Raw genomic sequence first — 115,343 nt, forward strand, 5'->3', positions numbered from 1 at the left:
CTGTCGACGGCGGTCGCCGAGTCGTCCCTGACGGTGCCGGGCGTACGGGTCGTCGTGGACGCGGGCCTGGCGCGCGAACCCCGCGTCGACCACGCGCGCGGGCTGAGCGCGCTGACGACCGTACGGGCCTCGCGGGCGGCGTCCACGCAGCGGGCGGGCCGGGCCGGGCGGGAGGCGCCGGGGTGCGCGTACCGGTGCTGGGACGCGGCGGAGGAGGGGCGGCTCGCGCGGTTCCCGACGCCGGAGATCGCGCTGGCGGACCTGACGGCGTTCGCGTTGCAGGCCGCCTGCTGGGGCGACCCGGACGCCTCGTCGCTCGCCCTGCTCGACGCGCCGCCCGGCGGGGCGATGGCGGCGGCGCGGGCGGTGCTGACGGCGATCGGGGCGGTGGAGCCGGACACGGGACGCGTGACGCGGCGCGGGACGCGGATCGCGCGGCTCGGCGTGCACCCGCGCCTCGGGCGGGCGCTGCTCGACGCGGCGCCGGTGGTCTCGGCGCGGGCGGCGGCGGAGGTCGTGGCGCTGCTGAGCGAGGAACCCCCGCGCGCGTACGGCGACGATCTCGCCGGCGCCCTGCGCACGGCCCGGCGCGGCGGTGACGCGTACGCGGCCCGGTGGCGTACGGAGACGCGCAGGCTCGCGGCGCTGGTCGCGGACGAGGGCGAGGGGCGAGCGGGCTCCCCCGGGGCGGGCGGGGACGACGCGGTCGCGGGCCTGGTCGCGGCGCTCGCCTTCCCGGAGCGGGTGGCGCGCAAGGACCGGGGTTCATGGCTGATGGTGTCGGGCACGCGCGCGGAGACCGGCGAGGCGTCGGCGCTGCGGGATGCCGAGTGGATCGCGGTGGCGGTGGCGGACCGGCAGGCCGGCGCCGGGCACGCGCGCGTGCGGCTCGGCGCGGTGGTGGACGAACAGAGCGCGCGGCGGGCGGCGGGGGCGCTGCACCGCGAGGCCGACGAAGTGGCGTGGGCGGACGGCGCGTTGGTGGCCCGGCACGTGGAACGCCTGGGGGCGGTGGAGCTGGCGGTGCGCCCGCTGGCGGACCCGGACCCCGGCCTCGTACGGGACGCGCTCGTGGAGGGGCTTGGGCGGGAGGGGCTCGGGCTGTTGCGGTGGAGTGCGGAGGCGCGGGCGCTGCGGGTGCGGCTGGCGTTCCTGCGGGCGCACCTCGGGGAGCCGTGGCCCGATGTGTCGGACGCGGCGCTCCTCGCGCGCGTGGACGACTGGCTCCAGCCGGAGCTGGGGCGGGCGCGCGGCCGGGCGGATCTGGGGCGGATCGACGCGGGGCAGGCGCTGCGGCGGCTGCTGCCGTGGGCGTCCGGGGAGGCGGCGCGCCTGGACGAGCTGGCGCCGGAGCGGATCGAGGTGCCGAGCGGTTCGCGGGTCCGGGTGGACTACGCCGATCCGGCGCGGCCGGTGCTCGCGGTGAAGGTGCAGGAGATGTTCGGGCTCCAGGAGACGCCCCGGGTGGCGGGGGTGCCGGTGCTGGTGCATCTGCTCTCCCCCGCCGGGCGGCCCGCGGCGGTGACCGCGGACCTGGCGTCGTTCTGGCGGGAGGGCTACCGGGCGGTGCGGGCGGATCTGCGGGGCCGGTACCCGAAGCATCCGTGGCCCGAGGACCCGGCGGGAGCCGAGCCGACGCGGCACACCAACAACCGGCTGCGCGGGCGCTCCTGAGCCGGGGCCCGCGCCCTCAGGCGGTGGTCGTCTTGGCCGGGGGCAGGTCGGGCACCGGTTCGGGCACGGGCGGCCCGGGGCGGCGGGAGCGGGCCTCCAGCCACAGCGACAGGGCGAGCAGGGCGATGCCGAGGGCGAGGAACCCCCAGGGCAGGTAGGAGGTGAGGAGGAGGACGAGGACGCGGTTGGACTCGACGAGGTCGACGGTCGCCTTGATGGAGTCCTCGCGCATCTTGACGTGCCCGGCGAAGACGGTGACTTTGTCGCGGCCGCCGAGAAGGGTGCCGCCGCGCAGTTCGTTCTTCTGGATCTCCTCGCCGTACACGGGCGCCCCTGTGGTGGGTTCGACCCAGAAGCGGCGGACGGTGGAGTACCAGCGGGTGGTGCCGGTCTTGGCGACGGACTGGGGCGTGATGCCCTTGACCGGCATCGTCTTCGGCATCGGGACCTTGGTCCAGGGGATGGTCTGCTCGAAGTAGTAGACCTTGACCCCGCGGAACGTACGGGTGCCCTTGTAGTGGATGGGGCGGGTGATGCGGGCCTGCGCGTCGAAGTACTCGTAGTCGCGCTTCTCGGTGAGGAAGGGCCATTTGAACTCGATGCCCTGGCGGGAGACCTGGTCGCCGTCGACCATCTCGCCGGTGGCGTGCACGGGTTCCTGGCTGTGGGCGTCGAAGATGTAGCGCTCGGGGACCTTGGAGACCATCTTGCCGTCGGGTCCGGCGACGTACGACAGGGCGTCCCAGACGACGACGTCGCGGCCGGCGTCGGCGCTGATCCGCTTGGCCTCCTCCACATTGCCCTTGAGGGTCTGCACGATGGTGACCTTGGAGACCTTCTTGGAGCGCATGGTGCCGTAGTCGAGCAGGGTCGGGTTCTTCGCCTCCAGGACGGCGGTCTGGTACTGGCTCGGCGGGATCTTCGCCAGCCTCGGGAACGCGTACCAGCGCATGAGCGGGGACAGCGCCGTGAAGAACACGGCGAAGGCGAGCAGGATCAGGCTTGCCTTGCGGCGCATCTCGGCGGCCCTCCTCGACTACCGGCGGCTACGGGCGTGTTCAGGGCGTTCAGGGGCGCGCGGGGACGGTCGTCATCAGCGGTTTCGGGGACGTCTTGCCGGCCGGCGCACCGACCGCCGTCATGGTGAGGACGAGGGCGAACGCGGCGGCGAGCCCGATCGCCGCCGCTATGAGGGCACGCATGCCGGACCTCCCTGCGACCGTGCTGCACACGGGATCTGATGGGGCGTCAGGCCCCTGGGTCGGTGCACCGTAGCAACGCGCGGGAAGAATGAGAACAGGTCGCGCAGCAACGGCCGAGCCCCCGGCCGCGGGTGCGGCCGGGGGCTCGGGTGCGACGGTCCCGTCTCCTACGCGGACGGGCTCGCGGTCGTGCTCGGGCTCGCGCCGGCCGACGGGCCGGCGGAGGGGGCCGCGGTCACCTTGAGTTCGACGGTGAGCGTGGCGCCGCCCGCCGTGGTGACGCGCAGCAGGAACGTGCCGGTGGCGTCGTCCGCGTACAGCTCGGGCAGCTTCAGGGCGCCCTTGGCGTCGGTGGTCAGACCCTTGAGCGTACGGATCTTCTTGCCGTCGGCGTCCTTGAAGTACGGGCCCTTGGCGGCCTCGGTCGCGTCGTCCGCGGACGTGACGAGGGTGGCGGTCGCGGCGACCTTCCCGGCGGCAGCGCCCTTGTACGTGGCCTTCAGCTCGACGGGGTCGGCGAACTTCTGGCCGGCGACGCAGGTCAGTTCCTTGTCGTCCGTGCGGGTCAGCTTGTCGGCGGCGCGTTCGGTGACGGTCGCCTTGTGGTCCACGCCGGGCAGGGTGCGGCCGACGACGGTGGCGCGGACCGTGAACGTGCCGGTCTTCTCGCCCGCCGTGAGCTTCGGCGCGGTGGCGAGGCCGCCGGCGTCCGTGGTGGCGACGGCCTCGGTGCCGCCGCCCGCGAAGGTGGCGTCGGTGTCGCCGACGAGCGTGAAGCGGACCTTCACGTCGGCGACGCCCTTGCCCATGGCGTCGCGGGCGCGGACGGCGACCTGGTCGGCGAAGGTGTGGCCGGCCATCGCGGTGGACGTGCCCGGGTGCGCGTCGGCGACCTTGCTGACCTTCGAGGCGGGCGGGTGGGTGGCCGGGGGCGTCGTGGGCGGTGTCGTGGGCGGCTTGGTGGGCGGGGTCGTGGGCGGCTTCGTCGGCGGGGTGGTGGGCGGAGTGGTGGGGTCGGTGGCGCCGCCGCCGTTCCCGCCGCCCGTGCCGGAGCCACCCGTGCCGGAGCCGCCGGTGCCGGTGCCTGTGCCGCCGGTGCCGAGGCCCGTGCCCGCGCCGCCGCCGAGACCCAGGCCCGGCGTCGGGTTCGTACCGCCGCCGCTGCCGCCGCCGCGGGGGTGGCGGGGCAGTACGCCACTGCCGTCGGGGACCTCGTGGGTGCCCTTGCGGTAGTACTCCAGCCAGGCCAGGACGGTCGCCAGGTACTCCGAGGAGTGGTTGTAGCTGAGGATCGCCTTGTTCAACTGCGCGGCGTCCGACAGGTCCCGGTCCTTGGCGCACAGGTAGTGGCCGGCGGCGAGGGCCGCGTCGTAGACGTTGTTGGGGTCTTTCCTGCCGTCGCCGTTGCCGTCGCGGCCGGCCCACTCCCAGGTGGAGGGGATGAACTGCATCGGGCCGACTGCCCGGTCGTGGACGGTGTCGCCGTCGTACGCGCCGCCGTCCGTGTCGGTGATCTTGGCGAAGCCCTGGCCGTTCAGCGGCGGGCCGAGGATCGGCTTGAGGGTCGTACCGTTCGCGTCGACCGCACCGCCGCGGGCCTGCCCGGACTCCACCTTGCCGATGGCGGCGAGGAGTTGCCAGGGGAGGTTGCAGCCCGGCTTGGACCGGGCCAGCTCGGCCTCGGCCTTCTTGTACGCGTCCAGCACGGTCGCCGGTATGCCGGCCTCGGCGGCACCGGCCGCGCCGCCCGGGCGGGGGCCGGCCGTCGGGTCGTCGGAGGGGCTGACGAGGTCGGGCAGGTCCGTGTAGTAGTCGGGGCCCGTCGCCGCGTCGGGCGGGGTGTCGTCCGCCAGGCCCGCGGAGGCGCTGTCGCGTCCTTGCGGGTTCGTCACGCCTGGGGCCTGTGAGGCGGACAGTGCCGCCACCGCCGCGGCTGCGACCGCCGCGGTCATCGCGCCCCTGCGCAGCCTCCTGCCGAATACCGCCGCCATGCCCAGAACCCTCCCGTAGAGACCGTCGTTCCACCTGGCACGCGCCGCCGCTCCCCCGCGCGCGGACGCAGCCGACCCTACGTCAACTTCCGGCGGGCATACACCTGTCCGCGCCCGTTTTCCGGGGGTTGCCCCCTGTTGGCGGGGCGTTCACGCGGGGCGCGGGGCGGGTGTCGGGATGCGCGGTGCGTTCCGGTACGGGGCCGTTTTCCCTGGCGGGCGGGGGTCGTCTCTTCGGGTGCGGGTCACGGGGTGGCTGGCCGCGCAGTTCCCCGCGCCCCTGACGGGGCTGAGCCGGTTCTACGGGTGCAGGTGCGTTGTGGTTGATCGCGCAGTTCCCCGCGCCCCTGACGGGGCTGGGTCGGTTCTACGGGTGCCGGTGGCGCCGTGGCCGAGCGCGCAGTTCCTCGCGCCCCTGACGGGGCTGGGTCGGTTCTACGTGTGCCGGTATCACCGTGGCTGAGCGCGCAGTTCCTCGCGCCCCTGACGGGGCTTGGCCGTGCCCCGGTAGGGGCGCGGGGAACTGCGCGGCCAGCCACAACCCACCCGCAGGTGACCACGCACATGAATCGCCCCGGTAGGGGCGCGGGGAACTGCGCGGCCGGCCACGACGCACCCGCACACGACCACGCACACGTAGCACCCCGCCAGGGGCACGGGCCGCCCCCGCGAGAGGGGGACGAGAACCAAGCGCCTCAGGGGGCGGGGAGTTGAACTCCCCGCACCTTGATACCCGCTCGCCGGAGGCTAGTGCGCCGCGGACTCCCAGTTGGGACCGAGGCCCACCGAGACATCCAGCGGCGCCCGCAGGGCCACCGCTCCGGCCATCTCCTGACGGACCAGCGCCTCCGCCGCCTCCGCCTCGCCCGGCGCGATCTCCAGCACGATTTCATCGTGCACCTGAAGCAGCATCCGGGACTTGAGGTCCGCCGCGGTGAGCGCCTTGTCCACGTTCAGCATGGCGATCTTGACGATGTCCGCCGCGGTGCCCTGGATCGGCGCGTTGAGCGCCATCCGCTCGGCCATCTCACGGCGCTGCCGGTTGTCGGAGTTCAGGTCGGGCAGGTACCGGCGGCGCCCGAGCATGGTCTCCGTGTAACCGGTGGCCCGCGCCTCGTCGACCGCCCGCCGCAGATAGTCCCGTACGCCGCCGAACCGCTCGAAGTACGTGTCCATCAGGGCACGCGCCTCACCCGCGTCGATGTTGAGCTGCTGGGACAGGCCGAACGCCGACAGCCCGTACGCGAGGCCGTACGACATGGCCTTGATCTTGCGGCGCATCTCCGCGTCGACCGCGTCGCGGGGCACGCCGAAGACCTGGGAGGCGACGGTCGTGTGGAGGTCCTCGCCGGAGGTGAACGCCTCGATGAGCCCCTCGTCCTCGGACAGATGGGCCATGACGCGCAGCTCGATCTGGCTGTAGTCGGCCGTCATCAGGGACTCGAAGCCCTCGCCGACGACGAAGCCGCGGCGGATGGCGCGGCCCTCGTCGGTGCGGACCGGGATGTTCTGCAGGTTCGGGTCGGTGGAGGACAGGCGGCCGGTCGCGGCGACCGTCTGGTTGAACGTGGTGTGGATGCGGCCGTCCGCGGCGATCGTCTTGATCAGGCCCTCGACGGTGACGCGCAGCTTCGCCTGCTCGCGGTGGCGCAGCATGATCACGGGCAGTTCGTGGTCGGTCTGCGTGGCGAGCCAGGCCAGCGCGTCCGCGTCCGTCGTGTACCCGGTCTTCGTCTTCTTCGTCTTGGGCAGGTCCAGCTCGCCGAAGAAGACCTCCTGGAGCTGCTTGGGCGAGCCGAGGTTGAACTCGTGGCCGACGGAGGCGTGGGCCTCCTTGACCGCCTGCTGCACGGCGCCCGCGAACATCTGCTCCATGGACTCCAGGTGGGCGCGGTCGGCCGCGATGCCGTGCCGCTCCATCCGGGCCAGGAGCACGGACGTGGGCAGCTCGATGTCGGTCAGCAGCTCGGCCGCGCCGACCTCCTTCAGCCGCTCCCCGAACGCCTCACCGAGGTCGAGGACGGCGCGGGCCTGCACCATGAGGGCGTCGGCCTCGGCGCGGTCGTCCTCGTCGGTGCCGAAGGCGAGCTGCCCGTCGGCGGGGCCCGCCGGGGCCAGCTCGCGGCCCAGGTACTCCAGGGACAGCGCGTCCAGCGCGAAGGAGCGGCGGCCGGGCTTGACGAGGTACGCGGCGAGCGCCGTGTCCATGGTGATGCCCTCGACGTGCCAGCCGTGCTCGGCGAAGACCCGCATCACGCCCTTGGCGTTGTGCAGCACCTTCGGCTTGGCCGCGTCGGCGAGCCAGGCGGCGAACGCCTGCTCGTCGGCCTCGTCCAGCGCGGCCGGGTCGAACCAGGCGGCCTGCCCGCCGGCCGCCGCGAGGGCGACCTCGGTGACGGAGCCCGCGCCCAGCGTCCAGGTGTCCACGCTCGCCAGTCCGAGGACCGCGCTGCCGTGCTCGGCGAGCCAGGGCACCAGCTCGCCGGCGCCGAGGACCGTGCCGTCCAGCTCCACGCCGGGCTCGGGGGCGGCCTCCTCGGCGACCTCGGCGCCCGGGTCCACGGCGAACAGGCGCTCGCGCAGCGACGGGTTCCTGATCTCCAGGGTGTCGAGGATCATGGCGATGGCCTTGCGGTCGTACGGCTCGCGCGCGAGGTCGGCGACCGTGCGCGGCAGCTCGACGTCGCGGACCATCTCCGTGAGGCGCCGGTTGAGCTTGACGGCCTCCAGATGCTCCCGCAGGTTCGCCCCGGCCTTGCCCTTGACCTCGTCGACGCGCTCGACCAGTTCGGCGAAGGAGCCGAACTGGTTGATCCACTTCGCGGCGGTCTTCTCGCCGACGCCCGGGATGCCCGGCAGGTTGTCCGACGGGTCGCCGCGCAGGGCCGCGAAGTCGGGGTACTGGGCGGGGGTCAGCCCGTACTTCTCCTGGACCTTCTCCGGGGTGTAGCGGGTCAGCTCGCTGACGCCCTTGGTGGGGTACAGGACCGTCACGTGGTCCGACACGAGCTGGAAGGAGTCGCGGTCACCGGTGACGATCAGGACCTCGAAGCCCTCCGCCTCGGCCTGCGTGGCGAGCGTGGCGATGACGTCGTCGGCCTCGAAACCGTCGACGGCGAAGCGGGGGGTGTGCATCGCGTCGAGCAGTTCGCCGATCAGCTCGACCTGGCCCTTGAACTCGTCCGGGGTCTTGGAGCGGTTCGCCTTGTACTCGGTGAACTCCTGGGAGCGCCAGGTCTTGCGGGAGACGTCGAACGCCACGGCGAAGTGCGTGGGGGCCTCGTCACGCAGGGTGTTCGCCAGCATGGACGTGAAGCCGTAGATCGCGTTCGTCGGCTGGCCCGTCGCCGTCGTGAAGTTCTCCGCGGGCAGCGCGAAGAACGCCCTGTAGGCGAGGGAGTGCCCGTCCATGAGCATCAGGCGGGGCCGGGTCCCTGCCGGGGGCTTGGCCGTGTCCTTCGCCGGGGTCGTCTTCTTCGCCGTCTTCGCTGCGTTCTCTGCCACGTCCCCGATCCTGCCAGACCCCACTGACAACCAGCCCCCACCCACCCCGCCCCGGGTGTCCCCGACGCGGGCCGCCTGTGGGTTGCGCGGGCCTGCCCGTGACCGCCCGCGCAGTTCCCCGCGCCCCTGGGTAGTGGGTGGCTCCGGCCAGTGGGCGACCTCGACTCTCGTCGTGGCTGGTCGCGCAGTTCCCCGCGCCCCTAGGTGGGTGGGTGGCTCTGCCGGTGGGTTTCCTCGACTCTCGTCGTGGCTGGTCGCGCAGTTCCCCGCGCCCCTGGAGGGGCGACTGCGTCGCACCCTCCCCCTGGGGGAAGCGGGAGGGGCGACTTCGTCGCCCGCCCCCGCCGCCGGGAAGCTGGGGCGAAGCCCCGCTTCCCAAAGGGGAAGCTGCACGAAGTGCATGCTTCAGGGGCGCGGGGAACTGCGCGAGAAGCCCCACCCAGCCGCAGACAACCGACAACCCAGGGGCGCGGGGAACTGCGCGGCCAGCCCCCACCCACCCGCAGGTGACCACGCGCGCGTAGTGCCCCGAAAGGGGCGCGGGGAACTGTGCGATCAGCCACCCACCCACCCGCAGGTGAACGACAACCCCAGGGCGCCGCAGAACCCCACCGCCAGCCACCCCGTAGGGAACCGTCCCCGTGGGAAGATCGGAGGCGTACCTCAGACGTACGTTCAAAGGGGAACGCCATGGCCGGCAAGCCACCCGCAACCGACCCGGTCCAAGACGCACCGCAGGTCACCGCCCCGCAACACCACGCCGCGGGCCTCCCCGCAGTAGCCCACACCCTGAAGACGGCACGGGAGCAGATGGGCGTACGCCGCACCGCGCTGACCTTGCTGCGGGTCAACCAGAAGGACGGCTTCGACTGCCCGGGCTGCGCCTGGCCGGAGCCGGAGCACCGGCACGCCGCGGAGTTCTGCGAGAACGGCGCGAAGGCGGTCGCCGAGGAGGCCACCCTGCGCCGGGTCACCCCGGAGTTCTTCGCGGCGCACCCCGTGCCGGACCTGGCGACGCGCTCGGGGTACTGGCTGGGCCAGCAGGGCCGCCTCACGCACCCCATGTACCTCGCGGAGGGTGCCGACCGCTACGAGCCGGTGACCTGGGAGCGGGCGTTCGACATCATCGCCGACGAGCTGACGGCGCTGTCCTCGCCGGACGAGGCGGTGTTCTACACGTCGGGGCGTACGAGCAACGAGGCGGCGTTCCTGTACCAACTGTTCGCCCGCGAGTTCGGGACGAACAACCTGCCGGACTGTTCCAACATGTGCCACGAGTCGTCCGGCTCGGCGCTCACGGAGACGATCGGCGTCGGCAAGGGCAGCGTTCTCCTTGAGGACCTGTACAAGGCGGACCTGATCATCGTCGCCGGCCAGAACCCGGGGACGAACCACCCCCGGATGCTGTCCGCGCTGGAGAAGGCGAAGGCGGGCGGCGCGAAGATCATCTCGGTGAACCCGCTGCCGGAGGCGGGCCTTGAGCGGTTCAAGAACCCGCAGACCCCGAAGGGGCTCACCAAGGGCGCGAGCCTGACCGATCTGTTCCTGCAGATCCGGCTGGGCGGCGACCAGGCCCTGTTCCGGCTGCTCAACAAGATGATCCTGGAGACCGAGGGCGCCACCGACGAGGCGTTCGTCGCGGAGCACACGCACGGCTTCGAGGAGTTCGCGCAGGCGGCCCGCGCCGCCGACTGGGCCGAGACGCTGGAGGCGACGGGCCTGTCGCGGGCGGACATCGCGCGCGCTCTGGAGATGGTGCTGGCGTCGCGGCGCACGGTGGTGTGCTGGGCGATGGGTCTGACGCAGCACAAGCACTCCGTGCCGACGATCCGCGAGGTGGTCAACTTCCTGCTGCTGCGCGGCAACATCGGCCGCCCCGGCGCGGGCGTCTGCCCGGTGCGCGGCCACAGCAACGTGCAGGGCGACCGCACCATGGGCATCTTCGAGCGCCCCGCGCCCGCGTTCCTGGACGCGCTGGAGAAGGAGTTCGGGTTCGCCCCGCCGCGCGAGCACGGTCTCGACGTCGTACGGGCGATCCGCGCGCTGCGGGACGGTGACGCCAAGGTCTTCTTCGCCATGGGCGGCAACTTCGTGTCGGCCTCCCCCGACACGGAGGTCACCGAGGCCGCGATGCGCCGCGCGCGCCTGACCGTGCACGTCTCCACGAAGCTGAACCGCTCGCACACGGTCACCGGGGCCCGCGCCCTGATCCTGCCCACCCTCGGCCGCACCGAGCGCGATGTGCGGAAGAGCGGGGAGCAGTTCGTGACGGTCGAGGACTCGATGGGCATGGTGCACGCCTCGCGCGGACGCCTGGCCCCGGCGAGCCGTCATCTGCTGTCGGAGCCCGCGATCGTGGCCCGCCTCGCGCGCCGGGTCCTGGGTGCCGCCTCGCGCACACCGTGGGAGGAGTTCGAGAACGACTACGCGACCGTACGGGACCGCATCGCGCGCGTAGTGCCAGGTTTCGAGGACTTCAACGCGCGCGTGGCGGAACCCGGCGGGTTCGCGCTGCCGCACGCGCCGCGTGACGAGCGGCGCTTCCCGACGGCGACCGGCAAGGCCAACTTCACGGCCGCCCCCGTCGAGTACCCGCGCGTGCCCGAGGGCCGGCTGCTGCTCCAGACGCTGCGCTCGCACGACCAGTACAACACCACGATCTACGGCCTGGACGACCGCTACCGGGGCATCAAGAACGGCCGCCGGGTCGTCCTCGTCAACGCGGAGGACGCGAAGGAGCTGGCGCTGGCGGACGGCACGTACGTCGATCTGGTCAGCGAGTGGAGCGACGGCGTGGAGCGGCGGGCGCCGGGGTTCCGCGTGGTGCACTACCCGACCGCGCGGGGCTGCGCGGCGGCGTACTACCCGGAGACGAACGTGCTGGTGCCGCTGGACGCGACGGCGGACACCAGCAACACCCCCGCGAGCAAGTCCGTGGTGGTCCGCCTGGAACAATCGGGGACCGACTGAGCGTTCGCTCAGGCGACGCGCGGCCGGTGTGCGGCCGGTGTGCGCGTCTCGCGCGCGTCCGGGACGACCGGCGCGCGTGACCTTTCGGACCAGTTACGACGGACGGAGCCGAGCCCCATGGGCGAGCACAACCACGTGAAGTTCCCGCAAGAGGTCCTCGACGAGTACGCGTCGCTCGGCGTGGACCTGCCCGCCCTGTTCTCCGCCGGGGACCTCGGCACCCGGATGGGCGTCGAGATCAAGGAGGCGTCGGCGGAGCGCGTCGTCGGCACGATGCCGGTCGAGGGCAACACGCAGCCGTACGGCCTGCTGCACGGCGGCGCCTCCGCGGTCCTCGCCGAGACCCTGGGCTCGGTCGGCTCGATGCTGCACGGCGGCCCGGCCAAGAGCGCGGTCGGCGTCGACCTGAACTGCACGCACCACAGGGGCGCCCGTTCGGGCCTGGTCACCGGCGTCGCCACGCCCGTCCACCGGGGCCGCTCCACGGCGACGTACGAGATCGTCATCACGGACGAGCGGGACAAGCGGGTCTGCACGGCCCGCCTGACCTGCATGCTGAAGGACGCCCCCGCCCCGGACACCACCGCCTCCTAACGTCCCGGCCCGCCCCGAAGCGGCTCCCTCGGGCCCGTGCCCGCCCCCTCGCCCTCCCCGCATCCGGCGCGGCCGCGACGGACCGGCGGGCGGGCACGAGGGAGCCGCCCGCCGGTACCCCCGCCGCAGCACCCCCACCGCGGCGCCCCGAGGGCCCCGGCGCTCCCCCGCCCGACACGCTCAGTCGTGAATCCCCGCGTCCGCGCGAGCGGTTCGGCGCGCCGCCGCCCCCACGCCATCGCCTCCTGCCCGCCCTGGGCCCCCCGCCCGCTGCAGGCACCACCACCGCCCTCGCGCTCGCCCTGCGCCCCTCCCCCGCCCCGCACGAGCCGCCGCCCCGGCCGAAGCCTTCTCCCCGCGCTAGCCGAAACCGGAACGAAGAACGACCCCTTCCGGTTCACCGTCCGCGTCCGCGAAGCCACGCCCGTGACCCTGCGTCAGATCGTGACACCGACACCAGAGTTGGGCGCGACAACGACACCCGCGCCGCCACTGACGGTGAGCGCGCAGACCCCCGCGCGAGGTCACCGTACAGCTCGCCGTGTGCGCCCGTCCGGGCCCGCCGCACGGCATCGACGTACCGCATCCGGACGGCTCGTCGCACGACGGGCGGACCCGTCGACGGGACGCCTTCCTGCTCGGCGCCGCGTTCGCCGCCGCCCGACAGGAGTTCCCCCGGGCCGACTACGGACCCGCTCCGCCGCCGGAGTCAACCACGCGTGCACGTAACACTCAGTTACCTCTGGAGCGGTGAAGCAATCCACGCCCCGCGCGACCGCCTCCACGCCCTCGTCACACCTCACACACCCTCGGCGCGCGGGCCCGCGACGGGGGCCCTGTAAGGAGCATGATCCACTCAAGTTCCTTAGCGGAACTGCGAGTTCTCGCTATGTGAACAACTGGATGGTGACCGCATACGTCCCAATCGTCCGCACTGCGCCCACCCGAACCAGCCCCGGCATAACAAGAGCGTCACAGCCTGCCCTCCGCAGGTCCCCCACTCCCCCACCTGCGCTTATAGTCACGGCCAGTCACCGCGCCGCCGGGCGCGTCCATTGCACGGCCCCTGTACCACCAGTACGGCCCGGCGAGACTCACGGCCCCCATCCCGGGAGCCGCGCCAGGGAGAGGAATGATCGTGCGACACCGTTCTCTGCTCGTTCTCACCACCGTGCTCACCACCGGAGCACTCACGCTCACCGCCTGCGGATCGCGCGACAAAGGCGACGGCGGCGACAAGGGCGGTGGCAGCAACACCACCGTCGTGATCGGCGTCGACGCCCCTCTGACCGGCCAGAACTCGGCCACCGGCCTCGGCATCAAGTCCGGCGTGGAGATCGCCGTCAAGGACGCCAACGCCAAGAAGCTCGTCCCGGGCGTCACCTTCAAGACCGTGGCCCTGGACGACAAGGCGCTGCCGCCGACCGGCCAGCAGAACGCCTCGCAGCTCGTCGCCAACAAGGACGTCCTCGGCGTCGTCGGCCCGCTCAACTCCGGTGTCGCGCAGACCATGCAGAAGGTCTTCGCCTCCGCGAACCTCGCCGAGATCTCGCCCTCGAACACGGCCCCCGAGCTGACGCAGGGCAAGAACTGGGTGTCGGGCACGAAGACGCGCCCGTTCAAGACGTACTTCCGCACCGCGATCACGGACGAGGTGCAGGGCGGCTTCGCGGCCGACTACGTCTACAAGACGCTCAAGAAGAAGAAGGTCTTCGTCGTCGACGACAAGCAGACCTACGGCGCGGGCCTCGCCGGTATCTTCGGCAAGAAGTACAAGGAGGCCGGCGGCAAGGTCGTCGGCACCGACCACGTCAACGTGGGCGACAAGGACTTCGCCACCCTCGTCACCAAGATCAAGAACTCGGGTGCCGAACTGCTCTACTACGGCGGCCAGTACGACGAGTCGCAGGTCCTCACCAAGCAGCTCAAGGACGCCGGCGCGAAGATCCCGCTCATGGGCGGCGACGGCATGTTCACCCCGACCTACATCAAGACCGCCGGCAAGGCCGCCGAGGGCGACCTCGTCACCTCCGTCGGCGTCCCGGTGGACACCCTGCCGGCCGCCAAGGAGTTCATCCAGAAGTACAAGTCCGGTGGCTACAAGGGTGACTACGGCACCTACGGCGGCTACTCCTACGACGCCGCCACGGCCATCATCAAGGCCATCGGCAACGTGGTGAAGGACGGCAAGGTCCCCGCCGACGCCCGCCAGAAGGTCGTCGACGAGCTCCAGAAGATCGACTTCGAGGGCATCGCCGGCCCGGTCGGCTTCGACGAGTACGGCGACACGAAGAACAAGCAGCTCACCCTGTACCAAGCCACCAAGGGTGAGTGGAAGTCCGTCAAGACCGGTACGTACAACGCGAGCTGACGCAGCAGCACACCGCACCACCCAGGGCCGCGCGGCCACGACGACCCGTCACCGCGCGGCCCGATCTCTCTCCCCAGTCACTCTCCGCACCCACATGGAGGCCATGCGGTGCACACTCTGCCGCAACAGCTGGCCAACGGGCTGATTCTCGGCTCGATGTACGGGCTGATCGCCATCGGCTACACGATGGTGTACGGCATCGTCCAGCTCATCAACTTCGCCCACGGCGAGATCTTCATGACGGGCGGCTTCGGCGCCCTCACCGTCTATCTCGTCCTGCCCGCCGGCACATCCATGTGGATTGCCCTCCCCCTCATGCTGATCGGCGGTGGCCTGGTGGCCGTCCTGATCGCCGTGGGAGCGGAACGATTCGCCTACCGGCCGCTCAGAGGCGCGCCACGCCTCGCGCCGCTCATCACCGCCATCGGCCTCTCCCTCGCGCTCCAGCAGGCCGTCTTCAACTGGTACCCCGAGGCGGACAACGCGCGTAAGTTCCCGCAGTTGCCGGGCGGTCCGTTCAACATCACCGACAGTCTGAAGATCCAGTCCGGTGAGCTGTTCGTGCTCATAGCCGCGCCCCTGTGCATGGGAGCGCTCGCGTTCTTCGTCCGCACCTCGCGCACCGGCCGCGCCATGCAGGCCACCGCGCAGGACCCGGACACCGCCCAGCTCATGGGCATCGACACCAACCGGATCATCGTCATCGCCTTCGCCATCGGTGGCTTCTTCGCCGCCGTCGCCGGCATCGCGTGGGGCTTCCGCGTCGGCAGCGTCAACTACGACATGGGATTCGTCGCCGGCCTCAAGGCGTTCACCGCGGCCGTCCTCGGCGGCATCGGCAATATCTACGGCGCGATGCTCGGCGGGCTCGTCCTCGGTCTCGCCGAGGGGCTCGCCACCGCCTACATCGCGGACATCCCCGGGATGGACCAGTTCGGCGGCCAGGGCTGGGCGGCCGTGTGGGCGTTCATCCTCCTCATCCTCGTCCTCCTCTTCAGACCACAAGGTCTGCTCGGCGAACGCGTCGCGGACAGGGCGTGAGCACCATGACCGACACCACCAAGGACCGCGGGGCCGGCACCGGGACCACACAAGGCACACCTGTCATCCCGCTGCCCGCAGGCGCCGCCCGCGTCGCCGTCACCGCGGGCGCCGTCGCCACCATCGCCTCCACGATGCTGGCCTGGACCTGGACCTCGGCCTTCCCCGGCGACCTCACGGTCGCCGCGTACCCGGCCGGGCTCCAGCTCCTCACCCTGACCGGCGGCGTCCTGACCCTGCTGTACTCCCTCACCCTGTGGGACGTACGGGGGCTGCGCTGGCTGAACCCGGCGCGCGCGGTCGGTCCCGTCTTCCTCACGGCCCTCGCCGCGTTCGCCGTCACCTGGTACACGGTCCTCGCCATCACCATCGAGCTGGGCGGCCTCGCCAACCTCGAACCCGGCGGTTTCGTCGCGGCCGTCGCCTCCCTCGTCCCGCTCCTCGGCGCCCTCGCGCTGCCGCGTCCTGGCGAGACCTGGAAGTCGTACTTCGCCAAGGCGAGCGCCATCCCGCGCCCGGCCGCCGTGGCGCCCTGGGCCGAGCGCGTCATCATCACCCTCGCGCTCGCCCTCGGCCTGATCGTGTTCACGTACGGCATCGGCACGCCCGACGACGAGTACGGCGAGACGTTCTCCGGGTTCGGGCTGCTCGTGCTGTTCGGCGCGTGGGCCCTCTTCTCGGCCGGTCTGACCGACCGGTTCTCCGCACTCAACGCCCGTCACAAGGGGTTCGCCACCTCGATGGCCTTCCTCGCGGCGGCCGTCTTCCCCTTCACGCAGTCCGAGGACCACAACGCCAACATCGGCGTCAACATCCTCATCTTCGCCACCGTCGCCCTCGGCCTGAACATCGTCGTCGGCCTCACCGGCCTCCTCGACCTCGGGTACGTGGCCTTCCTCGGCGTCGGCGCCTACGCGGCGGCGCTGGTGTCCGGCTCGGAGTACTCGCGCTTCTCCGGCACCCAACTGCCGTTCTGGGGCGCTGTCCTGGTCGGCATGGGCGCCTCGCTCGTCTTCGGCGTCCTGATCGGCGCGCCGACGCTGCGGCTGCGCGGCGACTATCTGGCGATCGTCACCCTCGGCTTCGGTGAGATCTTCCGTATCGCCGTCAACAACCTCGACGGCTCCTCAGGACCCGACATCACCAACGGGCCCAACGGCATCGCCAACATCCCGGACCTGGAAATCTTCGGGTTCAACTTCGGCGAGGCGCACGTCATCGGCTCGTTCACGCTCGGCCGGTTCGCCAACTACTTCCTGCTGATGCTGCTGTTCACGGCCGTCGTCGTGCTCGTCTTCACGCGGGCCGCCGACTCCCGTATCGGCCGGTCCTGGGTCGCCATCCGCGAGGACGAGACCGCCGCGACCGCCATGGGCATCAACGGCTTCCGCGTGAAGCTCATCGCGTTCGCGCTCGGCGCGGCGCTCGCGGGCCTCGCGGGCACGGTCAGCGCGCACGTCAGCTACTCCGTGGTGCCGACCCCGTACCAGTTCGCCGGGGCCGCGCCGCCCAACTCGGCGTTCCTGCTGGCCGCCGTCGTCCTCGGGGGCATGGGCACGGTCAGCGGGCCGCTGCTCGGCGCGAGCCTGCTCTATCTGATCCCGGAGAAGCTGAGCTTCCTCAAGAACTACGAGCTGCTCGCGTTCGGCATCGCCCTCGTGCTCCTGATGCGGTTCCGTCCGGAGGGCATCATCGCCAACCGGCGCCGCCAGTTGGAGTTCCACGAGACCGGCCAGCTCGACATCCCCGAACAACAGAGCCTGCCCGAAGGCACCATCGGCGCCACCAAGGCGACCAAGGCAGGGGCGTGACCATCATGACGAACACCGTGCTGGAAGCCAGCAACGTCACCATGCGCTTCGGCGGCCTCACCGCCGTGCGCTCCGTCGACCTCACCGTCGGCGAGGGCGAGATCGTGGGGCTCATCGGCCCCAACGGCGCGGGCAAGACCACCTTCTTCAACTGCCTCACCGGCCTCTACACCCCCACCGAGGGCAAGGTCAGCTACAAGGGCGCGGTCCTGCCGCCCCGCCCGCACCTCGTCACGCAGGCCGGCATGGCCCGTACGTTCCAGAACATCCGCCTGTTCGCCAATATGACGGTTCTGGAGAACGTGCTGGTGGGGCGGCACACGCGGACCAAGGAAGGGCTCTGGTCGGCGCTGCTGCGCGGCCCCGGCTTCAAGAAGGCGGAGGCCGCGTCCGAGGCCCGCGCGATGGAACTGCTCGACTTCATCGGGCTGTCCCACAAGCGCGACCACCTCGCCCGCAGCCTGCCCTACGGCGAGCAGCGCAAGCTGGAGATCGCCCGCGCCCTCGCCAGCGAGCCGGGACTCCTGCTCCTCGACGAGCCCACCGCCGGCATGAACCCGCAGGAGACCCGCGCCACCGAGGAACTGGTCTTCGCCATCCGTGACATGGGCATCGCCGTCCTCGTCATCGAGCACGACATGCGGTTCATCTTCAACCTGTGCGACCGGGTCGCCGTGCTCGTCCAGGGCGAGAAGCTCGTCGAGGGCACGAGCGAGGTCGTCCAGGGCGACGAGCGCGTCGTCGCCGCCTACCTCGGCACCCCCTTCGAGGGCGCTCCCGAGGACGCCGCGCTCAGCGACGTCGAGGCCGCCGAAGCCCACGCCGCGGAAGGGGAGAGCAAGTGAGCCCGCTGCTCGAAGTCGAGGACCTCAAGGTCGCCTACGGCAAGATCGAAGCCGTCAAGGGCATCTCCTTCACCGTCGAGGAGGGCCAGGTCGTCACGCTCATCGGCACCAACGGCGCCGGCAAGACGACGACCCTGCGCACCCTGTCGGGCCTGCTCAAGCCGCTCAGCGGCAAGATCAGTTTCAACGGGCAGCCGCTCAACGGCGTCCCCGCGCACAGAATCGTCGCCATGGGCCTGGCCCACTCCCCCGAGGGCCGGCGGATCTTCCCGCGCCTGTCCATCGCGGAGAACCTCCAGCTCGGAGCGTTTCTGCGCAAGGACGGCGCGGGCATCGAGCAGGACATCCAGCGTGCCTACGAGCTGTTCCCCATCCTCGGGGAGCGCCGAAAGCAGGCGGCGGGCACGCTGTCCGGCGGTGAGCAGCAGATGCTCGCCATGGGCCGCGCCCTGATGTCCCGGCCCAAGCTGCTCATGCTCGACGAGCCCTCGATGGGCCTCTCCCCGATCATGATGCAGAAGATCATGGCGACGATCGCGGAGCTGAAGTCGCAGGGCACGACCATCCTCCTGGTCGAGCAGAACGCGCAGGCCGCGCTCTCCCTCGCCGATCAGGGACACGTCATGGAGGTCGGCTCCATCGCCCTCTCCGGCACCGGCCAGGAACTCCTGCACGACGAGTCCGTCCGCAAGGCGTACCTGGGCGAGGACTGACCACCGGCTCGCGCCACGTCAAGGGCGGTCGTACGTAAAGGCCCGCACCCGGAAATCCCCGGGCGCGGGCCTTCACGTACGAAGGAAGCATTTACGTACGGAGGGAGAATTCACGTACGACGAGAGAAGAGGAAAGGCGTATCAGCCCTTGGACGCCTTCTTCTCCTCGGCGTCCTGGATGACGGCCTCGGCGACCTGCTGCATGGACAGGCGGCGGTCCATGGACGTCTTCTGGATCCAGCGGAACGCGGCCGGCTCGGTCAGGCCGTACTCGGTCTGGAGCACGGACTTCGCGCGGTCCACGAGCTTGCGGGTCTCCAGGCGCTGGGTGAGGTCGGCGACCTCCTGCTCCAGGGTCTTCAGCTCGGTGAACCGTGAGACGGCCATCTCGATCGCCGGGACGACATCGCTCTTGCTGAACGGCTTCACCAGGTACGCCATCGCGCCCGCGTCCCTGGCCCGCTCGACGAGGTCGCGCTGCGAGAACGCGGTGAGCATGAGCACCGGCGCGATCGACTCCTCGGCGATCTTCTCCGCCGCGCTGATGCCGTCGAGCTTCGGCATCTTCACGTCCAGGATCACGAGGTCCGGCTTGTGCTCGCGAGCCAGCTCGATCGCCTGCTCACCGTCGCCGGCCTCGCCCACGACGGTGTAGCCCTCTTCCTCCAGCATCTCTTTGAGGTCGAGACGGATCAGGGCCTCGTCCTCGGCGATGACGACACGGGTCGTCAGCGGCGGGACGTGCGACTTGTCGTCGTCGGCGGCGTCTACGGGCTGGGGCGACTCGGGGCCGGTCACGGGGGCGCTCCTTGGATATGCAGGGCGGGGGTACTGCTGACAAGAGCCTACCTAGCTGCGATATGGTGGTGCGCCAAGGGGTGCTCGCGCCCCTTGGACATGAAGGCCCCAGTACTCCAACTGGTCAGAGAGGCCGCTCTCAAACAGCGGACAGTGTGGGTTCGAATCCCACCTGGGGCACTTTTCCTTGGTTTCCAAGGCGCCATGTCGACGCGTGAGGTGTACCGCGTCTCCCCCCTATTCCCCTTACGAAGAAGCGGATGCTCCCGCCAGGTGAGCATCCGCTTTCGCGCTGAATGGGCCTCAGTCCTGCTTCGGGCTGTCGTCCTCGCCGATGTGGTGCACGCGGACGAGGTTCGTCGAGCCGGAGACACCGGGCGGGGAGCCCGCCGTGATCACCACGACGTCACCCTTCTCGCACCGGCCGATCCGCAGGAGCTGCTCGTCCACCTGGGCGACCATGGCGTCCGTGGAGTCGACGTGCGGGCCGAGGAACGTCTCCACGCCCCACGTCAGATTGAGCTGCGAGCGCGTCGCCGGGTCGGGCGTGAAGGCCAGCAGCGGGATCGGCGAGCGGTAGCGGCTCAGGCGCTTCACCGTGTCGCCGGACTGCGTGAACGCGACGAGGAACTTCGCGCCCAGGAAGTCGCCCATCTCCGCGGCGGCCCGCGCGACAGCCCCGCCCTGCGTGCGCGGCTTGTTCCGCTCGGTCAGCGGCGGCAGCCCCTTGGCGAGGATGTCCTCCTCGGCGGCCTCCACGATGCGGCCCATCGTGCGGACCGTCTCGACGGGGTAGCTGCCGACGCTCGTCTCGCCGGAGAGCATGACCGCGTCGGTGCCGTCGATGACCGCGTTGGCCACGTCGCTGGCCTCGGCGCGGGTGGGGCGCGAGTTGTCGATCATGGAGTCCAGCATCTGCGTGGCCACGATGACCGGCTTCGCGTTGCGCTTGGCGAGCTTGATGGCGCGCTTCTGCACGATCGGCACCTGTTCGAGCGGCATCTCGACGCCCAGGTCGCCGCGCGCCACCATGATCCCGTCGAACGCGGCGACGATGTCCTCGATGTTCTCCACGGCCTGCGGCTTCTCGACCTTGGCGATGACGGGCAGGCGGCGCCCCTCCTCGTCCATGATCCGGTGGACGTCCTCGATGTCGCGGCCGGTGCGCACGAAGGACAGCGCGATGATGTCGGCGCCGATGCGCAGAGCCCAGCGCAGGTCCGCCTCGTCCTTCTCGGAGAGCGCGGGCACGGAGACGGCGACGCCCGGCAGGTTGAGGCCCTTGTGGTCGGAGACCATGCCGCCTTCGAGGACGGTGGTGCGCACCTGCGGGCCGTCCACGGAGGTGACCCGCAGGCCGACCTTGCCGTCGTCGACGAGGATGCGCTCACCGGCCGTCACATCGCCGGCGAGGCCCTCATAGGTGGTGCCGCAGCGGTGCCGGTCGCCCTCGACGCCCGGTTCGACGGTGATGGTGAACTCGTCGCCCCGCTCCAGCAGGACGGGGCCTTCGCTGAAGCGGCCGAGGCGGATCTTGGGGCCCTGGAGGTCGGCCAGCACACCGACGCTGCGGCCCGTCTCCTCCGCGGCCTTGCGGACCCGGTGATAGCGCTCCTCGTGCTCGGCGTAGGTGCCGTGACTGAGGTTGAAGCGGGCGACGTCCATCCCGGCCTCGACGAGGGCTTTGATCTGCTCGTACGAGTCGGTGGCGGGGCCCAGGGTACAGACGATCTTTGCTCGGCGCATGCTTCGACCCTAGGCCCTACCCACCGGTAGTGGACGGGATGTCGATGACGACTCAACAACCTTTGCGTGAAGGGGTATTGACATTCCGCATGACGTTATGAATCTGCGCGCAGGGCCGCTCTGATGAGCGTCCCGGAAGGGCCCGCGCCGGCTGCCGGTCACCGGATCGCAACGTGCGGGGGGTGTTGCGCCGCCGCCCCGCTGGGCCAGAATCTACGCGCGTTGCCGTGGCCGTTCCCCCAGCCGGCCGACCCGCGCGTTCATTCCCGTATCACCGCAGTCATCCGTACAGGAGCGTCTCCATGCCGTTGAACCGCAGATCCTTTCTGGGCAAGTCCGCCGCGACGGGGGCCGGTGTCGCGTTGACCGGCGCCGCCGTCGCGCCGTCGGCGCAGGCCGCGCCGGGCGCTTCGCAGCAGGGCGGCGGGGCGCACAAGCGGTACGCGTTCACGGTCCTCGGCACGACGGACCTGCACGGCCACGTCTTCAACTGGGACTACTACAAGGACGCGGAGTACAAGGACGCGGCGGGCAACGCGCAGGGCCTCGCCCGGATCTCGACGCTGGTCAAGCGCGTGCGGGAGGAGAAGGGGCGGCACAACACGCTGCTCATCGACGCGGGCGACACGATCCAGGGCACGCCGCTGACGTACTACTTCGCGCGCGTGGACCCCATCACGGCGGCGAACGGCCCGGTGCACCCGATGGCCCAGGCGATGAACGCGATCGGCTACGACGCCGCCGCGCTCGGCAACCACGAGTTCAACTACGGCATCGACACGCTCCGCAAGTTCGAGTCGCAGCTCGACTTCCCGCTGCTCGGCGCGAACGCCGTGGACGCGAAGACGGAGAAGCCCGCGTTCCGCCCGTACGTGATGAAGTCGCTGCGCACGCCGCACGGCCGGGACGTGAAGGTCGCCGTCCTCGGCCTGACCAACCCCGGCATCGCCATCTGGGACAAGGCGTACGTGCAGGGCGTGTTGAAGTTCCCCGGCCTGGAGGAGCAGGCCGCGCTGTGGGTGCCGAAGCTGCGCTCGATGGGCGCGGACGTGGTCATCGTGTCGGCGCACTCGGGTGCCTCGGGCACCTCGTCGTGGGGCGACCAGCTCCCGTACGTGGAGAACGCGGCGGCGGAGGTCGCGCGCAAGGTGCCCGGCATCGACGCGATCCTCGTCGGTCACGCGCATGTGGAGATCGCGCAGCAGAAGGTCGTCAACGAGAAGACCGGCCGCGAGGTCGTCCTCGCCGAACCGCTCTGCTACGCCGAGCGGCTGGCGCAGTTCGACTTCGAGCTGGAGTGGAACAAGGGCCGCTGGTCGGTCGTCTCGGTGGCGTCGAAGCTGCTCGACTCGGCGACCGTGGCGGACGACCCGAAGATCACGCGGCTGCTGGCCGCCGACCACGCGCTCGTCGTGAAGTACGTGAACCAGGTGGTGGGGCGCGCGACGACGACGCTGACGACGGTGGACGCCCGGTACAAGGACGCGCCGATCATCGACCTGATCAACAAGGTGCAGTCGGATGTGGTGGCGAACGCCCTGAAGTCGACGCAGTACGCGTCGCTCCCGGTGCTCTCGCAGGCGTCGCCGTTCTCCCGGACCTCGCAGATCCCCGCGGGCGACGTGACGATCCGGGACCTGTCGGGCCTGTACGTGTACGACAACACGCTGGTCGCCAAGTTGATGACGGGCGCGCAGATGCGGGCCTACCTGGAGTACTCGGCGCAGTACTTCGTGCAGACCGCGGCGGGCGCGCCGGTGGACGTCGACAAACTGACGAACGCGAACAACCGGCCGGACTACAACTACGACTACGTGTCGGGCCTTTCGTACGACATCGACATCGCGCAGCCGGCCGGGTCGCGGATCAAGAACCTGCGGTTCCAGGGCGCGGCGCTGGACGACAAGGCGCAGTTCGTGTTCGCGGTGAACAACTACCGGGCGAACGGCGGCGGCGCGTTCCCGTTCGTCGCGTCGGCGCAGGAGCTGTGGTCGGAGTCGATCGAGATCCGGACGCGGATCGCGGAGTGGGTGACGGCGAAGGGCGTCCTCGACCCGGCCGACTTCGCGTCCGTGGACTGGAAGCTGACGCGGGACGGGACGCCGGTCTTCTCCTGACCCGCCCGTGACCGGCCGCCGCGCGCGGTGGCCGGTCAGTCCTGGAGCTGTACGAGAGTGCCGCGCCTCGCGTGCCCTTCGGGGGCGCCCGGGGCGCGGTGGCCGTCGGGGGCGCCGAGCCCGAAGGTGGTGAACGCGGTCCGCTCGGGCTGCGGGTAGGGGTTCTTGCCGGTGAGGGAGTTGAGGATGGTGGCGCTGCGCCAGGCGGCGAGCCCGAGGTCGGGCGCGCCGACGCCGTGCGTGTGCCGCTCCGCGTTCTGTACGTAGATGTGGCGCTCGGGGTGGTTCGCGGCGCCGTCGAGGACGAGCCGGTGATGCGCGTCGACGCGGGGGCGGCCGGAGCTGTCGCGCAGCAGGTAGGGGTCGAGCCCGGCGAGGAGTTCGCCGAGGGGGCGTTCGCGGTAGCCGGTGGCGAGGACGACGGCGTCGGTCGTGAGCCGGGAGCGGGTGCCCTGACCGCGGTGTTCGAGGTGGAGTTCGACGCGGGTGGAGGCGACGCGGCCGGCGGTACGGACGTGGACGCCGGGGGTGAGAGTGGCGTCGGGCCAGCCGCCGTGGAGGGAGCGCCGGTACAGCTCGTCGTGGATGGCGGCGATGGTGTCGGCGTCGATGCCCTTGTGCAACTGCCACTGGGCGGGCACGAGCCGGTCGCGCTCGGCTTCGGGCAGGGCGTGGAAGTAGCGGGTGTAGTCGGGCGTGAAGTGTTCGAGGCCGAGCTTGCTGTACTCCATGGGCGCGAACGCCTCGGTGCGGGCGAGCCAGTGGATCCGCTCGCGTCCGGCGGGGCGGGCGCGCAGCAGGTCGAGGAAGATCTCGGCGCCGGACTGACCGCCGCCGATGACGGTGATGTGCCCGGCCTCCAGGAGCTGTGCGCGGTGCGCGAGGTAGTCGGCGGAGTGCAGTACGGGGACGCCTGCCGCGTCGGCGAGGGGCCTGAGCGGCTCGGGGACGTGGGGTTCGGTGCCGACGCCGAGGGCGATGTTCTTGGTGTAGGTGCGGCCGAGCGCCTCGGCTTCGCCGTCGGTGTCGAGCTGGGTGTGGTCGACTTCGAACAGGGCGCGGTCCGCGTTCCACCGGACGGCGTCGACCTGGTGGCGGAAGTGGAGGCCGGGCAGGTGCTCGCTGACCCAGCGGCAGTACGCGTCGTACTCGGCGCGCTGGATGTGGAAGCGCTCGGCGAAGTAGAACGGGAAGAGGCGCCCGAGGGACTTGAGGTAGTTGAGGAACGTCCAGTCGCTCGCCGGGTCCGCGAGGGTCACGAGGTCGGCGAGGAACGGCACTTGGAGCGTCGCGCCCTCGATGAGCAGCCCGGGGTGCCAGTGGAAGGCGGGGCGCTGGTCGTAGAAGACCGCGTCGAGTTCGGCCAGGGGCTGGGCGAGCGCGGCGAGGGAGAGGTTGAAGGGGCCGATGCCGATGCCGACGAGGTCGCGGGGCGCGTCGTCGGGCCGGGAGGTGGGACGGGGCGCGGGTACGGCGGTCATCGGGGGGTGTGTCCTTCCACCAGGTCCAGCAGGGCGGCGAGGTCGTCGGGGGTGGCGTGCGGGTTGAGCAGGGTGGCCTTGAGCCAGAGCCGGCCGTCGGGCATGCGCGCGCGGCCGAGGACGGCGCGGCCCTCGGTGAGCAGGTCGCGGCGGATCGCGGCGACGGCGGTGTCGTCGGCGCCGGCGGGCCGGAAGAGGACGGTGGTGAGGGTGGGGGTGTCGTGGAGGTCGAGCCCGGGGCGGGCGACGATCAGGCGCGCGAGGTGGCGGGCGAGCGCCATGACCTGGTCCACGAGCGCGCCGACCCCGCTGCGGCCGAGCGCCTGGAGCGTGACGGCGATCTTGAGGATGTCGGGGCGGCGGGTGGTGCGCAGGGAGCGGCCGAGGAGGTCGGGCAGTCCGGCCTCGGTGTCGTCGTCGGCGTTCAGATAGTCGGCGGTGTGGCCGAGGGGCGCGGTGTCGGCTCCGTCCCGCACCGCGAGGAGTCCGGCGGCGACGGGCTGCCAGCCGAGCTTGTGCAGGTCGAGGGCGACGGTGTGGGCGCGGTCGAGTCCGGCTACGAGGGGGCGGTGGCGGTCGCTGAAGAGCAGGCCCGCGCCGTAGGCGGCGTCGACGTGGAGGCGGGCGCCGTGGTGCTCGGCGATGTCGGCCAGCTCGGGCAGCGGGTCGATGAGGCCCGCGTCGGTGGTGCCGGCGGTGGCGGCGACGAGCTTGGGGCCCGGCAGGTCGGTGAGGGCCTCGTCGAGCGCGGCCGGGTCGAGGGTGCCGGTGGGCGCGGGCAGCGTCAGCGGCTCGGGCAGGCCGAGGAGCCAGGCGGCGCGGGCGAGGCTGTGGTGGGCGTTCTCCCCGACGAGCAGGCGTAACGGCTCGGGGTGGCGGGCGCTTTCGCGGGCGAGGAGGACGGCGAGCTGATTGGCCTCGGTGCCGCCGGTGGTGACGAGGGCGTCCGGCGCGGGTGCCTCCGGGTAGGCGAGGCGGGCCAGGCGGGCGGTGAGGGCGGCTTCCAGGGCGGAGGCGGCGGGGGCCTGGTCCCAGGAGTCCATCGACGGGTTCAGCGCGGCGGCGGCGAGGTCGGCGGCGGTGGCGACGGCCAGCGGGGGGCAGTGCAGATGGGCGGCGCACAGGGGGTCGGCGGGGTCGGCGGCGCCGCTCGTGACGGCGGCGACCAGGGTGCGCAGGGCCTCTTCGGCGCCGGTGCCGTGGGCAGGGAGCGGATCGCCGGTCGCTTCGCGCAGACGGGCGGCGACCTCGTCCGGGCCGCCCGGGGGCAGCGGGCCCCCTCGGTCCTTGGCGCCGGTGCGGAGGGCTTCCAGGACGGTGTCGAGCAGCGGCCGCAGGGCGTCCGGCCCGTCCGGTCCTCCGGCCAGCGGCGGAAAGGTGCTCATGGGGGGGCGCCTTCTTCTTCACGGGGTTCTGCTACGGGGGTTCTGGAAACGGGAGTTCTGGAAACGGCCCCAGTCTTCGCCCGGCGCACCCCAAACGCCGCCCCTTCCCCCGAAGAGGACCCGAAAGGGGGACGGGCGGGGGGAGTTCGGGGGGCGGGTGCGGTATAGCGGGGGCGCGTCCGGCTGGGGGGGGCGGGTTGTTTGGGCGCGGGTCCGCCGTGGTTGCTCGCGCAGTTCCCCGCGCCCCTGAGCGGGGCGGTAGCGAACGGGAGTTCACACGGGCGCGTGCGACGAGGGCGGCGCTGAGACGGGCCCGATCAAGCCCCTCCGGCGATTGAGGAGCCGGGGGCCGGGGCGGGAGCCCCCGGGGGTGCGCTGCCCAGCGCGGGTACGTCGTGGTTGCTCGCGCAGTTCCCCGCGCCCCTGAGCGGGGCGGTGGCGGGAGGGACTTATCAAGCCCCTCCGGCGATTGAGGAGCGGGGGCCGGGGCGGAGCCCCTGGGGGTTCGCTCGGCCCCGGGCGGCAATAGGGTCACCCGGGGCCGGGCACGGGGCCGTTCGTCAGAGGTCCCCGCGGACCTTCAACGCCCGAGCCAGATCATCCAGCTGATCCACAAGCTTGCGCCGCAACGCCGGAGTCACATCCCCCTCGGAGAGACACCGCTCACCCTGCCGAAGCGTCCCGACCCCAACGGCGGTCACCGGAAACGCATAACGCCCGGCGGCAGCCGCAAGCGCCGGCCCCCGCCGCTCGGCAAGCCCGGTGACCTCGGAGAAGTACCGTTCGACATACCCCCGCAACAACTCCCCCTGCTCAGGCTGCCAGAACCCCTGCGCGGTAGCGGTGAACAGGTAGTTGGACAGCTCCCTGTCCGCGTCGTCCGTGAACATCGCCTCCCACGCCTCCGCCTTGGCCTGCGGATCCGGCAACGACGCCCGGCACCGCGCCGCACCCTCCTGCCCGGTGGCGCTCGGGTCGTGCAACAGCTCCGCCTCGATGACCGCGTCGTCCACCGCCCCGAGCACGCTCATCCGGCCGAGGACCCGCCACCGCAGCTCGGGGTCGAGGTCGGGTCCGCCGGGCACGCTGCCGTTGTCGTACCAGCCGCGGATGACGTCGGCGTGCTGCGCGGCGTCGATGAGGTGCCGTACGGCGACGAGCCGCAGCCCGGGCTGCTCGCCGTCCTCGGTGCGGCGCACGATCTCCTCGCACACGCCGGTGATCAGGGCGAGCGCGGCGGGCCGGTCCTCGGGCCTGCTGTGGAGGTCCGCGACCTGGGTGCGCGCGAAGGCCAGGACGCCCTGCACGAGGGCGAGATCACGCTCGTACGGCAGATGCGTCTCGACGGCGCGCAAGTATGTGCCGGGGTCGAGCTGTCCGTCGCGGACCATGTCGCGCAGCGCGTTCCACACGACGGTGCGGGTGAGGGCGTCGGGCAGGCCCGAGATGCCGCGCAGGACGGCTTCCTCGCTGAGCGCGTCGAGGCGGACCTTGGCGTACGTGAGGTCCTGGTCGTTGGGGACGACGAGGGCGGGCCGGGGGCCGTGGAACGTGAGCGGTTCGCCGGGCACGTCGACATCGAGGCGCTCGCGGAGCACGAAGGCCCGGCTGTCGGAGGGGTCGCGGTCGTAGAGGCCGACGGCGATCCGGTGCGGGCGGCCGCCCTGCTGCTCGACGGTAAGGGTCCAGTCCGTGTCGCTCTCGCGGACGCGCGCGGTGAGCGTGTCGACGCCGGTGGTGCCGAGCCAGGCGCCGGCCCAGGCGTGGACGTCGCGGTCGGTGCTTGAGGCGAGGGAGTCGATGAAGTCGGCGAGGGTCGCGTTGCCGAAGCGGTGGCGCTTGAAGTGGGTGTTGATGCCGGCGAGGAAGTCCTTCTCGCCGAGCCAGGTGACGAGCTGGCGCAGCGCGGAGGCGCCCTTGGCGTAGGAGATGCCGTCGAAGTTGAGCAGGGCGGAGGCGGTGTCGGGGACGGCCTCGGGCGCGACGGGGTGGGTGGAGGGACGCTGGTCGGCGTCGTAGCCCCAGGTCTTGCGGGCGACACCGAAGTCGACCCAGGTCTCGGTGAAGCGGGTCGCCTCGGTGAGCGTCTGGTAGCCCATGTACTCGGCGAAGGACTCGTTCAGCCAGATGTCGTCCCACCACTTGAGGGTGACGAGGTCGCCGAACCACATGTGCGCCATCTCGTGGGCGATGACCATGGCGCGGGTCTGCCGCTCGGTGTCGGTGACGGCGGAGCGGTAGACGAACTCGTCGCGGAAGGTGACGAGTCCGGGGTTCTCCATGGCGCCCGCGTTGAACTCGGGCACGAAGGCCTGGTCGTAGGAGTCGAACGGGTAGGGCTCGGTGAACTTCTCGTGGTAGCGGTCGAAGCACGCGCGCGTGGCGTCGAGGATCTCGTCGGCGTCGGCGTCGAGGTACGCGGCGAGGGAGCGGCGGCAGTGCAGCGCGAAGGGCAGGCCGCGGTGCTCGGTGCGGATCGAGTGCCAGGGCCCGGCGGCGACGGCGACGAGGTACGTGGACAGCGGCGGGGTGGTGGCGGCGCGCCAGGTGCCGTCGCCGAGGTGCTCGGTGACGCCGTTGGCGAGGACGGTCCAGCCTGCGGGGGCGTGGACGGTCAGGTCGAAGACGGCCTTGAGGTCGGGCTGGTCGAAGGCGGCGAAGACGCGCTGTACGTCCTCCATGAACAACTGCGTGTACGTGTACGTCTCGCCGTCGGTCGGGTCGGTGAAGCGGTGCATGCCCTCGCCGGTGTGCGAGTAGCGCATGGCGGCTTCCACGATCAGCTCGTGGGGGCCTTCGGTGAGGGTCAGCGCCAGCCGGTTCTCATCGAGGCCGGCCGGGTCGAGGGGCTGCCCGTCGAGCGTGACGGAGCGCAGGTGGGCGGGCTTCAGCTCGACGAAGGTCGCTCCGGCGGCGCGGGCGGTGAAGCTGATCGCGGTGCGGGAGTCGAACGTGTCGTCTCCGCGGTCCAGGTCGAGGTCGACGGTGTACCGCTGGACGTCGAGGAACTGGGCTCGGGTCTGCGCTTCGTCGCGCGTCAGTACGGGCATGGCCCCATGCTGCCCGATGCCACTGACAACGGGACAGTGCGGGCCGGTCGATGGGGGCGTGCGGGGCCCCGGGAGGTGTCCCGCGGCCCGCGTCTCACGTGTCGGCGGGGGTGGAGGCGGCTTCCGCGATCTGCTCGTGGTGGCGGATCACCTCGCTGATGATGAAGTTGAGGAACTTCTCCGCGAACGCCGGGTCGAGCTTGGCGTTCTCGGCGAGCTGGCGCAGCCGCTCGATCTGGCGGGCCTCGCGCGCGGGGTCGGCGGGCGGCAGCGCGTGCCGCGCCTTGAGGTGTCCGACCTGCTGGGTGCATTTGAAGCGCTCGGCGAGCATGTGGACGACGGCCGCGTCGATGTTGTCGATGCTGTCGCGCAGCCGGCCGAGTTCGGCGCGCACGGCCGGGTCGACTTCCTGGGGCTTGCTGGTGGTCATGGCCGTTCACCCTACGTGGAGCATGGGCGGGTCGTCGGGGTCGGGGATCTTGTCGGACCAGCCGCCGGGCACGGCGCGGCCCTGCTGCTCGCGGAAGCGGACGGGCGCGGTGCCGACGCGGCGGGTGAACAGGCGGGAGAAGTAGGCGGGGTCGTCGTAGCCGACGCGGCGGGCGACGGCGGCGACGGGCAGTTCGGTGGCGGCGAGGAGTTCCTTGGCGCGGCCGAGGCGGATGCCGAGGAGATAGTCCTTGGGGCTGCATCCGGCGCCGCGGCGGACGGCGGTGCGCAGTTCGGCCGGGGTCATGCCGTGGCGGGCGGCGTGCTCGGCGACGGACAGCGGCTGGAAGGCGTCGCGGGCGAGGGCCTGGAGGACGGGGTCGCCGTCGGGGGCCATGTCGGCGCGGGCGCGGCGCAGGGCGACGAGCAGTTCGTGGACGGCGGCGCCGGTCTCGACGTCGAGGAGGGGGTTGCCCCGGCGTGCGGCGCGGGCGATGCGTCCGACGGCGGCGCGGGCGGGCGCGGCGTCGGACAGCGGGACGACGGGCCGGTCGGGCTCTATGTAGCCGAGTTCGGTGTACGTGGTGGTGGCGGGCCCGGTGAAGTCGACGAAGCACTCGTCCCAGCCGGTGCCGGGGTCGGGCCCGTAGTGGTGCGGGACGCCGGGGGTGAGCCAGAGCAGGGCGGGGGCGGTGATGGTGGTGCGGCGCCCGTCGGGGCCCTGGAACCAGCCGCCGCCCGCGCTGACGACGACGGCGACGTGGTGGTCGAGGGTGCGCGGGCCGACCGTGGGCAGCAGCCCGTGCTGGAGTCCGACGCCGAGGCAGACGAGCCCGAGGCGGTGGTGGACCGGGCTGGGTGTGAAGTACCGCATCCAGGTGTGGTACGTGGACATATGTCCCCTCCCGTGGTGTTTCTTCGTGCCGTCCCCGTCCAACACCAGCCGATCTTTGTCCATGGACCCCGCCGCCCGCCAGAGGTGAGGGTGGCGACCGGTGGGCACCGCCCCGACCAGGCGAAAGAGGAGCACGTGATGGGCGAGTTCAGGGTGGGCGCGGAGGAGTTCGAGGTGGACGGGCGGCCGGTGCGGCTGCTGTCGGGCGCTTTGCACTACTTCCGTGTGCACGAGGCGCAGTGGGGGCACCGGCTGCGGACGATGCGGGCGATGGGCCTGAACTGCGTGGAGACGTACGTCCCGTGGAACCTGCACGAGGTGCGCCCGGGCGAGGTCCGTGACGTCGAGGCGGTGGGCCGGTTCCTGGACGCGGTGCGCGAGGCGGGCATGTGGGCGATCGTGCGGCCGGGGCCCTACATCTGCGCGGAGTGGGAGAACGGCGGGCTGCCGCACTGGGTGACGGGTCCGCTCGGCACGCGCGTGCGCACGCGCGATGCGGAGTTCCTGGCGCATGTGGAGCGTTGGTTCGGGGTGCTGCTGCCGCAGGTGACCGCGCGCCAGTGCGACCGGGGCGGCCCGGTGATCATGGTGCAGGTGGAGAACGAGTACGGCAGTTACGGCTCGGACGCGCTCTACCTGCGCGCCATGGCGGACCTTCTGCTCGACCTGGACGTCACGGTGCCGCTGTTCACGTCGGACGGGCCCGAGGACCACATGCTGACGGGCGGCTCGGTGCCCGGGGTGCTCGCCACGGCGAATTTCGGCTCCCACGCGCGCGAGGGCTTCGAGACGCTGCGCCGGCACCGCCCGAAGGGTCCCCTGATGTGCATGGAGTTCTGGTGCGGCTGGTTCGATCACTGGGGCGCGGAGCATGTCGTACGCGATCCACGGGAGGCGGCCGACGCGCTGCGGGAGATCCTGGAGTGCGGCGCTTCGGTGAACCTGTACATGGCGCACGGCGGTACGAGTTTCGGCGGCTGGGCCGGGGCGAACCGGGGCGGCGCGCTGCATGACGGCCCGCTGGAGCCGGACGTGACGTCGTACGACTATGACGCGCCGATCGACGAGTACGGGCGCCCCACGGAGAAGTTCTGGCTGTTCCGCGAGGTGCTGGCCGCGTACGCGGCCGGTCCGCTGCCGGAGCCGCCGCCGGGCCCGCCCGCGCTGGCCGCCCCGGTGTCGGCCGCCCTGACGGCGTTCACGGGCCTGGAAGGGGTGCTGGAGGCGCTGGGCGGCCCGGAGGCGGAGTATCCGGTGCCGCCGTCGTTCGAGGACCTGGACGTGGACCGTGGCCTGGTGCGCTACGCGGTGTCCGTGCCGGGCCCCCGGCGCTCGTACCCGCTGCGGGCGGCCGGGCTGCGGGATCTGGCGGTCGTGCACGTCGACGGCGAGCGGGCGGGCGTGCTGACGGAGACGGCACCGGAGTTGCCCGAGCCGGTCGCGGGGCACGCGCGCGTGGAGCTGTGGGTGGAGTCCCTCGGCCGGGTCAACTACGGGCCGTGCACCGGCGAACGCAAGGGCGTCACGGGCGGCCTGCTGCATGAGCGGCAGTATCTGCACGGCGTACGCGCGCGGGGGCTGCGCCTTGACGCGTTCACACCGGAGGCGGTCGCGGGGCTGCCTGACGCGGCCCCGGAGAGCGCCACGCGGGGTCTGTACCGGGGGTCGTTCGAGGTGGCGGGCGCGGGGGACGCGACGCTCGAACTGCCGGGCTGGACGCGCGGGTTCGTGTGGGTGAACGGTTTCTGCCTGGGCCGTTACTGGTCGGCGGGCCCCCAGCTCTCCCTGTACGTGCCCGGCCCGGTGCTGCGGGAGGGCGTCAACCAAGTGTGGGTCCTGGAGACGGACCGGGCGGGTGAGCCGGAGGTCAGGCTGCGCTGACGTTCGCTGCTGTCGCGCAGAGAGGGCCGCCCCGGATCCGGAGCGGCCCTCTGTGTCGTACGTGCGTCTTCTTGTGGGTGAGCGCGTGCGGTCAGTCGAGCGGGGTCACGGTGAACTGGTCGATGACGACCGCGCCGCCGTCGGAGGCGTTCGACGTGAGCCCCACCCAGGCGTCGCCGTCGTCGGGAGCGGTGAACTCGTAGCCGAACTCGGTGGTCGTGCCGGGGGCCGTCTTGGGGAGCGGGTCGGTGCGTACGGCCTTGGTGGCGGGGGTGTCGACGGCGGTGGTCCAGGTGGCGGCCGTCTCGCTCTGGTACAGGAAGGAGACCCGGTAGCGCTTGCCGGGCGTGAAGGGCACGGTGGCCGGGATCGTGCGGTACACGAGGCCCGTTCCGGTGAGGCGCGCCTTCAGCGACCAGGTGCCGGTGAGGACGTCGTCGACGACGGTGCCGTTCCAGCCGGCCTGTGTGTAGGGCGCGTTCTTCTCCGCGAGGTGCGCGCGGCTGGTGGCGGCGATGAAGGGGAAGATGCCGTCCGGTACGTGCTCGAAGTCCTGGAAGACGAGGGTGCCGGGCTTGGTCGCGGGCGGGGTCGCGCGGGCGACGCGGACGCTGTCGAACGCCACGCGCGCGGTGCCGGCCGCGACCTTGAGCGCGAGGGTGACGTCACCGCCGCCCTCGGGGACGGTGAAGTGGACGAACATGCGCTGGAAGCGGGTGTTCAGCTTCAGGTCGCAGGACTGCTTGTTGACGGCGGTCGAGGACTCCATGGTGACGTGCCGGGCGGTGTCGGCGGTGGTGATCTCCAGGGTGGCGGTGCGCCGCTCCCCCGGCGCGTCGCCGATGAGGGCCTGTACGGAGGCGACGTACGAGGTACCGGGGCGCAGCCCGCGCAACTTCTGACGGACGGCGGCGGGAGCACCGTCGGTACCGGCCCATGCCTCGTACTGGCCGATCTCGCTGCGCCGCACCTCGCAGGCGCCGGTGACGTCCCAGGCGGCCAGGGAGCCGGAGTGGAAGCCAGGGTCGCGGACCGGGGTGCCCTCGCCCCAGCGGGGGTCGCGGGCGAGGTCGGCGCGGGCGCGGTAGAGGACGTAGGGCTGGTCGGCGTCGGCGTCCAGGGTGACGGTCCCGGCGCTGACGGGGACGTGGGCGACGAAGACGCGGCCCTGGTCGGTGAGGCGGTACAGGGCGGTCTTCTTCAGGCCCGCCCACGCGCGCGGGAGCTGCCAACGGGTGCGTCCGCCGCCGGGGTTGTAGTGGTACAGCTTCTGCGGGCCGCCGGCCTTGCGGGGGTCCCAGGGCAGCAGATACGTGTCGCCGGTGAGGACGGTGCGGCCGTCCGTGGTGATGGTGCGGGTGCCGTCGGCGGCGGCCTTGACCGAGGTGCTGCCGGGCCCGGAGAAGGTGATCTCGTCGTCGCTCCAGGTCTTGATCGGGAACGCCTGGAGGTACTTGACCGGCAGGGTGTGCGACCAGATCAGACGGTAGAACGCGGTCCAGTCGGTCTTGTTCTGCCATGCCTCGAAGTCACCGAGGCGGGCGGTGCCGAGCAGCGGGAACTTGTCGGCGAAGACGTCCTTCTGGTGGTGGCGCATGAAACGGATGAGGCGGGAGTTGATGCCGCGTGAGGAGTCGGCGCCGTAGGTGACGTCATTGGCCCAGTGCGACCACAGGGAGGACCGCTCCAGGCCGTGGCCCCACTCGGAGGTGACCTGCCAGCCCTGCTCGCGCAGGATGCGCTGGAAGCGGTCGCCGATCCAGCCCGAGTCGCGGAACACGTCCACGTACAGCGTGTTCAGGCCCTTGTCGACCTCGTCGCGCAGTTGCCTGATCCGCTCCTCGGTGCCGCCGGTGACGAGGTCGCGGCGGTTGTCGACGCGGTAGCTCTGGTCCATCCACGCCCACTGCTTGTTCGTCTTGTCGACGAGCTGCTCGGAGAAGGCGTGGGCCTCGGGGTAGGACTCGGTGAAGTTGATGTGGACGGCGAAGTCACTGTCCCAGGTCCTGCCGGTGCGGACCAGGGTGTTGAGGTCACCGAGGCCGCCGGCGCGCTCGTTGTAGTGACCGCCGTAGTCCGGGTGCGCGGAGTCGTGGCCCTCGGACTGGTAGCCCTTGAGCAGGGTGAACTGGCGCAGCCCGTCGGTGGCGAGGTGGACACGCTTGACGTGGTCGAGCGTGGTCAGGAACGGGTTGCCGGCGACGGAGCCGATGTTGTACGCGATGTGCGCGACGACCCGCTGGTACTGGGTGTCGGCGCCGAGCGGGGTGACGGCGATGTCGCGGAAGGCGATGGCGGCGTCCTGCCAGTCGACGACGCCGTCGCCGTTGCGGTCGCCGGTGATGATCACCTTCGCCCAGGGCAGGGGCTCGGTGTCGTCCACGGCGGCGGTGTCTGCGCGGTAGGTCCACTGGCCGTTGCTGATACCGCCCTTGACGTATCCGTCGCGCTGCGTGGTCTGCCGCCAGAACCGGCCGTTCTCCCAGCTCGTACCGGGTGTCGCGGCGGGCCGGTCCCAGCTCGTGTTGTTCTCGACGGCGGCCCCGAGTTCACTCGTGTGGGCGACGGCGTAGGCGGCTCCGACGGCCGCTGGATCGGGTCGGCTGTCAGTGGTGATGCCTACGGTGGAATCGCCGCTCCGGGTCTTGTCGATGTCGACGCGGGCCGTCATGAGGGTGGCGCCGGCCTGCGTCGAGCGCACGCTGACCAACTGCAGTCCAGGGATCTGCAGGGTGTGCACGCGCAGGGCGTCCGTGTCACGGATACGTGTGACGCGGAAGGTGACGGTCCAGCCGTCGACGGCGATCTCGGCGTCGATGACGGGACCTTCGTCGAGAGTGAGCCGGTAGCTGATCCGGTCGGAGTCGGTCCGGCTGGTGACACGGGGGGTGTAGGGGATGTCGTCGATCAGGATCTGGGTGACCGCGTCTTCCTGGGCGTACAGGGTGTGCCCGGTGGCGCGGTGGGTGTACGCGGCGACGCGCGGGAAGGCGGTGCCGACGCGGACGGTGAGGGCGCCGGAGCGGATGACGGCCTCGGGGTCGGTGGCGCCCGGCGCGCCCGGGCCGGCGTCGAGGGAGGCGGCGCGGGCGACGGCGGGCAGGCCGCCGGCGAGGGCCGCCGTGGCGAGGGCGGCGGCGGTGACGACCGAGCGGCGGCTCGGGGCGGGCGGGGTTCTCATGGGGGCGGGGCTCCTCGGAGGGCGGTGGGGCGTTCTCGGCGGGGGCGGGGCGCCTGGGGCGGCCGTGGGGGTGACGCGACGCTCACGATGCGTCGCGGGGCGGTGGCGGGCCCATGGACAAAGAAGCGGCAGGACTTGGACTAATGCGGGGCGCGCGAGCGCGGCCGGAGGGCGCCTCGGCGGCGGTTCGCGCGCTGTTCCGGGCGGGCGGCCCGGCCGTACCCTGAGTACGCCGGGTCCGGGGGCCGACCCCGTGACGTGGTCCGGCGGCCCAAGGGGGTGCGCGCGTGGCGAACGGCGGACCGGTGGTGCACGGCTTCGTGCATCTGGAGACGGTGTGGTCGGCGATCACCGCGCTGTACAAGCGCCTCTCGTACGACACCGTCCACGCGTTCACGCCGAGCGTGGCACCGGCGGACGTGGCGTTCAGCGACCAGGACGATCTGCATCTGGGGGCGCAGCGGGTGGCGCGGGAGCTGGTCCGCCACTACCGGCTGCCGGACGCGCGGATGATCGTCGGATTCCGCGAGATGGAGCACGCGGCGAGCGTCGAACTGGCGGCGGGCCCGGAGTACTTCATCGAGGTGAACGACCGGTTCCGCCGGCATCGGCGGGACATCGGCGCGGCCCTGGCGCACGAGATCATGCATGTGTATCTGCACCGCCTGGACCTGTCGTTCCCCGGCACCGGGGACAACGAGATCCTGACGGACACGGCGGCGACCTACCTCGGGGCGGGCTGGCTGCTGCTGGACGCCTATCGGGAGGACGCGGCGTCGTCGCAGAAGCTCGGCTATCTGACGCCGGAGGAGTTCGGGTACGTGCTGGCGAAGCGGTCGCTGGCGTTCGGCGAGGCACCCGAGACGTGGTTCACGAGCGCGCAGGCGTACACGGCGTACACGAAGGGCCTTGCGCGGGCGCGGAGCGAGGAGCGGCAGCCGCCGCTGACGGCGGCGGGCTGGGCGGGCCGCCGCCGGTACGCGAAGGACCGGCGGTACGCGCGCGACCACGGCCCCCAGCCGCCCGCGCGGGACGTGGCGTACGCGTTCACGACCGCCGGCGCGGGGCGGGACGGGCTGGCGGTTCAGTTCCCGTGCCCGACGTGCCGGCAGCGCGTCCGGGTACCGGTACGGGGCCGGGTGCGGGCCCGGTGCGGGTTGTGCCGGACGGTGCTGGAGTGCGATACGTAACGGCCGCGCGGCCCGCTCTTGGTCAGGTTTTGCCCCGAATTGCTTTGCGTCGGGGCGGGTCGCGGGGTGAGGGTCGAGGCATGGACGACGAGGTGAAGGCCGGCGTCCCCGAGCTGTTCGAGGCGGTGCACGGCGGCGACACGGACGCGGTGGTACGGCTGTTGCGGGCCGGGGTGCGCGGAGATGTGTGCGACGCGGACGGGGAGAGCGCCCTGTACCGGGCGGCGATGTGCGACGAGCCGGAGATCGTACGGCTGCTGCTGGCGGCGGGCGCCGATCCGGCGGGGTTGAGCAGCGGGACGGATCTGCCGTTGTGCGGTGCGGCGTGCGCGGGGCATGTCGCGGTGGTGCGGGCGCTGTTGGCGGCGGGGGCGCCGGTGGACGCGGAGGAGGAGTTCGGGTTCCGGGCGTTGACGTGGGCGGTGCGGCTCGGGCGGGAGGCGGTGGTGCGGGCGCTGCTCGACGGCGGGGCCGATCCGGCGCTGCCGGGGCCGAGCGGGGAGCTGCCGCTGGTGGCGGCGGCCCGGCGCGGGTCCACAGGGTGCGTGCGGGCGTTGCTGGAGCAGCGGGCGCCGGGCCGGGAACAGGCGCTCGCTGAGGCGCGCCGGTGGCGGCGCGTGGACGTGGAGCGCGTGGTGCGGGCCGCGCTGCTGGAGTCGAGCGGGGGCGGCGCGGAGCGGGAGACGGTGACGCAGCGGTTCGCGGAGGCGGGCGGCGTGACCGTCGTCGTGCAGTTGCTGGACGCGGCGGGCCGCCCGACGAGCGGCAACGAGCAGCAGACCGGGCATGCGGCGATCGCCACGCTCCTTGAGGCGTCGCTCGGGGCGGTGACTCCGGCGGCCGAGCTGGCCGAGCGGGCGGTGCGGTCAGGCGATCCCGCCGGGGACGACTGGGTGGAGGCGCGACGGGTTCTGCGGGCGCGGGGCGACGAGGTGACGTTCCGCGCGGCGGCGGCGTGGTGCGCGGACCGGGACCCGTTGCGGCGGGCGTTCGCGGCGGACGTCCTCGGCAGGCTCGGCGGCCCGGCGGCCTCCGGCACCCGCCCTTACGCTCGACGCGCGGTACCGGTACTGCGCGGCCTGCTCCGCTCCCGCCTCACCGAGCGCACCGGAGCCACCGGAAGCGCCGCCCGCCCACGGCGCCCCGCACCGGGGCGCGGGGCACGGGCCCGGTCCGGCGACGGGGATGGCGCCCCGGCGCGGGCCGAGCGGTCCGGCGCGGAGGCAGCGGCGGAAGCAAGCGCATCGGCGGAAGCAGGAGCGCCGGGCCCGGGCGGCTCCTCCCTGCGCAGAGAGCCGGCCGGGGATGTGGAACTGCGGTGTGTGATCGGCGCGTTGGGCGGGCTCGGCGATCCGGCGGCCGTCCCGGAGATCGCCGCGCTGGCCGATCACCCCTCCCCCGGCGTCCGTCGTGCCGTCGCCGCCGCCCTGCACGGCATCGGCAGCGCACCGCTCGACACGGTGATCGCCCTGAGCCGGGACGCGGCGCCCGAGGTGCGAGCACGGGCGGTGCTCGCGCTCGCCGCCGCAGGGGACTCGGCGGGGGTGCGGGAAGCGCTGGCCGCGCTGTTGGACGACGTACGGGACGATGTGGCGGCGGGGGCGGCGCGGGCGCTGGCGGTACGTCAGGACCGGCGGGCGGTGGGGACGTTGACGCGGCTGCTCGCCCAGGCGCCGCCCGGCGGTCACGCGCACGCCGTGGCGCGGGAAGGGGCCCGCGCCTTCACGGACCCGCGCGTCAGAAACGTCCTGGAGCACACCTGGCCCCGGGCGGGCTGAGCGTGCCGCCGGCCGAGGGCGCGGGCCGGACTGGGAGCACCGGCCTCAGTCCTCGTACGGCGTGATGGCTGTGCGGGGCAGGATCACGCAGAGGAGGGCGCAGAGGACGAACCCGCCGGTGACCCAGGGCATCGCCGCGTCCAGGCCGTGTCCGAGCCCTTCGGAGACGTTGTCGAAGAAGACGGTCCCGATGACGGCCGCGCCGAGCGCCCCGCCGAACTGCTGGGCGGTGGAGAAGATCCCGGACGCGCCACCGGCGATCTCGGCGGGGACGGCGGACAGGACGACGTTGGCGAGGGGCACGACGAGGAAGCCGAGGCCCGCGCCGGCCAGGACGAGGCCCGGCACCATGGGCCACGCCCCGGTGTGGACGGCGGCGGCGTGCTGGGCGGCGTGCCAGACCCAGCCGAAGCCGCCCGCCATCAGCAGCGCGCCGGCGCCGAGGACGAGCCGGCCGAAGCGGACAGCGAGGGCGTCGGCGGCCGGGGCGGTGAGGAAGCTGCCGGCGGAGAAGGCGACGGTGATGACGCCGGCCTGGAGGGGGCTGTAGTGCTGGCCGCCCTGGAGCCAGAGCGCGTAGACGAGGAAGAAGCCCTGCATGCCGACGGAGAAGAGGAGTTGGACGAGGACGCCGACCGAGAAGGCGGGCAGGCGGAAGGCGCGGGCGGGCAGCAGCGGCACGATCCGCTCGGAGTGCCGCCGCGCTTCGAGGACGCCGAGCCCGACGACCGCGACGACGCCCGCGCCGAGGCAGAGCCAGCCCCACAGCGGCCAGCCGTTGCTCCGCCCCTGCACGAGCGGCAGCACGATGGCGACGAGACCGACGGCGAGGACGAGGCTGCCGAGCAGATCGGGGCGGCGGGCGGAGCGTTCGCGCGTGGCGGGGACGAGGAGGAGACCGGCGAGGAAGGTGGCGAGGGCGACGGGGACGTTGACGAGGAAGACGGAGCGCCAGCCGAGGCCGAAGAGGTCGGCGTCGGTCAGGACGCCGCCGAGCAGCAGCCCGATCGCGGAGGCGAACCCGGCGACGCCGCCGTACACACCGAAGGCGGCGCCCCGTTCCTTGCCCTGGAACAGCGAGCGGAACGAACCGAGGACCTGCGGCACGAGCACCGCCGCCATCACGCCCTGCACGGCGCGCGCGGCGATCAACTGCCCAGGCGACTGGGCGATTCCGCAGGCGAGGCTGGCCAGACCGAAGCCTGCGGTGCCGGCGAGGAAGAGGCCCTTGCGGCCGAAGCGGTCGCCGAGATGACCGGAGACGACGAGGGTCGCGGCGAAGCCGAGGAGGTACGCGGAGACCAGCCATTGCAGGGCGCTCTCGGAGGCGTGCAGATCACGGCCGATGGAGGGGATCGCCACGTTCACGATCGTCACGTCGAGGAGGTCCATCAGCGCGGCGACCGTCATCACGGCGGCCGCCGCCCAGCGGCGCGGATGGGTGCCGGGGGGCGGGCCGGCGGCGGCCTGGGAGGCGGGCGAGGACGGGTCGAGGCTGACGGACATGACGGCTCCCCATGACGACGAAGTATTTCGTTCGGGCTAACGAAATACTTGCACCGCCCCCTCGAAGATCGCAACCCTTTCTTTCGGGCGAACTAAATAATCGGTACCCTGGCCTCATGACCAGGGACGAGAAGCACCAAGCCCCCGCCCCCACGGAGCCGCCCACCGCAGCGGCGCCGGCCACCGAGCCCCCCACCGCAGAGCGCGACGCGGTGTTTCGGGAGCTGATGGAGACCGGGCGCGGGCACAGCGCGGCGACGATCATGTTCCATACGGCGGTGGCCGCCTCGCAGGGGCTGAACCCCACGGAGTCGAAGACCCTCGACCTGCTGGCCAAGCACGGCCCGCTCACGGCCAAGGACATCGTGGGGTTCACGGGACTCGCGCCGGCGTCGGTGACGGGGCTGGTCGACCGGCTGGCGGCGAAGGGGTTCGTGCACCGTGCCCCGCACCCCAGCGACAAGCGGCGCGTCGTGATCGAGCTGGACCGGGACAGGATCGCGGAGCTGACCCGGTTCTTCGACGCGTGGGCGCGGGACGTCGTGGTGGCGTGCGAGGAGTTCAGCGACGAGGAGCTGCGGGTGGCGACGCGGTTCATGGCGGCGATGACGAAGGCGCAGACCGAGGCCGTCGCCCGGATCCCGAAATGAGACCGCCCGCCTGACCGCCGCTCCCCCTACGAGGGACGGCGCCCAGACGGGCGGACAACAGAACGAACAGACGCGGAGCTGAGAACTCCGAAGGAGAGAACACCCAGGTCAGGCCCGCGAACCCCGAAACGGAGAACACGCAGGCTCAGGCCCGCGACCCCCGAAGCGGAGACCAGGCTCAGGCCCGCCCGCCCCGGGGCTACCGGCTACGCGGCGGCCTGGCGGGGACCGCGCCGGCGGCCCTGACCGCCCGACTTGGCCGCGCCGTCAGCGCCCTTGCCCCCGGCGGCACCGGCACCGGCGCCGCCACGGCCCCGGCCGCCGGCGGCCCGCGTACCCGCGCCGGAGCCCGCGCTCGCGCGGCCGGAGCCGCCCGACCGGGCACCGCCGGCCGTACCGGTACGGGCACCGCCGCCCGCGCGCGACGCGCCCCCGGACCGGGAGGCGCCGCCCGCGCGCGACCCCGTACCGGAGCCGGCGGCCGAGGCGGCGGCCGCGCCCGAGCCGGAGCCCGAGCGGCGGGAGCGGCGCGGCTTGCGCGTGCCGGACTTGGCCTGGCCGGTGCTCGGCTCCGGCTCGGGCACGGCGATGACGGCCGGCACCCCGGACGGCTCGCGTGCGCCGGTGATGCGGCTCAGTTCCTCGTCGGTGGAGCGGACCTGGGCGGTGCGGGCGTCGACCTTGGCGTCCCGCATGAGCCGCTGCACATCGCGCTTCTGGTCGGGCAGGACCAGCGTGACGACGCTGCCGGACTCCCCCGCGCGGGCGGTGCGGCCGCCGCGGTGCAGGTAGTCCTTGTGCTCGGTGGGCGGGTCGACGTTGACGACGAGGTCGAGGTCGTCGACGTGGATGCCGCGCGCGGCGACGTTCGTGGCGACGAGCGCGGTGACGCGGCCGTCCTTGAACTGCTCCAGGGTGCGGTTGCGCTGCGGCTGGCTGCGGCCGCCGTGCAGCGGGGCCGCGAGGACGCCGTTGGCGAGGAGCCGCTTGGCGAGCCGGTCGGCGGAGCGCTTGGTGTCGACGAAGAGGATGACGCGGCCGTCGCGGGCGGCGATGCGCGCGGTGACGGCCTTCTTGTCGGTCTCGTCCTGGACGTGCAGGACGTGGTGCTCCATCGTCGTGACGGCGCCGGCCGACGGGTCGACGGAGTGCACGACCGGGTCGGTGAGGAACTGCTTGACGAGCCGGTCGACGTTGCGGTCGAGGGTCGCCGAGAACAGCATGGTCTGGCCGCCGGCCTCGACCTGCTTGAGCAGCGCCGTGACCTGCGGCATGAAGCCCATGTCGGCCATCTGGTCGGCTTCGTCGAGGACCGTGACGCGCACCTGCGCCAGGTCGCAGTCGCCGCGCTCGATGAGGTCCTTGAGCCGCCCGGGGGTGGCGATCACGACCTCGGCGCCGCGGCGCAGCGCGCCCGCCTGCCGGGAGATCGACATGCCGCCGACGACGGTGGCGAGACGCAGCTTGAGGGCGTTCGCGTACGGGGTGAGCGCGTCGGTGACCTGCTGCGCGAGTTCCCGGGTGGGGACGAGGACCAGGGCGAGCGGCGCGTGCGGCGCGGCTTTGGCACCGGCCGTGCGGGCGAGCATCGGCAGGCCGAAGGCGAGCGTCTTGCCGGAACCGGTGCGGCCCCGGCCGAGCAGGTCGCGGCCGGCGAGCGAGTTGGGCAGGGTGGCGGCCTGGATGGGGAACGGCTCGGTCACGCCCTGCTCGCCGAGCGTGGTCAGGAGCGCCGCGGGCATGTCGAGGTCTTCGAAGGCGGCGACGGGCGGCAGCGCGGGGGTGACGTTCTCGGGGACCGTGAACTCACGCGGGGGTGTGGGTGCCTGCCTGCGCTTCTGCTGGGGGGCTCGGCGCGCTCCGTCCACAGGACGGCCGGAGGCACGGCGGCGGGACGGACGGGCAGAAGAGCTGGTCATACGGCAGGCCCTCCGGGGACTTCCAGGGACGGGAACAGCAGGAACCGGGGTCCGCGGCCGACATTGCGGCGCGGACCCCGGCCCGGAATGCTCGATATACGAGATCAGGCGGGGAGGATGTTCTCCGCCTGCGGGCCCTTCTGGCCCTGCGTGACGTCGAAGGTCACCTTCTGGCCTTCCTGGAGCTCACGGAAGCCCGAGGTGGCGATGTTCGAGTAGTGGGCGAAGACGTCGGCGCCGCCGCCGTCCTGCTCGATGAAGCCGAAGCCCTTTTCCGAGTTGAACCACTTCACAGTGCCGGTGGCCATGTCGTTTCTCCTTGAAACAGGTAGCAAAGGTGCAGCCCCCATCCCGAGAAATCCAGGCGAAAACAGTAAATGCGCCTGAGGAACATTCCCGTCAGGCGCACATAAGGTCTATGGGTACCAAAACTGCAACGCCACCGAGCCTAGCACGCCGTATCACCGCCGCGCGATGTGCGCCGTATCACCGCAGCGCGATGCCGTCCAGCACCATCGACAGGTACTGGCGGGCGATCTCCTCGGGGCTGTGCTGTCCTCCCGGCCGGTACCAGGTGGCCGCGACCCACACCGTGTCGCGCACGAAACGGTAGGTCAGACGGATGTCGAGGTCGTCGCGGAAGACGCCGTCGGCGACGCCGCGCTCCAGGGTGCCGAGCCAGGCCTTCTCGAAGTTGCGCTGCGAGTCGGCGAGGAAGCCGAAGCGTTCGTGCGTGACGAGGTGGCGGGCCTCCTTCTGGTAGATCGCCACGGCGGGGCGGTGCCGGTCGATCTCCCGGAACGACTCGGTGACCAGGGCCTCCATCGTCTCGCGCGGGCCGAGACCGGCGGCGAGGACGGTGTCGTAGCCCTCCCACAGCTCGTCCAGGAAGGTCCGCAGGATCTCCTCCAGCATCGACTCCTTGGAGTCGAAGTGGTAGTAGAGGCTGCCGGCCAGCATGCCCGCCTCGTCGGCGATCTTGCGTACCGTGGTCGCGTTGTACCCCTGGGCGGCGAACACCTCGGCGGCGGTGGCGAGGAGTTCGCGGCGCCGCTCGGGCTGCGGGCCCGCCTGGGGCTTCTTCTTCGTAGGCACGGCACCATTGTGGTCCTCCGCCGCGGCCCTCCGCGCCGGTGCCCCTCCCCCGCGCCCCACCCGCTTCGCTATTTTTGAGCGCCATCCTCACTTCGAGCGCCATCCCCGTCTTGACGCGCATTGACGCGAACCACACCTCAGGAGCCGGCCCGTGGAGCCCTCGCCCCAGTCAGCGACGACGCCGACGCCGACGTGCTACCGGCACGCGGCGACGGAGACCCATGTCTCCTGCACGCGCTGCGAGCGGCCCATATGCCCGTCCTGCATGCGCGAGGCGGCGGTCGGCTTCCACTGCCCCGAGTGCGTGCGCGAGGGCGGCCGTTCGGTGCGCGAGGCGCGGACGGTGGCCGGTGGCCGGATCGCGGCCGTGCCGCTGGTGACGTACGCGCTGATCGCGGTGAACGTCGTGATGTACGCGGTGGAACTGCTCGTCCCGGGCGTCGTGGACCGGCTGGAGATGCTGGGGCGAGGCCTGACGGGTCCGGACGGCGGCGCGTACGTGTACCAGGCCGGATATCCGGCGGGGTTCCATCCGGTGGGGGTCGCGGCGGGCGAGTGGTACCGGCTGCTGACCGGCGCGTTCCTGCATCTGCCGCCGGACCAGGGCGTGTTCGGGATCATGCACATCGTCTTGAACATGTGGTCACTGTGGACGCTGGGCCGCGTCGTGGAGGCGCAGCTCGGCCGGGTCCGCTATCTGGCGCTGTATCTGGTGTCGGCGCTGGGCAGTTCGGTGCTGGTGCTGCTGCTGGCGCCGGACGGCGCGGCGCTGGGCGCGTCGGGGGCCGTGTTCGGGCTCGCGGCGGCCTACTGGGTGATCGCGCGGAGGCTCGGCGCGGACATGGGCCCGGTCAACCGTTTCATGGCGTTCTTCCTCGTCTGGATGCTGATCTCGGCCCGTTTCACGTCGTGGCAGGGGCACTTGGGCGGCCTGCTCACGGGCGCGCTCGTGACGCTGGCGCTCGTGTACGCGCCCCGGGACCGGCGGGCCGTCGTGCAGGGGGTCGCGTGCGCGGGGATCGTCGGCGTACTGGCGCTGCTCGCGGCTCTGGCGTCGCCGGCGGTGGGCCCCTGAGGGCCGGGCAGACGGTGGCCCCCTGAAGCCGCCGCCGGCGCCCGCTCTACTCTGTGCGGCATGAAACGCGGCGGCTTGCTGGCCCTCTCCTTCCTCGCGATAGCCCCCCTCGCCACGGTGGCGGTGTTCGCGCTGTCCCCCGACGGCAAGAGCGGCGACTCCCCCGCCTCGCACAAGAGCGCGGGACACTCCGCCGCGCGCCCCTACGACGACGGCCGCACCCGCGCCCAGCGCGCGGCGGACGACAAGCGGGTGGCGGCGCTGCCCGCGGGCCTCGCGGCGCCCGCGAAGAAGGAACTGGCGCAGCGGATCGTGGCCAGCGCGGAGAACGGCACGCTCGACTGGCGCGGCGCCTACGGGTACGTCGAGGACACCGGCGACGGGCAGGGCTACACGGCCGGGATCATCGGCTTCTGCACCGGTACGCACGATCTGCTGACGCTGGTCGAGCGGTACACGAAGGACCACCCGGGCAACGGCCTGGCCCGCTATCTGCCCGCCCTGCGCGCGGTCGACGGCACGGACTCGCACAAGGGCCTCGACCCCGGTTTCCCCGCCGCGTGGAAGAAGGAAGCGGCCGTCCCCGCGTTCCGCGCGGCGCAGGACGAGCAGCGCGACCGGGTGTACTTCGATCCGGCGGTGCGCCTGGCGAAGCTCGACGGGCTCGGCACGCTCGGCCAGTTCATCTACTACGACGCGATGGTCCTGCACGGCCCCGGCACCGGCCCGCACGGCTTCTACGGGGTGCGCGAGGCGGCGCTGAAGGAGGCCGACACCCCGGCCGAGGGCGGCTCCGAGCGCAACTATCTGGACATCTTCCTGGACACGCGGCGCAAGGCGATGAAGGAGAAGCGCCCCGACCGCGACACGTCCCGCATCGACACCGCCCAGCGCGAGTTCCTCTACGACGGCAACCTCTCCCTGAAGACCCCCCTGACCTGGAAGATGTACGGCGACACCTACCACGTACGGTGACGCACCGCGACGCCCGCCCAGGCGTCCGGTCGGGGACTGGTAGGGCGAGCGTCGCGCTCAGTTCCGTACGCCGTTGTACGGGACGTCTGTCAGGGCCGGACCGTCACACCGCGAGGGCGCGGTCGGTCGGCCGGATCGGGGCCGGCAGTTCGGACGCGCCGGTCAGGAAGCGGTCCACGCCGCGTGCTGCGGAGCGGCCCTCGGCGATGGCCCACACGATGAGGGACTGCCCGCGGCCCGCGTCGCCCGCGACGAAGACGCCCGGCACGTTGGTCTGGAAGTCGGCGTCGCGGGCGATGTTACCCCGTGCGTCGAGCTCCAGGCCGAACTGGTCGACCAGGCCGTTGGACTGGTCGGTGCCGGTGAAGCCCATGGCGAGGGTGACGAGCTGCGCGGGGATCTTGCGCTCGGTGCCCGGCTTGGGCGTGAGCTTGCCGTCGATGAACTCGACCTCGGTCAGGTGCAGCCACTGCACGTTGCCGTCCTCGTCGCCCTCGAAGTGGGTCGTGGAGACGGAGTAGACGCGCTCGCCGCCCTCCTCGTGCGCGGAGGTCACCTTGTAGAGCATGGGGAACGTCGGCCAGGGCTGCGCGAGCGGGTCCCGGTCGTCGTTCGGGCGCGGCATGATCTCCAGCTGCGTGACGGAGGCGGCGCCCTGACGGTGGGCGGTGCCCACGCAGTCGGCGCCGGTGTCGCCGCCGCCGATGACGACGACGTGCTTGCCCTCGGCGGTGATGGGGGGCTGCACGAAGTCGCCCTCCTGCACCTTGTTGGAGAGCGGCAGGTACTCCATGGCGAAGTGGATGCCGTTCAGCTCGCGGCCGGGGACGGGCAGGTCGCGGGAGACCGTGGCGCCGGCGGCGATGACGACCGCGTCGTAGCGCTTGCGCAGCTTCGCCGCGTCGATGTCCTGCCCGATCTCCACGCCCGTACGGAACTTGGTGCCCTCCGCGCGCATCTGCTCGATACGGCGGTTGATGTGCCGCTTCTCCATCTTGAACTCGGGGATGCCGTACCGCAGCAGGCCGCCGATGCGGTCGGCGCGCTCGTACACGGCGACCGTGTGGCCGGCCCGGGTGAGCTGCTGGGCGGCGGCGAGCCCGGCGGGGCCCGAGCCGATGACGGCGACGGTCTTGCCCGACAGGCGCTCGGGGATCTGCGGGGCGACGTCGCCCCGGTCCCACGCCTGGTCGATGATCGAGACCTCGACGTTCTTGATGGTGACGGGCGGCTGGTTGATGCCGAGGACGCACGCCGACTCACAGGGCGCGGGGCAGAGCCGGCCGGTGAACTCCGGGAAGTTGTTGGTGGCGTGCAGGCGCTCCTGCGCGGCCGACCAGTCCTCGCGGTAGGCGTAGTCGTTCCACTCGGGGATCAGGTTCCCGAGGGGGCAGCCGTTGTGGCAGAACGGGATGCCGCAGTCCATGCAGCGGGACGCCTGCTTGCTGATGATCGGCAGCAGGGAGCCGGGGACGTAGACCTCGTTCCAGTCCTTGACACGCTCGTCGACGGGACGGGTCCGCGCGACCTCACGGCCGTGGTTCAGGAAGCCCTTGGGGTCAGCCATTGGTCGCCGCCTCCATCATCTTCTCGGTGATCTCGGTCTCGGAGAGACCGGCTCGCTCGGCGGCGTCCTTGGCGGCGAGCACTGCCTTGTACGTGCTGGGGATGATCCTGCTGAAGCGGTTCACGGCGGTGTCCCACTCGGCGAGGAGCTTCTCGGCGACGGTGGAGCCCGTCTCCTCCTGGTGGCGGCGCACCACGTCGTGCAGCCACTGCTTGTCGGTGTCGTCGAGGGGTTCGACGGCGGCCTGGTTGCCCGCGTTGACGTTGGCGGGGTCGAGGTCGATGACGTACGCGATACCGCCGGACATGCCGGCCGCGAAGTTGCGGCCGGTCTCGCCGAGGATCACGGCGTGACCGCCGGTCATGTACTCGCAGCCGTGGTCGCCGACGCCCTCGGAGACCACCGTGGCCCCGGAGTTGCGGACGCAGAACCGCTCGCCGGTGCGGCCCCGCAGGAACAGCTCGCCGCCGGTCGCGCCGTACGCGATGGTGTTGCCGGCGATGGTGGAGTACTCGGCGAGGTGGTCGGCGGCGCGGTCGGGGCGGACGATGATCCGGCCGCCGGACAGGCCCTTGCCGACGTAGTCGTTGGCGTCGCCCTCCAGGCGGAGCGTGACACCGCGCGGGACGAAGGCGCCGAAGGACTGGCCGGCCGAGCCGGTGAAGGTGATGTCGATGGTGTCGTCGGGCAGGCCCGCGCCGCCGAACTTCTTCGTCACCTCGTGGCCGAGCATGGTGCCGACCGTGCGGTTGATGTTGCGGATGGCGACCTGGGCGCGGACCGGCTGGGCGTCGGTCTGGCCGTCCGCGGCGAGGGCGTCGGCGGCGAGCTTGATCAGCTCGTTGTCGAGGGCCTTCTCCAGACCGTGGTCCTGGGCGACGACCCGGTGCCGGACGGCGCCGGCGGGCAGGTCGGGGACGTGGAACAGCGGCTCCAGGTCGAGGCCCTGCGCCTTGAAGTGGTCGACGGCCCGCGTGGTGTCGAGGAGTTCGGCGTGGCCGACGGCCTCCTCGATGGAGCGGAAGCCCAGCTCGGCGAGGAGTTCGCGGACCTCTTCGGCGATGAACTGGAAGAAGTTGACGATGTACTCGGCCTTGCCGGAGAACCGCTCGCGCAGCGTCGGGTTCTGCGTGGCGATGCCGACCGGGCAGGTGTCCAGGTGGCAGACGCGCATCATGACGCAGCCGGAGACGACGAGCGGCGCGGTGGCGAAGCCGAACTCCTCGGCGCCGAGCAGCGCGGCGATGAGCACGTCACGGCCGGTCTTGAGCTGGCCGTCGGTCTGGACGACGATCCGGTCGCGCAGCCCGTTGAGCAGCAGGGTCTGCTGGGTCTCGGCGAGGCCCAGCTCCCAGGGGCCGCCCGCGTGCTTGAGCGAGGTGAGCGGGGAGGCGCCGGTGCCGCCGTCGTGGCCGGAGATGAGGACGACGTCCGCGTGGGCCTTGGAGACGCCCGCGGCGACCGTGCCGACGCCGACCTCGGAGACCAGCTTCACGTGGATGCGGGCCGCCGGGTTGGCGTTCTTGAGGTCGTGGATGAGCTGGGCGAGGTCCTCGATGGAGTAGATGTCGTGGTGCGGCGGCGGCGAGATCAGGCCGACGCCGGGCGTCGAGTGCCGCGTCTTCGCCACCCACGGGTACACCTTGTGGCCGGGGAGCTGGCCGCCCTCGCCGGGCTTGGCGCCCTGCGCCATCTTGATCTGGATGTCGTCGGAGTTGACGAGGTACTCGCTGGTCACGCCGAAGCGGCCGGAGGCGACCTGCTTGATGGACGAGCGGCGCGCCGGGTCGTACAGGCGCTCCGGGTCCTCGCCGCCCTCACCGGTGTTGGACTTGCCGCCCAACTGGTTCATGGCGATGGCGAGCGTCTCGTGGGCCTCGCGGGAGATGGAGCCGTAGGACATGGCGCCGGTCGAGAACCGCTTGACGATCTCGGAGACCGGCTCGACCTCCTCGATGGGGATCGAGGGGCGGTCGGACTTGAAGTGGAACAGGCCGCGCAGCGTCATCAGCCGCTCGGACTGCTCGTTCACGCGCTCCGTGTACTTCTTGAAGATGTCGTAGCGGCGCGAGCGGGTGGCGTGCTGGAGGCGGAAGACGGTGTCCGGGTCGAACAGGTGCGGCTCGCCCTCGCGGCGCCACTGGTACTCGCCGCCGATCTCCAGGGCCCGGTGCGCGGGCGCGATGCCGCTGGCCGGGTACGCCTTGGCGTGCCGGGCGGCGACCTCCTGGGCGATGACGTCGATGCCGACGCCGCCGATCTTGGTGGTGGTGCCGTTGAAGTACTTCTCGACGAACGCCTCGTCCAGGCCGACGGCCTCGAAGACCTGCGCGCCGCGGTAGGAGGCGACGGTCGAGATGCCCATCTTGGACATGACCTTCAGGACGCCCTTGCCGAGCGCGTGGATCAGGTTGCGGATCGCGGCCTCGGCCTCGATGTCCGACAGGAACGTCCCGGCGCGCACCAGGTCCTCGACGGACTCCATGGCGAGGTACGGGTTGACGGCCGCGGCGCCGAAGCCGATGAGCAGGGCGACGTGATGGACCTCGCGCACGTCGCCGGCCTCGACGAGCAGGCCGACCTTGGTGCGCTGCTTGGTGCGGATGAGGTGGTGGTGGACGGCCGCGGTGAGCAGCAGCGAGGGGATCGGCGCGTGCTCGGCGTCGGAGTGCCGGTCGGAGAGCACGATGAGGCGGGCGCCCGCTTCGAGGGCGGCGTCGGTCTCGGCGCAGATCTCGTCGATACGGGCGGCGAGCGCGTCGCCGCCGCCGGAGACGCGGTAGAGGCCGGAGAGGGTGACGGCCTTCATGCCGGGCATGTCGCCGTCGGCGTTGATGTGGATGAGCTTGGCCAGCTCGTCGTTGTCGATCACCGGGAAGGGCAGGGTGACGCTGCGGCAGGACGCGGCGGTCGGCTCCAGGATGTTGCTGCCGGGGCCGAGCGAGGAGCGCAGCGAGGTGACCAGTTCCTCGCGGATGGCGTCCAGCGGCGGGTTGGTGACCTGCGCGAAAAGCTGCGTGAAGTAGTCGAACAGCAGGCGCGGGCGCTGGGAGAGCGCGGCGATGGGCGTGTCGGTGCCCATGGAGCCGATGGGCTCGGCGCCGGCGCGGGCCATCGGGGCGAGGATGATGCGCAGCTCTTCCTCGGTGTAGCCGAAGGTCTGCTGGCGGCGCGTGACGGAGGCGTGCGTGTGCACGATGTGCTCGCGCTCGGGCAGGTCGGACAGCTCGATCTCGCCGGCGTCGAGCCACTCCTCGTAGGGCTGCTCGGCGGCGAGGGACGCCTTGATCTCGTCGTCCTCGACGATGCGGTGCTCGGCGGTGTCGACGAGGAACATGCGGCCGGGCTGGAGGCGGCCCTTGCGGACGACCTTCGCGGGGTCGATGTCGAGGACGCCGACCTCGGAGCCGAGGACGACGAGTCCGTCGTCGGTGACCCAGTACCGGCCGGGGCGCAGACCGTTGCGGTCGAGAACGGCGCCGACCTGGACGCCGTCGGTGAAGGTGACACAGGCCGGGCCGTCCCAGGGCTCCATCAGCGTGGAGTGGTACTGGTAGAAGGCGCGCCGGGCCGGGTCCATGGAGGCGTGGTTCTCCCAGGCCTCCGGGATCATCATCAGGACGCTGTGCGGGAGCGAACGTCCGCCGAGGTGCAGGAGTTCGAGGACCTCGTCGAAGGACGCCGAGTCGGAGGCGTCCGGCGTACAGATCGGGAAGATCCGCTCCAGCTTCTGGTCGCCGAAGAGTTCGCTGGCGAGCTGGGACTCGCGGGCGCGCATCCAGTTGCGGTTGCCCTTGACGGTGTTGATCTCACCGTTGTGGGCGACGAAGCGGTAGGGGTGCGCGAGCGGCCACGACGGGAAGGTGTTCGTGGAGAAGCGCGAGTGGACCAGGGCGATGGCCGACGCGAAGCGGCGGTCGGACAGGTCGGGGAAGAAGGGTTCGAGCTGGCCGGTGGTCAGCATGCCCTTGTAGACGATCGTGCGGGCGGAGAGCGAGGGGAAGTACACCCCGGCCTCCCGCTCGGCGCGCTTGCGCAGCACGAACGCCTTGCGGTCGAGGGCGATGCCCTCGCTGCCCTCGGCGGACACGAACACCTGGCGGAAGGCCGGCATCGTGGCGCGGGCGGTGGCGCCGAGCAGCCCGGGGGCGACCGGGACGTCGCGCCAGCCGAGGACGGTCAGCTCCTCCTCGGCGGCGATCGTCTCGATCTGTGAGACGGCGTCCTCGGTGCCCTGCTCGGGCAGGAAGGCGATGCCGACGGCGTACGCACCCGCCTCGGGGAGGGTGAAGTCGACCGTTTCGCGCAGGAAGGCGTCCGGAACCTGGGACAGGATGCCGGCGCCGTCGCCCGAGTCGGGCTCGGAGCCGGTGGCGCCGCGGTGCTCCAGGTTGCGCAGAACGGTCAGCGCCTGCTCGACCAGCGTGTGGCTCGCCTCGCCGGTGAGGGTGGCCACGAATCCGACGCCACAGGCGTCGTGCTCGTTGCGCGGGTCGTACATGCCCTGGGCGGCAGGGCGAGCATCCATGTGCGACCAGTTCTGGCCGGTGGAGTGCTGGGACGGCTGGCGCGGCGTACGCATCGGCTCTCCCGTCGTCGTCGTGGCATTTTTCAGGTGCCGAGGGACGACGTTGGCCCTCTGCGGAGGTGCTGCTGCTGCAAAATTTCGTGCAGGTTACATGATGGAACGCTTCTCGAAAAGCGGATACGTCGTTCCATCATGCGGACACCGCGGGTGGCGGCGGGAGGGGGCCTCAGCGGGCAGATCGATGACCGTGGGCCGGGGGGTGGCGCTCAGCGTGCGCCGCGAGCCTCATTGCCCACAGCGCTTACGGCTCATGCCCCGTGGTCGCGTTGTCGAAACCGAGCGGTAACGACTACTTATGCAAGGCCCTGTATAGCCATCATCCGGCCATTCCCCGGGGCCCGTCAACCTATCGCCGTACCGAAGATGCTGCCCAGGAGGAACGTCACACCCGCCGCGGCCCCGCCGAGGGCCAGCTGCCGCACCCCGCTGAACCACCAGGACCGCGCGGTCACCTTGGCGACGACGGCCCCGCACGCGAACAGCCCGATCAGCGCCAGGATCACCGCGGGCCACAGCGCGCTCGCCCCGAGCAGATAGGGCAGTACGGGGATGAGGGCGCCCAGCGCGAACGAGGCGAACGAGGAGACGGCGGCCACGGTCGGTGACGGCAGGTCGGAGGGGTCGATGCCCAGCTCCTCGCGGGCGTGGATCTCCAGCGCCTGCTCGGGGTCCGTCGAGAGCTGACGGGCGACCTCGCGGGCCAGCTCCGGCTCCACACCGCGCGAGACGTACAGCTCGGCCAGCTCCCGCTCCTCGTCGGCCGGGTGCTTCTTCAACTCGCGGCGCTCTACGTCGAGTTCGGCCTCGACCAGCTCGCGCTGGGAGGCGACGGAGGTGTATTCGCCGGCCGCCATGGAGAAGGCGCCGGCGGCGAGCCCGGACAGGCCGGTGATGACCACGGTCTGGTGGGAGGCGGCGCCGCCCGCGACACCGGCCATGAGGGCGAAGTTGGAGACGAGTCCGTCCATCGCGCCGAACACCGCCGGGCGCAGCCAGCCCCCGTTGACGTCGCGGTGGGTGTGGTTGTCCCGGTGCGCGTCGTGGAGTGTCGCCTCGGTCTCGATGATCGCCATGCTCGTCTTCCTCGCCCTCGAGTGCCACGGCCTGTTCGGTCCGTACGCGTCGAAATTACGCGCGAAAAATGGCATCCGCTAGCAAGGAAGGCCGTACTTACCTGGGGTTTTGCACCCTGTGCAACGGGGTGTGCGGGCGCTGACCTTGATCTTCCCGGCGCCGGCCATGAGATCGCTCCCATGGCCGGCGGCCCGATCAGGAGGAGTTCTTCGCCCCAGCACCGGGCTTGTCGTCGGCGGGCTTGTCAGCGTCCGGCTGATCAGCGGCAGGCTTGTCGGCGGCGGACTTGCCGGCGTTCGGCTGATCAACGGCAGCCTTGTCACCAGCGGGCTTGCCGGCGCTCGGCTTGTCACCGGTGGACTTGTCACCGGTGGACTTGTCGGCGCTCGGGCTGCCAGCGCCGGACTTCTTCTCCCCCGCGCCCTTCTTGGCGCCGGCGGCGGAACCGGCCGCAGCCGCGTCCCCGGTGCCGGGCGCGCCCTCGTCCTCGTCCTCCGCGGCAGCGGTAGCGGCGACCGCGGCCGGCTCGACGACCTCCTCGCGCCCCGGCCGCTTCTTCGCGGAGAGCACGATGTAGATCACGGCGAGGATGAAGACGAACAGGGCCGTCCAGTTGTTGAGCCGCAGGCCGAGGATGTGGTGGGCGTCGTCCACGCGCATGTACTCGATCCAGAACCGGCCCACGCAGTACGACGCGACGTACAGCGCGAACGCCCGCCCGTGCCCGAGGCGGAACCTGCGGTCGGCCCAGATGACGAGCGCGGCGACGCCGACGCACCACAGCGACTCGTACAGGAACGTCGGGTGGTAGGTGCCCGGCACCCGCCCGTCCGTGTTCGACGTGATCTTCAGGGCCCAGGGCACATCCGTGGCGCGGCCGTACAGCTCCTGGTTGAACCAGTTGCCCCAGCGGCCGATGGCCTGCGCGAGCGCGATGCCGGGCGCGATGGCGTCGGCGTACGCGGGCAGCGGGATGCCCCGGCGGCGGCAGCCGATCCAGGCGCCGACCGCGCCGAGCGCGATGGCCCCCCAGATGCCGAGGCCGCCCTCCCAGATCTTGAAGGCGTCCACCCAGTCACGGCCCGCGCTGAAGTACAGCTCGTAGTCCGTGATCACGTGGTAGAGACGCCCGCCGACCAGGCCGAACGGCACCGCCCAGACCGCGATGTCGGCCACCGTGCCGGCCAGCCCGCCCCGGGCGATCCAGCGGCGGTTGCCGAGCCAGACGGCCACGAAGACGCCGATGATGATGCAGAACGCGTAGCCGCGCAGCGGAATGGGCCCGAGGTAGACCACTCCGCGCGACGGGCTGGGAATGTAGGCAAGTTCCATGGCAGGGTCGACGCTACCGTGCCGGGCCGCGGACACGTCCAGCAGCCCGGCTACGGCTCCATAACAAGGGCCCCGGGGCTGACCCCGTGCCCCACCGCCTACTTGTTGGCGTCGTCGACCATCTGCTTGAGCTTGGCCGGCGTCATCGTCTGGTCCTTCATCAGGTCCTTGCCGTCCAGCAGGACCGTCGGCGTCGCGGAGTGCCCCTCGTCCTGGAACGCCTTGTAGGACTTCTTGATCCAGTCGTCGTACGTGCCGTCGTCCACGCACTTCTTGAACGTGTCCGTGGTCAGCCCGCCGACCTTGCCGGCCAGCTCGATCAGCTTGCTGTTCTTGCTGTACGCGTCGTCGGTCTCCTCCGGCTGGTTCTCGTACAGCACGTCGTGGAAGTCGCGGTACTTCCCGGCGTCCTGGGAGCACGCCGCCGCGTTCCCCGCGCGCAGGGAGCCGCTGCCGCCCATGTTCCCGTCGATCAGGGTGACCGTGTGGTACTCGACCTTGAGCTTGCCCGCGTCGGTCAGCTCATGGATGGTCGACCGGTAGGTGTCCTCGAAGGACTTGCAGGCCGGGCAGCGGAAGTCCTCCCAGATCGTGAGCGTCGACTTCGCGTCGCTCTTGCCCACCGGGACCGCGAGGCCGTCCTTGCCGACGGTCCCCTTCGGGGCGGACACCGGGCCGCCGGAACCGCCGTCCCCTCCCCCCGAGTTCGCCGCGACCACGCCGATCACGGCGGCGAGGCCGAGGACACAGACGACGGCGGCACCCACGATCAACGTACGGCGCCGCTTCTCGGCGGCTTTCTGCTTCTCGCGCTCGGCGGCCAGCCGCTCGCGGGCCGCGCGCTTTCCCTCACGGTTCTTGTCGCTCACACCCGCGCCAACGAACCGGGGAGGCACGAGGTGCCTCCCCGGAACAGAACCACCCGTTCGGGTGGTGTGGATCAAGCCCCGCGTCGAACACCTTCGGCGAGTTCGGCGGCGAGCGCGCGGATCCCGGCGAGCCCGGCGGCCTCGTCGTCGGCGTCCAGCATCCGCTTGACGAAGGCGGAGCCGACGATGACACCGTCCGCGAAGCCCGCGACCTCGCGCGCCTGCACGGCGTTCGAGACGCCGAGGCCGACGCAGACCGGCAGGTCGGTGGTGGCCTTCGTGCGCTCCACCAGCTCCTTGGCCTGGTTGCCGACGGACTCGCGGGTGCCGGTGACGCCCATCAGGGAAGCGGCGTACACGAAGCCCGAACCGGCGGCCGTGATCGTGGCGAGGCGCGCGTCCCTGCTGCTGGGCGCGACGACGAAGACGGTGGCCAGGCCGTGCTTCTCGGCGTGCTCGCGCCAGGTCCCCGACTCCTGCACCGGCAGGTCGGGCAGGATGCAGCCCGCGCCGCCCGCCTCGGCGAGTTCGGCGGTGAAGCGCTCGACGCCGTAGATGTAGACCGGGTTCCAGTACGTCATGACGAGCACCGGCTTGCCGGTCGCCTCGTACGCCTCACGGACCGTGCGCAGCACGTCCTTGATCTTGAGGCCGCCGCGCAGCGCGATGTCGTCGGCGGTCTGGATGACGGGGCCGTCCAGGACCGGGTCGGAGTGCGGCAGGCCGACCTCGACGATGTCGGCGCCGCCGTCGAAGGCCGCCTTGACGGCTTCGATGCCGCCGTCGACGGTGGGGAAGCCCGCGGGCAGGTAGGCGATGAGGGCGGCGCGGCCCTCGGCCTTGGCGTTCGCCAGCGTCTCGGACAGCAGCCGGATGTTCCCGCTCACTTGGTCTCCCCCTCGGTGGCGTTGTCGTAGAGGCCGAAGTAGCGGGCGGCCGTGTCCATGTCCTTGTCGCCGCGCCCCGAGAGGTTGACGACGATGAGCCCGTCCTCGCCCAGCTCCTTGCCGACGTCGAGGGCGCCCGCGAGGGCGTGCGCCGACTCGATCGCCGGAATGATCCCCTCGGTACGGGACAGCAGGCGCAGCGCCTGCATGGCGGCGTCGTCGGTGACCGCGCGGTACTCACCGCGCCCGGAGTCCTTCAAGTAGGCGTGCTCGGGGCCGATGCCCGGGTAGTCGAGGCCCGCGGAGATCGAGTAGGGCTCGGTGATCTGGCCCTCGTCGTCCTGGAGCACGTACGAGCGTGAACCGTGCAGGATGCCGGGCGCGCCGGCGCTGAGGGTCGCCGCGTGCTCGCCGCTCTCGATGCCGTGGCCGGCGGGCTCGCAGCCGATGAGGCGGACGCCGCTGTCGGGGATGAAGGCGTGGAAGAGGCCGATGGCGTTGGAGCCGCCGCCGACGCAGGCGATGGCCGCGTCCGGCAGCCGTCCGGCGCGCTCCAGGATCTGGCGGCGGGCCTCGACGCCGATGACGCGGTGGAAGTCGCGGACCATCGCGGGGAAGGGGTGCGGGCCCGCGACCGTGCCGAACAGGTAGTGCGTCTCGTCGACGTTGGCGACCCAGTCGCGGAACGCCTCGTTGATGGCGTCCTTGAGGGTGCGGCTGCCGGAGGTGACGGCTTCGACCTCGGCGCCGAGCATCCGCATCCGGGCCACGTTCAGGGCCTGGCGCTCGGTGTCGATCTCGCCCATGTAGATCTTGCAGTCGAGGCCGAGCAGGGCGCAGGCGGTGGCGGTGGCGACGCCGTGCTGGCCCGCGCCGGTCTCGGCGATGACGCGGGTCTTGCCCATGCGCTGGGTGAGGAGGGCCTGGCCGAGCACGTTGTTGATCTTGTGCGAGCCGGTGTGGTTCAGGTCCTCGCGCTTGAGGAAGACGCGGGCGCCGCCGGCGTGTTCGGCGAACCGGGGCACCTCCGTGAGGGCGCTGGGGCGGCCGGTGTAGTGGACGAGGAGGTCGTCGAGCTTGCGGGCGAACTCAGGGTCGTTCTTGGCCTTGTCGTACTCGACGGCGACCTCGTCCACGGCGGCGACGAGGGCCTCCGGGATGAACTTGCCGCCGAACGCGCCGAAGTAGCCTTCGGCGCTGGGGGTTTGACCGTCGGGGTCGGGGATGAAGTAGTCGCTGGGCATGCGGGGTCCTCGCGGGTGGGGCGGGTGCGGGCGGGGTGGGTGTGGCTGGGCGCCGCCGGGGTGAGGGGCGGTGAGGTTTGGTGCGGGGGGTGGGCGGGTGCCGGTTCGTCGTGGCTTGCCGCGCAGTTCCCCGCGCCCCTTGCGGGGCTTTTCACCTCGGGCGGTTCTCGGTGCCGTGGGGTGGTGCGGGGGTGCGTCGGTGCCGGTTCGTCGTGGCTTGGCGCGCAGTTCCCCGCGCCCCTTGCGGGGCTTTTCCACCTCGGGCGGCCTCGGGTGCCGCGCCCCTTACGGGGCTTATTCACCTCTGGGCGCTCAGGGGCGCCCGTGCCATCGCATGCCGTTGATCTGGCCCGGTTCCGCGCCGATGTGGTAGCGCACCCGGCGTCCGCGTACACGCCGCGCCGGAGCCCGGCAGCCGCGCGGGCGGCAGCCGGGAGCGAGACGGGCGGAGATGGCCATGGCGGTGAGTTTACCGCCCGTGGCGCAGCGCCGGGTGGGCCCCGGCGGCGACGAGGTCGGCGACGGCGGACTTCGGGTCCCGGCCGGTCACCAGGGACTCGCCGACGAGGACGGCGTCCGCGCCCGCGTTGGCGTAGGCGATCAGGTCGTGCGGGCCGCGCACGCCGGACTCCGCGACCTTGACGATGTGGTCCGGGATGTCGGGGGCGACGCGCTCGAAGGTGCCGCGGTCGACGGTGAGGTCCTTGAGGTTGCGCGTGTTGATGCCGATGACCTTGGCCCCGGCGTCGACGGCCCGCTCGACCTCGTCCTCGTCGTGCGCCTCGACGAGCGGCGTGAGCCCGATGGAGACGGCGCGCTCGATGAGGGACTCCAGGGCGGGCTGCTCCAGGGCCGCGACGATCAGCAGGGCGAGGTCGGCGCCGTACGCGCGGGCCTCCCAGAGCTGGTACGCGGTGACGATGAAGTCCTTGCGCAGCACGGGGATGTCGACCTTGGCGCGGACCGCTTCGAGGTCGGCGAGTGAGCCGCCGAAGCGCCGCTGCTCGGTGAGGACGGAGATGACGGACGCGCCGCCCGCCTCGTAGTCCGCGGCGAGCGCCGCCGGGTCGGCGATGGCCGCGAGCGCGCCCTTGGAGGGGCTGGACCGCTTGACCTCGCAGATGACCTTCACGCCGTCGCCGCGCAGCGCCGCGACGCCGTCCTTGGCCGCGGGGGCGTTCGCCGCGCGCTCCTTGAGCTCGTCGAGGCTGACGCGCGCCTGCCGTTCCGCGAGGTCGGCACGGACTCCGTCGATGATCTCGTCGAGCACACTCACGCGAGCGGACTCCTCTCCTGGCAATCCTGAGCAACCGTCTGGTCACTGTGATGGTATCCGGAGGTACGCGAAGGCCCCGCATCCGGTTGACGGTCATCCCAGTACCTGGACATACCGACTCCTTCAAGGGTGCAGGAAGCCACCGAAGGGCAGGTTCCGGACAACGGTGAACGCCAGCACCACGCTTCCCACCAGCCACAGGTGCGTCCGCGTGAGGGCCGGCCGGAAGGCGCGGCCGCGTACCGCACGGGCCATCCACACAGCCCAGACGACGGCGAACAGGGCGTAGCCGACCACCGCGAGCGCGTTGTCCCCGAGGGCTCCCGCGAGGTCGCCGTGGGCGACGGCGTGGGCGCTGCGCAGCCCGCCGCAACCGGGGCAGAACACGCCCGTGGCCTGCAACAACGGGCAAGCCGGGTAGTGGCCCGGCTGGTTCGGGTCGACGGCTCCGACGTACGCGAAGGCCGCCGCGACCGCGCCGAGCAGGCCGAGCGGCACGGCGATCCGGCGCAGCAGCGGTACGCCGGTGCCCGCGTCGCCGGACGGCGCGTTCCCGGGCGTGTCGTTCGCCGGCGGGGTGCCGGCGCGGTCGTGGTGGCCTGTCGTCTCGACGCTCACCCGGCGATTGTGCCCCGGCGGCGGCCGCCGCGCTTCCCGGGAACGCCGAAGGGGGCAGGGCGACGGTGTGTCGCCCTGCCCCCTTCGGAAGAGGACCGGTCTCAGGCGGCCTCGGCGCCGGCGGTCTGCGTCGCGCCCTGCTTGAGCTGGAGTTCGGCGCGCTTCGGCTTGCCCATGCCGATCATGTGCATGATGCCGCCGACGACGGCGGCGATGGCCAGCAGGGCCATGCCCGCCCAGAACCCGGCGACGTTGCCCATGACCATGAAGGCGCCCGCCACGCAGAACCCGATGAAGGCGATGATGACACCGGTCCAGGCGGCCGGGGTGTGTCCGTGGCTGCTGTCCGCCATGGCTTGCTCCTCGTTGCTGATGACCAAATCCGTACGCACACGTACGACGTTCACTCCCATTCTCCCGTACTCGCCCGTAGGGGACGCACGCGGGGTGGGCGTACGGGTCAGGCGGTGCCGGTGGGGTCCTCGCCCCGGTCGAGCGCCTTCCACATCTCCTCGGGGCGCTCCGGGTCGACGGGCCGGGCGCGGCGCGCGCGGGGGGCTCCGGAGCGCTCGTAGCGGCCGCCCATGGAGGGCCAGGCGGCGCCGTAGACGACGGCGAGGATGCCGGCGACCAGGATGAGGGCGCCGCCGCCGGCCGCGACGTAGGGCCAGGCGGTGTGGGTGAGGGCGTCGATGGTGCCGGAGGTGTCACCGGCGGCCTGGGCGGCCTTCTCGTCGAGCGCGGAGCTGTCGCCGGCGCCGAGGAGGGCGGCGGCAAGGGCGCCCGCGCCGCTCAGCGCGAGGAGCGCGGCGACGAGGACGCGGCCCACGCGGCGCACGGCGAACACGGCGACGAGCGCGGCGAGTCCGACGACGGCGAGCGCGGCGGGCACGCCGGTCACGTCGCTGCCCTTCGCGGTGAGCGGCAGCTTGCCGCCGGCGACGGCGGCGACGCCCGAGCACCACTCCTGCCGGGACGCGAGGAGCGCGACGGCGGCGCCGGCCGCCCCGAGCAGCAGGGCGGCGCCGAGGCTGCGCCGGCCGTTCTTCGACGGGGCGGGCGGCTCGGCCGGCGCGGCCTGCTCGGCGGCATCGGTACGGGGGTGCGGTACGGCAGTCACGTACTCCACTATCGCCCCTGGGCCCCCGTGCACGGGACTCGGGGGCACCAGGCGTGCGTCACCTCACACCGAGGCGGTTGGCGGTGTGGACGGCGCGCAGCACCGCCGCGGCCTTGTTGCGGCACTCGGTGTCCTCCGCCACCGGGTCCGAGTCGGCGACGACACCGGCGCCCGCCTGGACGTACGCGGTGCCCTCGCGCAGCAGGGCCGTGCGGATGGCGATGGCGGTGTCGGAGTCGCCGGCGAAGTCGAGGTAGCCGACGCAGCCGCCGTACAGGCCGCGCCGGGACGGCTCCAGCTCGTCGATGATCTGGAGCGCGCGGGGCTTGGGCGCGCCGGACAGGGTGCCGGCCGGGAAGCAGGCGGTGAGCACGTCGAACGCGGTGCGGTCCTCGGCGACGCGGCCGGTCACCGTGGACACGATGTGCATGACGTGCGAGTACCGCTCGACCGACATGAAGTCGACGACCTCGACCGAGCCGGGCTCGCAGACGCGGCCCAGGTCGTTGCGGCCGAGGTCGACGAGCATGAGGTGCTCGGCGCGCTCCTTGGGGTCGGCGAGGAGTTCCTCGGCGAGCGCCTGGTCCTCGCGCGGGGTCGCGCCGCGCGGCCGGGTCCCGGCGATGGGGTGGACCATGGCGCGGCCGTCCTCGACCTTGACCAGCGCCTCGGGCGAGGAGCCGACGACGTCGAAGCCGTCGAAGCGGAAGAGGTACATGTACGGGGACGGGTTGGTGGCCCGCAGCACCCGGTAGACGTCGAGGGCGCTCGCTGTGCACGGCGTCTCGAACCGCTGCGAGGGCACCACCTGGAACGCCTCGCCCGCCCGGATGCGCTCCTTGATGTCCTCGACGGCCGCCTGGTACTGCTCGCCGCCCCACAGCGCGGTGTACGGGGGCGGCTCCGAGGGCGGCAGCGCGGCGGGCGCCGAGTCCAGGGGGCGGCCGAGGTCGGCCTCCATCGCGTCGAGCCGGGCGACGGCGTCGGCGTACGCCTCGTCGACGCCCGTGTCGAGGTCGTTGTGGTTGATCGCGTTGGCGATCAGCAGGACCGAGCCGTCCCAGTGGTCGAGGACGGCGAGGTCGCTGGTGAGCAGCATGGTCAGCTCGGGCAGCTTCAGGTCGTCGCGCTCGCCGGGGCCGACCTTCTCCAGGCGGCGCACGATGTCGTAGCCGAGGTAGCCGACCATGCCGCCGGTGAACGGCGGCAGGCCCTCGTAGCGCGGCGTGTGCAGCGTCTCGACGGTGGCGCGCAGGGCGGCCAGCGGGTCGCCGTCGACGGGCACGCCGACCGGCGGGGTGCCGAGCCAGTGCGCCTGCCCGTCGCGCTCGGTGAGGGTGCCGGCGGAGCGGACGCCGACGAACGAGTACCGGGACCAGGAGCGGCCGTTCTCCGCGGACTCCAGCAGGAACGTGCCGGGCCGCTCGGCGGCCAGCTTGCGGTACAGGCCGACGGGCGTGTCGCCGTCCGCGAGGAGCTTGCGGCTGACGGGGATCACGCGGCGGTCGGTCGCCAGCTTGCGGAAGGTGTCGAGGTCCATGGCGGGCGACCTTACTGGGAGAGCGGGAGGACGTCGGCGTCGAAGCACGTGCGCGTGCCGGTGTGGCAGGCGGCGCCGACCTGGTCGACCTTCACGAGCACGGTGTCGGCGTCGCAGTCGAGCGCCACGGACTTCACGAACTGGTAGTGGCCGGACGTGTCGCCCTTGACCCAGTACTCCTGGCGGCTGCGGGACCAGTACGTGCAGCGGCCCGTCGTGAGCGTACGGTGCAGCGCCTCGTCGTCCATCCAGCCGAGCATCAGCACCTCCCCCGTGTCGTACTGCTGGGCGATGGCCGGGATCAGGCCGTCGGCGCCGCGCTTGAGGCGGGCGGCGAGCGCCGGGTCCAGGGGGCCTTCGGCGGGGGCGGGGGGCGGCGTGCTGGTCATGGGGCCATTGTGCCGCGCCGGGCGGGGGCGGCCGGGCCGCGTCCACTGTCCGGACGCGGTGGGCGGCCGTAGGCTGTCGGCATGTCGACCCATGCCAAGCGTGAACGGCTTCTGCTCGCCGATCTGTTGGAGGCGGTGGGCCCGGACGCGCCCACCCTGTGCGAGGGCTGGACGGCCCGGGACCTCGCGGCCCATGTCGTGGTCCGTGAGCGGCGTCCCGACGCGGCCGGCGGCACCCTCGTCAAGCAGCTCGCCTCGCGGCTGGAGCGGGTGCAGGGCGAGTTCGCCCAGAAGCCGTACGAGGAACTCATCCAGTTGATCCGCACCGGGCCGCCGCGGTTCTCGCCGTTCGCTCTGAAGCAGGTGGACGAGGCGGCGAACGTCGTGGAGTTCTACGTCCACACCGAGGACGTGCGGCGGGCGCAGCCGGACTGGTCGCCGCGTGAGCTGGACCCCGTCTTCTCCGACGTGCTCTGGTCGCGGCTCGAGCGGATGGCCCGGGTCATGGGGCGCAAGGCGCCGGTGGGGCTGGTGTTGCGGCGGCCCGACGGGCAGACGGCTGTCGCGCACCGGGGGACGCCTGTGGTGACGGCCACGGGGGATCCTGCGGAGCTTTTGTTGTACGTGTTCGGGCGGCAAGGGGTGGCGGGCGTCGAGCTGGACGGCGACAAGGAGGCCATCGCCCGCCTCTCCGACACGAAGGAACTGGGCCTGTGACAACGCCCTGGCCGGTTCTTTTGCGCGCCTAGGTGGGTGGGCGGTCCCGCCCGGCGGACATCCTCGACATTCGTCGTGGCCGCTCGCGCAGTTCCCCGCGCCCCTGGGGGTGAGTGGGTGGCTCCGGCCGGTGGGGATCCTCGACTCGCGTCGTGGCTGATCGCGCAGTTCCCCGCGCCCCTGGGGGTGAGTGGGTGGCTCCGGCCGGTGGGGACTCTCGACTCGCGTCGTGGCTGAGCGCGCAGTTCCCCGCGCCCCTGGAGGGGCGACTGCGTCGCACCCTCCCCCGATAGAGGTAGCGCACGAAGTGCGCACCGACAGGGGCGCGGGGAACTGCGCGAGAAGCCCCACCGGCCCGCAGATGACCACGCACAGGTGCGCCCCTTCAGGGGCGCGGGGAACTGCGCGACCAGCCGCCCACCGGGCGAAAGGTGAATGACGACCCAGGGGCGCGGGGAACTGCGCAGCTGCGGTGACGGAAAGGGCCCGCGCTGGAGAACACCCTGATAAACACGGGACCCCGCGTCAGCGGACCGCGTGGCCCGCTTCCCTGAGCGCCGACTTGACCTCAGGAATCCGCAGGTCACCGAAGTGGAAGACGGACGCGGCCAGCACCGCATCGGCCCCCGCCCCCACAGCGGGAGCGAAGTGCTCCAACGCCCCCGCCCCACCGGAGGCGATCACCGGCACGGACACATGCCGGCGCACCGCGGAGATCATCTCCAGGTCGTACCCGTCCTTCGTACCGTCCGCGTCCATGGAGTTGAGCAGGATCTCCCCCGCCCCCAGCTCCGCGGCCCGGTGCGCCCACTCCACCGCGTCGATCCCGGCGGACCGCCGCCCCCCGTGGGTGGTGACCTCGAACCCCCCGGACTCCGTGCGCCGCGCGTCGACGGACAGGACGAGGACCTGCCGCCCGAACCGCTCGGCGATCTCCCGGATGAGGTCGGGCCGGGCGATGGCCGCGGTGTTGACGCCGACCTTGTCCGCGCCGGCGCGCAGCAGCTTGTCCACGTCGTCGGCGGTCCGCACGCCCCCGCCCACGGTGAGCGGGATGAAGACCTGCTCGGCGGTGCGGCGCACCACGTCGTACGTGGTCTCGCGGTCGCCGGACGACGCGGTGATGTCCAGGAACGTCAGCTCGTCGGCGCCCTCGGCGTCGTACACCTTGGCCATCTCGACGGGGTCGCCCGCGTCGCGCAGGTTCTGGAAGTTGACGCCCTTGACGACGCGCCCGTTGTCGACGTCGAGGCAGGGGATGACTCGTACGGCGAGCGTCACTGCTTCTCGGCCCTTTCCTGGCGGTACGCCTCGACCTCGACCTGGACGACCAGCGAGGGGTCGACGAAGCCGGAGACGATGAGGAGGGACGCGGCGGGGCGGACCGCGTCGAAGAGTTCCTTGTGCGCGCGGCCCACGTCGTCGACGTCGCGCGCGTGGGTGACGTACATGCGGGTGCGTACGACGTCCTCGCGGGTGAGCCCCAGTTCGGCGAGGGCGTCGAAGGCGACCTGGAAAGCGGTCAGGGTCTGCTCGTAGGGGCCGCCCTCGGCGATGACGCCGCCGGTGACGGAGGTGCAGCCGGAGACGAGGACCAGCCCGTTGGGCAGTTCGACGGCGCGTGCGTAGCCGAAGGTCTCCTCCCAGGGGGCGCCGGAGTGGACGCGGCGCAGGCCCTCGCTCATGACGAGACCGCCTCCAGCGCCTCTTCCAGGGTGAACGCCTTGGCGTACAGCGCCTTGCCGACGATGGAGCCTTCGACGCCGAGCGGGACCAGTTCCGCGATGGCCCGCAGGTCGTCGAGGGAGGAGACGCCGCCGGAGGCGACGACGGGGCGGTCGGTGACGGCGCAGACGTTGCGCAGGAGTTCCAGGTTGGGGCCCTGGAGCGTGCCGTCCTTGGCGATGTCGGTGACGACGTAGCGGGCGCAGCCCTCGGCGTCGAGGCGGGCCAGCGTCTCGTAGAGGTCGCCGCCGTCGCGGGTCCAGCCGCGGCCGCGCAGGGTCGTCCCGCGTACGTCGAGGCCGACGGCGATCTTGTCGCCGTGCTCGGCGATGACCTTGGCGACCCACTCGGGGGTCTCCAGGGCGGCGGTGCCGAGGTTGACGCGGGTGCAGCCGGTGGCGAGGGCGGCGGCGAGGGTGTCGTCGTCGCGGATGCCGCCGGACAGTTCGACCTTGATGTCCATGGCCTCGGCGACCTCGCGGATCAGCGCGCGGTTGTCGCCGGTGCCGAACGCGGCGTCGAGGTCGACGAGGTGCAGCCACTCGGCGCCCGCGCGCTGCCAGGCGAGGGCGGCCTCCAGCGGGGAGCCGTAGGAGGTCTCGCTGCCGGACTCGCCGTGGACGAGGCGGACGGCCTGGCCGTCGCGGACGTCGACGGCGGGCAGGAGTTCGAGGGTGTGGTTCGCGGAAGCGGTCACAGTACGGAGATCCAGTTCTTGAGCAGCTTCGCTCCGGCGTCGCCGGACTTCTCGGGGTGGAACTGCGTGGCCCACAGGGCACCGTTCTCGACGGCGGCGACGAACGGCTCGCCGTGCGTGGCCCAGGTGACCTGGGGTGCGCGCAGCGACGGGTTGTGCGCTTCGAGGTCCCAGTGGTGGACGGCGTAGGAGTGCACGAAGTAGAAGCGCTCGCCGGGGTCGACGCCCGCGAACAGGCGGGAGTCGTCGGGCGCGTCCACGGTGTTCCAGCCCATGTGGGGCACGACGTCGGCCTTGAGGGGTTCGACGACGCCGGGCCACTCGTCGAGGCCGTCCGCCTCCACGCCGTGTTCGATGCCGCGTGCGAAGAGGATCTGCATGCCGACGCAGATGCCCATCACGGGCCGCCCGCCGGAGAGCCGGCGGCCCACGATCCAGTCGCCGCGCGCCCGCTTGAGGCCGTCCATGCAGGCGGCGAACGCGCCGACGCCGGGCACGAGCAGCCCGTCGGCGTTCATGGCCTTGTCGTAGTCGCCGGTGATCTCCACGTCGGCGCCGGCGCGGGCGAGGGCCCGTTCGGCGGAGCGGACGTTGCCGAACCCGTAGTCGAAGACGACGACTTTCTTGTCAGTCATGGCAGTACGGATCAATTCCAGTAGTCGAGCCGGAGCACTCCCGCGATCAGGCACATGCCGGCGCTGATCGACAGGAGCGTGATGAGGCTCTTGCCCATGCCCTGCTTGACGAAGGAGTAGACGCCGCCGAGCAGGAAGAGGCCGAGGACGATGAGGACGGTGGCGAGGCCGTTCATGACTAGAGCGCGCCCTTCGTGGAGGGGAGGATCCCGGCGGCGCGCGGGTCACGCTCGCTGGCGTAGCGCAGGGCGCGGGCGAGGGCCTTGAACTGGCATTCCACGATGTGGTGCGCGTTGCGCCCGTACGGGACGTGCACGTGCAGGGCGATCTGGGCCTGCGCGACGAACGACTCCAGGATGTGCCGGGTCATCGTCGTGTCGTACGTGCCGATCATGGGCGCCATGTTCTCGGGCTCGGTGTGCACGAGGTAGGGGCGGCCGGAGAGGTCGACGGTGACCTGGGCGAGCGACTCGTCGAGGGGGACCGTGCAGTTGCCGAAGCGGTAGATGCCGACCTTGTCGCCGAGGGCCTGCTTGAAGGCGGCGCCGAGGGCGAGGGCGGTGTCCTCGATGGTGTGGTGCGTGTCGATGTGCAGGTCGCCCTCGGTCTTCACCGTGAGGTCGAACAGGCCGTGCCGGCCCAGCTGGTCGAGCATGTGGTCGTAGAAGCCGACGCCGGTCGACACCTCGACCTGCCCGGTCCCGTCCAGGTCGATCTCGACGAGGACCGAGGTCTCCTTGGTCGTACGCTCCACGCGTCCGATGCGGCTCATGCGCCTCGCTCCTGAGTGTTCATGGGGGCCTTCTTCACTTCACGGGCCGCGTCGAGGAACGCGTCGTTCTCTTCGGGGGTGCCGACGGAGACGCGCAGCCGGCCGGGCACCCCGTTGTCGCGGACGAGGACGCCGCGGTCGAGGATGAACTGCCAGACGGCGTGCGGGTCGTCGAAGACGCCGAACTGGATGAAGTTGGCGTCGGCGACGGTCACGTCGAACTCGAGCGCCTCCAACTCGGCGACCACGCGGTCCCGTTCGGACTTGAGCTGCTCGACGTAGCTCAGCAGCGTGTCGGTGTACTCCAGGGCGGCGAGCGCCGTGGCCTGATTGACGGCCGACAAGTGGTAGGGCAGGCGCACCAGTTGGACGGCGTCCACGACGGCCGGGTGCGCGGCGAGGTAGCCGAGGCGCAGCCCTGCGGCGCCGAACGCCTTGGACATGGTGCGCGAGACGATGAGGTTGGGGCGGCCCTCGATCAGCGGCAGGAGCGAGGGGCCGTGGCTGAACTCGGTGTACGCCTCGTCCACGATGACGACGGCGTCGCGCCCGGCGGCCTCGTACAGCGCGAGGACGTCATCGGCGGCCACCGCGTTGCCCGTGGGGTTGTTGGGGCTGGTGACGAAGACGACGTGCGGGCGGTGCGTGCGGATCGCGTCGAGCGCGGCGGGCACGTCGAGGGAGAAGTCGGCGGCGCGCGGGACGCCGATCCAGCCGGTGTTGGTACCGCGGGCGAGCAGCGGGTGCATCGAGTACGAGGGCTCGAAGCCGAGGGCGCTGCGGCCGGGACCGCCGAAGGCCTGGAGGAGCTGCTGGAGCACCTCGTTGGACCCGTTGGCCGCCCAGACCTGCTCGCGGGTCACCGCGAAGCCGGTGGTGCGGGTGAGGTAGCGGGCCAGCTCGGTGCGCAGCTCGACCGCGTCCCGGTCGGGGTAGCGGTTCAGGTTCCGCGCGGCGTCGGCGACGCGCTCGGCGATCCGCGCGACGAGCGGCTCGGGCAGCGGGTAGGGGTTCTCGTTCGTGTTCAGCCGGACGGGCACGTCCAACTGGGGAGCGCCGTACGGTGACTTGCCGCGCAGCTCGTCCCGTACGGGGAGGTCGTCGATGCCGGTCACGGGGTGGTCGGTACCTTCCAGTCGAAGCGGGCCTTGACGGCCGCGCCGTGCGCCGGCAGGTCCTCGGCCTCGGCGAGCGTCACGACGTGGTGGGCGACCTCGGCGAGGGCGTCCCGGGTGTAGTCCACGATGTGGATGCCGCGCAGGAAGGACTGGACGGACAGGCCCGAGGAGTGGCAGGCGCAGCCGCCGGTGGGCAGGACGTGGTTGGACCCGGCGGCGTAGTCGCCGAGGGAGACCGGCGCCCAGGGGCCGACGAAGATCGCGCCCGCGTTGCGTACGCGCTCGGCGCGGGCCGGGGCGTCGGCGGTCTGGATCTCCAGGTGCTCGGCGCCGTAGGCGTCGACGACCTTGAGGCCGTCGTCGAGGGTGTCGACGAGGACGATCGCGGACTGCTCGCCCTTGAGGGCGGGCACGATCCGGCCCTCGACGTGCTTGGTCGCGGCGACCTGCGGCTCCAGTTCGCGCTCGACGGCGGCGGCCAGTTCCTCGCTGTCGGTGACGAGGACGGCGGCGGCCAGCGGGTCGTGCTCGGCCTGGCTGATCAGGTCGGACGCGACGTGCGCGGGGTCGGCCGTGGCGTCGGCGAGGACGGCGATCTCGGTCGGTCCGGCCTCGGCGTCGATGCCGATGCGGCCGGTGAAGTAGCGCTTGGCGGCGGCCACCCAGATGTTGCCCGGGCCGGTCACCATGTTGGCCGGCGGGCAGGACTCGGTGCCGTACGCGAACATGGCGACGGCGGTCGCGCCGCCCGCCGCGTACACCTCGTCGACGCCGAGCAGGGCGCAGGCGGCGAGGATCGTCGGGTGCGGCAGGCCGTCGAACTCGGCCTGCGCCGGGGAGGCCAGCGCGATCGACTCGACGCCCGCCTCCTGCGCCGGGACCACGTTCATGATCACGGAGGAGGGGTAGACGGACCGGCCGCCGGGCGCGTACAGCCCGACGCGCTCGACCGGGACCCACTTCTCGGTGACGCTGCCGCCGGGGACGACCTGCGTGGTGTGGCTGGTACGGCGCTGCGCGCGGTGGACGGCGCGGGTGCGGCGGATGGACTCCTCGAGCGCCGCGCGGACCTCGGGGTCGAGCCCGGCGAGGGCCGCGTCCAGCGCCTCGGCGGGGACGCGGACGGACGTGAGGCGCACGCCGTCGAATTTCTCCGCGAAGTCGATCAGCGCCGCGTCGCCACGATGATGCACGTCCTCGCAGATCGGACGCACCTTCTCCAGGGCGGCCGAGACGTCGAAGTCGGCTCGGGGCAGCAGCGAGCGCAGGGCCTGGCCCTCGGGGAGGGCGGCGCCGCGCAGATCGATTCGAGAGATCACGTACCAATTCTCTCAGACGCCCCGCGCGCGCCGACGGCCCGTATCAATGGCTGATACACGGCCGGTTTCGGCCGTTGTCGCTCCGCCGCCACGCCAACCTCACCGTACGCGTTCGAACGACTACGGAACGGGCATCACCCGAGGTACGGAACCCGCGGGTAGCGGAGGCGCGTGGGGCGCGTGCGCTCTCTCGCGCGGTACGGGGAGGACGGCGGCGGTGTTGGACATGAGGACGGGCGGCGGCGAAGGGGCCGTGCCGGACGGGCTGAGCGCGGCGGAAGCGGGCATGTGGCAGGCGTTCCGCGACGGCGGCGTCTACGACCTGCGCGCGGGCGACGCGGCGGTGGACGATCCGCACGGCGGGCTGCCGTGGGGGCCCGAGCGCAGCGTGCGGGGCCGGATCGTGGCGTGGCTGCTGCTCGACGGGCCGCCCGCGCTGCCGGGCCGGGTCTCCTCGCTGAAGCTGCGGGGCGTGCAGATCACGGACGTGCTCGACCTCGCGGGCGGCACGGTCGTCCCGTACGTGGAGATGCAGGGGTGCCGGTTCGAGAAGGAGGTGCTGCTGCCGGAGGCGCACTTCACGACGCTGCGGCTGGTGGACTGCTCGGTGCCGCGCCTGGAGGCCGCCCGGGTGCGCACCGAGGGCGATCTGCATCTGCCGCGCTGCCGCTTCCACGGCGGCGTCCGGCTCACCGACGCGCACATCGGCACGGACCTGCTGCTGAACCAGGCGGTGGTCTTCTGCGACCGGCGCGGCAAGGCGGTCATGGCGGACGGGCTGTCCGTCGGGCAGGACCTCCAGGCGGAGATGCTGGAGACGCACGGGGAGCTGAGCCTGCGCGGCGCGACCGTCGGCGTGTCCCTGTCGCTGCGCGGGAGCCTGCTGAGCAACCCGAGGGGGCGGCGCGCGCTGAACGCGCCGCAGCTCACGGTCGAGCGCACGCTCTATCTGACCCCGGCCGGCCTCGGCAACCCGCTCCAGACCAGCGGCACCACGCCCGCGCGGGGCACCCGGGTGCAGCGCTTCGCGTGCGCGGGCGGGGTGCGGCTCGACGACGGGCGGTTCGGGGACGCGGTGGACCTGGAGGCGGCGCGGTTCACGCTGACGGACGACCAGGAGCTGTCGCTGCGCCGGGTGCAGGTGCCCGAGCTGCGCTTCCTCGGGGAGCGGCCGGAGCGCGGGGCGGTCGTCCTGTCGGGCGCGCGGATCGGCAACCTCGTGGACCGCGCGGCCAGTTGGCCGGGACCCGGTCAGCTGCGGATCGGCGGGTTCACGTACGAGAACCTGATACCGCTCGGCTCCTTCCCCCTTGCGCGGCGCCTGGAGTGGCTGGCGGCGGCGACCCCCGAGTACAGCCCGGAGCCGTACGAGCGGCTGGCGGCGGTGCTGCGCGACAGCGGGGAGGACGCGGACGCGCGCGCGGTGCTGCTCGCCAAGCAGCGCCGCCGCCGCGAGACGCTGCCCCCGGCCGCGAAGGTGTGGGGGTACGTGCAGGACTGGACGGTGGCGTACGGGTACCGGCCGGGGCGGGCGGCGGTGTGGATGGCGGTGCTGTGGGCGGTCGGCACGTTCGCGTTCGGGCACGCGGCCCATCCGCCGGCCAGGCCGGGCGAGGGGCCGCCCTGGGACCCGGCGCTGTTCGCCCTCGATCTGCTGCTCCCGGTCATCGACCTGGGCCAGAGCGGGAACTGGCGGCTGACCGGCGCGTGGCAGTGGGCGGCGACGGCCCTGATCCTCCTCGGCTGGACGCTGGCGACCACGGTCACAGCGGGCGCGACCCGGCTGCTGCGGCGCAACTGAGGGGCTCCGGGGCGCGTCCGGAGCAAAGGGCGCGGGAAGAGGGCACGGGGAAAAGGGCGCGGGGCGGGGGCAACCTTCGGCCCGTTTCGGCCGTCATCCCAGGGCGAGATCAAGAGAACCGGCGCAGAAGTGGAGGCCCCCGTGCCGCTTTTGCGCGCCTTCATCCGTACCGTCCGCATGATCCGGCACACCGCCGGCCTCGCGGCGGGGCTGCCCGCCGACGAGGACGTGCTCCTCGACGCGCCGGACGCCCGCCTGGAACCGGCGCTCGCGGCGGCCGGGCGCGGCGAACACGAACCCCTCGCGCGCGTGCTGGCCCACACCCGCGAGGCCGCCGAGTGGGAGAACCGCGACCGGTACGTGCAGCGCCTCGCCGCGTTCGCCGCGTTCCGCTCCGAGTGGTTCGAGGCGTGGCAGGCGGCGGCCCCGCACAATCCCGACCTGCTGCTGGTCAAGGCGGAGCTGGCGGTCACCCGCGCGTTCGCCTCCCCCGCCCGCGCCGAACTGCTCACCGAGGTCACGCCCCTGCTGCTGGCCGCCGCCGAGGCCGACTCCCGCGACCCGGTGCCCTGGCGCGTCGCCCTCGACCACGTCCGGGGCACGAACGCCGCGCACACCGTCTTCGAGGCGGTGTGGGAGCAGGCGGTGCGCCGCTCACCGCACCACTACGGCTGCCATGTCTCCGCGCTGCGCTATCTGTCGGCGGCCTGGTACGGCTCGCACGCCGAGTGCTTCGACTTCGCCGAGCGCGCCGCCCAGGACGCGCTGCCCGGCTCGCTGCTGAAGGCGCTGCCCGTGCGCGCCGCGCTCGCCGCCCTGACCGCTCCCGCCCCGCCGCCCGGCCCCGCGGGCGGCGTTCCGCGCGCCCGCCTCGACGCGGCGGCCGACCTCGCCCTCGGACTCTCCCGGTCCTACGACCCCGCCGACCCCTGGCCCGCCGAGGTCCGCAACGTCCTGATCTGCGTCCTCGTAGAGCTGGAGCGCTGGAACGACGCGCTGGAGCAACTGCGGCTGCTCGGCCCGTACGCGACCTCGTTCCCCTGGGACCGGATCTCCGACGACCCGCTGGGGCGGTTCCTCGACGTACGGGACACCGTCCGGCTCGAGGTCGCGGCGACGCTCCCCCTGTGCGGCGGTCCGGGCGCGGGCGGCGACCATTACGCTTGGCCGACGTGACCACCGTCCGGCTTCCGCTCTTCCCGCTCAACTCGGTGCTGTTCCCGGGACTCGTCCTCCCGCTGAACGTGTTCGAGGAGCGCTATCGCGCCATGATGCGCGATCTGCTGAAGGAGTCCCCCGAGGACCCCGACATCGAACCGTCCGTCTCCGACGAGCCGCGCCGCTTCGCCGTGGTCGCCATCCGCGACGGCCACGAGGTCGCGCCGAGCGCGCCGGGCATGCCGGACGACGTGACGACGAAGGAGGCGGGCGCGGGCCCCGCCGCCGGGTTCGGCGACGACCCCCTCCGCTCCTTCCACACCATCGGCTGCATCGCCGACGCGGCGACGATCCGGGAGCGGCCCGACGGCAGCTTCGAGGTGCTCGCCACCGGCACGCGCCGCGTGAAGCTGCACTCCGTGGACGCGTCGGGGCCGTATCTGACGGCCGAGGTGGAGGAGCTGGACGAGGAGGACGGCGAGGAGGCCGGGGCGCTCGCGGAGGGCGTGCTGCGCGCGTTCCGCTCGTACCAGAAGCGGCTCGCCGGTGCCCGGGAGCGGTCCCTCGCGACCGCCGCCGAGCTGCCGGACGAGCCGTCCGTGGTGTCCTACCTCGTCGCCGCCGCGGCCATGCTCGACGTGCCGACCCGGCAGCGGCTGCTCCAGGCGCCCGACGCGGCGACGCGGCTGCGGGAGGAGCTGACGCTGCTGCGGTCCGAGACGGCGATCATCCGGCATCTGCCGTCGCTGCCCGCCGCGGATCTGACGCGGCAGGCGACGAGCCTCAACTGAGGGAGGAAGACGGGCGTTGACGAAGAAGGCCAAGAAGAAGGACCAGGCGGGCGGGACCCCGGCGACCGTGGCGCTGACCGCCGCGGGCGTCGAGTTCACCCTGCACTCCTACGAGCACGATCCGGCGCATCCCTCGTACGGGGAGGAGGCCGCGCAGGCCATGAGGGTCTCCCCCGAGCGGGTCTTCAAGACGCTGGTCGCGGACGTCGACGGGCGTCTCACGGTGGCGGTCGTGCCGGTCGACGGGCAGCTCGACCTCAAGGCGCTCGCGGCGGCGGTCGGGGGCAAGCGGGCGGTCATGGCCGATCCCGCGCTGGCCGAGCGGACCTCGGGGTACGTGCGCGGCGGTATCTCTCCGCTCGGACAGCGGAAGAAGCTCCCTACGGTGATCGATGTCTCCGCGGCGGACTTCCACACGATCTGCGTCTCCGCCGGCCGCAGGGGCCTGGAGGTAGAACTGACCCCCACGTCCCTGACCGCCCTCACCTCGGCCACCCTGGCCCCGATCAAACGCCGTTGATCTTTACGCCGGACGCCGGGTGCGGGTTTCGTCGTGGCTGGCCGCGCAGTTCCCCGCGCCCCTGAGGGAGCTGACCTCAACGCCAACTTCCCACCCGAACTCCCAGGCCCGAGGAGCTGGCCGAGCCACAAACATCCAGCCCCTCCGGCGATTGAGGAGCGGGGTCTGGGGCGGAGCCCCAGAGCCGGACGCCGGGTGCGGGCTTCGTCGTGGCCGGTCGCGCAGTTCCCCGCGCCCCTGAAGGGGCTGACCTCGACGCCAGCCTCCCGAGCCGGCGGAAGCCGGCCCCGCGCCGGGGCGTTCAGACCGACGTGTAGTACGAGGCGTAAGGATCCGGGTCCTTAGGAGCGAAAAGCCCCGTCAGCCCAAGATGAACGACCATCGCGGCCAGCGGCCACGCCAACAACGCCCCCTTGGCCTTGAGCTCAAGCGGCGCATCGAACACCACCCCCTTACCCAGCGCCTTCGCATGCCCGGCGACATCCTGCGTAGGCCCGAGCCAGATCCCGAACCGCCACGCGACGATCCCCCCGAGCAACGCCCCCACCGCGAGCCCCACGACGAGCGGCACCCCGCCCCGTCGGCGCCACAGGAAGACGCCCACCGCGGTGACGACCCCGAACGCGAGCCCGAGCAGCGTGAACGTTCCGTCGATCCCGATGGCCTGTTCGCCCTCGGTGTCCTTCAGATACACGGCCGTGTTGTCGGAGATGAGCGGCACGCGCGGCGCGAGCCACAGCCACAGCGCCCCGAGCAGCAGCCCGACGACCGCGAGCGCCACCGTCACGAGGACGGCCTCACGCAGTTCCACCCGTAGCCCAGGCCCGTCGCCGTGCGGAGCGGTCGGCGCGGGCGGCAGATGCCCGGTCATGGGGTCGGGTGCCTGCCACGGGTCGCCCTGCCCATGGTCGTTCGGGGGTTGATGCGGCGGCGTCAGCGGTGCGGTCACCCTGACATCGTGCCAGGCCGCTGTCGCGCGCGCGTCACCGGACGGCTGCCCGGCGGTACGCCCATGTGGCCACGGCCAGCGACGCGACCCCGACCCCGGCGCAGACGCCCAGGTCGAGCAGGACGACGGGCCAGTCCGGATGCTCCCCGAACGTACGGGCGAACGCCTCGACGCCGTACGTGGACGGCAGCAGATCCCGCGCGTACTGGACGACCGCGGGCATCCGGTCGGCCGGCAGTACGCCGAGCAGCAGCGCCGCCGACATGCCCAACTGCCCGAGCAGCGTCGCCAGTTCCGGGCGCGGCGCGAGCAGCCCGAGCGCGGCGCCGAGCCCGGCGAGGGCGGCCCCGGCCAGCGGGATCACGGCGGCGAGCACCCACAGATGGGCGAGCGGCAGGTCGAACATGGCGCAGCCGACGACCGCGGTGACCACGGTCCCCGGCACGGTGAACGACGCGTACGCCCCGGCCGCGCCGAGCACGACGGAGGCGGGCGGCACCGGCAGGGTCGCGTAGTGGTCGAGCCCGCCGGCGGCGCGCAACTGCCCGAAGTACTGGGCGAGGAGGTTCAGCGCGACGAAGGCGACGACGAGCACGGCGGACCCGGCGACGACGGCCCGCGCCTCCTCGCTGCCCCGGTCGACGACCCCGCGCATGAGGATCATGATCCCGATGGACTGGAAGGTCGCCACGAACAGCAGCGGGATACGGGCCACCCGCGCGCGCGAGAGCTGCGCCCGGTAGACGGCCGCGAGGGAGGGCAGGAAACGCGCCGCCGGGGCGAGCGTGGCTGCCTCGTCCGGGGCGGAGCCGACGGCGGGCCCGCGTCCGCGCAGCGCCTCTGCGGATACGACACTCACGCCTTCACCAGCCCCTTCACACCGCTGCGGCTCCCGCCGAGCGCCAGGTACACGTCCTCCAGGCTCGGCGTGGCGAGCGTGAAGTCGTCGAGGAAGTCGAACGCGGGGCCGCCGGTCACGGCGGCGACGGCGGAGCGGGCCGCGTCGGGCGCGAGCCGCAGCGACCAGCGCCGGCCCGCCTCGACGGCGTGCTCGCGCAGGGCGGCGACCTCGCTCAGTTCCAGCGGGGGCCGCTCGCGCCACACCAGCTCGACGCGGACCTCGCCGGCGACGCGGTCCTTGAGCCCGGCGGGCGTGTCGCAGGCGATGACCTTGCCGCGCTCCAGCACGGCGACCCGGTCGAGCACGGTCTCGGCCTCGATGACGTTGTGGGTGACGAGCAGGACGGTCGTGCCGCGTTCGGCCCTGCGCCGGTCCACGGCCGCCCACACGGCGCGCCGCGCGACGGGGTCCATGCCGGTGGTCGGCTCGTCGAGGACGAGCAGCGGGCGCTCGCCGACGAGGGCCGCGGCGAAGCAGGCGAGGCGCCGCTGGCCGCCGGAGAGCTTCTTCAGGGGCCGCCCGGCCAGCTCGGTCAGGCCCAGCTCCTCCAGGACGGCGTCCCGCTCGGCCCGCGCGTCCTTGAGGGGCAGCCCGCGCAGCCGTCCGGTGGTCTCGGCGGCGAGGGAGACGGTCAGCTCGTCGAGGGCGGTCGACTCCTGCCCGAGATAGGCGAGGATGCGCGCGGCCCGGTCCGGGTGGCGCACGATGTCGTGCCCGAGGATCTCCACGCTGCCCGCGTCGGGCCGCATCAGCCCGGTGAGCTGCCGTACGAGGGTGGACTTGCCGGCGCCGTTGGGCCCGAGGAGGCCGAAGATCTCGCCGCGCCGGATGTCGAGCCGTACGTCGTCGGTGGCCCGCACAGGGGGCGTGGGGGCCGTTCCGCGCCGCCCGCGCGCGGCGGGGTAGGTCTTGCTGAGCCCGCGCACCGCGCACACGACAGCGCCCCCGTGACGCTGGGGGCCGGCCTCTGTGGTGCGCGTGTTCACGAGGAACGAGAGTACGGGGTCAGGGCCCGGACATTGCGCCCGGGTCGGGCACCGAGCGCGCCCCGCGACCCCGGGCACGCGCCTGACCTGCGGCGGAAGGTTACGCACGCGACACGGCCCGCGTCCGCCGCGCCCCCTCCGGAGGGCCTCGCGGGCGCGCTACTCCCCCGCCGCGGCGGGCTCGGTGCCCGTACGGACGTCGATCTCGCGCCAGAAACCGGCCCGGATCGCGTACCGGTCGTGCTCGTCGATCTGGTCGTCCTTGTGCGCGAGGAGGCCGAAGCGGGCGGCGTAGCGCAGCAGCTCGCCGTCGATGCGGTGCGGGACGCGCGGGTAGAGCGCGGCGAGCTTGCGCGACTGGGCGGGGTCGCCGAGGCGGCTCAGCCAGCGGCGGGCGAAGACCTGGCCGACCTCGTAGGGGTCGCCGCCGACGGTGGTGATGTCCTCCTCGCGGTCGGCCCAGCGCTGCTCGGCGGTGGTGAGCTGGGCGAGGGTGGGCAGCAGGGCGGCGTCCGGCGGCTCGCCCGCGGCGGAGGGGCGCTCGACCCAGCCCTTGTCGGAGGACCAGCGCAGGGTGGCGCCTGCCGGGTGCTGGGCGGTGTGGGCGCCGGGAGCGCGCAGCGCGGCGAGGTCTTTGGGCGTGGGCACGCCCTTGGCGTTGGCGGAACGATCCTCCGTGTGCTCCCCGTCCCGCTCCTCGGGCGTGTGCCGTACGGGGCGGTCGGCGGCGTCGCTCTCGGGCGCGCGGTCCGTCGCGGTGAGCGCGGACTCGGGCAGCGGCGCGGAGAGGATCGCGGCGATCTCGGGGCGGGGCGCGGGCGGCGGGGCGCAGATGCCGCCGATCTCCTTGGCGCGGACGGCCTGGGTGATCCAGGCGCGGTCGAGGACGCGGCGCTCGTCGGCCTCGGCGACGAGGTCCTCGGACTGGTTGTAGTCGCCGTCGGCGGCCTGGACGGCCCACAGGTGGACGGCGACGCCGTGCTCCTTGGCGGCCATCATGCCGGGCAGCAGATCGCCGTCGCCGGTGACGAGGACGATGTCGGAGCAGGCGCGGTTGCGGGCCAGTTCGGTCAGCTCGGCGTGCATGGCGGCGTCGACGCCCTTCTGTGCCCAGCGGCCGTCGCTGCGGGTCAGGGCGCCGAGGCGGACGGTGACCCGGGGCATGACGCGCAGCCTGCGGTGCTCGGGCTGCGGGACGCGGTCGGGGGCGCCGTCGAACCAGTAGATGCGCAGGAGCTGGCGGCCGGTCTCGGCCTCGGCGCGCTCGCGCAGCCCCTGGATGAGGGCCGCGTGGTCCACGTGGATGCGGGAGCGGGAGGGTTCGCCCGCGAGGAGGCTCGCGGCGGCGCCCAGGAGATATCCGGCATCCACCAGGACGATGCAACGGTCCACGCGATCCACCCTCTTCCGACGACACGCCCGCACGTTCGCTCCGGGTTTCCTTCGAGTCTGCCCGACCGTGCGGGGGTTAACGGCTCGAACTCGATCTTCGGCGTGGCGGATGCGGTGAAGGTCTGCGGTCGGTCGCGCACACAGGTCGTCACGGATGGTAATCCTCTGACATGCACCTTTTGTGTGGATATGTGAATCTGAACGCGGCCCTGGCCCCTAGATCCCCCTCAGGAGGCAAGAGCACCATGGCCAAGAACCGTAAGCAGAACCGTCAGCAGGACAAGAGCGCCGCGGAGCGGTCGCACCAGCAGGCGAACACCTCGGCGATGGAAGCCGAGACGAAGTCCGCGATCGCCGGCACCCCCACCGAGGTGGCCCGCAAGGGCCGCGAGCGCCGGTTCGGACACAACTGACGCCTTGACGCACAGGTAAGCACCTGGAACAGAGCAAGGGCCTCACCCGGAGACGTCCGGATGAGGCCCTTGTGCGTGCGGGGCGCTCGGGGCGCGGGGGCGCGCCCCGCCTGGCTAGCCGGCCAGGCAGGACGGGCCGAGCAGCACCTTCAGGTCGCCGTAGAGCGCCGGGTCGGGCTTGACCCGGTGCCGGTCCAGGCGCAGCACGGTCGTCTTGCGCGGGCCCTGGAGCTTGATGCGGACCTCGCTGTCGCCCTTGTGGTTGGAGAGGATCTCCCCGAGGCGGCTGACCATCGGCGGGGTGACCTTGAGGGCGGGGATGGTGAGGATCACCGGCGCGTTCGTCCCCGCGTGGGAGAGGTCGGGGACCTGCATCTCCATGGCGACCAGGCGGGGGACGTCCTCGCGCTTGTCGAGGCGGCCCTTGACGAAGACGACCGCGTCCTCGACGAGCTGCGTGGAGACGAGCTGGTAGGTCGCCGGGAAGAACATGCACTCGATCGAGCCGGCCAGGTCCTCCACGGTGGCGATCGCCCACGCGTTGCCCTGCTTGGTCATCTTGCGCTGGAGGCCGGAGATGATGCCGCCGACGGTGACGACCGCGCCGTCGCCGAAGTCGCCGCCGGTGAGCTGGCCGATGCCCGCGTCCGCCTTGTCGGACAGCACGTGCTCCAGGCCGAAGAGCGGGTGGTCGGAGACGTACAGGCCGAGCATCTCGCGCTCCTGGGCGAGCAGATACGTCTTGTCCCACTCGTCGGTGGAGAACTCGACGTCGAGCCCGAAGCCCGGCTCGCTGCTGTCCTCCTCGCCCATGCCGCCGAAGAGGTCGAACTGGCCCTCGGCCTCCTTGCGCTTGACCGCGACCACGTTGTCGATCATCGGCTCGTACTGGGCGGTGAGGCCCTTGCGGGTGTGCCCGAGCGTGTCGAAGGCGCCGGCCTTGATCAGCGACTCCGTCGTGCGCTTGTTGCACGCGGCGGCCTCGATCTTGTCGAGGTAGTCGGGGAAGGAGCTGAACTTCCCCTTCGCCTTGCGGGCCCGGATGATCGACTCCACCACGTTGGTGCCGACGTTACGGACGGCCTCCAGGCCGAAGAGGATCACGTCGTCGCCCTGGGCGGCGAAGTTGTGGACGGACTCGTTCACGTTGGGCGGGAGCACCTTGATGCCCATGCGGCGGCACTCGTTGAGGTAGACGGCCGACTTGTCCTTGTCGTCCTTCACCGAGGTGAGCAGGGCCGCCATGTACTCGGCCGGATAGTTCGCCTTGAGGTAGGCGGTCCAGTACGTGACCAGGCCGTACGCGGAGGAGTGCGCCTTGTTGAACGCGTAGCCGGCGAACGGCACCAGGACGTCCCACAGGGCCTGGATCGCCTCGTCGGAGTAGCCGTTCTTCTTGGCGCCGGCCTGGAAGATCGTGAAGTTCTTCGCCAGTTCCTCGGGCTTCTTCTTGCCCATCACACGGCGCAGGATGTCGGCCTCGCCGAGCGAGTACCCGGCGATGATCTGCGCGGCCTTCTGCACCTGCTCCTGGTACACGATCAGGCCGTAGGTGAGGCCCAGCGTCTCCTTCAGGGGCTCTTCGAGCTCCGGGTGGATCGGCGTGATCTCCTGCCGGCCGTTCTTGCGCTCGGCGTAGTTGATGTGCGAGTTCATGCCCATCGGGCCGGGCCGGTACAGGGCCGAGACGGCGGAGATGTCCTCGAAGTTGTCGGGCTGCATCTGGCGCAGCAGCGAGCGCATCGGGCCGCCGTCGAACTGGAAGACGCCGAGCGTGTCACCGCGGCAGAGCAGTTCGAAGGTCTTCGGGTCGTCGAGGGGGACGTCGAGCAGTTCGAGCTTGATGCCCTTGTTGCGCTCCACCATCTTCTGGGCGTCGTCCATGATGGTGAGGTTGCGCAGGCCCAGGAAGTCCATCTTGAGCAGGCCGAGCGACTCGCACTGCGGGTAGTCCCACTGCGTGATGGTGACGCCGTCGGTGTGCCGGACCCAGACCGGGGCGTGGTCGATGATCGGCTCGCTGGACATGATGACGCCGGCGGCGTGCACGCCCATCTGGCGGACCAGGCCCTCGACGCCCTTGGCGGTGTCGATGACCTTCTTGACGTCCGGCTCGTTCTCGTACATCGAGCGGACCTCGCCGGCCTCCGAGTAGCGCGGGTGCTCGGGGTTGGTGATGCCGTCGAGGTCGATGCCCTTGCCGAGGACGTCGGCGGGCATGGCCTTGGTGATGCGGTCGCCCATCGCGTACGGGTAGCCGAGCACGCGCGCGGAGTCCTTGATCGCGTTCTTGGCCTTGATCTTGCCGTAGGTGCCGATCATGGCGACCTTGTCGGAGCCGTACTTCTCCGTCACGTACCTGATCACCTCGACGCGCCTGCGCTCGTCGAAGTCGATGTCGACGTCGGGCATGGAGACGCGCTCGGGGTTGAGGAACCGTTCGAAGATCAGTCCGTGCTCGATCGGGTCGAGGTCGGTGATGCCCATGGCGTACGCGACGATCGAGCCGGCCGCGGAGCCTCGGCCGGGGCCGACCGCGATGCCGTTGTTCTTCGCCCACATGATGAAGTCGGCGACGACGAGGAAGTAGCCGGGGAACCCCATCTGGATGATGACGTCCATCTCGTACTCGGCCTGCTGCTGGCGGTCCTCGGGCACGCCCGCGGGGAAGCGGCGCTGCATGCCGCGCCGGACCTCCTCCTGGAACCAGGTGACCTCGGTGAAGCCCTCCGGGATCTCGAACTTCGGCATGAGGTCGCGCTTCTCGAACATGCCGGTGGTGTCGATCTGCTCGGCCACCAGGAGCGTGTTGCGGCAGCCCTCCTGCCAGGCGTCCGAGGAGTCGATGGCGTACATCTCGTCGGTGGACTTCAGGTAGTAGCCCGTGCCGTCGAAGCGGAAGCGGTCGGGGTCCGAGAGGTTCTTGCCGGTCTGGATGCACAGCAGGGCGTCGTGGGCGGTCGCCTCGTGCGCGTACGTGTAGTGCGAGTCGTTGGTGACCAGCGGCGGGATGCCGAGCTTCTTGCCGATGTCGAGGAGGCCGTCACGGACGCGGCGCTCGATCTCGATGCCGTGGTCCATCAGCTCCAGGAAGTAGCGGTCCTTGCCGAAGATGTCCTGGTACTCGGCCGCCGCCTTGAGGGCCTCGTCGTGCTGGCCGAGGCGCAGCCGGGTCTGGAGCTCGCCGGAGGGGCAGCCGGTGGAGGCGACGAGGCCCTCGCTCCACTGCGAGATGGTCTCCTTGTCCATGCGCGGCCACTTCTGCAGCCAGCCCTCCGCGTACGCGTCGGAGGACAGCTTGAAGAGATTGTGCAGGCCCGTGCTGTTCGCCGCCCAGATCGTCTTGTGGGTGTAACCACCCGAACCGGAGACGTCGTCGCGCTTCTGGTGCGGCTGGCCCCACTGGATCTTGCGCTTGTTGCGCCGGGACTCGGGGGCGACGTACGCCTCGATGCCGATGATCGGGGTGACGCCGGCCGACTGCGCCGAGTGGAAGAAGTCGTAGGCCCCGTGCAGGTTGCCGTGGTCGGACATGGCGATGTGCGTCATGCCCATCTCGTTGCACGCCTTGAACATGTCCTTCAGCCGCGCGGCGCCGTCCAGCAGCGAGTACTGGGTGTGCACGTGCAGGTGCGTGAAGGGGGGCTTCGACACGGTGGGGGCCTCCAGGATCGGGCATCGGGGCGGGCGCGCGGCGACACGTCCGGACAGCTTGGAAGTCTACGACCGGCCACTGACAACACGCGGGCACTCCGGAGTACGGTCGTGCGTTGGACCAGACACACGGACCGATTCCCGAAGACAGCGAATCGCCCGTACCCCGCGTACCAGGAGGCACCCAGCGATGCCGGAACCGCAGCCCACCGCCGAGCAGCGCGGCGAGGAGATCCTCGCCGTGTTCGAGACCGCGTTCGGCGAGCTGCTCGCCGCGGATCCCGCCGCGTTCCGGGTGAAGTTCCGCAAGATGGCGGCCTCGGCGTTCGCCTTCTACCGCGGCACGGCGTGCCTCTTCTACCACGATGTCCAGCGCGAGCAGCACGGCGGCCCGTACCTGGACGACCGCACGAGCCGGGTGTGGATCCACGGCGATCTGCACGCGGAGAACTTCGGCACGTACATGGACGCGACGGGCCGCCTGATCTTCAACGTGAACGACTTCGACGAGGCGTACGTCGGCCCGTTCACCTGGGACCTGAAGCGGTTCGCGGCGTCCGTGGCGCTGATCGGGTACGCGAAGGCCCTCGGCGACGACCAGATCAGCGAGCTGGTGCGCACGTTCGCGGCGGCCTACCGCGAGCGCGTGCGCGCGCTGGCGACGGGCGCCAAGAGCGACGAGGTGCCGCCGTTCACGCTGGACACGGCGGACGGCCCGCTGCTGGACGCGCTGCGCGACGCGCGCTCGCTGACCCGGTTCGGTCTGCTGGAGTCGATGACGGAGATCCGGGACTTCGAGCGCAGGTTCGCGGCGGGCGGCGGCGCGATCGAGCTGGACGCGGCGACGCGCTACAAGGTGCTCGCCGCGTTCGACGGCTATCTGGAGACGCTGCCGGAGGCGTCGCTGGCCCGCCCGGACTCCTACCGGGTCAAGGACGTCGTGGGCCGCCGGGGCATCGGGATCGGCTCGGCGGGCCTGCCCTCGTACAACATCCTGCTGGAGGGCAACAGCGACGCCCTGGAGAACGATGTGGTGATCTACGTCAAGCAGGCGCAGACCCCGGCCGTCTCCCGGCACATCACGGACCCGGCGATCCGCGAGTACTTCGCGCACGAGGGCCACCGCACGGTGATCTCGCAGCGGGCGCTCCAGGCGCACGCGGACCCGTGGCTGGGCTGGACCGAGCTGGACGGCGCGGGCCAGCTGGTCGCCGAGGTGTCGCCGTACGCGGTGGACCTGGACTGGGACGACATCGACGACCTGGAGGAGATCGCGGCGGTGGTCGCGGACCTCGGCCGGGCGACGGCGGCGATGCACGCGGCGGCGGACGACCAGTCCGGCGAGTCGCTGGTGCCGTTCTCCACGGAGCGGGCCATCGACGCGGCCATCGCGGCCGACGAGGACGGCTTCGCCGAGCTGCTGGTCGACTTCGCGCACACCTACGGGGCACGCGCGCGTGCGGACCACCAGATCTTCGTGGACCTCTTCCGCAACGGCCGCATCCCGGGCCTCGCCGCATAACGGGCCGTCCCGCGCCGTCAGCAGCCGTCAGCAGCCGCCAGCCTGCGATTCGATAACACACAGGCACCCTTTAGGCACCGCTGACAGGTGGCCATGGCACACTCCTCCGCGATGGACGACATATCCGGGACCCAGCTCAGAGCCGTGCGCGCGGCCCTCTTCACGGCGCTCGTCGTGATGCTCTCCGCCGCGTCGCACGTCCTGCTGTCACGGGCCCCGCTGCCGCTCACGACCCTCGCCGCCGTGGCGACGGCCGTGTTCGTGATCGCGTACGCGCTCGCCGGGCGCGAGCGCGGCTTCGGCCGGATCGCGGCCCTGCTCGTCCCGCTGGAACTGGCCGCGGACACGGTCTTCACCACCGGCCAGCACGTCTGTTACGGAGAGGCCGCGGGACCGGTCGCGGGCCCGCTGCGCGCGTTCGGCTTCGACGTGCTGTGCGCGGGCAACGTGGGCACGCCGCTGGCCCGGGTCGCGGGCGGCGGCGCCCGGGACGCGGCCCTGTTCGCGCACACCGACCCCACGCTCCCGTGGCTGCTGCTGGCCGCGCACGTCGGCGTGGGGCTCGCCGCGGCCCTCTGGCTGCGCCGGGGCGAGCAGGCGCTCGGCGGGCTGTTGCGGGCCGTCGCGGCGCTCGCGTTCCGGCCGCTGCTGATCGCCTGGGCCGTGGTGAGCGCCGCCGCGAGCGGTGACGTACCCCGGCCGCTGCCGGCCGCTCCCGCCCGCCTCTCGCGCACCCGGACGTGGGCGCACTCCGTGGGACGGCGCGGACCGCCGTGCCCGGCCGTCTGAGCCGGCACACGACAGTCCCCCGATCTCTCACACGACTACGGAGTACGAACATCATGAGCAAGCGCAACAGCCAGCAGGCGAAGATGGCGGCCCGCGAGCGGCTGCGCCTGGAGCGGGAGCGGCAGGCCAAGAAGGACAAGGCGCGCAAGAACGCGATCGTCGCGGGTTCCATCGTCGCCGTCCTCGCCGTCGCGGGCGGCGTCGGCTACCTCGTCATGCAGGGCAACAAGCCCGCGTACTGGGAGGCCGCGAAGGACAAGGCGCTGGTGGCGCCGAAGAACACCACCGGCAAGAACAACACGACGGTGACGCTCGGCAAGGACTCCGCGCCGAAGACGGTCATCGCGTACGAGGACTCGCGCTGCCCGGTGTGCGCGCAGTTCGAGCAGACGGTCGGTCCGACGCTCAAGAAGGACATGGACTCCGGCAAGTACAAGATCCAGTACGTCGGCGCGACCTTCCTCGACAAGAACCTCCAGGGCGAGGGCTCGAAGAACGCGCTGAGCGCGCTCGGTGCCGCCCTGAACGTGTCGAAGGACGCCTTCTGGAACTTCAAGGAGGCCATGTACTCCAAGAAGTGGCACCCGGAGGAGACGGACGACAAGTTCAAGGACGACTCGTACCTGCTGCGGATCGCGGCCACGGTGCCCGAGCTGAAGAACGACAAGGCCTTCGCCAAGGACGTCAAGGACGGCACCTTCGACCGCTGGGCGCTGGAGATGTCGAAGAACTTCGACGACAACAAGTACGGCGTCCAGGGCACGCCGTCGTTCGTGCTCGACGGCAAGAAGATCACCGGCTCGGACAAGCAGAACGCGCCGATGACGGTGGCCGAGTGGAACGCGGCCGTGGACAAGGCGCTCAAGGGCTGACACCGGGCTGACCCGGGCCGGCCCCGGCCGGCCCCGCTGACACGCGGCGAACAGTCGACGGGCGGACGAACCTTTCGGGTTCGCCCGCCTTCGCCATGTACTGGTCAGTAAGGTGATCACCCGTGACCAGTGGACTCAACACCCAGCCCGCGGCCCCGCGCCGCCGTACCGTCGTCAAGGCCGCCGCGGCCACCGCCGCGCTCGCCGGCCCGCTCGCCTCGGCCGCCACCGCGCACGCCGCCGAGGCCCCCGCCTTCCTGCACGGCGTCGCCTCAGGCGACCCGCTGCCGGACGGCATTCTGCTGTGGACGCGGGTGACGCCGACCCCGGACGCCGTGCCCGGCTCGGGCCTCGGGCCCGAGGTGGCCGTGCGGTGGGAGATAGCGCAGGACAAGGTGTTCGGCACGGTCGTCGCCGAGGGGACGACGACCGCGAGCGCCGAGAGCGACCACACCGTGAAGGCGGACGTACGGGGGCTGCGTCCGGCGACCACCTACTACTTCCGCTTCTCGGTGGACGGCGTCGTCTCCGCCACGGGCCGTACGAAGACCGCGCCGGCCGCCGACGCCTCCCTCGCCGGCCTGCGCTTCGGCGTGGTGTCCTGCGCGAACTGGGAGGCCGGCTGGTTCTCCGCGTACCGCCACCTCGCGGCCCGCGCCGACCTGGACGCGGTCCTCCACCTCGGGGACTACATCTACGAGTACAAGACGGGCGAGTACCCGGCCGCGAAGTACACGGTGCGCCCGCACCAGCCCGCGCACGAGATCGTGACGCTCGCCGACTACCGCGTACGGCACGGCGCGCACAAGACCGACGACGACGTACGGGCGATGCACGCGGCGCACCCACTGGTGGCGATCTGGGACGACCACGAGTTCGCCAACGACGCCTGGTCGGGCGGCGCGGAGAACCACACGCCGGGCACCGAGGGCGACTGGGCGGCCCGTCAGCAGGCGGCGAAGCAGGCGTACTTCGAGTGGATGCCGGTGCGCGCCTCGACGGCCGGCACGGTCTTCCGGCGGCTGCGCTTCGGCACGCTGGCCGAGCTGCACCTGCTGGACCTGCGCTCGTTCCGCTCCCAGCAGGCGAGCGTGGGCAACGGCGCGGTGGACTCGCCGGACCGCACGATCACCGGCCGCGCGCAGCTCGACTGGCTGAAGTCGGGGCTGTCCGCGTCGCAGGCCCGCTGGAAGCTGGTCGGCACGTCGGTGATGATCTCGCCGGTCGCGTTCGGCGCGCTGCCCGCGCACCTGCTGGCGCCACTGGCGAAGCTGCTGGGACTGCCGCAGGAGGGGCTCGCGGTCAACGTCGACCAGTGGGACGGCTACACGCACGACCGCAAGGAGCTGATCGGGCACCTGCGCGACAACGGCATCCGGGACACGGTCTTCCTCACCGGCGACATCCACATGGCGTGGGCGAACGACGTGCCGGTGACGGCCGGCACGTATCCGCTCTCCCCCTCGGCGGCCACGGAGTTCGTCGTCACGTCGGTCACCTCCGACAACCTGGACGACATCCTGCACGTCGCCCCTGACACCGTGTCCACGGTCGCGGAGAGCGCCGTCAAGGCGGCCAACCGGCATGTGAAGTGGCTGGACATGGACGCGCACGGCTACGGCGTGCTCGACGTGACGGCGGAGCGGGCGCAGATGGACTACTACGCCGTCTCCGACCGTACGGACAAGAACGCCACGTCGGCCTGGGAGCGTTCGTACCGCACGCGCACCGGCACGCAGAAGGTCGAGCGCGTGGACGCCCCCGTGCGGTGATCTCTGTACGGTGCATTCCGGTCAGCGGCGCGGGAGCCGGTCTTCCGCGCCGCTGATCACGGTGGGTGGTGCGGGGCCGGGCGCCAAAGCGGACACTCTGCCCGCCGCGGTGACGCCGGGCTCGTCGCGCCCGTCCCAAACTCCGGACGGGCGCCGGATTTTTTCTCCCCGTTGTCCTGGTTCGCCGGGTGGATCCGCGCGGCGGAGGCGGCTGTTTCGCGTCCTTTTCCGGTGTGACATGGCCACGTAATCTCCGGGCGGCGGCGAGGAAGTCCCTCCCGCCCGCGTCCGCGAGGAGTCCGTATGAGCACCCCCGCCTCCGCCTCCCGCCCGTCCCCCCGCCTGCGCCGCCGGCTGCTCGGCGCCGCCGTGGTCTCCGGCGCCCTGGCCCTGGTCCCCCTCTCCGCGCCCAGCGGCAGCGCCGCCGCGAAGCCCGGCGCGAAAACCACCGCCACGCGCGCGTGCGCCACCGACACCCAGGGCGCGGGCGCGCACGCGAACGCCCGCGTGAAGAAGCCCGCCGGCGCCGCCCACGCGCAGGAACCCAATGAGCTGTCCGCCACGCGCGCCGCCGCCATGGACAAGGCGCTGCGCAAGAGACTGGACACCCTGCGCGCCGAAGGCACGCTCGGGCGCGGCCTGAGCACCACGGCCACCACGACGATCCCGGTGTACGTGCACGTCATCCACTCCGGGACGACCGGCAAGCTGTCGGCGACGTCGATCGCCAACCAGATCAGCGTCCTGAACGCCGCCTACAGCGGGCAGGGCAGCGGCAACACCGACTCCGGCTTCCAGTTCCAGCTCGCCGGGACCGACTACACCGACAACGCGTCCTGGTACAACGGCATCACGCCCGGCTCGGCCGCCGAGAAGTCCATGAAGTCGAGCCTGCGCAAGGGCGGCGCGAACGCCCTGAACTTCTACACGGCGAACCTCGGACAGGACCTGCTCGGCTGGGCGACGTTCCCGTCCTCGTACAAGTCGAACCCGTCCGACGACGGCGTCGTGATCCTCGACACCTCGCTGCCGGGCGGCTCGGCCACCAACTACAACGAGGGCGACACCGGCACCCATGAGATAGGCCACTGGCTGGGGCTCTACCACACGTTCCAGGGCGGTTGCAGCGGCAACGGCGACTACGTGGCCGACACGCCCGCCGAGAAGACCGCGGCCTACCAGTGCCCCACCGGGCGCGACTCGTGCACCAACAAGGCCGGCCTCGACCCGATCCACAACTTCATGGACTACACGTACGACTCCTGCATGACGCAGTTCACGCCCGGCCAGGTGCAGCGCATGAAGGACAGCTGGAGCGCGTACCGGGCCGGCTGACCCGCCGCTAGAGCGTGTCCAGGAAGCCGAGCGCCACCCGCCAGGTGGCCTCGGCGGCCTCCTCGTCGTAGTCCGGCAGGTCCGGGTCCGTGTACAGGTGCCCGGCGCCCGGGTAGCGGTAGATCTCCACGTCCGCGCCGACGCGGCCCATCTGGAGGTACCACGTGTTCAGCCAGTCGTCCGTCTCGAAGGCGTCCGGCGAGGCCACGTGGAGCTGCACGGGCAGGTCCGGCGCGCTCGCCGTCTCCGCGATGTCGGACGTGCCGTGCAGGAGCAGCAGGCCCTTGGCCCTCTCGTCGCCGAGGGCCAGGGTCTGCGCGGTGGCGGCGCCGAAGGAGAAGCCCGCGTAGACGAGGCCGCGCTCGGAGTAGGGCGCGGCGGCGAGGACGGCGCGCTTGAGCAGCTCGTCCTTGCCGGTCTCGTCCTGGAAGGCCATGCCCTCCTCGACGGTGTCGAAGGTCTTGCCGTCGAAGAGGTCGGGGGTCCACACCTCGTGCCCGGCCGCGCGCAGCCGGTCGGCGGCGGCGAGCACGGCGGGCCGCAGCCCGAACGTGGAGTGGAAGAGCATGATGTTCATGCGCCCCATGGTGCCAGGAGCCCCCTCGACGTCACGCCGGTGCCGCCCGTTACGGTCGTGGGATGGAGAACGTACTGCGCCCACTGATCGTCGTCGGTGGAGCGGTCGTCGTCACCCTGCTCGTGGGGTGGGCCGCCGACCGTCTGCTGCAGCGTGCCGACCGACGTCACCCCGACACACCGCTGTGGGGCCTGTTGCGCCGCTGTCGACTTCCCCTCCAGGTCGTGCTGTGCACGGCCATGCTGCGGGGCTTCTACGACCGGGCACAGATCGCCCCTGAACACTCGGCGGGGATCGGCCGGACGCTGAGCCTCGTCCTGATCGGCGCCACCGCCTGGCTGGTGATCAGAGTCGCCGCCACGATCGTGGAGTCGTCCTACGCCCGCTACGCCCACGCCCACCGCGACCCCGCCCGGGTCCGCCGCGTCCGCACCCAGGTCACCCTGATCCAGCGCGTGGTCACCGCCGTCGTCGCCGTGGTGGCGGCGGCCGCGATGCTGCTGACGTTCCCCGCGTTCCGCGCGGCCGGCGCCTCGCTGCTGGCCTCGGCCGGCATCCTCGGCATCGTCGCCGGTGTCGCCGCCCAGTCCACCCTCGGCAACCTCTTCGCGGGGCTCCAGATCGCCTTCGGCGACATGGTCCGCATAGGGGACACCGTCGTGGTGGACGGCGAGTGGGGCACGGTCGAGGAGATCACCCTCACGTTCCTCGCCGTACGCACCTGGGACGAGCGCCGGATCACCATGCCGGTGTCGTACTTCACGTCGAAGCCGTTCGAGAACTGGTCGCGCGGTGGCGCCCAGATGACCGGCACGGTCTTCTTCCACCTCGACCACAGCGCGCCCATCGCGCAGATGCGCGAGAAGCTGCACGACATCGTCCGCGACTGCGCCGCCTGGGACGGCCGCGACTGGGGCCTGGCCGTCACCGACACCACCCCGAACACGCTCCTCGTCCGCGCCCTGGTCACCGCCAAGGACGCGGACGACATCTGGACCGTGCGCGTCACCGTCCGCGAGCAGATGGTGCGCTGGCTGACCGAGCACCACCCGTACGCGCTGCCGCGCATCAACACGGCGACCGCGCTGGTGCCGCCCGAGGAGCTGCGTGACCCGTTCCCGCGCCATGTGCTGGCCCGCGACGGCCGCGCCCCGCGCACGGGCCGGGGCTGACCCCGCTCGGGGCTGTCGGAAGGGACAGGCCCGTCAGGGCGTCCCGACGCCCCTCACCGATCAGGCCGGGCCCACGGACCCGGCCTGATCCCTGCCCGGGGCCGCGGGCGGGCCCGTACGTCAGCGCAGGCTGCGGACGTCCAGCTGGCGCAGGACGCGGTCGACGATCTCGGGGTCGGCGCCCGGCTCGCTGCGGGCGGCCAGCACCTCGTGGCGGGCCGCCGACATCATCTCGGACTGGATGCGCCGGATGCGCTTGATCCTGGCGAACCGTTTGGCCTGAGCCTCGCGGCGCTCCTCGGCGCCGAGTTCGGGGTTGATGCGCAGCCCGATGTCGTAGGCGCGGCGCAGCAGTTGCTCCTGCACCTCCTCGGGCAGCTCCTCGACCTCCTCGATCTCCTTCAGGCGCCGCTTCGCGGCCTTAGCGGCGCGCAGGGCGAGGTCCTTCTCGTAGGTCTGCTCGGCCTCGGTGTCGGCGGTGACGTTCAGCTTCCGCACCAGCCAGGGCAGGCTCAGGCCCTGGAGGACGAGGGTCGCCATGATCACGCCGAACGCGATGAACACGATCTCGTCGCGGTCGGGGAAGGGCGAACCGTCGTCCATGGTGAGCGGGATGGCGAGGGCCAGCGCCACGGACGCCACGCCGCGCATCCCCGACCACCACATGACGACGGTCTCCCGCCAGCTCACGGGGATCTCCTCGTCCACGTCCCGCCGCGTGTGCATGCGCTGCGTCACCCAGGTCATGGGCAGCAGCCACAGCAGCCGTACGACGATGACGACGACCACGACGGCACCGGCCCAGCCGAGCATCTCGCCCCAGCGCCCGTCGGCCGTCCGTACGACGTTGTGCACCTCCAGGCCGATGAGCCCGAACGCGACACCGGTGACGAGGGTGTCCACGACGTCCCAGAAGGCGCGGCCGGTGAGCCGGCTCAGCACGTCGTCGGCGTCGAAGGCGTGCTCCACCATGAACATGGCGGTGGTGACGACGGCGAGCACCCCCGAGCCGTGCAGCTCCTCGGCGAGCACGTAGGAGGCGTACGGGACGAGCAGCGTCAGGCCGATCTGGAGCGTGGCGTCGCCGAGATAGCCCATGAGCCGGTTGGCGCACCAGGCGAGGGCGAAGCCGACCGCGATGGCGACGACCGCCGACAGCACGAGCGTGAACACGGCCTGGGGCACGGAGAACGTGCCGGAGACGGCGGCGGCGATGGCCACGTGGTAGAGCACGATCGCCGTCACGTCGTTGAACAGGCCCTCGCCCTCCAGGATCGACACCATGCGCCGGGGCAGCCCCAGTTGGCCGGCGACGGCGGTCGCGGCGACCGGGTCGGGCGGCGCGACCAGGGCGCCGAGCGCGACGGCGGCGGCCAGCGGCAGGCCGGGCACCACGGCGTTCGCCACGACGGCGACGGCGGCCGTCGTGACGAAGACGAGCGCGACGGCGAGCAGGAAGATCGGTCGTCTGTTGGACGCGAACTGCCGCCATGAGGTGCGGTGCACGGCCGCGTAGAGCAGCGGGGGCAGCACCAGCGGCAGGATCAGATCCGGCGGGATGTCGACATTGGGCACGGCGCCGATCAGCGCGAGACCGATGCCGAGCAGCGTCATCAGCACCGGCGCGGGCAGTCCGAGACGGTCGCCCAGCGGCACACTCAGAAGCGCTCCGAGCAACAGCGCGAACAACAGGGCCAACTGTTCCACGAAGGGCTCCGACCAAGCTCGACGATCACGACGTTCGGCCTCAAGGGTGCCACGCGTATCCCCACAAACCCCCACTCAGGGGGCAGGCGGCACGGGTATCCGTGCCGGGGCGCGCGCGATGCGGCCGGAACCCCCGGCAGGCCGGACACCCTGTCAGATCGCATTCCCTGCCAGACCGGGTTCCCTGGCAGACCGGATGCCCGGCGGGCCGGATTCGCGTCAGAGAGGCTTGCGCATCGCCCGGTGCGGGATGCCCGCGTCGTCGAACTCCGGCCCGTACACCACGTACCCGAGCCGCTCGTAGAAGCCGAGGGCGTGCGTCTGCGCGTGCAGGTCCACGGCGGCGAGCCCGCGCGCGCGGGCCGCGTCCTCGATGGCCCGCACGAGCGCCGCGCCCACGCCGAGTCCGCGCGCGGCCTTGGTCACTGCGAGCCGGCCGAGGGCGCCGACGTCCGCCGCCCCGCCGTTCTTCACGGCGGCGGCCTCGCCGGTCAGCAGCCGGCCGGTGCCGAGCGGCAGTCCGTCCGCGCGCACGGCCAGCACATGCACCGCGCCCGCGTCGTACGCGTCGTACTCCAGCTCCTGCGGCACGTTCTGCTCGACGACGAACACCTCGCGGCGCACGGCGAAGCAGGCGTCCCGGTCGGCTTCCTTGTCCGCGACGCGGACCGTGTAGGCGGCGGCGCTCACGCGCTCTCCTCGCGCACGCGGTCCAGGGCCGTCTGGAGGTCGTCGGGGTAGGCGCTCTCGAACTCGACCCACTGGCCGTCGCCGGGGTGCTCGAAGCCGAGCCGCACGGCGTGCAGCCACTGGCGGGTCAGGCCGAGCCGCTTGGCGAGCGTGGGGTCCGCGCCGTACGTCAGGTCACCGGCGCAGGGGTGGCGGTGCGCCGACATGTGCACGCGGATCTGGTGCGTGCGCCCGGTCTCCAGCTTGATGTCGAGCAGGGAGGCCGCGCGGAACGCCTCGATGAGGTCGTAGTGCGTCACGGAGGGCTTGCCGTCGGCCGTGACCGCCCACTTGTAGTCATGGTTCGGGTGGCGGCCGATGGGCGCGTCGATCGTGCCGCTCATCGGGTCCGGGTGGCCCTGCACGAGCGCGTGGTAGCGCTTGTCCGGGACGCGCTCCTTGAACTGCCGCTTGAGCGAGGTGTACGCCCGCTCCGACTTGGCGACGACCATCAGGCCCGAGGTGCCGACGTCGAGCCGGTGCACGATGCCCTGGCGCTCGGCGGCGCCGGACGTGGAGATCCGGTACCCGGCGGCGGCGAGCCCGCCGATCACGGTGGTGCCGGTCCAGCCGGGGCTGGGGTGCGCGGCGACGCCGACCGGCTTGACGATCACGACGATGTCGTCGTCGTCATGCACGATCTCCATGCCCTCGACGGGCTCGGCGACGATCTGCACGGGCGCGGGCGCCTGCGGCATCTCGACCTCGAGCCAGGCCCCGCCGTGCACCCGCTCGGACTTTCCCACGACCGCGCCGTCGACCGTGACCTTCCCGGCGGCGGCGAGCTCGGCGGCCTTGGTACGGGAGAAGCCGAACATGCGGGAGATGGCGGCGTCGACGCGCTCGCCCTCCAGACCGTCCGGCACGGGCAGGGTGCGGATCTCGGGAATCGTGCTCACGCATCGAGTATGCAGGAGCCCACCGACACCGCCGAACGGCAGGTGCCGGGCGTCAGTCCTTGTGGACGGTGCCGTCCGGGTCGATCCCCCGGAACGACAGCAGCACGATGAGGATGCCGCCGCACACGATCGCGGAGTCCGCGAGGTTGAACACCGGGTAGTTCTTCGGCGCGATGAAGTCGACGACGGCGCCCTCGAAGACGCCGGGGGCCCGGAAGACCCGGTCGGTGAGGTTGCCCAGCGCGCCGCCCAGCAGCAGGCCGAGGGCGATGGCCCAGGGCGTGCTGTAGAGCTTGCGCGCCAGGCGCACGATGACCACGATCACGGCCGCCGCGATCACCGTGAAGATGATCGTGAACGCCTCGCCCACGCCCCAGGCCGCGCCCGGGTTGCGGATGACCTCGAGCTGGAGCCAGTCACCGAGGATCTCGATGGAGTCGCGGTGCTCAAGCTTGGCGACGACGAGCAGCTTGCTGCCCAGGTCGAGGGCGTACGCGAGGGCCGCCACCGCGAACAGCACGGCGATGCGCCGGCTGCCCTTCGGGCGCTCGGCGGCGTCCTTCCCGGCCTCGTCGGCCGGCTCGGGTTCGGCTGCCCCCGCCTCGGGTGAATCCGGCGTACCGATGATGCGCTCCGTCTCGGCCACGTGAGTCCCTCAACCTAGGTACCTGACTGAGGACGAGAGTACGGCACGCCGGGGCGGCGTCCCATGGTCGGTGCGGGCGTCGCTCAGGAGCGCCGCTCCTGCTTCTGCTTGCACTCCACGCACAGGGTGGCGCGCGGGAACGCCTGCATACGGGCCTTGCCGATGGGGTTGCCGCAGTTCTCGCACAGGCCGTACGTGCCCGCGTCCAGGCGCTCCAGTGCGCGCTCGGTCTGGAGCAGCATCTCGCGGGCGTTGGCGGCCAGGGCCATCTCATGCTCGCGCGTGATGTTCTTCGTGCCGGTGTCGGCGTCGTCGTCGCCCGCGCCGTCGCCGGAGTCCCGCATCAGACCGGCGAGGCCCTCCTCGGCGGCGGCGATCTCGCTGCCGAGGCGCAGCACCTCGCTCTGCAGCTCGGCGCGGGCCTCCCGGACCTCTTCCGGGGTCCAGGGCTCCTCGCCCGCCCTGACGGCCAGCTCCCCGGGTTCGGCGGTGCCGCGCGCCTTGGGGACCGCGCCGGCGTTCTTCGCCGCGGTGGCCGTGCCCTGAGTCTTCTTCGCAACCACTGTCGTGGCTCCCGTCGTCGTCGCGGCCTCTTCGGTCGCGTCCTTGCCTCCGGCGGACCTCACGGACGTCTCGGCGGCACCGGCTGTCTTCTTGGCGGTACGTTTCCCCGCACCACCGCCCTCAGCACCTTCCCCGACGCCCTTGTCGGCGGGGGCGGTGCGAGCGCGGGCGTGAGTCTTGGGGTCGGAGCGATCAGGCGCGGCGCTCTTGTCGGCGGTGCCGTCGTGAGTGGCGCTCTTGTCGGCGGTGCCGGTTTGTGCGGCGCTCTTGCCGGCCGTGCCGTCATGCGCCGCGCTCTTGCGGGCGGCCCGCTTCTTGGTGGGGGGCTTGTCGGCGGCGCCCTTCGCGGAGGCCGTTCCGTGGGGCTCGGCCGCCTCGGGGGTCGCCTTCTTCGCGGGGGCTTTCTTCGCGGGGGCTTTCTTCGCGGGGGCTTTCTTCGCGGGGGCTTTCTTGGCCGCGGTCTTCTTGGCTGCCGTCTTCTTCGTTGCCGTCTTCTTCGCTGCGGACCCCTCGGACGTCGTCTTCTCCGCGGGCGCCTTGGCAGCGGCGGCCGTCTTCTTGGCGGCAGTTTTCTTGGCTGCCGTCTTCTTGGTCGCCGGTTTCTTCGCGGGCACCTTCTTCGCGGGCACCTTCTTCGCGGCCGGTGTCGCCCCGGCCACCGCCACCTCGGTCGCCGACGCGGGCTTCCCCGCCGCCCGCTTCTCGGCGGCGGCCTTCTTCGCGGGCGCCTCCTCGACGGCCCGCTCATGTGCCGCCACCTTCGCGGCCACGGCCTTCTCAGCGCCGGCGGGGGCCTTCCCGGCACCGGACTCCCCGGCACCCGCCTTCCCGGCGGCAGCCTTCCCGGCACCCGCAGCCCGCGCCACGCTCTTCTTGCCGCCGGCCGGCTTACCCGTACCGCCCGTCACGGCCTCACCGCCCGCGCGGGCCTTACCCGTACCGCCCGCGCCGGAAGCCCGGGCCGCCCCGCCGGAGGCACCCGCGCCCGTCGTTCCACCGGACGCAGAATGCTGAACGGCGGTCTTTTTCGCCACCATGGCCGCGGCCCCTTCACAAATTGTGATCTTGCACGCGAATCGTGCTGGGACGATAAATCGACTTCAGGGCCGCGGCAACGGGGCGAACGTCCCTTATGCCCCCCACACACCCCCTCACCCGGCCCCCGCACAGCGCCCGAGCGACCCGGCATGCATCCGTTGTGCCCCGCTCCCCGCCTGGTAATCCGCCGCGCACGACCACCCCGCACCCCCACGCCCCGCCCGCCGCCGGCCCCCGTACAGCACCCGCGCGAGCGCCCACCGCCCGTCTGGCCATTCGGGTCACTCCCACCCCCGCCCCGCGCCCGCCCGCACCCCCGGGAAAACCGGTCCGCCGCGCCCCCGCGGGCGCCGTACACTGGGCGGAGCGAAAAGCGTGGATGGGGCCGAGTAGCGGCGTACGCAGCCAAGAGCGATCCGGGGACGGTGGAAGCCCGGGGGCGAGCGCGACGCGAAGATCACCCCGGAGCCGCCGGAAGAAAGCCGCAGCCCGCGAGAGCGACGGCGAGTAGACCCGGCATCGCACCCCAATGAGGGGGCTCACCGGAGCGCACACCCGCGCGCCGGAGGGCCAAGGAGGGTGGTACCGCGGGAGCGCGCCGCACACGGCGTACGACACACAGGCTCTCGTCCCTCCGACGGAGAGAAGCACGTCCGCCGGAGGAAGACTGATGACGCAGTACCGACAGGTGCCCGCCCAGGTCGACCTGCCCGCCCTCGAGCACGCGGTGCTCGACTTCTGGCGCGAGCAGAAGATCTTCGCCAAGACCCTGGAGCAGTCCGAGGGACGCCCCGAGTGGGTGTTCTACGAGGGCCCGCCCACGGCCAACGGCATGCCGGGCGCCCACCACATCGAGGCCCGCGTCTTCAAGGACGTCTTCCCCCGCTTCCGCACCATGCGCGGCTACCACGTGGGCCGCAAGGCCGGCTGGGACTGCCACGGCCTGCCGGTGGAGCTGGCGGTCGAGAAGGAACTCGGCTTCAACGGCAAGAAGGACATCGAGGCGTACGGCATCGCCGAGTTCAACGCCAAGTGCCGCGAGTCCGTGACCCGGCACACCGACGCCTTCGCCGAGCTGACGACGCGCATGGGCTACTGGGTCGACCTCGACGACGCGTACCGCACGATGGACCCCGCGTACGTCGAGTCGGTCTGGTGGTCGCTGAAGGAGATCTTCAACAAGGGCCTGCTCGTCCAGGACCACCGCGTCGCCCCCTGGTGCCCCCGCTGCGGCACCGGCCTGTCGGACCACGAGCTGGCACAGGGCTACGAGACGGTCGTCGACCCCTCCGTCTACGTCCGCCTGCCCTTGACCTCCGGCCCGCTCGCCGGCCAGGCGTCCCTGCTGATCTGGACGACGACCCCGTGGACGCTCGTGTCCAACACGGCGGTCGCCGCCCACCCCGAGGTGCGCTACGTCGTCGCCACCGACGGCGAGGAGAAGCTCGTCGTCGCCGAGCCGCTGGTCGACAAGGCGCTCGGCGAGGGCTGGGAGAGGACCGGCGAGTCCTTCACCGGCGCCGAGATGGAGCGCTGGAAGTACCAGCGCCCCTTCGAGCTGGTCGAGTTCCCGGCCGAGGCCCACTACGTGGTCAACGCCGAGTACGTCACCACCGAGGACGGCACCGGCCTCGTCCACCAGTCCCCCGCGTTCGGTGAGGACGACCTCAAGGTCTGCCGCGCGTACGGCCTGCCGGTCGTCAACCCCGTGCTGCCCGACGGCACGTTCGGGCCGGAGGTCCCGCTGGTCGGCGGCGTCTTCTTCAAGAAGGCCGACGAGAAGCTGACCGCGGACCTCCAGGAGCGCGGCCTCCTCTTCAAGCACATCCCGTACGAGCACAGCTACCCGCACTGCTGGCGCTGCCACACGGCCCTGCTGTACTACGCGCAGCCGTCCTGGTACATCCGTACGACCGCCGTCAAGGACCGTCTCCTCCAGGAGAACGAGAAGACGAACTGGTTCCCCGAGACGGTCAAGCACGGCCGCTTCGGCGACTGGCTGAGCAACAACATCGACTGGGCGCTGTCCCGCAACCGCTACTGGGGCACCCCGCTGCCCATCTGGCGCTGCGAGGAGGGCCACCTGACGTGCGTCGGTTCCCGCGAGGAGCTGTCGCGCCTGTCCGGCACCGACCAGTCGGAGCTCGACCCGCACCGCCCGTTCATCGACGCGGTGACCTTCCCCTGCACGCACGAGGGCTGCTCGCTCGAGGCGGTGCGCGTGCCGGAGGTCATCGACGCCTGGTACGACTCGGGCTCGATGCCGTTCGCGCAGTGGGGCTACCCGTACAAGAACAAGGAACTGTTCGAGTCGCGCTACCCCGCGCAGTTCATCTCCGAGGCCATCGACCAGACGCGCGGCTGGTTCTACACGCTGATGGCGGTCGGCACCCTCGTCTTCGACAAGTCCAGTTACGAGAACGTCGTCTGCCTCGGCCACATCCTCGCCGAGGACGGCCGCAAGATGTCCAAGCACCTGGGCAACATCCTGCAGCCCATCCCGCTCATGGACCAGCACGGCGCGGACGCGGTGCGCTGGTTCATGGCAGCCGGCGGCTCCCCCTGGGCGGCCCGCCGCGTCGGCCACACCACCATCCAGGAAGTCGTCCGCAAGACGCTCCTCACGTACTGGAACACGGTCGCCTTCCAGGCCCTGTACGCCCGTACGTCGGGCTGGGCACCCAGCGAGGCCGACCCGGCGCCCGCCGAGCGCACCGTCCTGGACCGCTGGCTCCTGTCCGAGCTGCACCAGCTCACCGCCGACGTCACGCAGGCGCTCGAGTCGTACGACACCCAGCGCGCCGGCAAGCTCCTGTCGGCGTTCGTCGACGACCTGTCGAACTGGTACGTGCGCCGCTCGCGCCGCCGCTTCTGGCAGGGCGACAAGGCCGCGCTGCGCACCCTGCACGACGTGGTCGTCACGGTGACACAGCTCATGGCGCCGCTGACGCCGTTCATCACCGAGCGCGTCTGGCAGGACCTGGTCGTCCCGGTCACCCCGGACGCGCCGGAGTCGGTGCACCTGTCGCGGTGGCCCGAGGCCGACCTCGCGGCGGTCGACCCGAAGCTGTCCACGCAGATGGCGCTGGTGCGCCGGCTCGTGGAGCTGGGCCGTGCCACGCGCGCGGAGTCGGGCGTCAAGACCCGTCAGCCGCTGTCGCGCGCGCTGGTCGCCGCGTCCGGTTTCGACGCGCTCTCCCCGGAACTGCACGCGCAGATCACGGAGGAGCTGAACGTCACCTCGCTCGCCTCCCTGTCCGAGGTCGGCGGCTCGCTCGTCGACACGACGGCGAAGGCGAACTTCCGGGCGCTCGGCAAGCGGTTCGGCAAGCGCGTCCAGGACGTGGCGAAGGCCGTGGCCCAGGCGGACGCGGCGGCGCTCTCCCTCGCCCTGCGCGAGGGGAACGCGTCGGTGGAGGTGGACGGCGAGACCATCACGCTGTCGCCGGACGAGGTCATCATCACGGAGACCCCGCGCGAGGGCTGGTCGGTGGCGTCCGACGCGGGCGCGACCGTCGCCCTCGACCTGGAGCTGACGGAGGAGCTGCGGCAGGCGGGCCTGGCCCGTGACGCGATCCGGCTGATCCAGGAGGCCCGCAAGAACAGCGGCCTGGACGTCGCGGACCGTATCGCCCTGCGCTGGACGTCGACGGACCCGGCGGTGATCTCGGCGCTGACCGAGCACACGGGCCTGATCTCCAACGAGGTCCTCGCCACGGACTTCGCCCAGGGCGAGGCGGACGACACGTACGGCCCCGCGTTCACGGACGAGCCCCTGAGCCTGACCTTCCACCTCAAAAAGGCCTAACCCCCACGCCAGGGGCCCCACCGCCACAGGTGGGGCCCCACCCATCCCCCCCAGGGACCAGCCCCCTAGGGGCGCGAGGAACTGCGCGCCAAGCCACGACGCACCGTCACCCAGAAACCGACCCTCACCCCACCACCCCCACAAAAAACACCCCGCACCAAGCAACACCCAGCACGATCAACCCCCACCCCCCGCCAAGCTCAGCGCAGCGAAACGGCCCTGGCCCAGATCGCAGAAACGATCCGGGCCAGGGCCTGAATGAACGCCGACGCCTCCTCAGGCGTAACGCTCGCCGCTTAGTTGTCGTCCTCGTCGATGAGGAAACCGCGCATCGGCGACGGCGCCTGCCCCATCTGCTGCTGCCCCTGGGGCCGCACCGGAGCCATCGGCTGCGTCATCGCGGGCGACATCTGCTGCTGACCGCCGTAGGACGGACCGCCCTGCGACTGGTTGCCGCCCATCGACTGGTTGCCGCCGTAGGACGGGGCACCCGCGCCGGCCGGGGCCATCGAAGGCGCCGGGGACGGCGGCAGCGAGGCGGTGGCCGGGGTACGCGGCGGGGCCAGCGAGTCGTCGGCCTGGGTCTCCAGCTGACGGAGCTGCGACTCCAGGTACGACTTCAGACGCGTGCGGTACTCGCGCTCGAAGCCGCGCAGGTCCTCGACCTTGCGCTCCAGCGTGGCGCGGGCGGACTCCAGGGAGCCCATGGCCACGCGGTGCTTCTCCTGCGCGTCCCGCTCCAGGGCGTCGGCCTTGGCACGGGCGTCACGCTCAAGACCCTCGGCGCGGCTGCGGGCCTCGCCGACGATCTTGTTCGCCTCGGAGCGGGCCTCGGCGATCGCCTGGTCGGCGGTCTGCTGGGCCAGCGACAGGACACGGGCGGCGCTGTCGCCACCGGGGCCCTGACCGGGCTGCGGCATCTGCGGCGGGCCGCCGTGGCCGCCCATGGGGCCGCCCATCGGACCGCTCAGCTGACCCTGGCCATGTCCCTGGCCGTGGCCCTGGCCCATCGGACCGGGACCCTGACCCATCGGGCCGGGACCCTGCGGGCCGCCCTGGGGACCGTGGCCACCGGGACCGGCCGGAAGCTGCGGGGCACCGCTCGGCAGCTGCGGCGGACCGCCCATGGGGCCACCCATCTGCTGCTGCTGCGGCGGACCCGATATCCCGGCGGGCACGGGGGCGCCGGGCCCGCGCATGCCCTGCGGGGGGCCCTGCTGCTGGTCCTGGGGACCACCGGGACCCTCGGGGCCGCCTGGGCCCTTGCGCATGCCGCCCTGCTGCTGGTTCTGCGCAGCTGCGCGCGTGGCTGCGGCGAGCTTCGCGCGCAGGTCCTCGTTCTCACGAAGGAGACGGGTCAGTTCGGCTTCGACCTCATCGAGGAAGGCATCGACCTCGTCCTCGTCATAGCCTTCTCGGAGGCGGACGGTCGTGAACTGCTTGTTCCGCACGTCCTCGGGGGTCAACGGCATCTCTTCACCTCAACGTTGTCGTCGGCATTCGGCAAGACCGTAGTTGACATCGCGCTCACAGCCGGCTCACGACGGAGATCAGGATGTAGACGATGATCATCAGTACGAAGAAGGACAGGTCGAGCGCCACGCCCCCGAGACGCAGCGGCGGAATGAACCGCCGCAGAAGCTTGAGCGGTGGATCAGTGACAGTGTAGGTGGCCTCTAGAACGACCACCATCGCCTTGCCGGGTTGCCATGAGCGGGCGAACTGGAAGACGTAGTCCATGACCAGCCGGAAGATCAGCACGATGAGGAAACACATCAGCGCGATGTAGACCACATCCAAAACCACGCCCATGTCGGTGGTTCCCTCTCCCCTGTGTCTCGTGCCTCGTGACTAGTACTGGCGAGCCGTCGAACTAGTGCTGCGTCTCAGCTCTGGTTGAAGAACCCACCCTCTGCGATGCGGGCCTTGTCCTCCGCCGTGACATCGACGTTAGCAGGCGACAACAGGAACACCTTCTGAGTCACCCGCTCGATGCTGCCGTGCAGACCGAAGACGAGACCGGCGGCAAAGTCGACAAGTCGCTTCGCGTCGGTGTCGTCCATCTCCGTCAGATTCATGATCACCGGAGTGCCCTCACGGAAGTGTTCCCCGATGGTACGGGCCTCGTTGTAGGTCCGCGGGTGCAGCGTGGTGATGCGGTAGGGCTCCCGCTCGGACACGACCTTGGGCATGATCACCGGTGCGTTCTTCTCCAGGCTCTGACGTTCAGGTGTGATGGATGCCACGGGGGCGATTCGCGCCGGACGTCCGGATTCAGCGGCGAGCGAAGCGGGCTGGCGCGCCGGCTCGCGGGGTGCGGGCGGTGTCACCGCTCGTACCGGTTCGTCCGCTTCCACCGGACGGGAACCGTGTGACTGATGCGACGGTTCGTGCCGTCGGCGGTCACGCTCTGGCTCCGGGTCCAGCTCGGGTTCGAAGTCGTCATCGGGGTCGAAGCCCCGGCCGTCGTACCCATCGTCCTCCACGAGGCCGAGGTAGACCGCCATCTTGCGCATCGCGCCGGCCATGCTCTGAGTCCTCCGCTCTGTGGTGGATCGGCTGACGTACCAAGTGCCCGCGATCCACGTGGCCTCCTCGCTCATCAGCGAGAATGACCATATTTTCTGCTGTGGTCCGACTTCTTGGCGACGTTACCCGAGCCTGGGTCGGACACCGAGGACCGCCGTACCGACGCGCACATGTGTCGCTCCGGCCGCCACGGCCTCTTCGAGATCCGAACTCATCCCTGCCGAGACCATGTTCGCAGCCGGATGGGCCACGCGCAGGTGAGTCGACAAATCCATGAGCCGCTCGAACGCCGCCCGCGGCCGCCCCGCGTACGCCCCGGTGAGGGGTGCGACGGTCATCAGTCCGTCGAGCCGAAGACCCTCGGCCTCGGCCACGCGCGCGGCCAGTTCCTCCACTCCCCCGGGTCCCACTCCGCCCCGCTCGCCGCGCCCGTCCTCGTCCGCGTCGAGCGCGACCTGGATCAGGCACCCGACCTCGCGCCCGGCCCTGACCGCCTCCTTGGAGAGCGCGGTGACGAGCCGGGCCCGGTCCACGGACTGCACCTCGCCCGCGTAACCGACCACGGAGCGCACCTTGTTGGTCTGGAGCTGCCCGACGAAGTGCCAGGTCAGGTCCAGGTCCGCGCAGGCCGCCGCCTTGGGGGCCGCGTCCTGGTCGCGGTTCTCCGCCACGTGCCGCACACCGAGTCCGGCGAGCAACCGTACGTCGGTGTCGGGGTAGGTCTTCGTGACCACGATCAAGGTCACATCCTCGCGCTTGCGTCCGGCGGACGCGCAGGCGGCGGAGATACGTTCCTCCACCGCCGCCAGGTTCGACGCGAGTTCTTCCTTACGTCCCTGAAGGTCCGTCATGTCGTATCAGTCCAGCCAGACATAGCCCGCGAGCCGGCCCGTGGCCTTGTCGCGGCGGTACGAGAAGTGGTCGTGCGACTCCCGCGTGCACACCGGCGAGCGCCGCCGGTCGCGCACCCCGAGCCGCTCCAACTGGGCGTGCACCCCGGCGGTCACGTCGACCGCCGGCGTGCCCCAACTGGTCTCGGCGTACGCCGCCGGCTCCACCGCGGCGACCTCGGCGCGCATGGCGTCCGGCACCTCGTAGCACCGGCCGCAGACCGCGGGCCCGGTGAGGGCCACGATCCGCTCGGGCTCGGCGCCGAGTCCGGTCATCGCGCGCACCGCGGCCGGGACGACGCCGGCGACCATGCCGGGGCGTCCGGCGTGCGCCGCGCCGACGACTCCGGCGACCGGGTCGGCGAGCAGGACCGGGGTGCAGTCCGCGGTGAGCACCGCGAGGGCGAGTCCGCGCCGGGCGGTGACGATCGCGTCGAGCGCCGGGATGTCCTGCCCGTCCGGCCAGGGCCCGTCCACGACGGCGGCGTCGGCGCCGTGCACCTGACGCATCCAGACCACCCGGCCCGGCTCGATGCCGAGGTCCGCCGCGGCGCGGGCGCGGTTGGCGCGGACGGCGGCGGGGTCGTCGCCGACCGCGCCGCCGAGGTTGAGCTCCTCGTACGGAGCGGCGCTCACCCCGCCCCACCGGTCGGTGAAGGCGAAGTGCGCGCCGCTCGCGCTCTCGCGCTGTCCTATCACTGCGTCGACGTCCCCATCAGAGCGCGGAACGTCACTTCAGGAAGTCCGGGACGTCCAGCTCCTCGGCCTGGCTGTCCGGGTAGGACGGCCGGGGCACCTGGGGCGGGGTCACCGGGACCGCGGGGGTCTCGTTCGCCGGGGCCGCCGGGGTCTCGACGGGCTCGGGCTTGGGCTCCTCGCGCGGCGTGACGCTGCCGAGCGAGCCGAAGGCCGGGCGCGAGGGCTCGGGGGCGGGCGCCGGGCGCGATGCCGGGGCCGGTTCCTCGCGCTTGACCGACGACGAGCCGATCACGTTGTCCCGCTTGTTCGGCGGCTGGCCGCCGTCGAAGCCGGCGGCGATGACGGTGACCCGTACCTCGTCGCCGAGTGCGTCGTCGATGACGGCGCCGAAGATGATGTTCGCCTCGGGGTGGGCGGCCTCGCTGACCAGCTGCGCCGCCTCGTTGATCTCGAAGAGACCGAGGTCGGAGCCGCCGGAGATGGAGAGCAGCACGCCACGGGCGCCGTCGATGGACGCCTCCAGGAGCGGCGAGGAGATCGCCATCTCCGCGGCGGCCACCGCGCGGTCGTCGCCGCGGGCGGAGCCGATGCCCATGAGGGCGGAACCCGCCTCGGACATCACGGACTTGACGTCGGCGAAGTCGAGGTTGATCAGACCCGGGGTGGTGATGAGGTCGGTGATGCCCTGGACACCGGAGAGCAGGACCTGGTCCGCCGACTTGAAGGCGTCGAGGACCGAGACCTGGCGGTCCGAGATGGACAGGAGCCGGTCGTTGGGGATGACGATGAGGGTGTCGACCTCTTCGCGGAGTTCGGCGATGCCGTCCTCCGCCTGGTTGGCCCGGCGCCGGCCCTCGAAGGTGAACGGCCGGGTGACCACACCGATCGTGAGGGCGCCGAGCGAGCGCGCGATGTTGGCCACGACGGGTGCGCCGCCGGTGCCGGTGCCGCCACCTTCACCGGCGGTGACGAAGACCATGTCGGCCCCCTTGAGGACCTCCTCGATCTCCTCGCGGTGGTCCTCGGCCGCCTTGCGCCCGACTGCCGGATTGGCTCCGGCGCCGAGTCCGCGGGTGAGTTCACGGCCGACGTCGAGCTTGACGTCCGCGTCGCTCATCAACAGGGCTTGCGCGTCGGTGTTGATGGCGATGAACTCGACGCCCTTGAGACCGACCTCGATCATCCGGTTGATGGCATTGACACCACCGCCGCCGACACCGATGACTTTGATGACTGCGAGGTAGTTCTGCGGTGCTGCCACGTCGAAGGCCTCTCGCCTCGAGTTACGTGTCGCCGCCTCGCTTCTACGGTGCGACGACTGATGCCGAATTGGGGCGGTCCGGCCTCCTAGTTGACTACTAGTCGACTGCCGACCCGAACCCTAACGCTGAAGTTTAGGGTTACCAGTGTGTCTGTTCCCTGGACTCTTCCGAACCTGACACTAAGTCGACAAGTGGCGCCCGTTCAACGAACACGCCGAACCTCCCGTTTTTCTTTTCACCCTATGTGATCAGCCGTAGCGATGCCCAACCAGGGTGCTGGCCTGCACTGATGTGCGTCAACTCCCCGATGAGGCAGGGGCGGTGGGAACACTCACGTCGAAGTGCCGGGCACCCGGGGCGGCTTTCAGGAGAGCGGTCAGCGCGCGGGCCTTCGCCGCGCCGTTCTCGGAACTCCCCCACACGACGACGCGGCCGTCGGACAGCTCCAGCGAGATGTCGTCGTAGGAGCGGACCTTGACGGTGCGTGCGGCATGCGCCACAGGGCGTGGCACCGAGGCGGCGACCCGTACGGCCTCGCGCACGAGCCGGTCGGACCCGAAGCGTCGCAGACTGGCGGCGGCACCGGAGCGGTCGGGGGTCAGTTCCAGTCGGGGAACGCCCCGGGGCGCCTTGTCGACCGTGGCGAAACGCACGCCCTCGTGGTCGACTTCGACGAACTTGCCCGCATTACGGGTGTCTTCGGCAATCAGAACGGGCTTACGTTCCGTCACTTTCAGCGCGATTCCATGCGGCCAGGAACGCACTACGTCAACCGCGTCGATTCGGGGCAATTTCCGGCGCAACCGGTCCTCAATGCCCCCGGTGTCGACGGAAATCAGCGGCGCCCCGACCGGGACCGCCGCCACCTGACCCACCTCGCCCGGCGTGAGCACCCGGGTCCCGGAGACCGTGACGCGCTCCACGCGCAGCCACTGCGAGCCGTACAGGAGCCAGATCGCTCCCGCCCCGAGCAGGACGAGCAGCACGCCCGCCACGACCAGGGTCCGGCGGCGCGGGCGCCCGGGGCGGCGCGGGGGCGGGCCGGACTCGGACGTCCCGGCGTCTTCACGATCCGTCAGCGCGAATCCGGCCATGTTCCCCTGCCTTTGCATCCATGGGCGCCCCGCGCGCGGGGTGCCCCTAACGACGCGAGTTGATCGCCTCGTACACCATCCCGACGAGCAGGTCGTCGGCGTCCCTGCGGCCGAACTCGGAGGCGGCGCGGGACATCTCGTACAGCCGGTGCGGGTCGGCGAGTACGGGCAGGACGTTGCCCTGGACCCACTCGGGGGTCAGTTCCGCGTCGTCGACCAGCAGTCCGCCGCCCGCCTTGACCACCGGCTGGGCGTTGAGCCGCTGTTCGCCGTTGCCGATGGGCAGCGGGACGTACGCGGCCGGGAGCCCGACGGCGGAGAGTTCGGCGACGGTCATCGCGCCCGCGCGGCAGAGCATCATGTCGGCCGCGGCGTACGCGAGGTCCATCCGGTCCACGTACGGTACCGGGATGTACGGGGGCATCCCGGGCATCTGCTGCACCTGCGGCAGTTCGTTCTTCGGCCCGACGACGTGGAGCACCTGGATGCCGGAGCGCTGGAGCACGGGCGCGACGCGCTGCACGACCTCGTTGAGCCGGCGTGCGCCCTGGGAGCCGCCGGAGACCAGCAGCGTCGGCAGGTTCGGGTCGAGGCCGAACGTGGCGCGGGCCTCGGGGCGCACCTGGGCGCGGTCGAGGAGCGCGATGGTCCGGCGCAGCGGGATGCCGATGTAACGAGCGTCACGCAGCTTGCTGTCCGGGGTGGAGACGGCGACCTGGGCCGCGTACCGCGAACCGATCTTGTTGGCGAGGCCCGGGCGGGCGTTGGCCTCGTGCACGATGATCGGCACGCCGAGGCGCTTGGCGGCGAGGTAGCCGGGCAGGGCGACATAGCCGCCGAAGCCCACGACCGCGTCGGCCTTGGTGCGCTCCAGGATCTGCTCGGCCGCCTTGATGGTGCCGCGCAGCCGGCCGGGCACGGTGATCAGCTCGGGGGTGGGCTTGCGCGGCAGCGGGACGGCCGGGATCAGCGCCAGTTCGTAGCCGCGCTCGGGTACGAGCCGCGTCTCGAGCCCCTTCTCCGTGCCGAGGGCCGTGATGCCCACGGTCGGGTCCTGCCTGCGCAGGGCGTCCGCGAGGGCGAGCGCCGGCTCGATGTGGCCGGCGGTCCCCCCGCCGGCGAGTACGACATGCACCGAAATTCACCGCTCTCCGGACGAACGCGCCGAGACGCGCCGTCGCATCGTGTTCCATCTCATCCCGCGCTCGGCCGGGGTCCGCCGCATGGCGAGGGCCGCCCGCGCCGCCGGCTCGTCCCGCGCGAACGCGATCAGAAGCCCCACGGCGAACATGGTCGGCAGCAGCGCGGAACCCCCGTACGAGAACAGCGGGAGGGGGACACCGGCGATCGGCAGCAGACCGAGCACCGCGCCGATGTTGACCACGGCCTGGGCCGTGATCCACGTCGTCACGCCTCCCGCGGCGTATCGAACGAAGGGGTCCTCCGTGCGTCCGGCCACGCGGATACCCGCATAGCCTAGAGCCGCGAAGAGGGCGAGCACCGACAGCGTCCCCGCGAGGCCCAGTTCCTCACCGGTGATGGCGAAGATGAAGTCGGTGTGCGCTTCGGGAAGTTGACCCCATTTTTCCACACTCGCCCCGAGGCCGGAACCGAAGAGTCCGCCGGAAGCCAGGGCGTAGATGCCGTGCAGTCCTTGCCAGCACATGTCGCCGGGGCCGGCGTCGGCGGTGCCGAGGCAGGCGAGGCGGGCCATGCGGTTGGGGCTGGTCTTGATGAGCATGACGCCGATCGCGGCGGCCACCGAGAGCACCCCGACGAACAGCCGGGTCGGCGCCCCCGCGAGCCACAGCAGGCCGAAGAGGATCGCGGTGAGCAGGATCGCGGTGCCCATGTCGCCGCCGAGCATGATCAGTCCGAGCAGCAGGAAGGCGACCGGGACCAGCGGCACCAGCATGTGCTTCCACTGGGCGAGCAGCCGCTTGTCCTGCTTGCGGGCGAGCAGGTCGGCGCCCCACAGGATGAGCGCGAGCTTGCCGAACTCGCTGGGCTGGAGCATGAACGGGCCGCCGAGCGAGATCCAGTTCTGGTTGCCGTTGATCGACACCCCTATCCCCGGCACCTGCACGAGCGCCATGAGGAAGACGCTGACGGCGAGGATCGGGTAGGCGAGCGCGCGGTGCAGCTTGACCGGCATCCGCATGGCGACGACGAGCAGGATCGAGCCGAGGACGGCCGCGACGAGCTGCTTGCGGAAGAAGTACGAGCTGGGCAGCCCCTTCTGGAGCGCCGTGATCATGGACGCGGAGTACACCATCACGAGCCCGAGCCCGGTGAGCAGCAGCGCGGCGCCCAGGATCAGGTAGTACGCCGTGAGCGGCCGGTCCCAGGCGCGGCGGACCCGGCCGTACAGCCGTCGTACGGGGTCGACGCGGGTCCGGTAGACCCTGGCGGTGCCGCGCGGCGCCCGGGGCGGGCGCTTGGCGGTGCGGGCGGCGCTACCGGGCATCGCCGCTCCCCGACGACCGTGTACCGACTGTCAACGCTGCCACGTCCCCTCCCAGGGTGCCCGGCGTCCCCGGACACCCGCGCGGGTCCCCTCAGACGCTCGTGGCGCCGAGTTCGCGGACCGCTGCCGCGAACGCCTCGCCACGCTTGTTGTAGTTGGTGAACATGTCCATCGACGCGCAGGCCGGGGCCATCAGCACGGTGTCCCCCGGGCGGGCGAGCCGCGCCGCCTCCTGGACCGCCGCCGACATCGCCCCAGTGTCGGTCCGGTCGAGGTCGACCACCGGGACTTGCGGGGCGTGTCGCTCCAGGGCTTCGCGGATCAGGGCGCGGTCCTGCCCGATGAGCACGACCCCGCGCAGCCGGTCCGCGGCGCCCTTGACCAGCTCGTCGAAGGTGGCGCCCTTGGCGAGCCCACCGGCGATCCACACGAGGGGCTCGTAGGCGGCCAGGGACGCCTGCGCGGCGTGGGTGTTGGTGGCCTTGGAGTCGTCCACGTACGCCACGCCCGCGACGTCCGCGACGTGCGCGATGCGGTGGGCGTCCGGGCGGAAGGCGCGCAGTCCGTCGCGTACGGCCTTGGGCTCGACGCCGAAGGCGCGGGCGAGGGCGGCGGCGGCGAGCGCGTTGGCGATGTTGTGCGGGGCCGGCGGGTGCACGTCCGCGACCTCGGCCAGCTCCCGCGCGTTCTTCTGGCGGTTCTCGACGAAGGCGCGGTCGACCAGGATGCCCTCGACGACGCCCAGTTGGGAGGGGCCGGGGGTGCCGAGGGTGAAGCCGATGGCGCGGCAGCCCTCCTCGACGTCGGCCTCGCGCACGAGGTCCTCGGTGGCCTTGTCCGCGACGTTGTAGACGCAGGCGACCTGGTTGCCCTCGTAGACGCGGCCCTTGTCGGCGGCGTACGCCTCCATGGAGCCGTGCCAGTCGAGGTGGTCGGGCGCGAGGTTGAGGACGGCCGCGGAGTGGGCGCGCAGCGAGGGCGCCCAGTGCAGTTGGTACGAGGACAGCTCGACGGCGAACACGTCGTACGCGTCGTCGCCCTGGAGGACGACGTCGACGATCGGGGTGCCGATGTTGCCGACGGCCGCCGTGCGCAGGCCCGCCGCCTGGAGGATGGAGGCGAGCATCTGGGTCGTCGTGGTCTTGCCGTTGGTGCCGGTGATCGCCAGCCAGGGCGCGGCACCGGGGCCGCGCAGCCGCCAGGCCAGTTCGACGTCGCCGATGACGTCGACGCCCGCGGCGGCCGCCTCGGCGAACAGCGGCGAGGTGGGCTTCCAGCCGGGCGAGGTGACGACGAGGTCGGTGCCCTCGGGCAGCGTCGTGGAGTCCCCGAGCCGTACGGCGATGCCCTCGGCCCGCAGGGGCGCCGCCTTCTCCTCGTGCGCGGGGCTGTCGCCGCCGTCCACGACGGTGACGGACGCGCCGAGGCCGGCCAGGGCGCGGGCGGCGCTGACGCCGCTCACGCCGAGGCCGGCGACGGTGATGTTCCTGCCGGACCAGTTGTCCTGCGGCGAGGTCACTTCTTGGCTGCCCATCCTGCGTAGAAGAGGCCGAGTCCGACGATCACGCACATGCCCTGGATGATCCAGAACCGGACCACGACAAGGACTTCGGACCACCCCTTGAGTTCGAAGTGGTGCTGGAGCGGTGCCATGCGGAAGACGCGCTTGCCGGTCATCTTGAACGAGCCGACCTGGATGACCACGGACATCGTGATCATGACGAACAGGCCGCCGAGCAGGGCGAGCAGCAGTTCGGTGCGCGAGCAGATGGCGAGGCCGGCGAGGGCGCCGCCGAGGGCCAGCGAGCCGGTGTCGCCCATGAAGATCTTGGCGGGCGAGGTGTTCCACCACAGGAAGCCGAAGCAGGCGCCCATCAGGGCCGACGCGACGACGGCGAGATCGAGTGGGTCTCTGACCTCGAAGCAGGCGGCCGGGTTGGTGAGGGTCTGCGCGTTGGCGCAGGACTCCTGGAACTGCCAGACGCCGATGAAGGTGTAGGCGCCGAAGACCATCACGGAGGCGCCGGTGGCGAGGCCGTCGAGGCCGTCGGTGAGGTTCACGCCGTTCGACATGGCGAGGATCATGAACAGCGCCCAGACGACGAACAGCACCGGGCCGATGGTCCAGCCGAAGTCCTCCACGAAGGAGAGCCGGGTGGAGGCCGGGGTCTGGCCGCGCGCGTCGGCGAACTGGAGGGACAGCACGGCGAAGGCGATGCCGACGATGAGCTGGCCGGCCATCTTCGCCTTGGCCCGCAGGCCGAGCGAGCGCCGCTTGACGATCTTGATGTAGTCGTCGAGGAAGCCGACGAGGCCCATGCCCGCCATCAGGCCGAGCACCAGCAGACCCGACAGGGTCGGCGCGGCGCCGGTGATCAGCTTGCTCAGGAAGTACGCGATGAGGGTCGCCAGGATGAAGGCGATACCGCCCATGGTCGGCGTACCGCGCTTGCTGTGGTGCTCGCGCGGGCCGTCGTCACGGATGTACTGCCCGTATCCCTTGCGGGCGAGCAGCTTGATGAGCAGCGGCGTCCCGACCAGGGTCAGGAACAGACCGATGACACCCGCGAAGAGGATCTGCTTCATCATCGGGCATCAGCCCCGGCGTCGATGCCGCTGTCGAGCAGCGCCTGTGCCACGCTCTCCAGGCCCACCGACCTGGATGCCTTCACGAGCACGACGTCACCCGGGCGCAGCTCGCTGCGCAACAGGTCGATCGCCGCCTGTGCGTCGGACACGTGCACCGACTCCTCACCCCACGAACCCTCGTTATAGGCGCCCAGTTGCAACCAGGACGCTTCCCTGCCCCCGACTGCCACGAGCTTGCTGACGTTGAGCCGGACGGCGAGCCGTCCGACCGCGTCGTGCTCGGCCAGCGAATCGTCGCCCAGCTCGGCCATCTGTCCGAGCACCGCCCACGTCCGCCGCCCCTTGCCCATGGCCGCCAGCGCGCGCAGCGCCGCGCGCATGGACTCGGGGTTCGCGTTGTAGGCGTCGTTGACGATCGTGACGCCGTCCGGACGCTCGGTGACCTCCATCCGCCAGCGGGACAGGGTGCCCGCCTCGGAGAGCGCGAGGGCGATCTCCTCCACGGACATGCCTAGGTCATGGGCGACGGCGGCGGCGGCGAGCGCGTTCGACACGTGGTGCTCACCGTACAGGCGCAAGGTCACCTCGCTGCACCCGGTGGGTGTGTGGAGATCGAACGCGGGCTGCCCGTTCTGCGTGAGCCGGACATTCTCGGCGCGTACGTCGGCTTCGGCGGCCTCTCCGAAGAGGAGCACCTTCGCCTTCGTACGGGAGGACATGGCGCGCACGAGCGGGTCGTCGGCGTTGAGGATCGCGGTGCCGTCGGCGGGCAGCGACTCGACGAGTTCGCCCTTCGCTTGTGCGATCTGCTCGCGGCCGCCGAACTCGCCGATGTGGGCGGTGCCCACGTTGAGGACGACGCCGACGCGGGGCGGGGTCAGGCCGGTCAGGTACCGGATGTGGCCGATGCCGCGGGCGCCCATCTCCAGGACGAGGAAGCGGGTCTCGTCGCCGGCGGACAGCGCGGTCAGCGGCAGGCCGATCTCGTTGTTGAACGAGCCGGGTGTGAAGACCGTGGGGGCCTTGCGCCGCAGCACCTGCGCGATGAGGTCCTTGGTGCTGGTCTTGCCCGCCGAGCCGGTCAGCGCGACGAGCGTGGCACCGAGCCGGGCGACGACGTGCCTGGCCAGCGCGCCGAGCGCGGCCTGTACGTCGTCGACGACGATGGCGGGCACACCGACGGGGCGGGAGCCGAGGACGGCCACCGCACCCTTGCCGATCACGTCGGCCGCGTAGTCGTGGCCGTCGGCGCGCTCGCCGGCGAACGCGGCGAACAGGCTGCCGTCCTCGACCTTGCGCGAGTCGATGACGACCGGCCCTGTGACCTGGACCTGCGGATCCGGTATGTCGTACGTCTGCCCGCCGACGACTGAGGCGATCTCGGCGAGGGAGAGGGCGATCACAACTTCATCCCTGGGTTTGCTCGATGGCTTCGCGTAGCACCTGGCGGTCGTCGAAGGGACGCACCACCCCGGCGATGTCCTGGCCCTGCTCGTGGCCCTTGCCCGCGACGAGCACCGTGTCGCCGGGTTCGGCGCGCGCGACGGCGGCGGCGATGGCGGCGGCCCGGTCCTCGAAGACGGCGACGTCGCCGCGCTCGTGCGCCGGCACGTCGGCCGCGCCCGCGAGCATCGTGGCGAGGATCGCCAGGGGGTCCTCGGAGCGGGGGTTGTCGGAGGTGAGGATGGCGGTGTCGGCGAACCGGGCGGCGGCGGCGCCCATCGGCATCCGCTTGGTCTTGTCCCGGTCGCCGCCGCAGCCGAGCACGATGTGCAGCTTGTTCTCGGTGACCTTGCGCAGCGCCTTGAGGACCGACTCGACGGCGTCGGTCTTGTGCGCGTAGTCGACGACGGCCAGGTACTTCTGGCCCGCGTCGACGCGCTCCAGGCGGCCGGGGACGCCGGGCACGGCGGCGACGCCGTCGGCGGCGGTCTGCGGGTCGATCCCGGCGACGGCGAGGGTGACGACGGCGGCGAGGGTGTTCGCCACGTTGAACGGGCCGGGCAGCGGGGCGCGGGCGGAGATCCGCTCGCCCTTCGGCCCGACGACGGTCAACGTCGAGCCGAGCGGCCCGACTTCGACGTCCTCGGCGCGCCAGTCGGCGTCGGGGTGGCCCTCGGCGGAGAAGGTGACGACGGGGACCTCGGACTCCTGGATGAGCCGGCGGCCGTACTCGTCGTCGTAGTTCACGACGCCCTGCTTGCTGCGGGCCCGCGTGAACAACTGCGCCTTCGCCTGGAAGTAGTCCTCCATGTCCCGGTGGAACTCCATGTGCTCCGGGCTGAGGTTGTTGAAGACGGCGACGTCGAAGACGCAGCCGTCGACCCGGCCGAGCACGAGGGCGTGGCTGGAGACCTCCATGGCGACGGCCTCGACGCCGCGCTCGCGCATGACGGCGAACAGCGCCTGGAGGTCGGTGGCTTCGGGGGTGGTGCGCTCGGACTTGATGCGCTCGTCGCCGATGCGCATCTCGACCGTGCCGATGAGGCCGGTGGAGCGGACCTGCTTGAGGCCGCCCTCGACGAGATAGGCGGTGGTGGTCTTGCCCGAGGTGCCGGTGATGCCGATCTGGAGCAGGTCCTCGCCGGGCCGGCCGTAGAGGGTGGCGGCCAGCTCGCCCATGCGCCCGCGCGGGTTCTCCACGACGAGCGGCACGAGGCCCGCGTCGGCGACGCGGTCCGCGCCCGCCGGGTCGGTCAGCGCGGCGACGGCCCCGAGGGACGCGGCCTGCGCGGCGAAGTCGGCGCCGTGGGCGCGGGCTCCGGGCAGGGCCGCGTACAGGTCGCCGGGGCGGACCGCACGGGAGTCGTGGGTGATGCCGGTGATCTCGACGGTCTGCGCCGGCGCGGGGACACCGAGCTGATCGGCCAGCTCCGCGAGGGGTGTGGCGGAGACCTCGACCGGTCGCGGCGGCCCGGGATATGTCACGGGTGCGCCCTTCTGGGTGGTTTGGGACTGATCAGCGTGTGGCACGGCGGTGAGCGTACCGGGCGCACCCCGCCCTGGGCGAAGCGAGGGGCGTGGCGCGGGGCGGTTCCCCGGTTCGGGGGTGATGGTTGTCACGGGCTTCTCGGGGCGTCTTCACTGTCGGGATGATCATGGACACGGCGCGTCACGGCGCGCCTCTGCGGGGCGTTTCCGTCCGCCCTCGCGCGCGTGAGCGGACGGCTCGCACGCGCGGGCTCACGGCTCGCGGGCGTGGGTTTCACGGCTCGAAGGTGACGGGCAGCCGCGCGGACTTGGCGCCGGTGGGCGGCACCTGAAGGGTCTTCAGGGCGAACTCCATGACCTGCTTGTAGATCGGGCCGCAGATCTGGCCGCCGAAGTAGCTCCCCTTCGTGGCGTTCTGGATGGCGCAGTAGACCGTGACGCGGGGCTTGTCGGCGGGCGCGAACCCGGCGAAGGACGAGGTGTAGCCCTTGTAGCGGCCGGTGGCCGGATCTACTCGGTTGGCCGTACCGGTCTTGCCCGCGACCCGGTAGCCAGGGATGCGCGCCTTGGTGCCGGTGCCCTGCTCGTCGTCGACCACGGACTCCAGCATCTGGGCGACCGTACGGGCTGTCTTGGCGCTGACGACCCGGGTCTGCTTGGGCTTGGGCGCCGGGGTGAAGCGGCCGTCAGGGCCCTTGGTGCCGCGGACCAGCGTTGGCTGGATCCGTACGCCTCCGTTGGCGATGGTCTGGTAGACGGAGGCGGCCTGCATGGCGTTGATGGAGAAGCCCTGGCCGAAGGGGATCGTGTACTGCTGCGAAGTGGACCACTTGGCGGCCGGCGCCAGGATGCCGTCCGTCTCGCCGGGGAAGCCGAGCCCGCTGGGCCGGCCGATGCCGAACTCGCGCAGGTAGGAGTAGAGCGTCTGGTTGGCCTTCGGCTGGGTCGGGCCGAGCTGTCCGGTGGCGAGGATCGTGCCGATGTTGCTGGACTTGGCGAGCACGCCGTTGAGCGTGAGGTGCCAGGTCGGGTGGTCGACGTCGTCCTGGAAGAGCCGGTCGCCGCGGTGCAGCCGGTTGGGCACGGTGACGTGGGTGCGCGGGGTCGCCGCGTTCTCCTCCAGCACGGCGGCCATGGACATGACCTTGGCGGTGGAGCCGGGCTCGTACGCGTCCTGGACCGCCGCGTTCCCGAGGGCCGCCGGGTTCGCGTGCGCCAGGTCGTTGGGGTCGAAGCCGGGCGCGTTGGCCATGGCCAGGACCTCGCCGGTGCGGGTGTCCTGCACGACGACGTAACCGCGGTCGGCGCCCGACTTCTTGACCTGGTCCGTGATCGCCTGCTGGGCGGCCCACTGGATGTCCCGGTCGATGGTCAGCTCCACCTGCGAGCCGGGCACCGCGGGCTGCTCGGTGGTGCCTGCCGTGGGCACCTGCTGGCCGCCGGACTGGGCGTAGCGGATCTTGCCGTTCTTGCCCGCCAGATCCTTGTCGAACTGCTGCTCGACCCCGCCGCCGCCCTTGCCGTCGGCGCTGA

The 115,343-nt window shown here is 71.8% G+C and carries 91 protein-coding genes and 1 tRNA gene (2 of these 92 only partly in view); 29 read left to right on the forward strand and 63 right to left on the reverse strand.

Features of this window, described 5'->3' with window-relative positions; translation table 11 throughout:
• Positions 1–1,674: the 3' portion of an ATP-dependent helicase HrpB gene (gene hrpB, locus ACZ7LY_RS11210; RefSeq protein ID WP_471624265.1), read on the forward strand. Its footprint begins 855 nt before the window's first position; 1,674 of the gene's 2,529 nt are visible here — the last part of the coding sequence; its start codon lies beyond the left edge, outside the window; the stop codon is at positions 1,672–1,674.
• 16 nt (positions 1,675–1,690) lie between these two features.
• On the opposite strand, the gene pgfA is transcribed toward hrpB, so the two are convergent.
• The 4 genes from pgfA to polA all read right to left on the reverse strand — a co-directional run bounded on the left by pgfA (position 1,691) and on the right by polA (position 8,284).
• Positions 1,691–2,692 carry a cell envelope lipid trafficking protein PgfA gene (gene pgfA / locus ACZ7LY_RS11215; RefSeq protein WP_471624266.1) on the reverse strand — a complete coding sequence of 334 codons (1,002 nt, stop codon included), beginning with the start codon at positions 2,690–2,692 and terminating at the stop codon, positions 1,691–1,693.
• 49 nt (positions 2,693–2,741) lie between these two features.
• Entirely contained in the window at positions 2,742–2,876 is a 135-nt protein-coding gene (locus ACZ7LY_RS11220; protein ID WP_471624267.1) for an SPW_0924 family protein, read from the reverse strand.
• Between the two features lie 167 nt (positions 2,877–3,043).
• Positions 3,044–4,867: a lytic transglycosylase domain-containing protein gene (locus tag ACZ7LY_RS11225; RefSeq protein WP_471624268.1), complete on the reverse strand. Its 1,824-nt coding sequence runs from the start codon at positions 4,865–4,867 to the stop codon at positions 3,044–3,046.
• 747 nt (positions 4,868–5,614) lie between these two features.
• Positions 5,615–8,284, reverse strand: coding sequence for a DNA polymerase I (polA, locus tag ACZ7LY_RS11230; RefSeq protein WP_471624451.1), 2,670 nt, complete (start codon positions 8,282–8,284; stop codon positions 5,615–5,617).
• 777 nt (positions 8,285–9,061) lie between these two features.
• Between polA and ACZ7LY_RS11235 the strand changes: the two genes are divergently transcribed.
• The 7 genes from ACZ7LY_RS11235 to ACZ7LY_RS11265 all read left to right on the forward strand — a co-directional run bounded on the left by ACZ7LY_RS11235 (position 9,062) and on the right by ACZ7LY_RS11265 (position 18,716).
• Entirely contained in the window at positions 9,062–11,341 is a 2,280-nt protein-coding gene (locus ACZ7LY_RS11235; RefSeq protein WP_471624269.1) for an FdhF/YdeP family oxidoreductase, read from the forward strand.
• Positions 11,342–11,458: 117 nt separating this feature from the next.
• Positions 11,459–11,935 carry a PaaI family thioesterase gene (locus tag ACZ7LY_RS11240; RefSeq protein ID WP_471624270.1) on the forward strand — a complete coding sequence of 159 codons (477 nt, stop codon included), beginning with the start codon at positions 11,459–11,461 and terminating at the stop codon, positions 11,933–11,935.
• 1,132 nt (positions 11,936–13,067) lie between these two features.
• The gene (locus tag ACZ7LY_RS11245; protein WP_471624271.1) at positions 13,068–14,306 is read left to right on the forward strand and encodes a branched-chain amino acid ABC transporter substrate-binding protein; all 1,239 of its coding nucleotides are present in this window, start codon (positions 13,068–13,070) and stop codon (positions 14,304–14,306) included.
• A 108-nt stretch (positions 14,307–14,414) separates the two neighbouring features.
• Positions 14,415–15,347 (forward strand): branched-chain amino acid ABC transporter permease, encoded by a 933-nt coding sequence (locus tag ACZ7LY_RS11250; RefSeq protein WP_471624272.1) that lies wholly within the window; start codon positions 14,415–14,417, stop codon positions 15,345–15,347.
• On the forward strand, positions 15,344–17,158 hold the full coding sequence (locus ACZ7LY_RS11255) for a branched-chain amino acid ABC transporter permease (protein WP_471624273.1): 1,815 nt from the start codon (positions 15,344–15,346) through the stop codon (positions 17,156–17,158). The genes ACZ7LY_RS11250 and ACZ7LY_RS11255 overlap by 4 nt, the downstream gene beginning before the upstream one ends.
• Before the next feature lie 5 nt (positions 17,159–17,163).
• Entirely contained in the window at positions 17,164–18,003 is an 840-nt protein-coding gene (locus tag ACZ7LY_RS11260; RefSeq protein WP_471624452.1) for an ABC transporter ATP-binding protein, read from the forward strand.
• Complete coding sequence (locus ACZ7LY_RS11265; protein ID WP_471624274.1) at positions 18,000–18,716, forward strand: ABC transporter ATP-binding protein; 717 nt, start codon at positions 18,000–18,002, stop codon at positions 18,714–18,716. Before ACZ7LY_RS11260 ends, ACZ7LY_RS11265 begins: the two co-directional genes overlap by 4 nt.
• 141 nt (positions 18,717–18,857) lie before the next feature.
• On the opposite strand, the gene ACZ7LY_RS11270 is transcribed toward ACZ7LY_RS11265, so the two are convergent.
• Positions 18,858–19,514 (reverse strand): ANTAR domain-containing response regulator, encoded by a 657-nt coding sequence (locus tag ACZ7LY_RS11270; protein WP_471624275.1) that lies wholly within the window; start codon positions 19,512–19,514, stop codon positions 18,858–18,860.
• A gap of 105 nt (positions 19,515–19,619) precedes the next feature.
• On the opposite strand from ACZ7LY_RS11270, the gene ACZ7LY_RS11275 reads away from it, so the two are divergent.
• A tRNA-Leu gene (locus tag ACZ7LY_RS11275) sits at positions 19,620–19,694 on the forward strand.
• A gap of 123 nt (positions 19,695–19,817) precedes the next feature.
• Here the strand turns inward: ACZ7LY_RS11275 and pyk are convergent.
• Positions 19,818–21,260 (reverse strand): pyruvate kinase, encoded by a 1,443-nt coding sequence (pyk, locus tag ACZ7LY_RS11280; RefSeq protein ID WP_471624276.1) that lies wholly within the window; start codon positions 21,258–21,260, stop codon positions 19,818–19,820.
• Between the two features lie 302 nt (positions 21,261–21,562).
• Between pyk and ACZ7LY_RS11285 the strand changes: the two genes are divergently transcribed.
• A complete protein-coding gene (locus ACZ7LY_RS11285) occupies positions 21,563–23,377 on the forward strand; it encodes a bifunctional metallophosphatase/5'-nucleotidase (RefSeq protein ID WP_471624277.1) in 1,815 nt (604 codons plus the stop codon).
• Positions 23,378–23,412: 35 nt separating this feature from the next.
• Here ACZ7LY_RS11285 and ACZ7LY_RS11290 read toward each other — a convergent pair whose 3' ends face one another.
• The 5 genes from ACZ7LY_RS11290 to ACZ7LY_RS11310 form a co-directional block, all read right to left on the reverse strand.
• Positions 23,413–24,858 carry a lysine N(6)-hydroxylase/L-ornithine N(5)-oxygenase family protein gene (locus ACZ7LY_RS11290; RefSeq protein ID WP_471624278.1) on the reverse strand — a complete coding sequence of 482 codons (1,446 nt, stop codon included), beginning with the start codon at positions 24,856–24,858 and terminating at the stop codon, positions 23,413–23,415.
• Positions 24,855–26,243 carry a pyridoxal phosphate-dependent decarboxylase family protein gene (locus ACZ7LY_RS11295; RefSeq protein ID WP_471624279.1) on the reverse strand — a complete coding sequence of 463 codons (1,389 nt, stop codon included), beginning with the start codon at positions 26,241–26,243 and terminating at the stop codon, positions 24,855–24,857. The genes ACZ7LY_RS11290 and ACZ7LY_RS11295 overlap by 4 nt, the downstream gene beginning before the upstream one ends.
• Before the next feature lie 560 nt (positions 26,244–26,803).
• Positions 26,804–29,293 (reverse strand): aminopeptidase N, encoded by a 2,490-nt coding sequence (pepN, locus tag ACZ7LY_RS11300; RefSeq protein ID WP_471624280.1) that lies wholly within the window; start codon positions 29,291–29,293, stop codon positions 26,804–26,806.
• 94 nt (positions 29,294–29,387) lie between these two features.
• Entirely contained in the window at positions 29,388–29,723 is a 336-nt protein-coding gene (locus tag ACZ7LY_RS11305) for a chorismate mutase (protein WP_471624281.1), read from the reverse strand.
• Between the two features lie 6 nt (positions 29,724–29,729).
• Positions 29,730–30,617 (reverse strand): helix-turn-helix domain-containing protein, encoded by an 888-nt coding sequence (locus ACZ7LY_RS11310; RefSeq protein ID WP_471624282.1) that lies wholly within the window; start codon positions 30,615–30,617, stop codon positions 29,730–29,732.
• A gap of 138 nt (positions 30,618–30,755) precedes the next feature.
• Between ACZ7LY_RS11310 and ACZ7LY_RS11315 the strand changes: the two genes are divergently transcribed.
• A complete protein-coding gene (locus tag ACZ7LY_RS11315; RefSeq protein ID WP_471624283.1) occupies positions 30,756–32,498 on the forward strand; it encodes a glycoside hydrolase family 35 protein in 1,743 nt (580 codons plus the stop codon).
• A 91-nt stretch (positions 32,499–32,589) separates the two neighbouring features.
• Here ACZ7LY_RS11315 and ACZ7LY_RS11320 read toward each other — a convergent pair whose 3' ends face one another.
• On the reverse strand, positions 32,590–35,679 hold the full coding sequence (locus ACZ7LY_RS11320) for an endo-alpha-N-acetylgalactosaminidase family protein (RefSeq protein ID WP_471624284.1): 3,090 nt from the start codon (positions 35,677–35,679) through the stop codon (positions 32,590–32,592).
• A 287-nt stretch (positions 35,680–35,966) separates the two neighbouring features.
• On the opposite strand from ACZ7LY_RS11320, the gene ACZ7LY_RS11325 reads away from it, so the two are divergent.
• Both ACZ7LY_RS11325 and ACZ7LY_RS11330 read left to right on the forward strand, forming a co-directional pair.
• Positions 35,967–36,869, forward strand: coding sequence for a hypothetical protein (locus ACZ7LY_RS11325; RefSeq protein WP_471624285.1), 903 nt, complete (start codon positions 35,967–35,969; stop codon positions 36,867–36,869).
• 80 nt (positions 36,870–36,949) lie between these two features.
• Positions 36,950–38,647, forward strand: coding sequence for an ankyrin repeat domain-containing protein (locus ACZ7LY_RS11330; RefSeq protein WP_471624286.1), 1,698 nt, complete (start codon positions 36,950–36,952; stop codon positions 38,645–38,647).
• Positions 38,648–38,692: 45 nt separating this feature from the next.
• Here ACZ7LY_RS11330 and ACZ7LY_RS11335 read toward each other — a convergent pair whose 3' ends face one another.
• Positions 38,693–40,153: an MFS transporter gene (locus ACZ7LY_RS11335; RefSeq protein ID WP_471624287.1), complete on the reverse strand. Its 1,461-nt coding sequence runs from the start codon at positions 40,151–40,153 to the stop codon at positions 38,693–38,695.
• Positions 40,154–40,269: 116 nt separating this feature from the next.
• Between ACZ7LY_RS11335 and ACZ7LY_RS11340 the strand changes: the two genes are divergently transcribed.
• On the forward strand, positions 40,270–40,803 hold the full coding sequence (locus tag ACZ7LY_RS11340; RefSeq protein WP_471624288.1) for a MarR family winged helix-turn-helix transcriptional regulator: 534 nt from the start codon (positions 40,270–40,272) through the stop codon (positions 40,801–40,803).
• Positions 40,804–41,009: 206 nt separating this feature from the next.
• Here ACZ7LY_RS11340 and ACZ7LY_RS11345 read toward each other — a convergent pair whose 3' ends face one another.
• The 3 genes from ACZ7LY_RS11345 to ACZ7LY_RS11355 form a co-directional block, all read right to left on the reverse strand.
• Positions 41,010–42,722 (reverse strand): DEAD/DEAH box helicase, encoded by a 1,713-nt coding sequence (locus ACZ7LY_RS11345; protein ID WP_471624289.1) that lies wholly within the window; start codon positions 42,720–42,722, stop codon positions 41,010–41,012.
• A 104-nt stretch (positions 42,723–42,826) separates the two neighbouring features.
• Positions 42,827–43,030, reverse strand: a complete 204-nt coding sequence (locus tag ACZ7LY_RS11350) for a cold-shock protein (RefSeq protein ID WP_005318814.1) — start codon at positions 43,028–43,030, stop codon at positions 42,827–42,829.
• A gap of 178 nt (positions 43,031–43,208) precedes the next feature.
• Positions 43,209–43,817 carry a TetR/AcrR family transcriptional regulator gene (locus ACZ7LY_RS11355; RefSeq protein ID WP_471624290.1) on the reverse strand — a complete coding sequence of 203 codons (609 nt, stop codon included), beginning with the start codon at positions 43,815–43,817 and terminating at the stop codon, positions 43,209–43,211.
• 151 nt (positions 43,818–43,968) lie between these two features.
• On the opposite strand from ACZ7LY_RS11355, the gene ACZ7LY_RS11360 reads away from it, so the two are divergent.
• Both ACZ7LY_RS11360 and ACZ7LY_RS11365 read left to right on the forward strand, forming a co-directional pair.
• Positions 43,969–44,892, forward strand: coding sequence for a rhomboid family intramembrane serine protease (locus tag ACZ7LY_RS11360; RefSeq protein ID WP_471624291.1), 924 nt, complete (start codon positions 43,969–43,971; stop codon positions 44,890–44,892).
• Positions 44,893–44,952: 60 nt separating this feature from the next.
• Positions 44,953–45,867, forward strand: coding sequence for a chitosanase (locus ACZ7LY_RS11365; RefSeq protein ID WP_471624292.1), 915 nt, complete (start codon positions 44,953–44,955; stop codon positions 45,865–45,867).
• A 103-nt stretch (positions 45,868–45,970) separates the two neighbouring features.
• On the opposite strand, the gene ACZ7LY_RS11370 is transcribed toward ACZ7LY_RS11365, so the two are convergent.
• The 14 genes from ACZ7LY_RS11370 to hisI form a co-directional block, all read right to left on the reverse strand.
• The gene (locus tag ACZ7LY_RS11370) at positions 45,971–47,434 is read right to left on the reverse strand and encodes a glutamate synthase subunit beta (protein WP_471624293.1); all 1,464 of its coding nucleotides are present in this window, start codon (positions 47,432–47,434) and stop codon (positions 45,971–45,973) included.
• A complete protein-coding gene (gltB, locus tag ACZ7LY_RS11375; RefSeq protein WP_471624294.1) occupies positions 47,427–52,016 on the reverse strand; it encodes a glutamate synthase large subunit in 4,590 nt (1,529 codons plus the stop codon). Before gltB ends, ACZ7LY_RS11370 begins: the two co-directional genes overlap by 8 nt.
• Before the next feature lie 347 nt (positions 52,017–52,363).
• On the reverse strand, positions 52,364–53,095 hold the full coding sequence (locus ACZ7LY_RS11380) for a VIT1/CCC1 transporter family protein (protein ID WP_471624295.1): 732 nt from the start codon (positions 53,093–53,095) through the stop codon (positions 52,364–52,366).
• Positions 53,096–53,291: 196 nt separating this feature from the next.
• The gene (gene lgt, locus ACZ7LY_RS11385) at positions 53,292–54,428 is read right to left on the reverse strand and encodes a prolipoprotein diacylglyceryl transferase (protein WP_471624296.1); all 1,137 of its coding nucleotides are present in this window, start codon (positions 54,426–54,428) and stop codon (positions 53,292–53,294) included.
• 98 nt (positions 54,429–54,526) lie between these two features.
• Positions 54,527–55,297, reverse strand: a complete 771-nt coding sequence (locus ACZ7LY_RS11390) for a DsbA family protein (RefSeq protein WP_471624297.1) — start codon at positions 55,295–55,297, stop codon at positions 54,527–54,529.
• Positions 55,298–55,368: 71 nt separating this feature from the next.
• Positions 55,369–56,184, reverse strand: a complete 816-nt coding sequence (trpA, locus tag ACZ7LY_RS11395; protein WP_471624298.1) for a tryptophan synthase subunit alpha — start codon at positions 56,182–56,184, stop codon at positions 55,369–55,371.
• Positions 56,181–57,428 carry a tryptophan synthase subunit beta gene (gene trpB / locus ACZ7LY_RS11400; protein ID WP_471624299.1) on the reverse strand — a complete coding sequence of 416 codons (1,248 nt, stop codon included), beginning with the start codon at positions 57,426–57,428 and terminating at the stop codon, positions 56,181–56,183. The genes trpA and trpB overlap by 4 nt, the downstream gene beginning before the upstream one ends.
• Positions 57,429–57,740: 312 nt before the next feature.
• Positions 57,741–57,887, reverse strand: a complete 147-nt coding sequence (trpM, locus tag ACZ7LY_RS11405) for a tryptophan biosynthesis modulator TrpM (RefSeq protein WP_471624300.1) — start codon at positions 57,885–57,887, stop codon at positions 57,741–57,743.
• A 10-nt stretch (positions 57,888–57,897) separates the two neighbouring features.
• A complete protein-coding gene (trpC, locus tag ACZ7LY_RS11410; protein WP_471624301.1) occupies positions 57,898–58,704 on the reverse strand; it encodes an indole-3-glycerol phosphate synthase TrpC in 807 nt (268 codons plus the stop codon).
• Between the two features lie 123 nt (positions 58,705–58,827).
• Positions 58,828–59,220 (reverse strand): DUF2752 domain-containing protein, encoded by a 393-nt coding sequence (locus tag ACZ7LY_RS11415; protein WP_471624453.1) that lies wholly within the window; start codon positions 59,218–59,220, stop codon positions 58,828–58,830.
• A gap of 203 nt (positions 59,221–59,423) precedes the next feature.
• A complete protein-coding gene (locus ACZ7LY_RS11420) occupies positions 59,424–59,675 on the reverse strand; it encodes an HGxxPAAW family protein (RefSeq protein WP_471624302.1) in 252 nt (83 codons plus the stop codon).
• 107 nt (positions 59,676–59,782) lie between these two features.
• Positions 59,783–60,451, reverse strand: a complete 669-nt coding sequence (locus ACZ7LY_RS11425) for a TIGR02234 family membrane protein (protein WP_471624303.1) — start codon at positions 60,449–60,451, stop codon at positions 59,783–59,785.
• A 49-nt stretch (positions 60,452–60,500) separates the two neighbouring features.
• The gene (locus ACZ7LY_RS11430) at positions 60,501–61,982 is read right to left on the reverse strand and encodes an anthranilate synthase component I (RefSeq protein ID WP_471624304.1); all 1,482 of its coding nucleotides are present in this window, start codon (positions 61,980–61,982) and stop codon (positions 60,501–60,503) included.
• A gap of 11 nt (positions 61,983–61,993) precedes the next feature.
• Positions 61,994–62,371, reverse strand: a complete 378-nt coding sequence (gene hisI, locus ACZ7LY_RS11435) for a phosphoribosyl-AMP cyclohydrolase (protein WP_471624305.1) — start codon at positions 62,369–62,371, stop codon at positions 61,994–61,996.
• 81 nt (positions 62,372–62,452) lie between these two features.
• Between hisI and ACZ7LY_RS11440 the strand changes: the two genes are divergently transcribed.
• Positions 62,453–63,088: a TIGR03085 family metal-binding protein gene (locus ACZ7LY_RS11440; RefSeq protein WP_471624306.1), complete on the forward strand. Its 636-nt coding sequence runs from the start codon at positions 62,453–62,455 to the stop codon at positions 63,086–63,088.
• A 525-nt stretch (positions 63,089–63,613) separates the two neighbouring features.
• Here ACZ7LY_RS11440 and hisF read toward each other — a convergent pair.
• Genes hisF through hisD form a run of 8 tightly spaced genes read right to left on the reverse strand, consistent with a single transcriptional unit; the run spans position 63,614 to position 69,354 of the window.
• Positions 63,614–64,369: an imidazole glycerol phosphate synthase subunit HisF gene (gene hisF, locus ACZ7LY_RS11445; protein ID WP_471624307.1), complete on the reverse strand. Its 756-nt coding sequence runs from the start codon at positions 64,367–64,369 to the stop codon at positions 63,614–63,616.
• Positions 64,366–64,773 carry a RidA family protein gene (locus ACZ7LY_RS11450; RefSeq protein ID WP_471624308.1) on the reverse strand — a complete coding sequence of 136 codons (408 nt, stop codon included), beginning with the start codon at positions 64,771–64,773 and terminating at the stop codon, positions 64,366–64,368. The genes hisF and ACZ7LY_RS11450 overlap by 4 nt, the downstream gene beginning before the upstream one ends.
• The gene (gene priA, locus ACZ7LY_RS11455; RefSeq protein WP_471624309.1) at positions 64,770–65,510 is read right to left on the reverse strand and encodes a bifunctional 1-(5-phosphoribosyl)-5-((5-phosphoribosylamino)methylideneamino)imidazole-4-carboxamide isomerase/phosphoribosylanthranilate isomerase PriA; all 741 of its coding nucleotides are present in this window, start codon (positions 65,508–65,510) and stop codon (positions 64,770–64,772) included. Before priA ends, ACZ7LY_RS11450 begins: the two co-directional genes overlap by 4 nt.
• Positions 65,507–66,145: an imidazole glycerol phosphate synthase subunit HisH gene (hisH, locus tag ACZ7LY_RS11460; protein ID WP_471624310.1), complete on the reverse strand. Its 639-nt coding sequence runs from the start codon at positions 66,143–66,145 to the stop codon at positions 65,507–65,509. Before hisH ends, priA begins: the two co-directional genes overlap by 4 nt.
• An 11-nt stretch (positions 66,146–66,156) precedes the next feature.
• Complete coding sequence (locus tag ACZ7LY_RS11465) at positions 66,157–66,321, reverse strand: hypothetical protein (protein ID WP_471624311.1); 165 nt, start codon at positions 66,319–66,321, stop codon at positions 66,157–66,159.
• Positions 66,322–66,323: 2 nt separating this feature from the next.
• Complete coding sequence (hisB, locus tag ACZ7LY_RS11470; protein ID WP_471624312.1) at positions 66,324–66,917, reverse strand: imidazoleglycerol-phosphate dehydratase HisB; 594 nt, start codon at positions 66,915–66,917, stop codon at positions 66,324–66,326.
• Positions 66,914–68,032 carry a histidinol-phosphate transaminase gene (locus tag ACZ7LY_RS11475; protein ID WP_471624313.1) on the reverse strand — a complete coding sequence of 373 codons (1,119 nt, stop codon included), beginning with the start codon at positions 68,030–68,032 and terminating at the stop codon, positions 66,914–66,916. Before ACZ7LY_RS11475 ends, hisB begins: the two co-directional genes overlap by 4 nt.
• Positions 68,029–69,354, reverse strand: coding sequence for a histidinol dehydrogenase (hisD, locus tag ACZ7LY_RS11480; RefSeq protein ID WP_471624314.1), 1,326 nt, complete (start codon positions 69,352–69,354; stop codon positions 68,029–68,031). The genes ACZ7LY_RS11475 and hisD overlap by 4 nt, the downstream gene beginning before the upstream one ends.
• 226 nt (positions 69,355–69,580) lie before the next feature.
• On the opposite strand from hisD, the gene ACZ7LY_RS11485 reads away from it, so the two are divergent.
• From ACZ7LY_RS11485 to ybaK, 4 genes are all read left to right on the forward strand, one after another.
• Positions 69,581–71,155, forward strand: a complete 1,575-nt coding sequence (locus tag ACZ7LY_RS11485) for an oxidoreductase (protein ID WP_471624454.1) — start codon at positions 69,581–69,583, stop codon at positions 71,153–71,155.
• 177 nt (positions 71,156–71,332) lie between these two features.
• Positions 71,333–72,331, forward strand: a complete 999-nt coding sequence (locus tag ACZ7LY_RS11490) for a hypothetical protein (RefSeq protein WP_471624455.1) — start codon at positions 71,333–71,335, stop codon at positions 72,329–72,331.
• Complete coding sequence (locus ACZ7LY_RS11495; RefSeq protein ID WP_471624315.1) at positions 72,328–73,104, forward strand: LON peptidase substrate-binding domain-containing protein; 777 nt, start codon at positions 72,328–72,330, stop codon at positions 73,102–73,104. The genes ACZ7LY_RS11490 and ACZ7LY_RS11495 overlap by 4 nt, the downstream gene beginning before the upstream one ends.
• A 16-nt stretch (positions 73,105–73,120) precedes the next feature.
• Complete coding sequence (ybaK, locus tag ACZ7LY_RS11500; protein ID WP_471624316.1) at positions 73,121–73,624, forward strand: Cys-tRNA(Pro) deacylase; 504 nt, start codon at positions 73,121–73,123, stop codon at positions 73,622–73,624.
• Positions 73,625–73,925: 301 nt separating this feature from the next.
• On the opposite strand, the gene ACZ7LY_RS11505 is transcribed toward ybaK, so the two are convergent.
• The 4 genes from ACZ7LY_RS11505 to ACZ7LY_RS11520 form a co-directional block, all read right to left on the reverse strand.
• Positions 73,926–74,573 carry a DUF2567 domain-containing protein gene (locus ACZ7LY_RS11505; RefSeq protein WP_471624317.1) on the reverse strand — a complete coding sequence of 216 codons (648 nt, stop codon included), beginning with the start codon at positions 74,571–74,573 and terminating at the stop codon, positions 73,926–73,928.
• A gap of 34 nt (positions 74,574–74,607) precedes the next feature.
• The gene (locus ACZ7LY_RS11510; protein ID WP_471624318.1) at positions 74,608–75,432 is read right to left on the reverse strand and encodes an ABC transporter permease; all 825 of its coding nucleotides are present in this window, start codon (positions 75,430–75,432) and stop codon (positions 74,608–74,610) included.
• Positions 75,429–76,409 (reverse strand): ABC transporter ATP-binding protein, encoded by a 981-nt coding sequence (locus ACZ7LY_RS11515; protein ID WP_471624456.1) that lies wholly within the window; start codon positions 76,407–76,409, stop codon positions 75,429–75,431. Before ACZ7LY_RS11515 ends, ACZ7LY_RS11510 begins: the two co-directional genes overlap by 4 nt.
• A 210-nt stretch (positions 76,410–76,619) precedes the next feature.
• A complete protein-coding gene (locus tag ACZ7LY_RS11520; RefSeq protein WP_471624319.1) occupies positions 76,620–77,852 on the reverse strand; it encodes an NYN domain-containing protein in 1,233 nt (410 codons plus the stop codon).
• Between the two features lie 245 nt (positions 77,853–78,097).
• Between ACZ7LY_RS11520 and ACZ7LY_RS11525 the strand changes: the two genes are divergently transcribed.
• Positions 78,098–78,265: a hypothetical protein gene (locus ACZ7LY_RS11525; RefSeq protein WP_471624320.1), complete on the forward strand. Its 168-nt coding sequence runs from the start codon at positions 78,098–78,100 to the stop codon at positions 78,263–78,265.
• Positions 78,266–78,379: 114 nt separating this feature from the next.
• Here ACZ7LY_RS11525 and dnaE read toward each other — a convergent pair whose 3' ends face one another.
• Positions 78,380–81,919, reverse strand: a complete 3,540-nt coding sequence (gene dnaE, locus ACZ7LY_RS11530; RefSeq protein ID WP_471624321.1) for a DNA polymerase III subunit alpha — start codon at positions 81,917–81,919, stop codon at positions 78,380–78,382.
• Between the two features lie 190 nt (positions 81,920–82,109).
• Between dnaE and ACZ7LY_RS11535 the strand changes: the two genes are divergently transcribed.
• The 5 genes from ACZ7LY_RS11535 to ACZ7LY_RS11555 all read left to right on the forward strand — a co-directional run bounded on the left by ACZ7LY_RS11535 (position 82,110) and on the right by ACZ7LY_RS11555 (position 88,209).
• Complete coding sequence (locus tag ACZ7LY_RS11535) at positions 82,110–83,441, forward strand: DUF2252 domain-containing protein (protein ID WP_471624322.1); 1,332 nt, start codon at positions 82,110–82,112, stop codon at positions 83,439–83,441.
• Between the two features lie 93 nt (positions 83,442–83,534).
• Positions 83,535–84,230, forward strand: a complete 696-nt coding sequence (locus tag ACZ7LY_RS11540; RefSeq protein ID WP_471624323.1) for a hypothetical protein — start codon at positions 83,535–83,537, stop codon at positions 84,228–84,230.
• A gap of 53 nt (positions 84,231–84,283) precedes the next feature.
• A complete protein-coding gene (locus ACZ7LY_RS11545) occupies positions 84,284–85,102 on the forward strand; it encodes a DsbA family protein (RefSeq protein WP_471624324.1) in 819 nt (272 codons plus the stop codon).
• Positions 85,103–85,224: 122 nt separating this feature from the next.
• Positions 85,225–86,874: an alkaline phosphatase D family protein gene (locus ACZ7LY_RS11550; protein WP_471624325.1), complete on the forward strand. Its 1,650-nt coding sequence runs from the start codon at positions 85,225–85,227 to the stop codon at positions 86,872–86,874.
• A 303-nt stretch (positions 86,875–87,177) separates the two neighbouring features.
• Positions 87,178–88,209, forward strand: coding sequence for a zinc metalloprotease (locus ACZ7LY_RS11555; RefSeq protein ID WP_471624326.1), 1,032 nt, complete (start codon positions 87,178–87,180; stop codon positions 88,207–88,209).
• A gap of 7 nt (positions 88,210–88,216) precedes the next feature.
• Here the strand turns inward: ACZ7LY_RS11555 and ACZ7LY_RS11560 are convergent, their stop codons facing one another.
• Positions 88,217–88,786 (reverse strand): dienelactone hydrolase family protein, encoded by a 570-nt coding sequence (locus ACZ7LY_RS11560; RefSeq protein ID WP_471624327.1) that lies wholly within the window; start codon positions 88,784–88,786, stop codon positions 88,217–88,219.
• A 62-nt stretch (positions 88,787–88,848) separates the two neighbouring features.
• On the opposite strand from ACZ7LY_RS11560, the gene ACZ7LY_RS11565 reads away from it, so the two are divergent.
• A complete protein-coding gene (locus ACZ7LY_RS11565) occupies positions 88,849–89,958 on the forward strand; it encodes a mechanosensitive ion channel family protein (protein ID WP_471624328.1) in 1,110 nt (369 codons plus the stop codon).
• Between the two features lie 120 nt (positions 89,959–90,078).
• On the opposite strand, the gene ACZ7LY_RS11570 is transcribed toward ACZ7LY_RS11565, so the two are convergent.
• The 5 genes from ACZ7LY_RS11570 to ACZ7LY_RS11590 all read right to left on the reverse strand — a co-directional run bounded on the left by ACZ7LY_RS11570 (position 90,079) and on the right by ACZ7LY_RS11590 (position 95,411).
• Positions 90,079–91,665 (reverse strand): Na+/H+ antiporter, encoded by a 1,587-nt coding sequence (locus ACZ7LY_RS11570; protein ID WP_471624329.1) that lies wholly within the window; start codon positions 91,663–91,665, stop codon positions 90,079–90,081.
• Positions 91,666–91,884: 219 nt separating this feature from the next.
• On the reverse strand, positions 91,885–92,355 hold the full coding sequence (locus ACZ7LY_RS11575) for a GNAT family N-acetyltransferase (protein WP_471624330.1): 471 nt from the start codon (positions 92,353–92,355) through the stop codon (positions 91,885–91,887).
• Positions 92,352–93,293, reverse strand: a complete 942-nt coding sequence (locus tag ACZ7LY_RS11580; RefSeq protein WP_471624331.1) for an RluA family pseudouridine synthase — start codon at positions 93,291–93,293, stop codon at positions 92,352–92,354. The genes ACZ7LY_RS11575 and ACZ7LY_RS11580 overlap by 4 nt, the downstream gene beginning before the upstream one ends.
• Positions 93,294–93,345: 52 nt before the next feature.
• A complete protein-coding gene (gene lspA, locus ACZ7LY_RS11585) occupies positions 93,346–93,939 on the reverse strand; it encodes a signal peptidase II (protein ID WP_471624332.1) in 594 nt (197 codons plus the stop codon).
• Positions 93,940–94,022: 83 nt separating this feature from the next.
• The gene (locus ACZ7LY_RS11590) at positions 94,023–95,411 is read right to left on the reverse strand and encodes a TraR/DksA family transcriptional regulator (RefSeq protein ID WP_471624333.1); all 1,389 of its coding nucleotides are present in this window, start codon (positions 95,409–95,411) and stop codon (positions 94,023–94,025) included.
• A gap of 800 nt (positions 95,412–96,211) precedes the next feature.
• Between ACZ7LY_RS11590 and ileS the strand changes: the two genes are divergently transcribed.
• Positions 96,212–99,349: an isoleucine--tRNA ligase gene (gene ileS, locus ACZ7LY_RS11595; protein ID WP_471624334.1), complete on the forward strand. Its 3,138-nt coding sequence runs from the start codon at positions 96,212–96,214 to the stop codon at positions 99,347–99,349.
• A gap of 296 nt (positions 99,350–99,645) precedes the next feature.
• Here the strand turns inward: ileS and ACZ7LY_RS11600 are convergent, their stop codons facing one another.
• The 14 genes from ACZ7LY_RS11600 to ACZ7LY_RS11665 form a co-directional block, all read right to left on the reverse strand.
• Complete coding sequence (locus tag ACZ7LY_RS11600) at positions 99,646–100,821, reverse strand: DivIVA domain-containing protein (RefSeq protein WP_471624335.1); 1,176 nt, start codon at positions 100,819–100,821, stop codon at positions 99,646–99,648.
• 55 nt (positions 100,822–100,876) lie between these two features.
• A complete protein-coding gene (locus ACZ7LY_RS11605; RefSeq protein ID WP_188339419.1) occupies positions 100,877–101,161 on the reverse strand; it encodes a YggT family protein in 285 nt (94 codons plus the stop codon).
• A 74-nt stretch (positions 101,162–101,235) separates the two neighbouring features.
• A complete protein-coding gene (locus ACZ7LY_RS11610) occupies positions 101,236–101,877 on the reverse strand; it encodes a cell division protein SepF (protein WP_471624336.1) in 642 nt (213 codons plus the stop codon).
• A gap of 123 nt (positions 101,878–102,000) precedes the next feature.
• Positions 102,001–102,729 (reverse strand): YggS family pyridoxal phosphate-dependent enzyme, encoded by a 729-nt coding sequence (locus ACZ7LY_RS11615; protein WP_471624337.1) that lies wholly within the window; start codon positions 102,727–102,729, stop codon positions 102,001–102,003.
• 6 nt (positions 102,730–102,735) lie between these two features.
• Positions 102,736–103,467 (reverse strand): peptidoglycan editing factor PgeF, encoded by a 732-nt coding sequence (gene pgeF / locus ACZ7LY_RS11620; RefSeq protein WP_471624338.1) that lies wholly within the window; start codon positions 103,465–103,467, stop codon positions 102,736–102,738.
• A gap of 31 nt (positions 103,468–103,498) precedes the next feature.
• Positions 103,499–104,728, reverse strand: coding sequence for a cell division protein FtsZ (gene ftsZ / locus ACZ7LY_RS11625; protein ID WP_471624339.1), 1,230 nt, complete (start codon positions 104,726–104,728; stop codon positions 103,499–103,501).
• A gap of 297 nt (positions 104,729–105,025) precedes the next feature.
• On the reverse strand, positions 105,026–105,823 hold the full coding sequence (locus ACZ7LY_RS11630) for a cell division protein FtsQ/DivIB (protein WP_471624340.1): 798 nt from the start codon (positions 105,821–105,823) through the stop codon (positions 105,026–105,028).
• A gap of 46 nt (positions 105,824–105,869) precedes the next feature.
• Positions 105,870–106,958, reverse strand: a complete 1,089-nt coding sequence (murG, locus tag ACZ7LY_RS11635; protein WP_471624341.1) for an undecaprenyldiphospho-muramoylpentapeptide beta-N-acetylglucosaminyltransferase — start codon at positions 106,956–106,958, stop codon at positions 105,870–105,872.
• 6 nt (positions 106,959–106,964) lie between these two features.
• On the reverse strand, positions 106,965–108,290 hold the full coding sequence (ftsW, locus tag ACZ7LY_RS11640; RefSeq protein ID WP_471624342.1) for a putative lipid II flippase FtsW: 1,326 nt from the start codon (positions 108,288–108,290) through the stop codon (positions 106,965–106,967).
• A 91-nt stretch (positions 108,291–108,381) separates the two neighbouring features.
• Positions 108,382–109,824: a UDP-N-acetylmuramoyl-L-alanine--D-glutamate ligase gene (murD, locus tag ACZ7LY_RS11645; protein WP_471624343.1), complete on the reverse strand. Its 1,443-nt coding sequence runs from the start codon at positions 109,822–109,824 to the stop codon at positions 108,382–108,384.
• The gene (mraY, locus tag ACZ7LY_RS11650; RefSeq protein ID WP_428955229.1) at positions 109,806–110,879 is read right to left on the reverse strand and encodes a phospho-N-acetylmuramoyl-pentapeptide-transferase; all 1,074 of its coding nucleotides are present in this window, start codon (positions 110,877–110,879) and stop codon (positions 109,806–109,808) included. The genes murD and mraY overlap by 19 nt, the downstream gene beginning before the upstream one ends.
• The gene (locus ACZ7LY_RS11655) at positions 110,876–112,282 is read right to left on the reverse strand and encodes a UDP-N-acetylmuramoyl-tripeptide--D-alanyl-D-alanine ligase (protein WP_471624344.1); all 1,407 of its coding nucleotides are present in this window, start codon (positions 112,280–112,282) and stop codon (positions 110,876–110,878) included. Before ACZ7LY_RS11655 ends, mraY begins: the two co-directional genes overlap by 4 nt.
• A 4-nt stretch (positions 112,283–112,286) precedes the next feature.
• Complete coding sequence (locus ACZ7LY_RS11660) at positions 112,287–113,942, reverse strand: UDP-N-acetylmuramoyl-L-alanyl-D-glutamate--2,6-diaminopimelate ligase (protein ID WP_471624345.1); 1,656 nt, start codon at positions 113,940–113,942, stop codon at positions 112,287–112,289.
• A 142-nt stretch (positions 113,943–114,084) separates the two neighbouring features.
• Positions 114,085–115,343, reverse strand: the 3' portion of a protein-coding gene (locus tag ACZ7LY_RS11665) for a peptidoglycan D,D-transpeptidase FtsI family protein (RefSeq protein WP_471624346.1). 706 nt of this gene lie beyond the right edge of the window; 1,259 of the gene's 1,965 nt are visible here — the last part of the coding sequence; its start codon lies beyond the right edge, outside the window — the gene reads right to left on this strand; its stop codon occupies positions 114,085–114,087.

It is taken from the genome of Streptomyces sp. NPDC107550, assembly GCF_055639095.1.

Bases quoted from the DNA above. Each gene is read 5' to 3' on its own strand.
- ACZ7LY_RS11350 (WP_005318814.1), bottom strand. From the start codon at position 43,030: ATGGCCACCGGCACTGTGAAGTGGTTCAACTCGGAAAAGGGCTTCGGC.
- ACZ7LY_RS11540 (WP_471624323.1), top strand. From the start codon at position 83,535: ATGGCACACTCCTCCGCGATGGACGACATATCCGGGACCCAGCTCAGA.
- ACZ7LY_RS11315 (WP_471624283.1), top strand. From the start codon at position 30,756: ATGGGCGAGTTCAGGGTGGGCGCGGAGGAGTTCGAGGTGGACGGGCGG.
- pgfA (WP_471624266.1), bottom strand. From the start codon at position 2,692: ATGCGCCGCAAGGCAAGCCTGATCCTGCTCGCCTTCGCCGTGTTCTTC.
- ACZ7LY_RS11465 (WP_471624311.1), bottom strand. From the start codon at position 66,321: ATGAACGGCCTCGCCACCGTCCTCATCGTCCTCGGCCTCTTCCTGCTC.
- ACZ7LY_RS11485 (WP_471624454.1), top strand. From the start codon at position 69,581: ATGAGGACGGGCGGCGGCGAAGGGGCCGTGCCGGACGGGCTGAGCGCG.
- pepN (WP_471624280.1), bottom strand. From the start codon at position 29,293: ATGCCCGTACTGACGCGCGACGAAGCGCAGACCCGAGCCCAGTTCCTC.
- ACZ7LY_RS11545 (WP_471624324.1), top strand. From the start codon at position 84,284: ATGAGCAAGCGCAACAGCCAGCAGGCGAAGATGGCGGCCCGCGAGCGG.
- ACZ7LY_RS11340 (WP_471624288.1), top strand. From the start codon at position 40,270: ATGACCAGGGACGAGAAGCACCAAGCCCCCGCCCCCACGGAGCCGCCC.
- ACZ7LY_RS11225 (WP_471624268.1), bottom strand. From the start codon at position 4,867: ATGGCGGCGGTATTCGGCAGGAGGCTGCGCAGGGGCGCGATGACCGCG.
- ACZ7LY_RS11370 (WP_471624293.1), bottom strand. From the start codon at position 47,434: ATGGCTGACCCCAAGGGCTTCCTGAACCACGGCCGTGAGGTCGCGCGG.
- ACZ7LY_RS11260 (WP_471624452.1), top strand. From the start codon at position 17,164: ATGACGAACACCGTGCTGGAAGCCAGCAACGTCACCATGCGCTTCGGC.
- ACZ7LY_RS11440 (WP_471624306.1), top strand. From the start codon at position 62,453: ATGTCGACCCATGCCAAGCGTGAACGGCTTCTGCTCGCCGATCTGTTG.
- hisB (WP_471624312.1), bottom strand. From the start codon at position 66,917: ATGAGCCGCATCGGACGCGTGGAGCGTACGACCAAGGAGACCTCGGTC.
- polA (WP_471624451.1), bottom strand. From the start codon at position 8,284: ATGCTCATGGACGGGCACTCCCTCGCCTACAGGGCGTTCTTCGCGCTG.
- trpM (WP_471624300.1), bottom strand. From the start codon at position 57,887: ATGGCCATCTCCGCCCGTCTCGCTCCCGGCTGCCGCCCGCGCGGCTGC.
- ACZ7LY_RS11380 (WP_471624295.1), bottom strand. From the start codon at position 53,095: ATGGCGATCATCGAGACCGAGGCGACACTCCACGACGCGCACCGGGAC.
- ACZ7LY_RS11285 (WP_471624277.1), top strand. From the start codon at position 21,563: ATGCCGTTGAACCGCAGATCCTTTCTGGGCAAGTCCGCCGCGACGGGG.
- ACZ7LY_RS11555 (WP_471624326.1), top strand. From the start codon at position 87,178: ATGAGCACCCCCGCCTCCGCCTCCCGCCCGTCCCCCCGCCTGCGCCGC.
- mraY (WP_428955229.1), bottom strand. From the start codon at position 110,879: ATGATGAAGCAGATCCTCTTCGCGGGTGTCATCGGTCTGTTCCTGACC.
- ACZ7LY_RS11525 (WP_471624320.1), top strand. From the start codon at position 78,098: ATGGCCAAGAACCGTAAGCAGAACCGTCAGCAGGACAAGAGCGCCGCG.
- ACZ7LY_RS11240 (WP_471624270.1), top strand. From the start codon at position 11,459: ATGGGCGAGCACAACCACGTGAAGTTCCCGCAAGAGGTCCTCGACGAG.
- ACZ7LY_RS11235 (WP_471624269.1), top strand. From the start codon at position 9,062: ATGGCCGGCAAGCCACCCGCAACCGACCCGGTCCAAGACGCACCGCAG.
- ACZ7LY_RS11560 (WP_471624327.1), bottom strand. From the start codon at position 88,786: ATGAACATCATGCTCTTCCACTCCACGTTCGGGCTGCGGCCCGCCGTG.
- ACZ7LY_RS11450 (WP_471624308.1), bottom strand. From the start codon at position 64,773: ATGAGCGAGGGCCTGCGCCGCGTCCACTCCGGCGCCCCCTGGGAGGAG.
- ACZ7LY_RS11610 (WP_471624336.1), bottom strand. From the start codon at position 101,877: ATGGCCGGCGCGATGCGCAAGATGGCGGTCTACCTCGGCCTCGTGGAG.
- ACZ7LY_RS11420 (WP_471624302.1), bottom strand. From the start codon at position 59,675: ATGGCGGACAGCAGCCACGGACACACCCCGGCCGCCTGGACCGGTGTC.
- ACZ7LY_RS11565 (WP_471624328.1), top strand. From the start codon at position 88,849: ATGGAGAACGTACTGCGCCCACTGATCGTCGTCGGTGGAGCGGTCGTC.
- ACZ7LY_RS11605 (WP_188339419.1), bottom strand. From the start codon at position 101,161: ATGGGCGTGGTTTTGGATGTGGTCTACATCGCGCTGATGTGTTTCCTC.
- ACZ7LY_RS11310 (WP_471624282.1), bottom strand. From the start codon at position 30,617: ATGTCCACGTACCACACCTGGATGCGGTACTTCACACCCAGCCCGGTC.
- ileS (WP_471624334.1), top strand. From the start codon at position 96,212: ATGACGCAGTACCGACAGGTGCCCGCCCAGGTCGACCTGCCCGCCCTC.
- ACZ7LY_RS11490 (WP_471624455.1), top strand. From the start codon at position 71,333: ATGATCCGGCACACCGCCGGCCTCGCGGCGGGGCTGCCCGCCGACGAG.
- ACZ7LY_RS11365 (WP_471624292.1), top strand. From the start codon at position 44,953: ATGAAACGCGGCGGCTTGCTGGCCCTCTCCTTCCTCGCGATAGCCCCC.
- ACZ7LY_RS11220 (WP_471624267.1), bottom strand. From the start codon at position 2,876: ATGCGTGCCCTCATAGCGGCGGCGATCGGGCTCGCCGCCGCGTTCGCC.
- ACZ7LY_RS11430 (WP_471624304.1), bottom strand. From the start codon at position 61,982: ATGGACCTCGACACCTTCCGCAAGCTGGCGACCGACCGCCGCGTGATC.
- ACZ7LY_RS11290 (WP_471624278.1), bottom strand. From the start codon at position 24,858: ATGACCGCCGTACCCGCGCCCCGTCCCACCTCCCGGCCCGACGACGCG.
- ACZ7LY_RS11630 (WP_471624340.1), bottom strand. From the start codon at position 105,823: ATGGCCGGATTCGCGCTGACGGATCGTGAAGACGCCGGGACGTCCGAG.
- ACZ7LY_RS11535 (WP_471624322.1), top strand. From the start codon at position 82,110: ATGCCGGAACCGCAGCCCACCGCCGAGCAGCGCGGCGAGGAGATCCTC.
- ACZ7LY_RS11245 (WP_471624271.1), top strand. From the start codon at position 13,068: ATGATCGTGCGACACCGTTCTCTGCTCGTTCTCACCACCGTGCTCACC.
- trpB (WP_471624299.1), bottom strand. From the start codon at position 57,428: ATGCCCAGCGACTACTTCATCCCCGACCCCGACGGTCAAACCCCCAGC.
- ACZ7LY_RS11295 (WP_471624279.1), bottom strand. From the start codon at position 26,243: ATGAGCACCTTTCCGCCGCTGGCCGGAGGACCGGACGGGCCGGACGCC.
- ACZ7LY_RS11600 (WP_471624335.1), bottom strand. From the start codon at position 100,821: ATGCCGTTGACCCCCGAGGACGTGCGGAACAAGCAGTTCACGACCGTC.
- hisH (WP_471624310.1), bottom strand. From the start codon at position 66,145: ATGACTGACAAGAAAGTCGTCGTCTTCGACTACGGGTTCGGCAACGTC.
- ACZ7LY_RS11330 (WP_471624286.1), top strand. From the start codon at position 36,950: ATGGACGACGAGGTGAAGGCCGGCGTCCCCGAGCTGTTCGAGGCGGTG.
- ACZ7LY_RS11345 (WP_471624289.1), bottom strand. From the start codon at position 42,722: ATGACCAGCTCTTCTGCCCGTCCGTCCCGCCGCCGTGCCTCCGGCCGT.
- pyk (WP_471624276.1), bottom strand. From the start codon at position 21,260: ATGCGCCGAGCAAAGATCGTCTGTACCCTGGGCCCCGCCACCGACTCG.
- gltB (WP_471624294.1), bottom strand. From the start codon at position 52,016: ATGCGTACGCCGCGCCAGCCGTCCCAGCACTCCACCGGCCAGAACTGG.
- hisI (WP_471624305.1), bottom strand. From the start codon at position 62,371: ATGACCAGCACGCCGCCCCCCGCCCCCGCCGAAGGCCCCCTGGACCCG.
- ACZ7LY_RS11320 (WP_471624284.1), bottom strand. From the start codon at position 35,679: ATGAGAACCCCGCCCGCCCCGAGCCGCCGCTCGGTCGTCACCGCCGCC.
- ACZ7LY_RS11335 (WP_471624287.1), bottom strand. From the start codon at position 40,153: ATGTCCGTCAGCCTCGACCCGTCCTCGCCCGCCTCCCAGGCCGCCGCC.
- ACZ7LY_RS11615 (WP_471624337.1), bottom strand. From the start codon at position 102,729: ATGACGGACCTTCAGGGACGTAAGGAAGAACTCGCGTCGAACCTGGCG.
- ACZ7LY_RS11305 (WP_471624281.1), bottom strand. From the start codon at position 29,723: ATGACCACCAGCAAGCCCCAGGAAGTCGACCCGGCCGTGCGCGCCGAA.
- ftsW (WP_471624342.1), bottom strand. From the start codon at position 108,290: ATGCCCGGTAGCGCCGCCCGCACCGCCAAGCGCCCGCCCCGGGCGCCG.
- murD (WP_471624343.1), bottom strand. From the start codon at position 109,824: ATGGGCAGCCAAGAAGTGACCTCGCCGCAGGACAACTGGTCCGGCAGG.
- lgt (WP_471624296.1), bottom strand. From the start codon at position 54,428: ATGGAACTTGCCTACATTCCCAGCCCGTCGCGCGGAGTGGTCTACCTC.